Source organism: Bradyrhizobium sp. URHD0069 (genome assembly GCF_000701345.1).
Lineage (GTDB): Bacteria > Pseudomonadota > Alphaproteobacteria > Rhizobiales > Xanthobacteraceae > Bradyrhizobium.
Map to the genome: position 1 here is coordinate 5,321 of NZ_KL370776.1, position 115,343 is coordinate 120,663.

Annotated in this window: 97 protein-coding genes, 2 tRNA genes and 3 pseudogenes (1 of these 102 cut by a window edge); 49 read left to right on the forward strand and 53 right to left on the reverse strand. The window is 61.4% G+C overall.

The features are described 5' to 3' along the window. Positions 1-503: 503 nt before the first annotated feature. Positions 504-742 (reverse strand): annotated as a pseudogene (locus tag N554_RS40655) (SOS response-associated peptidase family protein); the annotation flags it as partial. Here N554_RS40655 and N554_RS39295 point away from each other — a divergent pair. After that, a pseudogene (locus tag N554_RS39295) lies at positions 741-1,031 on the forward strand (DNA ligase); the annotation flags it as partial. The pseudogenes N554_RS40655 and N554_RS39295 sit on opposite strands and share 2 nt — an antisense overlap. A gap of 149 nt (positions 1,032-1,180) precedes the next feature. Then, positions 1,181-2,593, forward strand: a complete 1,413-nt coding sequence (locus N554_RS0132305) for a restriction endonuclease (RefSeq protein WP_081851535.1) — start codon at positions 1,181-1,183, stop codon at positions 2,591-2,593. Positions 2,594-2,785: 192 nt separating this feature from the next. Here N554_RS0132305 and N554_RS0132310 read toward each other — a convergent pair. The 3 genes from N554_RS0132310 to N554_RS0132320 form a co-directional block, all read right to left on the reverse strand. Next, a tRNA-Val gene (locus N554_RS0132310) sits at positions 2,786-2,860 on the reverse strand. 115 nt (positions 2,861-2,975) lie between these two features. After that, positions 2,976-4,259, reverse strand: coding sequence for a coiled-coil domain-containing protein (locus tag N554_RS0132315; RefSeq protein WP_029587217.1), 1,284 nt, complete (start codon positions 4,257-4,259; stop codon positions 2,976-2,978). A gap of 135 nt (positions 4,260-4,394) precedes the next feature. Next, entirely contained in the window at positions 4,395-4,997 is a 603-nt protein-coding gene (locus N554_RS0132320; RefSeq protein ID WP_029587218.1) for a DUF1134 domain-containing protein, read from the reverse strand. 109 nt (positions 4,998-5,106) lie between these two features. Between N554_RS0132320 and N554_RS0132325 the strand changes: the two genes are divergently transcribed. Further along, the gene (locus N554_RS0132325) at positions 5,107-5,706 is read left to right on the forward strand and encodes a YHS domain-containing (seleno)protein (protein WP_245283786.1); all 600 of its coding nucleotides are present in this window, start codon (positions 5,107-5,109) and stop codon (positions 5,704-5,706) included. Between the two features lie 52 nt (positions 5,707-5,758). On the opposite strand, the gene cysQ is transcribed toward N554_RS0132325, so the two are convergent. Further along, positions 5,759-6,589 carry a 3'(2'),5'-bisphosphate nucleotidase CysQ gene (cysQ, locus tag N554_RS0132330; RefSeq protein WP_029587220.1) on the reverse strand — a complete coding sequence of 277 codons (831 nt, stop codon included), beginning with the start codon at positions 6,587-6,589 and terminating at the stop codon, positions 5,759-5,761. 140 nt (positions 6,590-6,729) lie between these two features. Between cysQ and chpT the strand changes: the two genes are divergently transcribed. The 6 genes from chpT (at position 6,730) to N554_RS0132360 (ending at position 13,378) form a co-directional block, all read left to right on the forward strand. After that, entirely contained in the window at positions 6,730-7,377 is a 648-nt protein-coding gene (gene chpT, locus N554_RS0132335) for a histidine phosphotransferase ChpT (RefSeq protein ID WP_029587221.1), read from the forward strand. A 278-nt stretch (positions 7,378-7,655) separates the two neighbouring features. Beyond that, positions 7,656-10,346 (forward strand): hybrid sensor histidine kinase/response regulator, encoded by a 2,691-nt coding sequence (locus N554_RS0132340; protein ID WP_029587222.1) that lies wholly within the window; start codon positions 7,656-7,658, stop codon positions 10,344-10,346. A 34-nt stretch (positions 10,347-10,380) separates the two neighbouring features. After that, positions 10,381-10,848 carry a chemotaxis protein CheW gene (locus tag N554_RS0132345; RefSeq protein WP_029587223.1) on the forward strand — a complete coding sequence of 156 codons (468 nt, stop codon included), beginning with the start codon at positions 10,381-10,383 and terminating at the stop codon, positions 10,846-10,848. A gap of 48 nt (positions 10,849-10,896) precedes the next feature. Further along, positions 10,897-11,262 carry a response regulator gene (locus N554_RS0132350; protein WP_029587224.1) on the forward strand — a complete coding sequence of 122 codons (366 nt, stop codon included), beginning with the start codon at positions 10,897-10,899 and terminating at the stop codon, positions 11,260-11,262. Between the two features lie 77 nt (positions 11,263-11,339). After that, positions 11,340-12,503 carry a protein-glutamate methylesterase/protein-glutamine glutaminase gene (locus N554_RS0132355; protein ID WP_029587225.1) on the forward strand — a complete coding sequence of 388 codons (1,164 nt, stop codon included), beginning with the start codon at positions 11,340-11,342 and terminating at the stop codon, positions 12,501-12,503. Next, positions 12,500-13,378, forward strand: a complete 879-nt coding sequence (locus tag N554_RS0132360) for a CheR family methyltransferase (RefSeq protein ID WP_029587226.1) — start codon at positions 12,500-12,502, stop codon at positions 13,376-13,378. The genes N554_RS0132355 and N554_RS0132360 overlap by 4 nt, the downstream gene beginning before the upstream one ends. A 317-nt stretch (positions 13,379-13,695) precedes the next feature. On the opposite strand, the gene ctrA is transcribed toward N554_RS0132360, so the two are convergent. After that, the gene (ctrA, locus tag N554_RS0132365; protein WP_029587227.1) at positions 13,696-14,397 is read right to left on the reverse strand and encodes a response regulator transcription factor CtrA; all 702 of its coding nucleotides are present in this window, start codon (positions 14,395-14,397) and stop codon (positions 13,696-13,698) included. A gap of 364 nt (positions 14,398-14,761) precedes the next feature. Between ctrA and fliI the strand changes: the two genes are divergently transcribed. Both fliI and fliJ read left to right on the forward strand, forming a co-directional pair. Beyond that, positions 14,762-16,087, forward strand: coding sequence for a flagellar protein export ATPase FliI (gene fliI / locus N554_RS0132370; RefSeq protein WP_029587228.1), 1,326 nt, complete (start codon positions 14,762-14,764; stop codon positions 16,085-16,087). Between the two features lie 109 nt (positions 16,088-16,196). Beyond that, on the forward strand, positions 16,197-16,616 hold the full coding sequence (gene fliJ, locus N554_RS0132375; protein ID WP_029587229.1) for a flagellar export protein FliJ: 420 nt from the start codon (positions 16,197-16,199) through the stop codon (positions 16,614-16,616). A gap of 112 nt (positions 16,617-16,728) precedes the next feature. Here the strand turns inward: fliJ and N554_RS0132380 are convergent, their stop codons facing one another. After that, on the reverse strand, positions 16,729-17,199 hold the full coding sequence (locus tag N554_RS0132380) for a MerR family transcriptional regulator (RefSeq protein ID WP_029587230.1): 471 nt from the start codon (positions 17,197-17,199) through the stop codon (positions 16,729-16,731). Positions 17,200-17,310: 111 nt separating this feature from the next. On the opposite strand from N554_RS0132380, the gene N554_RS42540 reads away from it, so the two are divergent. From N554_RS42540 to N554_RS0132405, 4 genes are all read left to right on the forward strand, one after another. Further along, a complete protein-coding gene (locus N554_RS42540; RefSeq protein WP_245283787.1) occupies positions 17,311-18,036 on the forward strand; it encodes a hypothetical protein in 726 nt (241 codons plus the stop codon). 60 nt (positions 18,037-18,096) lie between these two features. Beyond that, positions 18,097-18,420 (forward strand): YnfA family protein, encoded by a 324-nt coding sequence (locus N554_RS0132395; RefSeq protein WP_029587231.1) that lies wholly within the window; start codon positions 18,097-18,099, stop codon positions 18,418-18,420. Positions 18,421-18,635: 215 nt separating this feature from the next. After that, entirely contained in the window at positions 18,636-19,181 is a 546-nt protein-coding gene (locus N554_RS0132400) for a sigma-70 family RNA polymerase sigma factor (protein WP_029587232.1), read from the forward strand. Between the two features lie 3 nt (positions 19,182-19,184). Next, positions 19,185-20,054, forward strand: a complete 870-nt coding sequence (locus N554_RS0132405) for an anti-sigma factor (protein ID WP_029587233.1) — start codon at positions 19,185-19,187, stop codon at positions 20,052-20,054. A gap of 155 nt (positions 20,055-20,209) precedes the next feature. Here the strand turns inward: N554_RS0132405 and N554_RS0132410 are convergent, their stop codons facing one another. From N554_RS0132410 to N554_RS0132435, 5 genes are all read right to left on the reverse strand, one after another. Continuing rightward, on the reverse strand, positions 20,210-20,407 hold the full coding sequence (locus N554_RS0132410; RefSeq protein ID WP_029587234.1) for a hypothetical protein: 198 nt from the start codon (positions 20,405-20,407) through the stop codon (positions 20,210-20,212). A gap of 322 nt (positions 20,408-20,729) precedes the next feature. After that, a complete protein-coding gene (gene flhA / locus N554_RS0132415) occupies positions 20,730-22,964 on the reverse strand; it encodes a flagellar biosynthesis protein FlhA (RefSeq protein WP_156042234.1) in 2,235 nt (744 codons plus the stop codon). Between the two features lie 573 nt (positions 22,965-23,537). After that, positions 23,538-25,196: a BA14K family protein gene (locus tag N554_RS42545; RefSeq protein WP_156042235.1), complete on the reverse strand. Its 1,659-nt coding sequence runs from the start codon at positions 25,194-25,196 to the stop codon at positions 23,538-23,540. A gap of 67 nt (positions 25,197-25,263) precedes the next feature. Continuing rightward, positions 25,264-25,530 carry a hypothetical protein gene (locus tag N554_RS0132430; RefSeq protein WP_036054919.1) on the reverse strand — a complete coding sequence of 89 codons (267 nt, stop codon included), beginning with the start codon at positions 25,528-25,530 and terminating at the stop codon, positions 25,264-25,266. A 90-nt stretch (positions 25,531-25,620) separates the two neighbouring features. Then, positions 25,621-27,099, reverse strand: a complete 1,479-nt coding sequence (locus N554_RS0132435) for a hypothetical protein (RefSeq protein WP_156042236.1) — start codon at positions 27,097-27,099, stop codon at positions 25,621-25,623. A gap of 975 nt (positions 27,100-28,074) precedes the next feature. Between N554_RS0132435 and N554_RS0132445 the strand changes: the two genes are divergently transcribed. Both N554_RS0132445 and N554_RS0132450 read left to right on the forward strand, forming a co-directional pair. Further along, a complete protein-coding gene (locus N554_RS0132445; RefSeq protein WP_029587239.1) occupies positions 28,075-29,610 on the forward strand; it encodes a porin in 1,536 nt (511 codons plus the stop codon). 484 nt (positions 29,611-30,094) lie between these two features. Further along, a complete protein-coding gene (locus N554_RS0132450) occupies positions 30,095-30,385 on the forward strand; it encodes a hypothetical protein (protein WP_029587240.1) in 291 nt (96 codons plus the stop codon). A gap of 957 nt (positions 30,386-31,342) precedes the next feature. On the opposite strand, the gene N554_RS0132455 is transcribed toward N554_RS0132450, so the two are convergent. Both N554_RS0132455 and N554_RS0132460 read right to left on the reverse strand, forming a co-directional pair. Further along, the gene (locus N554_RS0132455) at positions 31,343-31,585 is read right to left on the reverse strand and encodes a hypothetical protein (protein WP_036054921.1); all 243 of its coding nucleotides are present in this window, start codon (positions 31,583-31,585) and stop codon (positions 31,343-31,345) included. A gap of 47 nt (positions 31,586-31,632) precedes the next feature. Beyond that, positions 31,633-32,949: a hypothetical protein gene (locus N554_RS0132460; protein WP_029587242.1), complete on the reverse strand. Its 1,317-nt coding sequence runs from the start codon at positions 32,947-32,949 to the stop codon at positions 31,633-31,635. A 412-nt stretch (positions 32,950-33,361) separates the two neighbouring features. Between N554_RS0132460 and N554_RS0132465 the strand changes: the two genes are divergently transcribed. After that, on the forward strand, positions 33,362-33,832 hold the full coding sequence (locus tag N554_RS0132465) for an SgcJ/EcaC family oxidoreductase (RefSeq protein WP_029587243.1): 471 nt from the start codon (positions 33,362-33,364) through the stop codon (positions 33,830-33,832). A 338-nt stretch (positions 33,833-34,170) separates the two neighbouring features. Then, positions 34,171-34,506 carry a hypothetical protein gene (locus N554_RS0132470; RefSeq protein ID WP_156042237.1) on the forward strand — a complete coding sequence of 112 codons (336 nt, stop codon included), beginning with the start codon at positions 34,171-34,173 and terminating at the stop codon, positions 34,504-34,506. Positions 34,507-34,761: 255 nt separating this feature from the next. Here the strand turns inward: N554_RS0132470 and N554_RS0132475 are convergent, their stop codons facing one another. The 3 genes from N554_RS0132475 to N554_RS0132485 all read right to left on the reverse strand — a co-directional run bounded on the left by N554_RS0132475 (position 34,762) and on the right by N554_RS0132485 (position 38,306). Next, positions 34,762-35,760, reverse strand: coding sequence for a hypothetical protein (locus N554_RS0132475; RefSeq protein ID WP_245283788.1), 999 nt, complete (start codon positions 35,758-35,760; stop codon positions 34,762-34,764). Positions 35,761-36,050: 290 nt separating this feature from the next. Continuing rightward, positions 36,051-37,493 carry a hypothetical protein gene (locus N554_RS0132480; RefSeq protein ID WP_245283789.1) on the reverse strand — a complete coding sequence of 481 codons (1,443 nt, stop codon included), beginning with the start codon at positions 37,491-37,493 and terminating at the stop codon, positions 36,051-36,053. 339 nt (positions 37,494-37,832) lie between these two features. Continuing rightward, on the reverse strand, positions 37,833-38,306 hold the full coding sequence (locus N554_RS0132485) for a phosphate-starvation-inducible protein PsiE (protein WP_051677837.1): 474 nt from the start codon (positions 38,304-38,306) through the stop codon (positions 37,833-37,835). Positions 38,307-38,680: 374 nt separating this feature from the next. Here N554_RS0132485 and N554_RS0132490 point away from each other — a divergent pair, with 374 nt between their 5' ends. The 4 genes from N554_RS0132490 to N554_RS0132505 all read left to right on the forward strand — a co-directional run bounded on the left by N554_RS0132490 (position 38,681) and on the right by N554_RS0132505 (position 43,296). Next, complete coding sequence (locus N554_RS0132490) at positions 38,681-39,469, forward strand: bestrophin-like domain (RefSeq protein ID WP_029587248.1); 789 nt, start codon at positions 38,681-38,683, stop codon at positions 39,467-39,469. Positions 39,470-39,589: 120 nt separating this feature from the next. After that, positions 39,590-40,867, forward strand: a complete 1,278-nt coding sequence (locus N554_RS0132495; RefSeq protein WP_081851548.1) for an MFS transporter — start codon at positions 39,590-39,592, stop codon at positions 40,865-40,867. Between the two features lie 98 nt (positions 40,868-40,965). Beyond that, positions 40,966-42,699, forward strand: coding sequence for a patatin-like phospholipase family protein (locus N554_RS0132500; RefSeq protein ID WP_197033826.1), 1,734 nt, complete (start codon positions 40,966-40,968; stop codon positions 42,697-42,699). Positions 42,700-42,822: 123 nt separating this feature from the next. Then, the gene (locus N554_RS0132505; protein ID WP_036054926.1) at positions 42,823-43,296 is read left to right on the forward strand and encodes a cupredoxin domain-containing protein; all 474 of its coding nucleotides are present in this window, start codon (positions 42,823-42,825) and stop codon (positions 43,294-43,296) included. A gap of 138 nt (positions 43,297-43,434) precedes the next feature. Here N554_RS0132505 and N554_RS0132510 read toward each other — a convergent pair whose 3' ends face one another. From N554_RS0132510 to N554_RS0132525, 3 genes are all read right to left on the reverse strand, one after another. Further along, entirely contained in the window at positions 43,435-44,649 is a 1,215-nt protein-coding gene (locus N554_RS0132510) for an MFS transporter (RefSeq protein ID WP_029587252.1), read from the reverse strand. A 183-nt stretch (positions 44,650-44,832) separates the two neighbouring features. Then, positions 44,833-45,249, reverse strand: coding sequence for a hypothetical protein (locus N554_RS0132515; RefSeq protein ID WP_245283791.1), 417 nt, complete (start codon positions 45,247-45,249; stop codon positions 44,833-44,835). Between the two features lie 628 nt (positions 45,250-45,877). Continuing rightward, positions 45,878-45,953, reverse strand: a tRNA-Ile gene (locus N554_RS0132525). Between the two features lie 143 nt (positions 45,954-46,096). On the opposite strand from N554_RS0132525, the gene N554_RS0132535 reads away from it, so the two are divergent. Further along, positions 46,097-46,309 (forward strand): DUF1328 family protein, encoded by a 213-nt coding sequence (locus N554_RS0132535; RefSeq protein WP_029587255.1) that lies wholly within the window; start codon positions 46,097-46,099, stop codon positions 46,307-46,309. 116 nt (positions 46,310-46,425) lie between these two features. Here the strand turns inward: N554_RS0132535 and N554_RS0132540 are convergent, their stop codons facing one another. Beyond that, positions 46,426-47,403, reverse strand: coding sequence for a Bug family tripartite tricarboxylate transporter substrate binding protein (locus N554_RS0132540; RefSeq protein WP_029587256.1), 978 nt, complete (start codon positions 47,401-47,403; stop codon positions 46,426-46,428). Positions 47,404-47,572: 169 nt separating this feature from the next. Here N554_RS0132540 and N554_RS0132545 point away from each other — a divergent pair, with 169 nt between their 5' ends. Then, on the forward strand, positions 47,573-48,538 hold the full coding sequence (locus N554_RS0132545) for a TAXI family TRAP transporter solute-binding subunit (RefSeq protein WP_029587257.1): 966 nt from the start codon (positions 47,573-47,575) through the stop codon (positions 48,536-48,538). 183 nt (positions 48,539-48,721) lie between these two features. On the opposite strand, the gene N554_RS0132550 is transcribed toward N554_RS0132545, so the two are convergent. Beyond that, on the reverse strand, positions 48,722-49,903 hold the full coding sequence (locus N554_RS0132550) for an ABC transporter substrate-binding protein (RefSeq protein WP_371259548.1): 1,182 nt from the start codon (positions 49,901-49,903) through the stop codon (positions 48,722-48,724). 156 nt (positions 49,904-50,059) lie between these two features. Beyond that, entirely contained in the window at positions 50,060-50,953 is an 894-nt protein-coding gene (locus N554_RS0132555; RefSeq protein WP_029587259.1) for a helix-turn-helix transcriptional regulator, read from the reverse strand. A gap of 86 nt (positions 50,954-51,039) precedes the next feature. On the opposite strand from N554_RS0132555, the gene N554_RS0132560 reads away from it, so the two are divergent. From N554_RS0132560 to N554_RS0132570, 3 genes are read left to right on the forward strand one after another with little or no spacing between them, the layout of a single operon-like run. Beyond that, a complete protein-coding gene (locus N554_RS0132560) occupies positions 51,040-51,732 on the forward strand; it encodes an ABC transporter permease (RefSeq protein WP_029587260.1) in 693 nt (230 codons plus the stop codon). 2 nt (positions 51,733-51,734) lie between these two features. Beyond that, a complete protein-coding gene (locus N554_RS0132565; protein WP_029587261.1) occupies positions 51,735-52,457 on the forward strand; it encodes an energy-coupling factor ABC transporter ATP-binding protein in 723 nt (240 codons plus the stop codon). Positions 52,458-52,479: 22 nt separating this feature from the next. Beyond that, positions 52,480-53,316, forward strand: coding sequence for an ABC transporter substrate-binding protein (locus N554_RS0132570; protein WP_029587262.1), 837 nt, complete (start codon positions 52,480-52,482; stop codon positions 53,314-53,316). Between the two features lie 16 nt (positions 53,317-53,332). Here N554_RS0132570 and N554_RS0132575 read toward each other — a convergent pair whose 3' ends face one another. Further along, a complete protein-coding gene (locus N554_RS0132575; RefSeq protein WP_029587263.1) occupies positions 53,333-53,623 on the reverse strand; it encodes a hypothetical protein in 291 nt (96 codons plus the stop codon). A gap of 113 nt (positions 53,624-53,736) precedes the next feature. On the opposite strand from N554_RS0132575, the gene N554_RS0132580 reads away from it, so the two are divergent. Further along, entirely contained in the window at positions 53,737-54,849 is a 1,113-nt protein-coding gene (locus N554_RS0132580) for a molybdopterin-binding protein (protein WP_029587264.1), read from the forward strand. 13 nt (positions 54,850-54,862) lie between these two features. Further along, the gene (locus N554_RS0132585; RefSeq protein WP_029587265.1) at positions 54,863-56,812 is read left to right on the forward strand and encodes a molybdopterin biosynthesis protein; all 1,950 of its coding nucleotides are present in this window, start codon (positions 54,863-54,865) and stop codon (positions 56,810-56,812) included. A 43-nt stretch (positions 56,813-56,855) separates the two neighbouring features. Here N554_RS0132585 and N554_RS0132590 read toward each other — a convergent pair whose 3' ends face one another. From N554_RS0132590 to fdhD, 3 genes are read right to left on the reverse strand one after another with little or no spacing between them, the layout of a single operon-like run. After that, entirely contained in the window at positions 56,856-57,593 is a 738-nt protein-coding gene (locus N554_RS0132590; protein ID WP_029587266.1) for an SDR family NAD(P)-dependent oxidoreductase, read from the reverse strand. Between the two features lie 24 nt (positions 57,594-57,617). Beyond that, on the reverse strand, positions 57,618-58,247 hold the full coding sequence (gene mobA / locus N554_RS0132595; RefSeq protein ID WP_029587267.1) for a molybdenum cofactor guanylyltransferase MobA: 630 nt from the start codon (positions 58,245-58,247) through the stop codon (positions 57,618-57,620). Beyond that, entirely contained in the window at positions 58,237-59,127 is an 891-nt protein-coding gene (gene fdhD / locus N554_RS0132600; RefSeq protein ID WP_029587268.1) for a formate dehydrogenase accessory sulfurtransferase FdhD, read from the reverse strand. Before fdhD ends, mobA begins: the two co-directional genes overlap by 11 nt. A 93-nt stretch (positions 59,128-59,220) precedes the next feature. Between fdhD and mobB the strand changes: the two genes are divergently transcribed. From mobB to N554_RS0132630, 6 genes are all read left to right on the forward strand, one after another. Next, complete coding sequence (gene mobB / locus N554_RS0132605; RefSeq protein ID WP_029587269.1) at positions 59,221-59,754, forward strand: molybdopterin-guanine dinucleotide biosynthesis protein B; 534 nt, start codon at positions 59,221-59,223, stop codon at positions 59,752-59,754. A gap of 1 nt (position 59,755) precedes the next feature. Beyond that, a complete protein-coding gene (glp, locus tag N554_RS0132610; protein WP_029587270.1) occupies positions 59,756-61,009 on the forward strand; it encodes a molybdopterin molybdotransferase MoeA in 1,254 nt (417 codons plus the stop codon). Positions 61,010-61,069: 60 nt separating this feature from the next. After that, the gene (locus N554_RS0132615) at positions 61,070-61,306 is read left to right on the forward strand and encodes a sulfurtransferase TusA family protein (RefSeq protein ID WP_029587271.1); all 237 of its coding nucleotides are present in this window, start codon (positions 61,070-61,072) and stop codon (positions 61,304-61,306) included. Positions 61,307-61,441: 135 nt separating this feature from the next. Beyond that, positions 61,442-63,151 (forward strand): NADH-ubiquinone oxidoreductase-F iron-sulfur binding region domain-containing protein, encoded by a 1,710-nt coding sequence (locus tag N554_RS0132620; RefSeq protein WP_029587272.1) that lies wholly within the window; start codon positions 61,442-61,444, stop codon positions 63,149-63,151. Then, complete coding sequence (gene fdhF / locus N554_RS0132625; protein WP_029587273.1) at positions 63,148-65,913, forward strand: formate dehydrogenase subunit alpha; 2,766 nt, start codon at positions 63,148-63,150, stop codon at positions 65,911-65,913. The genes N554_RS0132620 and fdhF overlap by 4 nt, the downstream gene beginning before the upstream one ends. An 86-nt stretch (positions 65,914-65,999) precedes the next feature. Next, positions 66,000-66,236 carry a DUF6496 domain-containing protein gene (locus N554_RS0132630; RefSeq protein WP_029587274.1) on the forward strand — a complete coding sequence of 79 codons (237 nt, stop codon included), beginning with the start codon at positions 66,000-66,002 and terminating at the stop codon, positions 66,234-66,236. Between the two features lie 59 nt (positions 66,237-66,295). Here the strand turns inward: N554_RS0132630 and N554_RS0132635 are convergent, their stop codons facing one another. Continuing rightward, on the reverse strand, positions 66,296-67,189 hold the full coding sequence (locus N554_RS0132635) for a non-homologous end joining protein Ku (RefSeq protein ID WP_029587275.1): 894 nt from the start codon (positions 67,187-67,189) through the stop codon (positions 66,296-66,298). 127 nt (positions 67,190-67,316) lie between these two features. Between N554_RS0132635 and ligD the strand changes: the two genes are divergently transcribed. Then, complete coding sequence (gene ligD / locus N554_RS0132640; RefSeq protein ID WP_051677852.1) at positions 67,317-69,974, forward strand: DNA ligase D; 2,658 nt, start codon at positions 67,317-67,319, stop codon at positions 69,972-69,974. Positions 69,975-70,076: 102 nt separating this feature from the next. On the opposite strand, the gene N554_RS39305 is transcribed toward ligD, so the two are convergent. After that, entirely contained in the window at positions 70,077-70,241 is a 165-nt protein-coding gene (locus tag N554_RS39305; RefSeq protein WP_081851539.1) for a DUF3309 family protein, read from the reverse strand. A gap of 160 nt (positions 70,242-70,401) precedes the next feature. Between N554_RS39305 and N554_RS0132650 the strand changes: the two genes are divergently transcribed. After that, positions 70,402-70,710 (forward strand): polyhydroxyalkanoic acid system family protein, encoded by a 309-nt coding sequence (locus N554_RS0132650; RefSeq protein ID WP_029587277.1) that lies wholly within the window; start codon positions 70,402-70,404, stop codon positions 70,708-70,710. Between the two features lie 171 nt (positions 70,711-70,881). Here the strand turns inward: N554_RS0132650 and treY are convergent, their stop codons facing one another. From treY to N554_RS0132680, 6 genes are read right to left on the reverse strand one after another with little or no spacing between them, the layout of a single operon-like run. Beyond that, positions 70,882-73,674 carry a malto-oligosyltrehalose synthase gene (gene treY / locus N554_RS0132655; protein WP_029587278.1) on the reverse strand — a complete coding sequence of 931 codons (2,793 nt, stop codon included), beginning with the start codon at positions 73,672-73,674 and terminating at the stop codon, positions 70,882-70,884. Continuing rightward, positions 73,674-75,440 (reverse strand): malto-oligosyltrehalose trehalohydrolase, encoded by a 1,767-nt coding sequence (gene treZ / locus N554_RS0132660; RefSeq protein ID WP_029587279.1) that lies wholly within the window; start codon positions 75,438-75,440, stop codon positions 73,674-73,676. Before treZ ends, treY begins: the two co-directional genes overlap by 1 nt. Further along, positions 75,437-77,512 carry a glycogen debranching protein GlgX gene (gene glgX / locus N554_RS0132665; RefSeq protein ID WP_029587280.1) on the reverse strand — a complete coding sequence of 692 codons (2,076 nt, stop codon included), beginning with the start codon at positions 77,510-77,512 and terminating at the stop codon, positions 75,437-75,439. The genes treZ and glgX overlap by 4 nt, the downstream gene beginning before the upstream one ends. A gap of 3 nt (positions 77,513-77,515) precedes the next feature. Further along, the gene (glgB, locus tag N554_RS0132670) at positions 77,516-79,663 is read right to left on the reverse strand and encodes a 1,4-alpha-glucan branching protein GlgB (RefSeq protein ID WP_029587281.1); all 2,148 of its coding nucleotides are present in this window, start codon (positions 79,661-79,663) and stop codon (positions 77,516-77,518) included. Then, a complete protein-coding gene (gene treS, locus N554_RS0132675) occupies positions 79,660-82,962 on the reverse strand; it encodes a maltose alpha-D-glucosyltransferase (RefSeq protein WP_029587282.1) in 3,303 nt (1,100 codons plus the stop codon). Before treS ends, glgB begins: the two co-directional genes overlap by 4 nt. A gap of 7 nt (positions 82,963-82,969) precedes the next feature. Next, entirely contained in the window at positions 82,970-84,958 is a 1,989-nt protein-coding gene (locus N554_RS0132680; protein WP_081851540.1) for an alpha-1,4-glucan--maltose-1-phosphate maltosyltransferase, read from the reverse strand. A 165-nt stretch (positions 84,959-85,123) separates the two neighbouring features. On the opposite strand from N554_RS0132680, the gene malQ reads away from it, so the two are divergent. From malQ to N554_RS0132695, 3 genes are all read left to right on the forward strand, one after another. Continuing rightward, positions 85,124-87,079 carry a 4-alpha-glucanotransferase gene (gene malQ, locus N554_RS0132685; RefSeq protein ID WP_029587284.1) on the forward strand — a complete coding sequence of 652 codons (1,956 nt, stop codon included), beginning with the start codon at positions 85,124-85,126 and terminating at the stop codon, positions 87,077-87,079. 30 nt (positions 87,080-87,109) lie between these two features. Then, positions 87,110-88,912 carry a glycoside hydrolase family 15 protein gene (locus N554_RS0132690; RefSeq protein WP_029587285.1) on the forward strand — a complete coding sequence of 601 codons (1,803 nt, stop codon included), beginning with the start codon at positions 87,110-87,112 and terminating at the stop codon, positions 88,910-88,912. Positions 88,913-89,012: 100 nt separating this feature from the next. Next, positions 89,013-90,011 (forward strand): L,D-transpeptidase family protein, encoded by a 999-nt coding sequence (locus N554_RS0132695; RefSeq protein ID WP_051677839.1) that lies wholly within the window; start codon positions 89,013-89,015, stop codon positions 90,009-90,011. A gap of 173 nt (positions 90,012-90,184) precedes the next feature. On the opposite strand, the gene N554_RS0132700 is transcribed toward N554_RS0132695, so the two are convergent. The 7 genes and pseudogenes from N554_RS0132700 to N554_RS36935 all read right to left on the reverse strand — a co-directional run. Next, complete coding sequence (locus N554_RS0132700; protein WP_029587287.1) at positions 90,185-90,997, reverse strand: Cof-type HAD-IIB family hydrolase; 813 nt, start codon at positions 90,995-90,997, stop codon at positions 90,185-90,187. Then, positions 90,994-91,506 carry a gluconokinase gene (locus N554_RS0132705; protein ID WP_029587288.1) on the reverse strand — a complete coding sequence of 171 codons (513 nt, stop codon included), beginning with the start codon at positions 91,504-91,506 and terminating at the stop codon, positions 90,994-90,996. The genes N554_RS0132700 and N554_RS0132705 overlap by 4 nt, the downstream gene beginning before the upstream one ends. 31 nt (positions 91,507-91,537) lie before the next feature. Then, the gene (pgl, locus tag N554_RS0132710; protein ID WP_029587289.1) at positions 91,538-92,284 is read right to left on the reverse strand and encodes a 6-phosphogluconolactonase; all 747 of its coding nucleotides are present in this window, start codon (positions 92,282-92,284) and stop codon (positions 91,538-91,540) included. A 5-nt stretch (positions 92,285-92,289) separates the two neighbouring features. Beyond that, the gene (gene zwf / locus N554_RS0132715) at positions 92,290-93,822 is read right to left on the reverse strand and encodes a glucose-6-phosphate dehydrogenase (RefSeq protein ID WP_036054932.1); all 1,533 of its coding nucleotides are present in this window, start codon (positions 93,820-93,822) and stop codon (positions 92,290-92,292) included. Further along, positions 93,819-94,856 (reverse strand): phosphogluconate dehydrogenase (NAD(+)-dependent, decarboxylating), encoded by a 1,038-nt coding sequence (gene gnd, locus N554_RS0132720; RefSeq protein ID WP_029587291.1) that lies wholly within the window; start codon positions 94,854-94,856, stop codon positions 93,819-93,821. The genes zwf and gnd overlap by 4 nt, the downstream gene beginning before the upstream one ends. A gap of 31 nt (positions 94,857-94,887) precedes the next feature. Then, positions 94,888-97,734: a bifunctional transaldolase/phosoglucose isomerase gene (locus tag N554_RS0132725; RefSeq protein WP_029587292.1), complete on the reverse strand. Its 2,847-nt coding sequence runs from the start codon at positions 97,732-97,734 to the stop codon at positions 94,888-94,890. 114 nt (positions 97,735-97,848) lie between these two features. After that, positions 97,849-98,222, reverse strand: a pseudogene (locus N554_RS36935) (hypothetical protein); the annotation flags it as partial. A 92-nt stretch (positions 98,223-98,314) separates the two neighbouring features. Here N554_RS36935 and N554_RS0132735 point away from each other — a divergent pair. Then, positions 98,315-99,223, forward strand: coding sequence for an MBL fold metallo-hydrolase (locus N554_RS0132735; protein WP_029587293.1), 909 nt, complete (start codon positions 98,315-98,317; stop codon positions 99,221-99,223). Between the two features lie 99 nt (positions 99,224-99,322). On the opposite strand, the gene N554_RS0132745 is transcribed toward N554_RS0132735, so the two are convergent. The 11 genes from N554_RS0132745 to pqqA all read right to left on the reverse strand — a co-directional run bounded on the left by N554_RS0132745 (position 99,323) and on the right by pqqA (position 110,140). Then, the gene (locus tag N554_RS0132745; RefSeq protein ID WP_029587294.1) at positions 99,323-99,901 is read right to left on the reverse strand and encodes a TIGR00645 family protein; all 579 of its coding nucleotides are present in this window, start codon (positions 99,899-99,901) and stop codon (positions 99,323-99,325) included. Between the two features lie 220 nt (positions 99,902-100,121). After that, on the reverse strand, positions 100,122-101,177 hold the full coding sequence (locus N554_RS0132750; protein WP_029587295.1) for a 2-oxoacid:ferredoxin oxidoreductase subunit beta: 1,056 nt from the start codon (positions 101,175-101,177) through the stop codon (positions 100,122-100,124). Next, on the reverse strand, positions 101,174-103,021 hold the full coding sequence (locus N554_RS0132755) for a 2-oxoacid:acceptor oxidoreductase subunit alpha (protein WP_029587296.1): 1,848 nt from the start codon (positions 103,019-103,021) through the stop codon (positions 101,174-101,176). The genes N554_RS0132750 and N554_RS0132755 overlap by 4 nt, the downstream gene beginning before the upstream one ends. Further along, a complete protein-coding gene (locus tag N554_RS0132760; RefSeq protein ID WP_029587297.1) occupies positions 102,991-104,790 on the reverse strand; it encodes an FAD-dependent oxidoreductase in 1,800 nt (599 codons plus the stop codon). The genes N554_RS0132755 and N554_RS0132760 overlap by 31 nt, the downstream gene beginning before the upstream one ends. A 257-nt stretch (positions 104,791-105,047) precedes the next feature. Further along, positions 105,048-105,722, reverse strand: a complete 675-nt coding sequence (locus tag N554_RS0132765) for a DUF4286 family protein (RefSeq protein ID WP_029587298.1) — start codon at positions 105,720-105,722, stop codon at positions 105,048-105,050. A 13-nt stretch (positions 105,723-105,735) separates the two neighbouring features. Further along, positions 105,736-106,725: a prolyl aminopeptidase gene (gene pip, locus N554_RS0132770; RefSeq protein WP_029587299.1), complete on the reverse strand. Its 990-nt coding sequence runs from the start codon at positions 106,723-106,725 to the stop codon at positions 105,736-105,738. Then, a complete protein-coding gene (gene pqqE / locus N554_RS0132775) occupies positions 106,715-107,923 on the reverse strand; it encodes a pyrroloquinoline quinone biosynthesis protein PqqE (RefSeq protein WP_029587300.1) in 1,209 nt (402 codons plus the stop codon). Before pqqE ends, pip begins: the two co-directional genes overlap by 11 nt. Then, positions 107,920-108,237, reverse strand: a complete 318-nt coding sequence (gene pqqD / locus N554_RS0132780; protein ID WP_029587301.1) for a pyrroloquinoline quinone biosynthesis peptide chaperone PqqD — start codon at positions 108,235-108,237, stop codon at positions 107,920-107,922. The genes pqqE and pqqD overlap by 4 nt, the downstream gene beginning before the upstream one ends. Before the next feature lie 10 nt (positions 108,238-108,247). Beyond that, a complete protein-coding gene (gene pqqC / locus N554_RS0132785; RefSeq protein ID WP_197033827.1) occupies positions 108,248-109,012 on the reverse strand; it encodes a pyrroloquinoline-quinone synthase PqqC in 765 nt (254 codons plus the stop codon). Then, positions 109,009-109,938, reverse strand: coding sequence for a pyrroloquinoline quinone biosynthesis protein PqqB (pqqB, locus tag N554_RS0132790; RefSeq protein WP_029587303.1), 930 nt, complete (start codon positions 109,936-109,938; stop codon positions 109,009-109,011). Before pqqB ends, pqqC begins: the two co-directional genes overlap by 4 nt. A 121-nt stretch (positions 109,939-110,059) precedes the next feature. Continuing rightward, positions 110,060-110,140 (reverse strand): pyrroloquinoline quinone precursor peptide PqqA, encoded by an 81-nt coding sequence (gene pqqA, locus N554_RS36940; RefSeq protein ID WP_009031067.1) that lies wholly within the window; start codon positions 110,138-110,140, stop codon positions 110,060-110,062. A 302-nt stretch (positions 110,141-110,442) separates the two neighbouring features. Here pqqA and N554_RS0132800 point away from each other — a divergent pair, with 302 nt between their 5' ends. From N554_RS0132800 to N554_RS0132830, 7 genes are all read left to right on the forward strand, one after another. Beyond that, on the forward strand, positions 110,443-110,700 hold the full coding sequence (locus N554_RS0132800; RefSeq protein WP_029587304.1) for a DUF6894 family protein: 258 nt from the start codon (positions 110,443-110,445) through the stop codon (positions 110,698-110,700). A 256-nt stretch (positions 110,701-110,956) separates the two neighbouring features. Further along, positions 110,957-112,228, forward strand: coding sequence for a PQQ-dependent sugar dehydrogenase (locus tag N554_RS0132805; RefSeq protein ID WP_371259549.1), 1,272 nt, complete (start codon positions 110,957-110,959; stop codon positions 112,226-112,228). Positions 112,229-112,369: 141 nt separating this feature from the next. After that, positions 112,370-112,936 carry a c-type cytochrome gene (locus N554_RS0132810; protein WP_029587306.1) on the forward strand — a complete coding sequence of 189 codons (567 nt, stop codon included), beginning with the start codon at positions 112,370-112,372 and terminating at the stop codon, positions 112,934-112,936. 78 nt (positions 112,937-113,014) lie between these two features. Then, a complete protein-coding gene (locus N554_RS0132815; RefSeq protein ID WP_029587307.1) occupies positions 113,015-114,415 on the forward strand; it encodes an amidase family protein in 1,401 nt (466 codons plus the stop codon). A gap of 30 nt (positions 114,416-114,445) precedes the next feature. Further along, positions 114,446-114,922 (forward strand): glutathione peroxidase, encoded by a 477-nt coding sequence (locus tag N554_RS0132820; protein WP_029587308.1) that lies wholly within the window; start codon positions 114,446-114,448, stop codon positions 114,920-114,922. Between the two features lie 17 nt (positions 114,923-114,939). After that, entirely contained in the window at positions 114,940-115,188 is a 249-nt protein-coding gene (locus N554_RS0132825) for a DUF3297 family protein (RefSeq protein ID WP_029587309.1), read from the forward strand. 139 nt (positions 115,189-115,327) lie between these two features. Beyond that, positions 115,328-115,343, forward strand: the 5' end (the start) of a protein-coding gene (locus tag N554_RS0132830) for a mandelate racemase/muconate lactonizing enzyme family protein (protein WP_029587310.1). 1,154 nt of this gene lie beyond the right edge of the window; 16 of the gene's 1,170 nt are visible here — the first part of the coding sequence; its start codon is at positions 115,328-115,330; its stop codon lies beyond the right edge, outside the window.

Genomic DNA, 115,343 nt, shown 5'->3' on the forward strand with positions numbered 1-115,343 from the left:
TCATCCCTGAGAGAAAGAACATCGTGTGCAATCTTTATTCGATCACCACAAACCAAGCCGCGATCATCCCGCTCTTTCGGGTAATGAACCGATACGCGCCGGGGTCTTTCGTTTGAGGCCACGGCCGCGCCAAGCGACACCGCACCGGGTCTTTGTCATCAACTGGGCTGGGTTGCTGCCCCTTCGCAAATATCGATGATCGACTTGGCGAGCTGGTTGGGGTCCCTGGAGCGTTTGGGATGGCTCATAGTGCGGACACCTGACAGACGGAACAGATCACATCCTTACCCTTGATCTCAAACCCTTCACTGACGCTCTCGATCCTCGTATCGTAATCGCCAATGTTACGAGATTTATCGTCCGACATATCGGCAATGCCGGTTCGGTCGCACATGGGGCATCTCAGCAGGGACTCGTATTTCTCTCGCGCCATCCTCCCAATATGCGCCCCCAAGCGGCCTAATTCCAGCGCGGAACCCTGCCACAATCAAACTGACCCACTACCCGCGGTCGCCTTTGAACTCGGTCCAGATGCCGGCAAAGGCGAATACCGGCCGGTCTTCACTGAGCGAAAACCAAAAGACGTCCTTTTTCTTGGTCTCAGGGTTTGGCTCCGGCGCGTACTCAGAAAAGCCGTTGGCAGGGACTAGGCAGCGGTTTTCCGGCTTCAACCAGCCGCGCCAATGCGGAGAGAAATGTTGCGGATGTTGGTGACCGGCGGTCCGCCGAATTTCGGCGGCGGGTTTGCGCTCGACGGCAAGAAGTTCGACGGCATCTAACTCGGCAGACGCAAGGGCAAGGACCTGATCTACGCCGGGAAAGTCGATCATGGTTTTGACACTGCATTGGCAAAGGACTTGCAGTCGCGGCTCAAGCCGCTGATCCGCAAGACGCAGCCTTACACCAAGAAGATCGCGTACCGCGGGATCTGGGTCGAGCCATCGCTATTGGCAGAGATCGATCATCGGACGATGTCTGCCGAGGGCAAGGTGCGGCATCCGTTCTTCAAGGGCCTGCGGGAGGATTTATGATCCCGCGATATACAGGTGTGGATGCGGACGGCATCGCCTCGGCAAAAGCTCTGTCCGCCGAAATGATGCGAAGCGAACCTATAGACCCATCCCAACAAGTTTGGTTTACTCGATATTAGATTGAAACAATTGGTAATCCGGCATTTTCAATGCGTTACGGGACAGATGTATGGCGGCAATTCGGCTACAGTCTTGATCGGTTCGAGAGTTCACTTGATAACTTGCGTTACCAAAGCGTTTTCGAGCCCCTAACTGAACCGCAAGGATCTTACTCGGTCGGATTTTTCACGATTAGGCATGGTTCGCCTAATACCGTTGCGGCTGGCGCGATCCAGGGAATTTTGAGCGAGGTAAATCTAGGCGGACCTCATGGTGCGGATTTACTCCAACCTGCACCGTTCCCAGATTTTCCCAATTTGCCGGAGGCTCCCGCACAAAACGATGGCGATACATACCTACAGCGCCGCGACCGTGCGGTCAGCAAAGCCAGAAAGCAGCATTCTGATTTTCGGGAAATCGAGCGCAAAGATGAAGCGATGCTTGGCTCGCTTGCATCCGGCTATTCCGAACGCAATGAAAAGTACATCGAATTTGTAGCCGCATTATCGCTGAAAAGGCATTTTCTGAGCATTGCGCTCCAACGGCCCTTAGAGTGCCACTATGAAGCTGACGCGCGCATCTTGCTATGCGAAATCGAGATCCCAGATTTTGCTTCACTCAGGATAACAAAGCTACGCGGCAAATCCTATTCCGATTGGGTTGACGTGCCAGCGGCCGAAAAAAAGAAGCTTTGCGAGAACTTGGTCTACGCACTGTGCGTTCGTGCCGCTTATCTGGTCGCGAAATCTGATTTCGGCAATTTCATCGAGACGGTAGCAGTTAATGCGATGCAAAGCTGGTTTGATCCTGCAACGGGAGCCCCTAAGTCCGGGACGATCGCGTCGTTACAGGCTCGTAAAGACGATCTTGTAACGCTCCAGCCAGGCCGCTTCGACGCCAAGTCATGTTTTTTCCATTTAAAAGGAATTTCTACGCCGTCTGTGACACACGTTGCGCCGATCCGCCCGATTTTTGTGCTCAACAAGAATGATCATCGCGTCGTCGTAAATCGCGATGTGGACGCAGTGCTCACAGACGAGGAAAATCTAGCTTCGATCCCATGGGAAGATTTCGAGCATCTGGTGCGGCAGTTGTTTGAATGGGAGTTTGGTCGCAATGGCATTGAAGTAAAGGTCACTCGTGCGTCGCGAGATCGCGGAGTCGACGCGATAATGTTCGATCCCGACCCTCTGCGGGGTGGCAAGTACGTGTTGCAGGCCAAACGCTATACAAGGACGGTGGACGTTGCCGCCGTCCGCGATCTGTACGGGACCGTTATGAACGAAGGCGCGAACCGTGGAATTTTAGTGACAACTAGCGGCTTCGGACCCGACTCTTACGAGTTTGCGAAGGACAAGCCGCTATCGCTCGTCGATGGACCGAATCTTGTTACGATGTTGCAGCGGCATGGTCGGAACTATCGCATCGATCTTGCTGAGGCCCGTGCGCGGGAAACACCGTAGAGCATCAGACAGAGCATAGGTCAGCCGTGATCGAACTGTGGATAAGCCAGGACGGTTCGCCGAGGAACAGATCGCGATCAAATTCCACGGATTTTCCACGGGTCTGAGAGGCATGTTTGCGTAACGTTCTGCGCGATACTGCCGATTAGATTTTTGGGGCGGGTCGAAAAGCCCAATAAATCAAGGCTTCTCTGGTGGACGCACAAGGGATCGAACCTTGGACCTCTCCCGTGTGAAGGGAACGCTCTCCCGCTGAGCTATGCGTCCGGGATCTTCGTGCGCGATCAAAGGCCGGTAATTCGGCATCGGATCGGTTTATGCACGCTGTCAGAGCCCGCGATTTACGAAGTGCAGGCCCGTGGTGTCAAGCCAATCGAGTAAATCAGCCCGGCTGTTGCTGGCGGGCGCGGGAGGCGTGGGACTGCAGCGCCCGGATCCGCTCGGCGAGCGTGCCGCCGCCTTCCGAAACGCCGCCGTTGGCGGCAGCACCGTTGGCCGGCCGCGCCGTGTTCGGGATTACCGGTTCCGTGGCCAGCATGGCCTCGATCGGCGAGTTCGGCCCTTCCAGCTGCATCGCGAGCTTTGCGACTTCGGCGGCGATATCGTTGATGCGCTCGCGCAAGAGCGCATTTTCCATGCGTTCGGTCGCCCATGAGCTTTCGGCCTGCGCCTGGATCGCGTTGATGTCGCGCTGCAGCTTGGCGCGTTCGTCGCGCGCGATGCGAAGCTGCTCCTCGACCGCGGCCTTCTCGCCTTGCAGTTTCTCAAACGCCGGCGATCTGCCGCCGCCGCTCAGGGCGGCGATTTCCTCGCGCAATTCCCTGGCCGTGCGTTCGGCGGCTTCGCTGGCCTGGCGCAGCTGCTTGTTTTCATAGTCGCTCTCGGCGAGCAGCTTGCCTTGGGTAGAAAGCCGCGCTTCCAGATCATTGACGCGGTTGCCGAGCAACTCGGCTTCCTTGACCTGGACGATCAGCTGGCGATCGAGGTCGGTGACGCGCTGGCCTAGATTTTCGACGCGGCTGCGCGCCTCGGCAAGTTCGCGCGTCGCCTTCTCGAGGTCGCTGTGCTCCTGTGCTAGCCGTGCTTGGGTCGCAGCAAATTCCTTTCCGGCGTCGCCGACACGGTGCTTGAGCGCATCGATCTGGGCGCGCACGGCCACCAGCTCCACCTGACGGCTTTCCGCCATCATCGAACGGTCGGACAATTGGCCGTTGAGTTTGGCGAGCTCGTTTTGCTTGTCGGTCAGCGCCCGCTCGGCATTGCGCAGCGCTTCGGTCTTGGCGGTAAATTCCTCTTCGGTAGCGCGGAACTGCTCTTTCACCGCCTTCTCGCGCGCTTCGAGCGAAAAGATCGTGGCGTTCTTTTCGCCAAGCTCGATCTTCATGCGGTTGATCGCATCGGTCTTCTTGCCGAGCTCGGCGAGCTGGCTGGTGGTCTTGTTCCTGAGTTGATCGACGCTGATCTCCAGCCGCCGCGCCGACATCGCGAATTCCGCGCGCAGCTGGTCCTTGTCGGCCTGTATCTCGGCCATCGACAGCGGCGTTGCCGCCTCGAGCCGCTTCGTCGTCAGCCGCACCGCTCGGCTATGCACCAGCGGCACGATCATCAGCCCGAACAGCATCGAGAGCAGGAAACCGATCGCCAGATACATGATCGGTTCGATCATGAACGCTCACTCCCCACGAGAAAATTCCATTAATCACAATGCCATGGGGGATAGGGTAAACGCCAGCCTAATGCCGCGTTAACGTGAATTCGTAACCAGCGGCGTTGCGGCGTTCGAAATATCAGCTGGATGGCGTCAGAACGGGTTCCAGGTCGCGCGCGGGGTATATTTGAGGTAGCCGATATTGGCGCCGAGCCGTAGCCCAAGGCCGGATCGGATCGGCACCAGCACGATATTATTGGCGGTCAGCGCGGTCATCCCGAAGCCGCCGATGATATAGGCGGAGCCGTTGATGCCGGCGAAGCGCTGATAGATCGCGTTGGTGGCCGGAAGATTATACACCAGCGTCATGGTGCGCGCGCCGTCGCCGCCCCAGTCGAAGCCGACCGACGGCCCCTGCCAGTAGACCCGCAAATCGCCGGCATTCTTGGTGTAGAGCGTGCCTTCGCCGTATCTCAGTCCGGCGACAAAGGCGCCGCTGCCTTCCTCGCCAAGAATATAGCCGTTCGGCAGGCCCCATTGGCTGACCGCGCGCTCGATCACCGAGGCTAGCCCGCGCGATACGTTGCCGAAAAACCGGTGCCCGGCGTTCGTCAGTTCGTCTGGCTCGTAGGTATTGGGGCTGGGCTGGCGTTGCGCCGGAGGCAATGGCGGCGGTGGTTGCTGCGCGGAAGCGGGCACGGTGGCGCACATCAGCGCGGCGAGCGCCACCGCGGCAAGGCGTGATGCGAAAATCATAGAAGAACCCCTGGTATCAAAATCCTGGGCGCCACCTTAACCTGATGCCAATAGGCACCGCTCTAGGTTGGGCCCAGCGTCCCCGACTCGCATGTTATCGGCATCAACTATGACGGCACAACGGCAGGAAAGAAACGGCAGTCGTGCCGGAATAGAATTTCGTCCCCGAATAGCCCTTATCCTTTCGCTGGCACGTCTCGTACTGGCAAGTCTCGTACCGGCAAGCCTTGTACTGGCAAGCCTTGTACTGGCAAGCCTTGTACTGACAGGTCTCGGCGCGGCAGGCCTTCGCGGCTTCGCGGCCCAGGCTGCCACCACCGAGCGGGTGATCGTGAACCGCTATACCGGTCTGGCCATCGAGGGCTTCGACCCCGTCGCCTATTTCGTCGACGCCCGCCCCGAGATCGGTCTGCCGGACTTCGAGGCCGCGCAAGGAGGTGCCGTCTGGCGTTTCCGCAACGAGGGCAATCGCGCGTCTTTTGTCGCCCATCCCGAGATCTACGGTCCCCAGTTCGGTGGCTACGACCCGATCGATCTGGCGCGCGGCGTCACCCTTGCCGGCAACCCCAGGTTTTGGCTGATCGCGCGCCAACGGCTTTATCTATTCGGCCGCGAGGAAAACCGCGACGCATTCGCCGCCGATCCCGAGCGCCTCCTGCGCGCGGCGAATTCGCGCTGGCCAGCGCTGCAGCAGGATTTGGCGCAGTAGCCGGGGCGCATTCGCGCGACCCATCGGCTCATCCGGGCTACAAACGCTGCATCTAAAGCATCGCCGCCGCTGGATCGCCCCAGGCGATGAATTCCGACACGGTAAAGCCTTGCCTCGCCTTACCGAAGTGCAGTTCAGCGCCCTGACTATCGGTGATCTTGCCGCCGGCGGCGGTGACGAGGGCGTGTCCCGCCGCGACGTCCCATTCGCTGGTGGGTGCGAGGCGAGGGTAGATATCGGCGGCTCCCTCTGCGACCCGGCCGAACTTGACCGCGGAGCCGAGCATTTGGCGGATGGCGCCGGGCCTGGCCTCAATAAAGGCTTCGGTCCCGATATCACCGTGCGAACGGCTGACCGCCACGATCCAGGGCTCGCCGGGTTGCGGGTGGGGACGGGTGTGGATCGGTTCGGCCACCGACCTTTCGCCTGCTTTTATCCGCTGCGCGCCTCGGCCGACCAGTCCCCGCCAAATCAGTCCAAGCGCCGGGGCGCCGATAATGCCGAGTAGCGGCGTTCCGTTCGTCACCAGCGCGAGATTGACCGTAAACTCGCTGCGGCCGGCAACAAATTCCTTGGTGCCATCCAGCGGATCGATCAGAAAGAAACTGCCGCCGTAAGGCGGTTTCGCCAGATGCACGCGCTCCTCGGATAGCACCGGTACCTTCGGAACGAGCCGCGCGAGACCTTCGCCGATCATCCGGTCGGCGGCGAAATCGGCTTCCGTTACCGGCGATCCGTCGAGCTTGCCGTCGATCTTCATGGCAAGACGGTTGACGGCAAGAATGGCGGCGCCGGCGCGGAACACCAGATCGGTCAAGGGCTCCATCAGCGCGGCGGCTGCATCGCTGTTGATCAGGGGTCCTGAGGAACCTGCCTCATTCATTGGCAGGGCTCATATGTTGCTCGCCTTTCTCATTCGATTTCCTCGCCTGTGTTGGCAGCCCGCGCGTCTGCAGTGTATCAAGCCACCGAGCATGCGTGATTCGCCGTGCCTGCGCTTGTCATGGATTCCAGGAACATCTGATGTCTGGCACTTCGTCTTCCGGTCCTGCGCCCGATGCCCTCGAACTTGCGGCGCTGTTGTGTTCGCGGGTTTGCCACGATCTCATCAGTCCGGTGGGCGCCATCGTCAATGGGCTTGAGGTCCTCGACGATAATCCGAAGCCGGAAGATCGCGAATTTGCGCTCGATTTGATCCGAAAGAGCGCCAAGACCGCTTCCGCACGGTTGCAGTTCTGCCGTCTGGCGTTCGGGGCTGCGGGATCGTCGGGCGCGCAGATCGATCTGGGCGATGCGCAGGCCATGGCGCGCGGCCATCTCGAGGACGGCAAGACGACGATCGCGTGGAATCTGCCGCGGGTGTTGCTGCCGAAAAACCGGGTCAAGCTGCTGTTGAATATGTTGGTGATTGCGCAGCAGACGATCCCACGCGGCGGCGTGCTCACAGTCGATCCGGTCGGCGAAGGCGAAGCAATCGGCTTTCGCGTTGCGGCGAGCGGGCTCAACGCCCGCATGCCGCAGAATATCGCCGATCTCCTGAGTTTTGATTCGAGCCCGGTCGTCGATGGCCATGCGGTGCAGCCTTATTACACGCGGCTCTTGGCACAGGCCTGCGGACTGAAAGTGGTGCTGGCGCCCGAGGGCGAAGCGATGGTCGTGACCGCTTCCTGAAGCGCGTATTCCGCAAAGGCATGCGTGCAAATAACAGAATAGAGCATTTTCTTGCGACCAAATCGGATTCCACGTGCCGCAAGAATATGCTCCAGGGCGAGAACATGGTTAACCGAAGGTTTATATCCGGCCCCGGGATTGAATAACGTCGCCTTATCTCTTTGTTGAGACCGTTCTTTTCCAATTACTCAACCAATATTAAACGCTTTGCATAGAAACTGGCCAAACTCCGTAAGGCGTGTCGAAATCGCGCGCCCGTGCGTTCGAAGGCCTCTTTCATGGATGATTTGCTGCGGGAATTTCTGACGGAAACCAGCGAAAGCCTGGATACCGTCGACAATCAGCTGGTGCGGTTCGAGCAGGATCCAAACAACGCCAAGATATTGGATAACGTCTTCCGGCTGGTTCACACCATCAAAGGGACCTGCGGCTTCCTGGGTCTGCCGCGTCTCGAAGCGCTGGCCCATGCCGGCGAGACGCTGATGGGCAAATTCCGTGACGGAATGCCGGTCACGGCGGAAGCCGTCACCCTGATCCTGAGCAGCATCGACCGCATCAAGGAAATTCTCGCAGGGCTGGAGACGACCGAAGCCGAGCCCGAAGGCACCGATCAGGATCTGATCGTCAAGCTGGAAGAGATGGTGGAACGCGGCATGAAAGCGATGTCAGGGGCGTCAGCGTCGGCTTCGCCGATTGTTCCCATCCAGCCAGCGGCGCAGGTACTGGAGCGGCCATTGCGTCCCGGCGAAGTGTCGCTGGACGAGCTGGAGCGCGCGTTCCGTGAGACCTCCACCGAAATCGCTCCGGCGGCAGCGCCGGCGCCTTCCATAGCGCCGAAGCAGCCCGCCGCGTCGCCGCAGCGTGCAGCGCCACCGGCCGCGAAAAAGTCAATTGCTGCCGAGTCGGAAGTCTCCGACGGCGATCGCGTCGCCAACCAGTCGATCCGGGTGAATGTGGACACGCTGGAACACCTGATGACGATGGTGTCGGAGCTGGTCCTGACCCGCAATCAGCTGCTCGAGATCTCCAGGCGCAACGAGGATACCGAGTTCAAGGTGCCGCTGCAGCGGCTGTCCAACGTCACCGCCGAGCTGCAGGAAGGCGTCATGAAGACGCGGATGCAGCCGATCGGCAACGCCTGGCAGAAGCTGCCAAGAATCGTGCGCGACCTCTCCGGCGAACTTAACAAGCAGATCGAACTGGAGATGCACGGCGCCGACACCGAGCTCGACCGCCAGGTGCTCGACCTGATCAAGGATCCCTTGACCCACATGGTGCGCAACTCGGCCGATCATGGGCTGGAGACGCCGGCCGAGCGGCTCGCCGCCGGCAAGCCGGAGCAGGGCACCATTCGCCTGTCGGCCTATCACGAGGGCGGCCACATCATCATCTGCATCGCCGACAACGGCCGCGGGCTCAACACCGAGCGGATCAAGGCCAAGGCGATCGCCAACGGTCTCGTCAGCGAGGCCGAGCTCGAGAAGATGACGGAAGCCCAGATCCACAAGTTCATCTTCGCGCCGGGCTTCTCCACGGCGGCCGCCGTGACCAGCGTGTCCGGCCGCGGCGTCGGTATGGACGTGGTACGCACCAATATCGATCAGATCGGCGGCACCATCGACGTCAAGTCGGTGGCCGGCGAGGGCTCCAGCGTCACCGTCAAGATCCCGCTGACGCTGGCGATCGTCTCGGCGCTGATCGTGGAAGCCGCCGGTGACCGCTTTGCGATCCCGCAGCTGTCGGTGGTCGAGCTGGTGCGGGCACGCGCCAATTCCGAGCATCGCATCGAGCGGATCAAGGACACCGCGGTATTGCGCCTGCGCAACAAGCTGCTGCCGCTGATGCACCTGAAAAAACTGCTCAAGATCGACGACGGCTCCTCCTCCGATCCGGAGAACGGCTTCATCGTGGTGATGCAGGTCGGCAGCCAGACCTTCGGCATCGTCCTCGACGGCGTGTTCCACACCGAAGAAATCGTGGTCAAGCCGATGTCGACCAAGCTGCGCCACATCGACATGTTCTCCGGCAATACCATCCTGGGCGATGGCGCGGTGATCATGATCATCGATCCCAATGGCATTGCCCAAGCGCTCGGCGCCTCCGGTGCGGCCTCGCACGAAATCGCCGACGAGAACGCCGCGATGCGCGCCAGCGCGGCCGAACAACTGACCTCGCTTCTGGTGTTCCGCGCCGGCTCGACCCAGCCGAAGGCGGTACCGCTCGGGCTTGTCACCCGGCTGGAAGAGATCGCCACCGACAAGATCGAGCTCTCCAACGGCCGCTATATGGTGCAATACCGTGATCAATTGATGCCGCTGGTGCAGATGGCCGGCGTCAATGTCGCCACATCCGGCGCCCAGCCCATCCTGGTGTTCGCCGACGACGGCCGCTCGATGGGGCTCGTGGTCGATGAGATCATCGATATCGTCGAGGAGAAGCTCAACATCGAGGTCGCCGGTGGCCAAGACGGCATTCTCGGCTCCGCGGTCATCAAGGGCCAGGCCACCGAAGTGATCGATGTCGGTCACTTCCTGCCGATGGCGTTCGCCGACTGGTTCAGCCGCAAGGAGATGCGGCCCTCGGCCGCGGCCCAATCGGTGCTGCTGGTCGACGACAGCGCGTTCTTCCGCAGCATGCTGGCGCCAGTATTGAAGGCCGCGGGCTATCGGGTGCGGGTCGCCACCAATGCGCAGGAGGGCCTGATGGCGCTGCGCTCGGGTCAGCCGTTCGACGTGGTGCTGACCGATATCGAAATGCCCGACATGAACGGGTTCGAGTTCGCCGAAACGATCCGGGCCGACCAGCACTTAAGCTCGATGCCGATCATCGCGCTGTCCTCGATGGTGTCGCCGGCGGCGATCGAACGCGGGCGGCTCGCCGGCTTCCACGATTACGTCGCCAAGTTCGACCGCCCCGGCCTGATCGCGGCACTGAAGGAACAGACCGCCGAGACCAGTCGGGCGGCATGAACAAGTTCAGCCGGACGGCATGAAGGAGGTCAGCATGACCAAGACCGACACCATCGAGGGCACCGTCGCCGAATACGTCACCGCCGTGATCGGCGGGCAGCTGTTCGGCCTGCCGATCTCTCGCGTCCAGGACGTGTTCATGCCGGAGCGGCTGACGCGCGTGCCGCTGTCGTCCGGCGAGATCGCCGGCGTGCTCAACCTGCGCGGCCGCATCGTCACGGTCGTGGACATGCGCGCCCGCCTCGGCCTGCCGAAGAACGACGACGGCAAGCCGTCGATGGCGGTCGGGGTCGACCTGCGGGGCGAATCCTACGGTCTTCTGATCGACCAGATCGGCGAGGTTCTCAAACTTCCCGACGAGGGAAGAGAGGAAAATCCGGTCAATCTCGATCCCCGCATAGCCAAGCTCGCCGGCGGCGTGCATCGCCTCGACGGCCAGCTGATGGTCGTCCTCGACGTCGATCGCGTGCTCGAAATCGTGCCTGACACGCTGGCGGCATAACATTGGAAACGTCCCTGTTCGGGATCTGGAAGAAGTAAGAGGCTGAAAATGAGAACATGTCTTGTTGTCGATGACTCAAGCGTTATTCGCAAGGTCGCAAGACGCATTCTGGAAGGCCTGGACTTCCAGATCGTCGAAGCCGAGGACGGTGAGAAGGCGCTGGAAGTCTGCAAGCGCGGACTGCCCGATGCGATCCTGCTCGACTGGAACATGCCGATCATGGATGGCTACGAATTCCTCAACAATCTGCGCCGCATGCCCGGCGGCGACCAGCCCAAGGTGGTGTTCTGCACTACCGAGAACGATGTCGCGCACATCGCACGCGCGCTGCACGCCGGCGCCAACGAATACATCATGAAGCCGTTCGACAAGGATATCGTCACCGCGAAGTTTCAGGAAGTCGGCCTGATCTGACCTGCCTGCTTCGTCCGGCGGCACGGCCACCGGCGATACCGTTTCTATAGTGCCGCTTGAGTAGTACCTGGTGACTGATGAGTGTTGCGTTGGCAAGTTCCTCGACCCCGAATTCCATGCGGCAAGAGCCGTTGCGGGTGATGGTGGTCGATGACTCCGTCGTTATCCGAGGCCTGATCGCGCGCTGGCTGGAACCCGAGCCGGACATGGTTGTCGCGGCTTCGCTGCGTACCGGCCTCGACGCCGTCAACCAGATCGAGCGGGTCAATCCCGATGTCGCCGTGCTCGACATCGAAATGCCGGATCTCGACGGCATTTCCGCGCTGCCCCTGCTGCTGGCGAAGAAGCGCAACCTGATCATCATCATGGCCTCGACCTTGACCCGCCGCAACGCGGAGATCAGCTTCAAGGCGCTCTCGCTCGGTGCATCGGACTACATTCCAAAGCCTGAAAGCACCCGCGAAGCAGGGGCGGCCGAAACCTTTCGCCACGACCTCATTCAGAAAATCCGTCACCTCGGCGCCAAGGTTCGCCGCGCCGCTCCGGCCTCCTCGAGTCCACCTCTCGCGCCGGCGCTCGATCGGCCGCGCGAGGCCCGCCCGGCGCCCCCTCCGGTTGGGCAGCCGCAATTGGTGCGGCGCGCGTTCAGCACGCAGGCGCCGCGCGTACTGTTGATCGGTTCATCGACCGGCGGTCCGCAGGCGCTGATGACGCTGGTCACTGAGCTTGGCCTGGTGATTGATCGCTTTCCAGTCCTGATCACGCAGCACATGCCGCCGACATTCACGACCATCCTTGCCGAGCATCTGGCGCGCGTAAGCCGCCGGCCGGCGCACGAAGCCCTCGATGGCGAGGTCGTCAGGGCCGGCCAGATCTATCTTGCGCCGGGCGGACGCCATATGCGCGTCGTGCGGCATGGCGCGGAGGCAGCGATCGCTCTGGATGATGGACCGCCGATCAATTTCTGCAAGCCGGCGGTCGATCCGATGTTCATCTCCGCGATCGATGTGTGGCAGGGCGGCGCTCTCGCCGTCGTGCTGACGGGCATGGGCTCGGACGGGATGCGAGGCGGCAAGGAGATCGTCGCGGCCGGCGGCAGCGTGATCGCCCAAGACGAAGCTTCGAGTGTGGTGTGGGGGATGCCTGGCGCGGCCGCGAATGCGGGCATCTGCGCGGCTGTCCTCCCGCTTTGTCAGATCGCGCCGAAACTGATTCGATTGTTTTCGGGAGACCGTTCGTGACGCCGCTGGATTATGAGTTTTTGCGCAAGCTCCTGAAAGAGCGCTCCGGACTGGATCTGTCTTCCGACAAGCAATATCTGGTCGAAAGCCGGCTGATCCCGCTGGCGCGAAGGGGCGGTCTCCAAGGCATCACCGAACTGGTGCAGAAAATAAGAAGTGGCGCCGAGGCGCTGACGTCCGAGGTGGTCGAGGCGATGACGACCAACGAGACGTTCTTTTTCCGCGACAAGATTCCGTTCGATCATCTGCGGCAGACGGTGCTCCCTGAACTTGTGCAGGCGCGCGCCAGCCGTCGTTCGCTGCGCATCTGGTGCGCGGCTTCCTCCACCGGGCAGGAACCGTATTCGATCGCGATGTGCATCAAGGAATTCGCGGGCCTGGCGGGATGGCGGATTGAAATCGTTGCGACCGATCTGTCCCAAGAGGTGCTCGAGAAATCCAGATCCGGAATATACAGCCAGTTCGAGGTCCAGCGCGGCCTGCCCATTCAGTCGCTGGTCAAGTATTTCACCCAAACCGGAGAGCTGTGGCAGCTCAACGCGGACATCCGCGCCATGGTGCAGCACCGCCAGCTAAACCTGCTGCAGGATTTTTCGCATCTTGGAGCGTTCGACCTGATTTTCTGCCGCAACGTCCTGATCTATTTCGACCAGGACACCAAACTGGGTGTCTTCGATCGTCTTGCCAAGGTGTTGGAACCCGACGGGGTGTTGGCGCTGGGCGCTGCCGAATCCGTGGTCGGGATATCCGACACCTTCAAGCCCTATCCGGAGCGGCGCGGGCTTTACCGCCCGAACCCCGCCCGAACCGCGCGCTCTGGAATCGCGGCGATGACGCCGGCATTGAGGGCCGCGGCTGCTGCGGCGGCGAGCTGAGCAACCTCTACAGGATCGTGCGGCAAGGACGGCGACGCATTGCCGGTAATCGGATTCTCGCGCTCGCGGATCAAGCCCACGCGGTGTGTGATCGATCAGCCAGCTTTCGAGCACAGGATATTGCCCGGCAAAATTCGGCAGCGATGGCCGCAGCACCAGCAACGTCAGCACCACACGGCGTAAGCGTTAAAGCCGGCGCCTCACAGCATCGTGCTGCACAGGCGAACCGCTCGCCGCGCCCCAAAAAAAACCCCGCCATTTGCGGCGGGGTTCAGTCGGGAGGAGTGAGCTATACAAGCTCGCCGTAAAACCCTTGATCAGGCGGGGATGCGCTCTTCGGCCTCGTGCGGCTCGCGCAGCACGTAACCGCGGCCCCAGACGGTCTCGATGAAGTTGCGGCCTTCGGAGGCGTTGGCGAGCTTCTTGCGCAGCTTGCAGATGAAGACGTCGATGATCTTCAATTCCGGCTCGTCCATGCCGCCATAGAGATGGTTGAGGAACATTTCCTTGGTGAGCGTCGTGCCCTTGCGGAGCGAGAGCAGCTCCAGCATCTGGTATTCCTTGCCCGTCAGATGCACGCGCTGACCGCCGACTTCGACCGTCTTGGTATCGAGATTGACCACGAGATCGCCGGTCTGGATCACCGACTGGGCGTGGCCCTTGGAACGGCGCACGATCGCATGGATGCGGGCAACCAGTTCGTCCTTGTGGAAGGGTTTGGTCATGTAGTCGTCGGCGCCGACGCCGAGACCCTTGACCTTGTCCTCGATGCCGGCGAGGCCGGAGAGGATCAGAATGGGTGTTTTGATCTTCGACACCCGAAGCTGCTTGAGCACGTCGTAGCCAGACATGTCAGGCAGGTTGAGGTCGAGCAGGATAATGTCGTAGTCGTAAAGTTTTCCGAGATCGACGCCTTCTTCTCCGAGGTCCGTCGTATAGACGTTGAAACTCTCGGACTTGAGCATCAATTCAATCGACTGCGCGACGGCGCTGTCATCTTCTATCAGCAATACGCGCATGCCAGTCCCCTATAGTCGCCGCCCCGGGCGTCAGGTCGGCCGCACTTGCGGCACTCAAAACGCCTTTGAACAACTGATTCGGATCCTGACGACATATGGTTAACAAAATCTGATTCGTGTTCGCAAGCTCTATCCGTGCAATTTTTGACGAATCGCCCTAAGATGTTGCGACGAAGCAGTTTTTTGTATCCGTTCCCGTTCGAGTCCAACATTAAGAGGCGGGCCTAACCGACTCTCGTGACTCGCCCTTCGTCTGACGGGCGAGCGCTTTCAGTCACCAAAGACAGTGACGTAATGATTAACGATGCGGGTAAACACGAAGTTAAGGGCGGGCCCGAAAAGCTCGAAACTTAAGGTTTTCTCAATGAAGGCGCTCGCAGAACAGATCGCCGACATCGACGGCGTCAATATTTATGGCCGCGTCGTCGGCGTGCGCGGCCTGATGGTCGAGATCGCAGGTCCGATCCACGCGATGTCGGTCGGCGCCCGCATCGTGATCGAGACCGGCGGCAATCGTTTCATCCCTTCCGAAGTCATCGGCTTCTCCGGCAACAACGCCGTGGTGATGCCGTTCGCCGGCCTCGAAGGTGTCAGGCGCGGCTGTCGCGCCGTGATCGCCAATGCCGCGAGCCAGGTGCGCCCTTCGCCGTCATGGCTTGGTCGCGTGATCAACGCGATGGGCGAACCGATCGACGGCAAGGGGCCGTTGTCGCAAGGCGCCTCGCCGATGCCCTACCGCAACGCGCCGCCGCCGGCCCATTCGCGCCAGCGCGTCGGCGCACCGCTCGATCTCGGCGTGCGGGCGCTCAATACGTTTCTGACCTGCTGTCGCGGCCAGCGGCTCGGCATCTTCGCCGGCTCCGGAGTCGGCAAGTCGGTGTTGCTGTCGATGCTGGCGCGCAATGTCGACGCTGACATCACGGTGATCGGACTGGTCGGCGAACGCGGCCGCGAGGTGCAGGAATTCCTGCAGGACGATTTGGGAGAAGAGGGCCTGGCGCGCTCGGTCGTGGTGGTGGCGACCTCGGACGAGCCCGCATTGATGCGGCGGCAAGCGGCTTACTTGACCTTGGCGGTATCAGAATATTTTCGCGATGCGGATAAGGATGTGCTGTGCCTGATGGATTCGGTCACTCGCTTCGCGATGGCCCAGCGCGAGATCGGACTATCAGCCGGCGAACCGCCGACCGCCAAGGGCTATACGCCGACCGTATTCACTGAATTGCCGAAGCTGCTTGAACGCGCCGGTCCCGGCACCGGCGCCGGTACCATCACCGGCATCTTTACGGTGCTGGTGGACGGCGACGATCATAACGAGCCGATCGCGGATGCGGTCCGGGGCATTCTGGACGGCCATCTTGTGATGCAGCGTTCGATCGCTGAACGCGGGCGTTATCCGGCAGTTAACATTCTCAAGTCGGTGTCCCGCACCATGCCTAGATCGGCCGATCCGGTCTATCTGCCGACCATCACACGGGCGCGCCAGGTGATGGCAACCTATGCCGACATGGAGGAACTGATCCGGCTCGGGGCCTATCGCACGGGCTCGAGCCCCGAGGTCGACGAGGCGATTCAGCTGCACGAGCCGCTGGAGAGCTTCCTGCGCCAGGCCAAGGACGAGGTCACCGGCCTGCAGGAGGGTTACCGGCAACTTGAGGCAATCCTCGGAAGTTTGGAAACGGAACGCTAACTTTGTCAGGCCATCATCTGCGCCACACAACTAGCGCTGCCGGTGGGTTCCCTGGGGGATACCGGTGCTGTCCCGCTTTCAGATTGGGACTTCTGGGGAGTATGAGTCGATGAAGTCACGTGAAACGCTGATCCGCCTGAAGAAGTTTCAGGTCGACGAAAAGCGCCGAAGGGTCGCCCAGATTGAAAGCATGATCGCCGACTTCCAGCGCATGTCGGTCGATCTGGAACGCGAAATCCAGACCGAGCAAGACCGCGCCGGGATCAACGACCCCTCGCACTTCGCCTATCCGACCTATGCCAAGGCCGCGATCCAGCGGCGGGAGAACCTGACCCGCTCCGCCGACGAACTGCGTATTCAGCTTGAGGAGGCCAAGAGCCTGCTGGCTGAAGCTTTCGAGGAGCTCAAGAAAGTCGAGCTCCTGGACGAGCGCGATCAGGCACGCGAGCGCGCCGAAGAAAGCGCCCGGGAACAGGCCGACCTCGACAGTATCGGCCTGATGCGCGCACGCCTCGGCGCGATTGCCTGACGAGCCTATCCAATCAGCTGCTGAAACATCAGCGAAAACCCGGGCCGCGAGGTCCGGGTTTTGCTTGAGCCCGGTGTCCAAAGGCTCGCCATGGGTGATTTGGTGGCACGGTTTACCCGCAACGAGGCAGCGCGTTTGATCGGCGACCCGCTGGCGCGACATTCACAACGCCGGGGCCTCCCGAGAGATCGTCGAGGATCACACAATCCGGTCCCGGTCCCCCGGCGCAGGACGAATCGCAGTTCGCGACGAAGCCCGCAATGCTGCGCTCCAGCGCCTTCAACTCGCTCAAGTTCGCGCGCACGGCCGCGAGATGTTCCTGGGCCAGGTCGCGGGCGTGCATGCAGGAACTCTGCGGGTCTTGCACGAGCGCTATAAGCGAGCGTACCTGTTCGATTGAAAAGCCGAACTCGCGGCAACGGCGAATGAAGGTCAGATGCTTCACATCGGCATCGCCATATACGCGTTGCCCGCCCGATTGCCGGTCTGCCGAACGCAGCAGGCCAATCTCTTCATAGTAACGGATCGTGGGCGCGGTGGTGCCTGTCAGCTCCGCGAGCGCTCCAATCTTAAGGTTCGACATGCCCTGACTCTCTTAGCGGTTTTTTCCTCTTGAACCTCAAGTTACTTGAGGAACTATCCTGTCGGCAAGGCTCGCGTCAAAACCGGCAGGGCCGATAGGAGAGAGCAAGCAATGACCATGACCGAAGCGTCGCCCATCGCCTGCACGCTGGCCCCCGGTGAATTTAGGGACCGGCTGGCATGGATCGGCGCACTGACGCGTGATGCCCTGCGCGGCCACGAGCGCCGCGATTTAGTTCTGGACCTTCGTTACGCGCTGGAGGCCGGCGAGCGCGTCCGCGAGATGGTTCGCAATGAGCAAGCCTGTTGCTCGTTCCTCACCTTCGATCTGCAGGAAGCGCCGGACGAAATCCGGCTCACCATCACGGCGCCCGAATCGGCGCGGGAGGCGGCTGACATGCTGTTCGAGCAGTTCGTTGCAGATGCGCCCGCGTCGTCGGCCTGCGCGTGCGCGGTACCATCGGCTTCGGATATGGCATTGCCAATTGCCAGGAAACCATCCGGCGTTAAGGCTGCCGGACTGACCGCCGCGACGCTGGCGACCGGAGCGGTCGCGTGCGGCGCATGTTGCGTGCTGCCATTTGCCTTGCCTGCCGCGGCGCTCGCGGGTACCGGAGGCATTCTCGCTTGGTTCGTCGGCGCGTACCCCTGGGTCACGGGGCTTGCCATCCTCGCCGTTATCGGAGCGTGGGCCTGGATCGCGTGGCAAACGGTTCAGACCCGCCGCAGGCCCGTGGCGTCCACGCTTTACATCATGGCGGCGGCAACCGCTCTCACGGCCATCGCGGCACTGTGGCCCTTTATCGCGCCGCATCTTGCGCGCGCGTTGATGGTGTAGCGATGCGGCGGTTCGATCTTCAGCCTTGATTAAGCAACGGAGGGTGTGAAACGGTCAGCCATGAAGACGACGCTTGTCTATATTGGAGCCGCCATTGCCGAGATCGCGGGGTGCTTTGCCTTCTGGGGCTGGCTGCGCCTTGGCAAGCCGGTCTGGTGGCTGATCCCGGGTCTGCTCTCGCTGGTTGTCTTCGCTTATGCGCTGACATTGGTCGAAGCCAATGCGGCGGGCAGGGCCTATGCCGCCTATGGCGGCGTTTACATCGCCGCCTCGCTGCTCTGGCTGTGGGCAATCGAAAGTGTGCGCCCTGATCGGTGGGACATCACCGGAGCGGCTATCTGCCTGATTGGCGCGGGCGTGATTCTTGTAGGTCCGCGCGGATAAAAACCCAACGGTTGTCTTGCCTCGACCTGACGCTTTTCCATTTGCCATAGCATCATCGGACCCAGGCCGCGAGCTCCGGATTTTTCTTCGGTGCGGTGTCCACAGGCTCGTTACGGGCGACTTGGTGGCACGGTTTGGCGCATGATACGACACATCTCGATAGCCGTATCAGGTACGTACCAAGCGATGGGGCATTGCGACGTTGGGGACGCTGAATGCTAACGTCAGCTGAGTTGGTCTGGCTGATTGCCGCCGTTGCGAAGGGGGATGAGGCCGCTTTTGAGCGTCTTTACGCCGCCACGCGCGCGAAACTCTTTGGCGTTGTGCTCCGTATCTTGCGGCGACACGACCTCGCGGAGGAGGTCATTCAGGAGACTTATGTCAAGATCTGGAGCAGTGCCGGACAGTTCAATCCCGGTCTGGCGTCGCCGATCACGTGGATGGCGTCCATCGCCCGAAACCGTGCCATCGACGTGGTGCGCAAACGGAGCGAGGCCTCGATCGAAGAGGAGCCGGCGGCGATGGAAGTAGCTGCCGATAGCCCGGATCCGCTAACGCGTCGGGAGATGACCGAAGAATTGAAGCGCTTGCTGGAGTGCGTTGGCCGTCTCGAGCCGGATCGGCAAAAGCTGGTGCTGTTGGCCTATTATAACGGCTGGAGCCGTGAGCAGCTGGCGGCGAAGTTCGAGACGCCGGTGAATACGGTGAAGACCTGGCTGCGCCGCAGCATGCTGGATATCCGGGAGTGCCTTGGACTTTAGATGATGGCCTATAGCGAAGACCATATCGCGCTCGCCGCCGAATACGCGCTCGGCACCCTCGATGCCGATGAGCGGGCTCAGGTCGAGACCATGATGGCCGTCGACAAAGACTTCACGGCGATCGTCCATGCGTGGGAGCACAAGCTCGGCGTCCTGAACGAGATGGTCGGATCAGTCGAGCCGCGGCCTGAGGTCTGGGACAAGATCAAAACAGCAGCGGGGCTTTCCGAACCGCAGGCGCCGCTGGTGCTTCCCGAGGCTGCGCCGGCGCCGGTGGCTCCGGTCGTGGAGGAATCTCCCGTCGTCACCGACAACTCCAACGTCGTCCAGTTGTCCGCACAGGCTCGGCGCTGGCGCAACGTTGCAATGTTCACCACGGCGATCGCGGCGGCACTGGTCGCAATGATCTCGGTCGGGGCCTATCAGCCTGATTTGCTTCCCGCGGCTATCCGTCCGAAGCCGCGGACGCAGGTGGTTGAAGTAAAGACCCCCTCAGCTCCAACGCCTTCGGCCCAGTATGTCGCCGTCCTGCAGAAGGAGGGCGGGTCGCCTGCGTTCATTCTCACTGTTGACGGTGCGACCAGGAATTTCACGGTTCGCAAGGTCGACGCCACCGCCGAGCCCGATAAGAGCTTCGAGCTTTGGCTGATCTCGGACAAGCTGCCACGGCCGCGCTCGCTTGGCGTCATTGGCAACGGTGACTTCACGGCGCGTCCAGTGCTGGCCTCATACGACGCCGACACCATCAACAGCGCAACCTATGCCGTGACCATCGAGCAGGCGGGTGGATCGCCTGACGGCAACCCGCACTCCGCGCCTGTTTATACCGGCAAGCTGATCGAGAGCGTTCCGCCTGTCGCGCCTGCGCGGTAGAATCTGGCGCATCGATCCGGAAGTTGCGAGCAGGTGAGACAAAAAGAAAACGCCCGTGGGGAGCGGGCGTTTTCGGTAGTCACTTGGGGTAGTTGGGGTCTTCTTAGTATCCACGTGGCGACTTTGGGGGGCTGGTAAAGAGCCGCGTGAATTCGTTAGCGGACGAGTGATGTGTCCGAACTGGTGATCGCCACGGCCTTGCCGGCCTTAACGACGCGTGCAGTTTGGGTGTAGTCGTCCGAATTGGTCCGAGCCGAGATGCCGAAGGCCGCCACTGCGATTCCCGCAACGAGCGCCACGACCACGATCTTAAGGTGGGTCGAGCGATCCGCGCTGTAGATCGAATGGTTCATGGAAGCCTCCTGCCGCCTTCCCGTCTCTGCGAATTTGTCTGTGTTGTCCGCCGACAGGTTCAAGATCTCCGTGGTACGAAACGTAGGGATTCGGCTTTCAGTTCCTAGGGGACGATCACAAGGCAGTGAAAAGACTTGAACGGCCGCGATCACGGGTTGAGCTGGAAGGCTCCGATCCGGAAGAATTATCGAATGATTGCAATGGGTTGTGTATTTATTGCGGCTCTTGGCCCGAAACGGCGCGCCAAGGGCGCCCGCCGAAAAATCGTTTGCGTGTGACCAAAATGCCCCGCCCGTCGCCCCCGTCAAATCTGTCGGGAAATCAGACGCTTCCGACCGTCTTCAGCCGCGCGCGGGGGTGGATTTCGGCCTGCGACAGAACGGTGGTTTGCGCTCTGAAACGCTCTACCAGCGAACGCACGAACGGCCGGATCGCCGCCGACGTCACCAATACCGGCGCCTCGCCTTCGCGGGCGGCCTGTTCGAAGCGGTCGCGCACCGCGGTCATGAACTCGGATAGTTTGGAGGGCTGCATGGCAAGGCTGCGTTCTTCGCCCTGGCCGATCAGCGACTCGGCAAAGGCCTGTTCCCATTTCGCCGACAGCGCGATCAGCGGCAGGTAGCCGCTGCCAGAGGTATTTTGCGCGCAAATCTGTCGCGCCAGCCTGGCGCGAACGTGCTCGACCATGGTTGCCGGGTTGCGCGAAAACGCCAGCGCGTCGGCGATGCCTTCGAGAATGGTCGAGAGGTCGCGGATCGAGATGCGCTCGGCGAGCAATAGCTGCAGCACGCGCTGAATGCCCGAGATGGTGACCTGGCTCGGCACGATGTCCTTGACCAGTTCGCCTTGCTCCTTCGGCAGCTCCTTCAAGAGCTTTTGCACTTCGCCGTAGGACAACAGGTCCGACACGTTGTTCTTGAGCAGCTCGGTGAGATGGGTCGAGAGCACGGTCGCGGCGTCCACCACCGTATAGCCCTTCAGCGAAGCCTCCTCCTTCAGGCTGGCGTCGACCCATGTCGCCGGCAGCCCGAAGGTCGGCTCGATGGTGTGAATGCCGGGCACGCCGACCTGATTGCCGGCGGGGTCCATGACCATGAACTGGTTCGGCCAGATCTTGCCGCTGCCTGCGTCCACTTCCTTGATCTTGATGATGTAGGTGTTGGCTTCCAGCTGCACATTGTCGAGAATGCGTACCGCCGGCATCACAAAGCCCATCTCGATCGCGAGCGAACGGCGCAGCGCCTTGATCTGCTCGGTCAACCGATCGGTACCGTCGGGGCCATTTACCAGCGGCAGCAGCGCATAACCGAGCTCGATCTTGAGGTCGTCGATCTTCAGCGCGGTGGCGATCGGCTCCTCCGCCGCAGCACTGGCAGCAGCGGCTGCCGCGGGAGCCGCTGCCGCGGCGGCTTCGGCGGCCGAGGCCGCATGCTTGTGTTTGCGCGCGTTCCAAGCCAGCACCGCCGCACCGCCGCCGAGGGCGAGGAAGGGAAGCATCGGAATGCCCGGGAGTATCGCCAGCACCAGCATCACGCCGGCCGACATGCCGAGCGCCTGCGGATAGCCGGAGAGTTGCTTCATCATCGCCTTATCGGCGGCGCCGCTGACGCCTGCCTTCGAGACCAGCAAGCCGGCCGCGGTGGAGACGATCAGCGCCGGCACTTGCGTGACTAGTCCATCGCCGACGGTCAGCAGCGTGTAGGTGCGCGCGGCTTCGGCGAAGCCGAGGCCTTGCTGGGCGACGCCGATGATGATTCCGCCGATGACGTTGATGAAGACGACCAAAAGGCCCGCGATCGCGTCGCCGCGCACGAATTTCGACGCACCGTCCATCGCCCCGAAGAAGCCGCTTTCGTCTTCCAGCGCCTTGCGGCGTTCTTTGGCGACCTTCTCATCGATCAGGCCGGCGGAGAGATCGGCGTCGATCGCCATCTGCTTGCCCGGCATGGCATCGAGGTGGAACCGCGCGGCGACTTCCGCGATGCGGCCCGAGCCTTTGGTGATGACGACGAAATTCACGATCACCAGAATGGCGAAGACGATAATTCCGATCACGAAATTGCCGCCCATCACGAAATTGCCGAACGCCTCGATGACGTGGCCGGCTGCCGCCGTGCCCTCGTGGCCGTGCGACAGGATCAGCCGCGTCGATGCCAGGTTGAGCGACAGCCGCAGCATGGTCGAGATCAACAGGATGGTCGGGAACGCGGAGAATTCCAGTGGCGCCTGGATGAACAGCGCCGTCATCAGGATCAGGATCGACAGGATGATCGAGATGGCGAGAAAAAGATCGAGCACGATCGAGGGCAGGGGGAGAATCAGCACCACCAGAATGGTGAGGACGCCGAACGCCAGCGCGAGATCGCCGCGCTTCAGGATGTTGCCGATTTCACTCAAGCTCGGAAATGCGGTCCCCGGCGCCGCTCCGCCCTGACCCGCCGTGACATCGACCATGGTTGCTGCTTCCCCCCGCGTATGCCGGTCGCGGGCGCCAAACGTCTGCGCGGCGGCCGAAGGACCACCGTTTCGAAAGTGAGGCACCGCACTGGCGTCCACGGGCACTCCCCCGTCTTACGCGTTCGACGACACTCGACTTCACTCGGCAATTTTTGCCCAGTTTATGGTTAGGAAAGCGTTAACGGGGTACCGATTCGGGCCGTCGTTCCGCCACTGGAGCCGCCTCCCACACCCCGTTGGCGGACGATGACGGGTGGGAGGGGCGCGACGCAGCTTCGCGATCCCGCGGCCCAATGCCCGGGTTCTGCCTGACCGTTTTCCCTCCGATACGGAGGGAGTGCAGCGTTCCGGGGCGATTTTGCATCACGCTATGGTGCTCCTCGAACACCGAGCCGCCTGCTTACTACTTAGAGCTGATCGCCAGCGCCGATGCGCGAACGTCATTTGTCGACATCGCCATCCTCCGTTTTCAATTGTTCGCGCTCATGAAGGCGTTCCAAGATCGCCGTGCGCCTTGGTATCAGCGCGGCCTCATCCGCAAACCGCTGCGCAAGATCGGCGTGATACCGTTGCACGACGTCGAGCGTTGTCGAACACGTCGCCGCAGGGGCACTTGCTGAAGCGACTGCACGGTTTGCCCGGGGCCTCTTCATTCAAAACGCCGACTTGAACTTATGGGCAGGAATGGCGCCGTCCGTCATAGCCCCTGTAGGTTCCGGATGCTGGATCGTAAGTCCGATAGCGCTGGCAGCTGTAGCCATTGTCTGGGCTCATGGCGTGCTCGCGGGGTAATGGCACTGTTTTAACCGGTCTAATTGCCGTTTTGCTGTTCTCTGGCGTCACGTCCGGTTGCTTTGCGGCCTGGGCGGGCTTCACCAAGGCGTCGCTGTTTGCCCAGGCGGGCAAGGAGACACCGGGCCTCTCTTCCACAGCAGCGGGTTTCTGTCTCACGTCCACGGCTTCGTCGCCCGCCTTGCGCAACAGTGCTACCTGCTTCTCGACTTCGCGGCGCGTTTGAGCGAGTTCGTTCGCCAGCGCGGCACCGCGAGCGCGTTCCTCTCCGAGCGCGTGGCGATGTTGCACCATGCTCGCCGTCAGCTCTTGTCGCGCGGCGGCGACCTCCTGCGCGAGGGCGGCCGTTTTCTCGCGCTCCTGTCCGAGCGATTGGGCGCTCTTCGCGGCTTCTGTCTGCTTGAGCTGCCCTGTTTCCTCGCTCGCCTTGCGCAATTGCGCCGCCTGCGTCTCGATTTCGCGCTGCGCCGTCGCAAGTTCGCTCCACAGTGCGGCACGGCGCGCGCTTTCCTCATCGAGCGCTTGACGATGTTTCGCCGTGCTTGTGGTCAGCTCTTGTCGCCCCGCGGCGGCCTCCTGCGCGAGCGCGGCCGTTTTCTCGCGCTCCTGTCCGAGCGATTGTGTGATCTTGGCGGCTTCCGCCTGCCTGAGCTGCTCTGTTTCCTCGCTCGACTTCAACAGCGCCGCCTGCGTCTCAATTTCGCGCTGCGCCGTCGCCAGTTCGCTCGCCAGTGCGGCGCTGCGCGCGCGTTCCTCGTCGAGCGCTTGACGAGGTTGCGCCGTGCTTGCGGTCAGCTCTTGTCGCGCGGCGGCGGCCTCCTGCGCGAGGGCGGCCGTTTTCTCGCGCTCCTGTCCGAGCGATTGTGCGGTCTTCGCGGCTTCCGCCCGCAGCAGCTGCACATCGAGCCCCTTGATGGCACGCCGGTCCTCGGTCAACTCTTGCGCCAAAGCTTGGGCACGCCCTTCCGTTAGGGATTGTTGGGCTTCCGGTACCGCCGCCACCGCGACCTGCTGGGCCTGCGCAGCCTCCTGCGCCCCCGACTGCGCTCTGACCTGATCGGCCTCGGCGTGCTGCTCAAGCGCCAATACGTCGGTCTTCCCCGAGTCCTGGCTCGGCAACTGGGTCTCTTGCTCGACGACCTGCCCGCCGATCGTGCTGACCCTAACGATATCCCGTTGACCGGCGTCTCGCGTGACATAGAAAAACAGGCCGATGAGCGCCGCCGCTGCAACGACGCCAACGAAGAAGCTATAGCCGCGCCGCCATCCCGACGGCCTGACCTGAGAGGGGTTGCTGGATCCTTCGTCCTCTTGCAGGAGATATTCGGCGCGCGGCATTGGATGCCAATGTGTCGGCGCGATCTTGCTCGGCTCGCTGTTTTTCCCGACCCATTCACCCGCCTCAGGCGACCAGTGAGCGACGCCATAGGTCATACTCGTGTCATCCTCGAGAATGACGAATTTCCCATCTCTCGGTGCGGTCTCGATCGCGTGGCGCATGCAAAAAGACGCCCATTCTGCGTGTAGCACGAGCTGCATAAAGTTCTCCGCCGAAAACGGCGCATCTGATTTGACGCTCGTCAATAATAAATGGGCAGTGTGGGTATCATTGCTTGTGGATCGGGCGATCGAGTGCAGAATTCACATCACCGCCCAATGAAGCAGCGAGAGCCACTGTCTCGGCGCCGTGCGTGCCCGACAACAGAAACACGCGATCGCACAGCTTGCGCAGCCCGGCCAAAAATCCTTTAGCCGGTTCGACGTCCTTGGCGGCCTTTAGGATCAGAGGAGCAATGCGGCCCGGATGGGCCGAAAACAGCGCCGCCGCCCCCGCGAGGTCGTTGTAACGAAAAGTCAGCGTCAGACGACTCAATGGCCATTCAGCAGGCATGTTGTCCGGCAGCGGGTCTATCCCTGACAGTGTTACCCGCTGCCGTCCTGCTTTCTCGAACCTGTGCCGGTGTCAGATGGCGAGGTCATTCCAGGCCGACGAGCAGACCGAGCTCTTGCCATGGTCATGGTGATCGAAGATGATCTCGGTAACCTGGGTGGCCCAAAGATCCTCGCGTGCCCCAAGGCTGCCCGCCGACCACTCCTGGATGGTCCAGAAGTGCGTGGGATTATTGGGGTCGAAGGTGGTGGCGCTGTAATCGCCCCATCGGCCGTTACCCGCCGTGTAGGGACCCGTACCCGCCTGCAGCAGGATCGGGTCGCCGAACTCGAGGTCGTCTCCCACCAGCGTGCCCGCCACCGCGTAAGCGCTGGGGAAGTCATCCGGACCGGATCCCGTGAAGCCGATCACCGCTTGGCCGAGCGGATTCACAGCGATCGAGCCGAAGTAGACGTCGAGATTGTCCGGATGGATAATGCCGCTGTCGAGCAGGGTGGGCGCCGACATCGGGTCGTCGATCATGAGCCAGCGAAGCGCGGCGTGCCCGCCATCGTCGATGCTCTGCACGCCGAATAGCTTCCCATCCTGGAGCACGACGCTCGAGGAAAAGCGGCTCTCCAAGGTGTTGATCGTCGCGCTCGTACCCTCCTGGATTGCCGGTGGGGGAGGCGAGGCTGGAGGCACATCGACCAAGCGGTCCAAGACGTCGAGTTGCGGATTTGTGATCGGACCATCGATGGAGGAGATCTTCAGGAAACCTGACGACGTGAGATAGTCGGATAGGAACAGTTCCGATTCGGACGTGCCATGCGCCACCGCGGGCTGGGCACTGAAGCCGGTATCGGTAGAGTCGAGATCGTCAAACAGGGTGACGTTTGCGATGCTCGGAGCCGCTTGCAGCAGGTCATCCTTGGGAATGGCGACGAGGGTAGTCACGACGCCTGCAGTTGTGACCGGGAACATGTTGGCCGACAAGAAGACCCCGTCAGAGTCGATGCCGAGCATCGGGAAATCGGCCCAGTGATCGTCGTTGGGATCGCTGTCGATCTCCACAGCCTGCCAGCCATCGGTCGGATCCGAGGTGTTCGAAACGGCGACCAGGAAGTCGTTTAGCTGCCCTGGGTTATCCGCGGACGCCGCAAACCACCGGTCGCTCTCAGGGTCGTACAGCACGCGCGGATCGAACGAGAAGATATCTACCTGGACACCGGCTGTGGTCCAGAACGCGTCGAGCGACGACCGCTCGAGCAGAACGCCACTCTTGTCATATACGCTGTATACGCCGTTGAGTAGTTCCACGAAGTCATCGGGTCCGACGGCGCCGTTCGTATCCGGCGGAATGAAACCGGACACATCGACGGTGGCACCGGTGAAGTTGGCCCCGATCTCTATCGAATCCCGAAGCTTATCATGGTCATGTTGCTTGTGGTGGTGATCGCGACCGTGATGCCTGTCGTGACCGTAGTACCCGTCTCGGTCGCGCTGCTCGTCATGATCACGCATCCTTTGGTCATGGATGATGACATATGGCTCGTTTGAAAGAATGGCCATGTCCGACATTCCTTTCTCAGCTCTACTAGGGTTTGTGTACGCTGATGACTCAGCTTGCTGTGCCAAGTTGCGCGGTGCGTCCGGATTGCAGAAGCGGTCCCTCACCGGAGCAACGTAGAGCCAGTGGCGGGGCCAGTCCTGTGGCGAGGCGAAGGCCTCCTCGACGGCAGCAGAGCGGACCGACGCTCAAATCTTGTGGGATGCGGGCATCCATTGGCGTGGTACAGATTGCCCAGTCATCGTAAGAAAGAAACGGATAGTCCGCACACAGCGCGACGACTTCCCGGCCGGTGTAGGCGCGGGCGAGGCGGACGTTCTGCGGAATCAACCTTCCGTCAAATCGCTCTAAACGCATCGTTCCCGCCCCAGGCAATCAATTTTAAGTAGGTACGTCTTTTCCAGCGGCGCAATTTGAGATGCGTCAACTTAGGGTACAATTGACGCAGTGTTTTGCTGCGGGTCGCCGAGATGATCTACGTGAGGCCCCACATTCGAATGACGGCGCGCGGTTTCAAACAAGACGGTGAAGGCCCCACTGTCCGAGTTGGGTCATTCGCGTTGTTCTGACCATGTGCCCGTCGCTTCTGGTCTACCCCGATAAGATGGAGTAATCGGCCGGCCCAGCTTGTAGATAGCTGAAGATTTTTGGATGCTGCGCTTCAGGCTGATGGTGAAACGAGGTCCGTGGTAACGGCCTCTAGAGGTCAGCTTTTGACCCAGCCGGCCGCTAAATCGTGGAACTGGATTGGTGGAACATTTTCGCAACACCAAGTCTGAATGACATATTTCTTGGACATCAAGTCGGTTGTTGCCTGAGCAGACTTCTTGGGTACTTAATTAGTTCGCTCATTTCCTCCGTGTTTGTCCGGAGAAATCCGAAAGCGGGATCAGCTTCGGATAGTTTTTTGGAAGTGGACCACGCCCGACTCTCCAAGAGCTCAACTCGGCGGTAGCCCGGCCGGGGGTAATGAAACGATGAAAAACCATATCCTCTGCTCAATGGCTGGTCTTCTCGCCGTGAGCGGAGCCCAGGCGGCTGACCTTCCCGTTAAGGCCAGAGCGATCCAATACGTGAGGATCTGCTCGGCTTACGGTGCTGGCTTCTGGTACGTACCCGGCACCGACACCTGCATCAAGCTGAGTGGTTATCTGCGCGTTGACGCGGACTATAACGCGGGCGTTTTCGACAATCCGTATTGGAACGACGACGGTGGTCAGCACAACCGCTACGTCAATGAAATTAGTGCGCGTTCGCGGCTCGATTTCGCCGTCGATACACGCACCGCTACTGAATATGGCGTCGTCCGCACTTTCGCTCAGGCCGACTTCCAGTTCACCACATTAGCCTCAAGCCAAAATCCTAACTCAACAAGCACCAATCTCGGCAACAACGAGCAACTGCTTGACACTGCCGGTGGCGGTTATGTTGCGGTGGCCAATGTGTTCATCCAGTTCGCTGGATTTATCTTTGGTAAGTCCGAGTCGGCCTACGCGACGCCCTGGCAAGGCTTTCCGGGCAATAACACTTCGTATTTGCTCGGCGGCCACGACACCGCCAACGGCGTAAACAACATTCAGTATACCGCCGACTTCGGCAACGGTGTGTCGGGCTCGATCGGTTTGGACGAAGGTTTCGTATTCAATCGCACCGCGCTCTATAATCTTTCGACCGGGCTTAAAGCTGATGGTACATCTGGCGATGCTTATGGTGGACGCGTTGGTCCCGACATGGTCGGTCGAATCCGCGTTGACCAGACTTGGGGCATATTTCAGTTGTCGGCTGCTGCACACCAAGTAAATGGCTCCTACAATACTCTGGCCGGCAGTGCTGCCGCTCCGACCTCTGCCTCCGAACTTTCAGGGCATCCCGAAAGCAAATGGGGTGGCTCGGTGATGGCTGGGTTGAACATCAAGAATATTCCCACGGGTGCAGGTGACGACATCAAGGTCGACGCAACATGGGCGAAAGGAGACACGAAGAACGTGATCTCCACTACCTCCAAATCACCAAGCTTCGCAATGTTCGGTGGCACCAGCAATCCTGCAGCCTATCAGAGCATAGGCTTCGGAGCCACGACGGATGGTGTGTGGTTGCCGGCGGCAAACGGTGGTGACGGCCGTATCCATCTGACGGAGGCTTTCGGTATGCGCGGGGCCTTCAATCACAATTGGGATCCGTATTGGTCGACCAGCATCTTTGGCAGCTATTCGGCTCTTCGCTACGATGCTGCTGCAAAAGCTTCCTACTGTTCGGTATACACCGGCACCAGGGCGGTCTCCGCCGACTACAGCTGCAATCCGGATTTCAACGTCTCGCAACTTGGCGTCATTACCCGCTGGACGCCCGTCACGAACCTGACCTTCTCGGTCGAAACCATGTGGATTCATCTCGACCAGAATTTCACGGGTACGGCAATGTTGGATGCGTCGGCGCCGAAGCCATCCGCGACCTATCAGTTTAGGGATCAGAACACGTTCACGCTGAACATCCGCGCTCAGCGTAACTTCTGACCCAAGCAAAAGTGTCCGAATCCAGCGTTTGAACGTATCGCTTCGCTCATTTCATCCAGACGTATCAGTCTTCCCCGATAGGGTTGTCGGGTCGACCTGCGCATTGTCCTTTTCGAGGATTGCTCGGCGTTCACTCGCGTTGCGGCCTGCACACTCGCGCTGTCACCACTTTGTGAAACGCTAAACCTCCATGACTGCTCCGATTGCTTCCGGCTGGAGCGGTTGCCGGATGGGATTTGCACCCACTGGAAAGCGCCGCCTTTCACGGCGCACACCCACCTCAGACATTGGGCCGCGGCGTGTTGGTTTAGCGAAATCCCGGGCCTGGCTTCAGGGGATTTCCCCGATAGCTTCCGGGATTCCCTGATAGCAAGTGAAAATGCGCGGGCGAAAATCACCAAGGCTAACGCCGGGCTATGCCTAAGCAATAAGAAGGCGGGCGACCGGTTAGTTCGCCATGGGAGTGACAGAACGGATACAGGCTATGTATCACGCGTATCGCAAGATTTTCTTGAGCGCTGTGGCAATAGTGACCGCGCTGGGGAATCCGAGTAATCACCGAGACGCACACGCAGTCGAGGAAACCACGGCGGAAATGCTCGCGGCTCACATACGCAGGCAAGGCTATCGCTGTGGCGGGCCGCCGCTCAGTGCCGTGAGGGACGCCGAGCGCTCGAAGCCGGACGAAGCAGTCTGGGTTCTCAAATGTACGAATGTCACCTACAGGTTGACGCTCATTCCCGATATGGCGTGGAAGGTCGAGCAACTTGAATAGTGAAAATTTGTGTTCAGTGATGCAGAAAGACTTTTGCAACACTATCGGCGCCTTTGAGACGTGCCGACGCACGCTGCGAATGTCCGTTTATCGGGGTAGACCGGAAGCCATCGGTGCAAGCTCAAGACGGCGCTTTTGACCCGGACCGAACATTGAGTCCCCGCGACGTTCGCGATGTTGGGTCGCCTCACGTTGATCCAAATCAATGTGCAAGCGTAGTAGAGGAAGACCTCGCGCGGCGACCTTTCCGACTAAGCGGGCGGCCCATAGGTCGCCCGTTTCTGTTCCCGTTGTCGGTAGCGCTCCAACACGGCCCCGGCGGAGGAGGACAACCGGGGCCGCATTTATAAAGGCCGCGCGAAACACACGGGATTTTCTCTTGGTCTTGCTGTTAGTTTTTGCCGCCTGCACCCGGCGTCGAGCCTCCGAACTGGGACGAACCGGTTCCGCTGAGTGACGTCGGACCGCCCGGACAGCCGTTCGGATCGTCACAGCGCTGGTTGCCACCAGCGCTTCCGCTAGTGCCGCCACTCATGGACCCGCCTGCGGCGGGACCGGCGGGACCGCTACGGCCAACCGCGCCTGGTGAATCGCCTCCGCTCGTGGAAGGTCCGGTGCCGCTCAATGACGTGGGACCGCCCGCTGTGCCGTTAGCACCGCCAGCTTGTGCAAATGCGAAAGTGCCAGACAGCGCGAACGCCGAAGCCAAAGCGATTGTTGTGAGTTTCATGGGCCAATTCCTTTTGTTGCATAAGGAAGATAGACCCCGAAGGTGGAGAGCAACGCTGCGGTTACTCGCACGCACCACTAGCCCCAAAACAGCATATGGGATTTCTCGAATTTGCGCCAGATCAAGTTTTACGGTGATCGCTGCGATTATTTTGACGCTTGTCGGAATTGATAGACCTGCGTCGATTCGGCGACCGCGATGGACCTAGCGCCGCGCGCCAGGCTTTTTCACACCTTCCCCTTCCAGATCAGCCATCGGTAGATGCCGAACAGGTTGATGAGCGTCACCACCACGTTTTGCACCATCAGCGCATATTCCGCGGTTAGATAGCCGATGACGATCCAGATGATGGATGCTCCGCTCAGCACGACGAAAGCGCAGCCGGTGATGCGTGGCCGCACCCGGGCAGCCAGGATCAGCCCGGCGCCGATCGTGCTGACAGACGCCGCCCAGCGCAGGATGTCGGCCATCACGCTCGCGCTCCGCATTCGAACTTCGCTCCGCGTGACCTATTTGCCTAAACGGGCGCATTCATGGGCAAGCCGGCGGAGCGAACCTTTTGCTCCTCATGCACCGACCACCATTGGACCACGGCTCGAGCGACTTGGTCCCACAGCGGCGTCGGAAGGTCGGGGACCGCGATCCTGACCACATAGCGATTGCGGCTGGTGTCGCGGAACCACTCCGCCGCGCCGAAATCGAAACCGAAGCTCCCCGCATGGCGCAACGGCAATCCGGCCTTTCTCAAGTCGCCGCACAAATTCGCCGCCAATTGCTTGGTCTGCTTCTCGTCCAGCATTCGCTTCGGTGCCAGCGTGACATAGAGTCCGTGGGCGAAATGCAGCTCCGCCGACGAGCCGGCGAGCGCGGACGCAAAATAGCGCGCCGTCCGTCGGCAGTTGCGCAAAATGGCCGCGACGCGCTTGTCGGTCAGCGCCCGGTAGGCTTTCGTTCCGGCGTAGGGCGGGAAATGCGCCGGCAGCGCCGCGCCGCCGAACAGCCGCACGGCGTTGCGCATTTCCCTGGCGAGGTCCTCGAGCCGTTCCTGCTTCGCCGTGGCAACACGCTTTTCGCAGACGACGAAAACCGCGGAGCCGAGCCGGCCGTACTCCAAGCCAAGAGAATCGAGCTTGGTATGACTGCGCACGAGCACGATGGGAATCTCCCAACGGCGCGCCCAGCTCAGAACCCGGCGGATTCGCCCCGAGCCACTCGAGAAGCAGGTGGTGTCGAAAATCACGAGATCGAGCTGCGGCCTTGCGCAATGGAGGGTCGCCTCGAATGCGGCGGCGGGCGTGCACGAATCGAACAGAAGAATCCGCGGTCGGCCGGCACGAGACGCGACCTCGCCGGGTGAGCTTTTCAGCGGGACCAAACGCAAGTGGCGGGCATGGCTTTCGATCAGCTCCAGGGTTTCACCGTAGGAGCCAGGCAATACCAAGACGTCCGCTGCAGACATCAAACGTGCGGAGGCCAGCAGCAGCGCCGATATCGCCGCCATCCCGGAGGATGTGTAGATGGTGTCGTTCGCCGCCGCCGAATTGTCGAATTGGTAAAATGATGGGCCGCGCACTTCGAGGTCGGCGCGCTGATAATCGTAGCTGAACTCGAAGGGCCCCGCCCGCAACCGACCCGGATGTGCCCAGGCAGTCTCCGTGAGCGCCCAATCGCGCAGCGTATGCTCGGCCTTCAGAGCTGCGGCAATGTGGAATTTTTGTTCAATCACCTCAACCACCGACACCGGGCGCCGCAGCGCCAAAGGAGTGCCGAGGAAACCGTTCAGCAACGTGAGTTCCTGGTGTTTCCTGTCGAGATATGCCTCAAGTGTTTCCATGGCCGGCTTTCGATCGACCCACGTCGGGATTAACGTGTCGGGAGGAAATTGGGTCCGTAGTTGGCAATGCCAAGGCCGTGAAATGCATTGGTGCTCGGCTAAGCTCGGGCGAGCGGCTCGCGCAATGTCGCCTGTTTGCACTTTTCAGACCTGACGGGCCGGACAGACCATGTCAATTGACGGGAGCAGGCGGACCTCGCGATTGCGCAGGCCTGGTTCCAAAATGACCCGTTGGGCCTTGCAAGCGTCAGCATCGCTTCGTCCGTTTTGCAAGGGGGCAGAATGTGGCGTGCGCGATCCTGATCGCCATAGTTCCCCGCTCGCTGCGCCCGGACGAGTAGGTTTTCGTACTTGAACGGCGCCGCACTGCTGCCAAGATGCCACCGATCACCAGTCGTAGGGGAGAAGCGCCATGCCATCTTCTCTGAAAGCCACGAGTGCAGGATTTGCGCTGAGCATCGTCCTGCTGTCGTTTGCTAACGTCGCTTCGGCCGGACCGAAGGAGGACGTGGCGGCGGCGGCCTCGACATGGGCGGTGGCACTTGGCGAAGACGATCCCGACAAGGTGTTGCCGCTCTATTCCGACGACGCCGTGTTGTGGGGGACGCTGTCGCCGACGGTACGTTCAGATCGGGCGGCATTGCGGGATTATTTCGTGGCAGCCTTCAAGGTTCTTCCCGGCCTCAAGGTTGCCTTCGGCGATCAGCTGATCCGCGTGTACGGCAGTACGGCGGTCAATACCGGCTATTACACGTTTTCCTATGTCAAGGACGGAGAGACCAAGAGCTTGCCCGCGCGCTACAGCTTCACTTACGTCAAGAGCGACGATAATTGGCTCATTGTCGACCATCATTCCTCGGCGATGCCATCGGCTGCGAAATAGCTCTTCGGTACTTGCCGCTCGTTTAGCTGCTCTGCGTGCGGGCGAGATCAAGAGTCGGAAGCGCCGGGGGTAAGTCTCTGTCATGGCACTTTTGCGAAGTGCTGAGTGCATCGAGCAATGTCCGAATTCGAGGGCGAAGCGGAAAACAAATGCTCGTACTGAGTTCTTCTCAGTTTGGCCCTCAACGGAGTCTCGCGCAGCGGGAGCTTGCGGAGATCGTCGCCACCCCGACAAGAATTTCACTTTATGGTGACGCAGAGAGGTGCGGATACCCCGAGGAGTGCCGGTTATGTTAAAATTTGCAGATGCTTCAGGGGGGTATCTCAGAGGAGATGACCATGACCAAAAGCATTCTTGTCAGTCTTGCTGTCCTCGCTCTCTCTACTTCTGTCGCTTTGGCCGCGCAACGGACTCATCATAGCCGCGCGGTGAAGCCAAAGCCAAACGCATCTACCGCCGCGATGAACCCAAGCCCATATGCCGGTCCGATGAACCCAAACCCATATGCCCGTCCGATGTACCCAAACGCATTTGGTGGTATGGGTCCGTCTTCGGTAGGATGGCCGGGCGGTGTGAGCAACAGCGACCGCGAGCAGTATATCAAAAATCTACGCGACTCCGGGTACGATAAGAAGCAGGACTTCAACCCGAACGGGACCGTACGGACGCAATAGCGTCTGGTCTCGTCGTCCATCTTCGTCTTCCGTGGGTCCTCGCTCGGATGATAGCATCGTCGGCGGCGGCCTCTTGCGTTTGGCGACCCTACTAAGTGTCGCCTCGCAAATGCCCCTTGATGATGTGCTTGGGCATGTCGGATGTTCGCGGATGAAGCGGGCACGTCGAGTGCACCGGTAAGCCGTAATAGTGACCGAAGACATGCACGTGATCGCCGCAGTCTTCGCCAACGAACTCCGTGTGATCGGGAGCGCTCATTGCGGCGGTCGCGCTGTATCAAGCGTGCTGGCTAACTTCCGCGGCGCGCTGGCCGTCGGGCTGCGGATCACGCTGACGTCAATCCGTGCTACGCGCTGCGACGCGTCGGACGACCAGCTTGCGACCGGCGCTTCGGTACGATAGCGCGGGAGATGATTCTCGAGCGAGTAGAACACGCACAGCGCGAGGCTCGCCCAGACCGCCGCACTGAAATACAGCGACATCCAGAGAATTTCGTCCTTCCACTCCGCAAGGTCGTGCGTGACGACCCAGCGCGTGCTCACGTCGCGCAGACCCTCGAGAGGGCTCAGAAGCGCGCTGCCATCGCCGACCTCGGTCCGCCATCGGCTCAGATACATCGGGACGTCGATGGTCATCAGAAACGCCAGATAGGATGCAATCCCTGTTATCGCGACGACGAGGGCCACGCGAACGAGACCATCGAACTCCGGCAGCAACCTGCAAAGGCCAATCCCAATTACGAAGAACGCAACGGCCCACAATGAATTTTCGATGGCGTTGTACAAATAGTTTGTTGTCAGCACCGCATACCATGAGAAGCATTCGGCGATGATGATCAACGGCAGGATCACCCATGCAGCATTCAAGGTGGTGTCCGCTTCCGTCATCATGCCCAGCTGGTGCAGGATAATCGCCCACTGCGCCGCGAAGGCGATCTCGGCCACGGTGGCTACCGACCGGCCGACGACAACGCTCGACAGCCAGGTGTCGAACAGGCAGATTCGCTGCACGTCCGCGCGCGGAAGCAACGACCTGAAGGCGCAGCCAAACACATAGGCCGCACTGAGCAGGAGCATGAGCTCGATGCCGGACGTGCCGCCGATACTGCCTGCCGGCTGTTGGTGGAGCTGGCGGTACAGCACGAACCAAACCGCGATATTTACGCCGCTGACCAGGGTCAACAGACCCCACCACCTGGCCACCGGATTTGACCAGACCAGGGAACTTGACCGCGCCCGCCATTCCAAACTCATCGACTGCTCCGCGTGTAACCGAACTGACATTTGATTGTAGTAATTGTGTCACGAATCGCGGGCGGGCACGACAAAATATATCGGCGGCGGCGTGCGGGTTGATGGCGGGGTGAGGCTGGGTCCGGAGCCGTGCGGCGGATTGGCCCAGCGGGTTTGCGCACTGCGCGGTCCAATGACAGGCTCCGGCGATGCGGGTCACGCCAACGCGATCGGGGTCTCCGCGGGAAGCGCTTGGCGCATAATTCGAGCGCGTTCTCGAATGCTATCTTGCGAGCGAACGGCTTTCGTTTTCAGGCAAATAAGAAGTCCTTTTCCGTGAGCGAAACCGCGAAGTTGTGCAAAGTAACTTGATCCTCTCCTGCGGTAATGACGGTGTCAGCTGCACTTTGGGTGATGACGAGATCGTTGAATGACTGCACGCCAGCCACATCGATGAACTTGATCTGATCATGTTGGCTCTGACTGAAGTCTTCGATGGTGTTCTGGGTCCCGACTGTCATCAAGCCGTCGTCCTTGAACACGAACTGATCTTGGTCGCCCCTAGCGCCGCCTAACAATAATCCGTCACCCCACATCACGTTATTGACAGTACCGCCGGCTGCCGCGGTCCCAGCATACAGGATATCTTCGCCGCCCTTGCTGCAGCCGGACAAAGACAGCGCGTCGCCGTAGAGGACGTTATTGACCTGACCACTGCCACTGTTGTTGCCGCCGGTGAGAACATCGTTGCCGCCGTGAGCGGAGCCGGACATGGCGTCCGCGTCACCCCGGAGAATGTTCTCTCCACTGCCGCTTGTGTTACCGCAGGTTAGGTGATCATTGCCGCCAACAGCGTGATCCGACATCGTAAGGGCGTCGCCGGTGACGTTATTGGAGCCCGAGCCGCTGGCCGTGAAATTATCATTTCCGCCCTCAGCATGGCCGGTCATGTTGCCGCCCGCATCACCGTAGAAGGTGTTGAATACGCCAGAAGTGGCTACGACCGTGAAGGTATCGTTGCCGCCTTTACTGTGGCCGGAAATGTTGCCGCCGGCATCGCCGTAGAAGGTGTTGACGGAGTTTTGCAATCCCCCAATGAGGGTGGTATCCCCCGTGAAGGTGTCGTTGCCGCCTGCACTGTGGTCGGACATGTTGCCGCCAGCGTCGCCGTAGAAGGTGTTGCCGGAAATGGAGCCCCCGGTGAAGGTATCGTTGCCGCCTTTACTGTGGCCGGAAATGTTGTCGCCAGTGTCGCCGTAGAAGGTGTTTTGGGCAAAAGCAAAGGACGCCGTGAAGGTGTCGTCACCGCCCTGCGCAAAATCGAACAAGCTGCCAGCCGCGTCACCGAAGAAGATATTGTTGGCAAAGGCGCCCCCGGTGAAGGTATCGCTGCCGCCTTTACTGTGGTCGGACATGTTGCCGCCCGCGTCACCAAAGAAGGTGTTAGTGGGGGACTGGCCTGGGCCTGCACCGGGTAGACTGCCGCCCCCCCAGAAGGTGTCGTCGCCGCCTTTACTGTGGTCCGACATGTTGCCAACCGCGTCACCGTAAACAGTGTTGATGACGTTGAAAAATCCTCCAAAGAAGGTGTCGTCGCCGCCCTTGGAAAAGTCGAACATGCTGCCGCCGGCATCGCCGATCAAAAGATTTGTGATTGTTATGGATGTACTGTTGGTGTCGCCGGTGAGAGTGTCGTTAGTGCCCAGTTGATGGTCGGTTAGATCGCCCGGGGTAAATGGAACGCGCTTGAACATCATACTCTCCTGCGGATTTATCCCAGCGATCAGAATAGGCTGAAGGATCGGTGTAAGAAGATAGTTGCGCTTGCTGCGAAGGAGGCGCCCTTGTTGCGGTCACTGCAGCGCGGTTGCCTGCCGCTCGGTAGCGTCAGAGCATCATTTCTCAGGGGCCGGATGCTCAGCACCGCCCCTGTGGAGCAACACGGCATTCTTCGCTTTACACGCTCACTACCAAAGGCTTAGCGACCGCAATTGACAAATCTCAAGTTTGGACAGCAGCCCGCAGCGGGCCGGCATACGGCGCCGGTTGTTAGGCCGTGTACTCCTAAATTAAGTTTGCCAAGTACGTTCGGGCTAGGTTTGCCCCAGATCGCTACCCGGTGCATCGGTCGGGAATTTGTAGGATCCGAACCTCAGAACCAGTTCTGCGAACGACAGGATCAGGATTGCGCCGGCCACCACCAAAAGGTCCAACCCCGTTCGATGTTCCGCGCCGACAATTTCGATCAGGACTCGGGCGAGAGCCGTCATGGCAATGTAGATCAGATAGCGAACCGGAAGCTGCGTGGTCTTGAAGTAGATGCCGACCGTCGCGCCGATTTCCAGATAGATGAACAGGAGAAGGATGTCCTCGATCCGGGCGCGGCCGTGCGCCGCCATGTCAAAAAACATGGCCGCGGCCGACCAGACTGTAGTCGCGCCGATAACGAACAGTGCGAGAAGTTGAAAGGCATCGACCATGAAGGTGCCGACGGGATCCGCGAGTTCCTTCATGGCACGATGGGCGCTTGTGGCTGCGTCGCTAACTGCACGCGCGGCTTTCGCCATGGCTTGGATTCTCCCGTTTCGCCCGAAGAGCCACCGGGTTCAGCTTACCACATGTGCGATCTACGCTTGAGGATTCTGACCGCTGACGTGTTAGCCAGCGCGCTCGCCCGCTTGTGGCACGCAGCGCCGCTCTATTGCCGAACAATCGCGATTTATGAGTACACGCCCTAGTCGGCATGGGGTCCCGACGCCAATTGGCGAGCTGAGCTATTGGACTATCTAGCGGTGGAGGGGTCACTCATGGCACTTTCCGGACTTGCGGTGATGTCCGACTTGAGTCCGGAATGCGCACCTAAGCGGACGTCCGTCGACCAGTCTGAATTTATGGGTTCACGCCCTTAAGTAAGATCAGCAGGCGGTACCGGAGGGCGGCAATGAGCGACTGGGTACACAATCTGCCGGTGCCGTTGATGGCGCTGGCTATCTTCGGCTTTACCTATCTGCTGGCGATAGCGAGTTTCGCAGCCGTTACGGTTCTCGCGACCGGAGAGCGGGCAAAATCGTTCAAGGCGATCTCTCCCGGCATGCTGCCGGTGCTGGGTATCATCTTCGGTCTGTTCGTTGCTTTCACTGCCGCACAGGTCTGGAATGACAATGATCGCGCCGGCACGACGGTGAGCCGCGAAGCCAGCGCGCTGCGAGCCGTTGTGCTTCTCAGTGCTGGCCTGCCTGCAGAGCAGGGGGACCGGTTGCGCGACCTGATCCGCGACCACGTTGAACACGCCGCGAAGGTGGAGTGGCCCATGATGGCGCGCCAGCAGGCTTCATTGAGGGAGGCTCCGGCCGCGCTCGCCGAGGCGCTGCAGCTCATGGTGTCGATGACTCCGCAGGGGCCGGGCCAAGAGACCGCGCAGCGCGAGATCGTTGCCGCACTGGGGTCCGCGCTGGATGCGCGCACGCAACGGATTATCGTCAGCCAAACAGAAGTCAATTCAGTCAAGTGGTGGTGCCTGTATCTGCAGGCGATATGCGAGTTGATCGTGATCGCCGCGGTTCACTGCGATAACCGGCTGGCGTCGGGGATCGCAATGGGGCTGTTCGCGACCGGCGTAGCCGCCTCTGCACTGCTGATCGCCGCTCACGATCGGCCATTCACCGGTCAAATTTCGATCGGGCCGGAGCCGCTTCTTCAAATCATGCCGGGCGCGCCCGTGAACCGGTGAGCCGCGCGCATCCTCCGCCGACGCCGCGTATCGCTTGCGCCGAGGCCGAGATGAAGGACGGGGTGCCGGCGGCACCGTGGGCTCTGCACCGTGCTGTATCTGCATGCCCAATATCGCGCCATGCCGCTTGACCCGAAGGCTGCGGGCGACGAAGTTGCGGCCGTGCACGCCCCCTCTGATCCATCTAGCGATTCGGCCGCATTCACCCCGGATTCCGGTCAGGCATGGGTGAGGCTGACGCTCGCGCTCATCATCGGCTCGATCGGCAGCGTCGGCATGTGGTCGGTCGTGGTCGTGCTGCCGGTGGTGCAGACCGAATTCGCCGCGACCCGCGGCGCCGTATCGTTGGCCTTTACCCTCACCATGCTCGGCTTCGGCCTTGGCGGTATCGTTACCGGCAAGATCACCGACCGCTTCGGTATCGTGGCGGCGATAGCACTCAGCATCATTTTTCTTGGCTCAGCTTACGTGCTCGCTGGTGTCTCCAGCACGCTGTGGCAATTCATTGCCGTGCATTGCCTGATCGGGCTGGGGACGTCGGCGACGTTCGGACCGCTGATGGCGGAGGCCTCGCACTGGTTCGAGCGCTATCGTGGGCTGGCGGTGACCATCGTCGCGAGCGGCAATTATGTCGGCGGCACGATCTGGCCGCCGCTGGTCAATTGGGGCGTGCAGTCTGCCGGCTGGCGCACCACCCATATCGCGATCGGCATTTTCTGTGCCCTAACGATGACGCTCGTGCTCGTCCTGCTGCGCGCCCAGATCGGCAAGGCGACGCAGCGAAGCCACGCGAACGCGGCGCCGCCGCGGGTTGATCTGCGGATCAGCACCAACACGCTGACGGTGCTGCTGTGCATCGCCAGCATTTCCTGTTGCGTGGCGATGGCGATGCCGCAGGTCCACATCGTCGCCTATTGCGGCGATCTCGGCTACGGCGTGGCGCGCGGCGCGGAGATGCTGTCGCTGATGATGGCATTCGGCATCATCAGCCGGATCGGATCGGGGCTGCTCGCCGACAAGATCGGCGGCATCCGCACTTTGCTGATCGGATCGGTGGCACAGGGCTTTGCGCTATTGTTCTATCTGTTTTTCGACGGCCTCACTTCGCTCTACATAATCTCGGCGATGTTCGGCCTGTTTCAGGGCGGCATCGTGCCGAGCTACGCCATTATCGTGCGCGAGGCGATGCCGGCGTCTGAGGCTGCGACCCGCGTCGGCATGGTGATTTTTGCTTCCGTGTTCGGGATGTCGTTCGGCGGTTGGGTGTCTGGTTTGATCTTCGACGCCACCGGCTCCTACGGAGCCGCGTTCCTGAACGGCCTGGGATGGAATGCGCTCAATGTCACCATCATGGTGGCGCTGTTGATCCGCTCCCGGCAGCGGCTCGCGCTGGCATAAGCGAGATTGTCAGCGCGAAGCTGGCCGCCGCTTCGATACTTTATCTTGAGCCCGCTGCAGTCCACTGTACCCTTCCTTCCATGCAAAGGGCCCTGACGATGGCCGATCAAGCGTCGCGATACGCAAGCCCTGAAAGGGTCTGCGACATTGTGTTGAAAGGCGGCATCACGAGCGGCGTGGTGTATCCGCTTGCTCTTGTTGCACTGGCCGAAAAGTACCGGTTTTCGAATATCGGCGGGACGTCGGCCGGCGCGATAGCCGCCGCGGCCGCGGCCGCAGCGGAGTATGGACGCCACACCGAACAAGCAGGCTTCGATCGAGTGGCCAGGATTCCCGATGAGGTGGGTCCCAACCTCCTCTCCATGTTCCAGCCGACGCCGGTTCTAAGACCGCTGTTCGATATTTTCATCGCCGCTTCGAAAGCGAAAACCGGGGCGGCGCGGGTGATCGCGGTCATCCGGGCGGCCGTCGGTGGTTATTGGCTAAGCGCCGTGCTCGGTCTCGTACCTGGTGCCATCGTCGTTGCGATCGCCCTGGCGTCCGGCGGCGCGGGGTTTGCAGCTTTCGGTCTTTTGCTGGCGCTGATCGGCCTTGTTGCCGGAGTTATCTGGCGGCTGTTGAAAGCGGCAAATACCGACCTCGTCGCCAACGATTTTGGCCTTTGTCCCGGCGTTCGCCAACCCTATTCCTCGGCGGATGGATTCACCGATTGGCTTGCGCGGCTGATCGATGAGGCAGCCGGAAACAAGACCGGCCGTCCGCTCACCTTTGGCGATTTGGCCGCGCCGCCCGGTGGCCGGCCGGCGATCCAGCTGGCCATGATGACGACCAGCCTGATGGAGCTGCGTCCCTATACTTTGCCGATAACGGAAGACCACCGCTTTGTTTTTGAAAGGAGCGAATGGGACCGGATCTTCCCGAGCGGCGTCATGGCATTTCTGTGCAGGGAATGCGCCCCGTTCGCCCCTCCCGCCGGCGAGGCCGGAGAATATTACTACTTCCCGGATCCGGCCCGGTTGCCGGTGATCGTCGGGGCCTGGATGAGTCTGAGCTTTCCGTTTCTGATTTCCGCGGTGCCGCTATGGCGTCGCGATTTCACGCTGTTGGATGAGGCCGAACGAAACAAGCTCAGACGATGCCTGTTCAGCGACGGTGGTCTATCGAGCAATTTTCCAATTCACTTTTTCGATCGGCTGCTGCCGAACACGCCAACATTCGCAATATCTCTCGATGACTACGACGCGAAGCGAAATCGCGACAGCGTCTGGCTTCCATCGAGCGCCGGCAGCGGAATCCAATTGCCCGTCCAGCCTTTTAACGGCCTGGGCGAATTTTTGATGCGGCTTTTGATGTCGGCGAAGGACTGGCAGGACAATCTGCAGAGCACGCTTCCCGGCTACAGGGAACGGATTGCGCATGTCGTGCTCAAATCGGAGGAGGGCGGACTCAATCTCGCCATGACCGAAGAGACCATCCGCAAGCTTGTCAATTACGGTGAGCAGGCCGGTGAGACGCTGCGCGACGAATTCGACTTGGATGGGCACCGATGGCGGCGCTTTCTGGTGGCGATGGCCCGGATGGAGGAAACGCTCGACGAAGTCGCGAAGGCTTATGAGGGGATGCCCGCAGGCTCCGAGGCATTCGGGGACTTCCTCATGCGTTACGCGACAGATCCGGAATCTTACAAACAGGACGCTACCAGAGTGCCCGAGATGCTGAAGCGGGGCGCGGAACTGGCGGCCGCCGGTGCGATCTGGCGCGCGAAACCTACGATCCGCGCGGGCAATATTCCGAAACCACCGACCAACCTTCGAATCACGCCAAAACCTTAAGCGACCGCGCAAGCTAGCAACCGGCGATGGAAAACGACTGGTCGGACATTTTGCAAATCATTCGCAATTGCAATATGGTCCCCGCCGTCCCGCCAGCCGGCGGTCCGACAGAAAGGTTTTTCCATGCGATTGCTCCATTCCCTGTCCGTCCTGGCGGCGCTCTGCGCGGCCCCCACCGCGGCCCAGACCGCGGGCAATCTCGCCGGCCAGGAGCCAATTGTGGTCACGGTCGAACTCGGCCGACCTGGTGAGCATGCCTTCGTGCCCAACAAGCTGCGCTTCGAGACCGGCAAGCTCTACAAACTTGTGCTGAAGAACCCGAGCAACGACCCGCATTATTTCACCTCGCACGCCTTCAGCCAGATGATCTTCACCCGCAAGGTCCAGGTCACCCAGTTGCGCGGCGACAAGACCGTCCCCTTGGCCGAGTTCAAGGGCGCGATCCGCGAGCTCGAGGTCTATCCAGGGCACTCGGCGGAATGGTGGTTCGTGCCGGTAGCGACCGGGCGGGTCACCGATCTGCGGTGCGGCATTTCCGGCAGCGACGGCAAGACCCACGCCGATCACGGCATGGTTGGCGAGATCGTCATTGAGTAACCGGCGCTGGGAGTAACCGGGGCTGGGAGTAACCGGCGCTGGCTGTCTGCTCCGCCGCTGCAACGCAGGGCGGACAGCCCGACCTAGTTTGTCATCAGCCTCAAGACAGTCGAGGCGTTCGGCGTCAACGCGCCGCCGTCAAGCGGCGGATACTTTGCTGATTTCGCCGCGCATGGCGAGCAGACCGAGAAGCGCCACCAGCGCGAAAACCAGGCCGGCGAAGAACGTGCCTGTCGGGCCTGAGAGGTCCCAGAGCGCTCCGGCGATCACGCTCGCCGCGAGCATCGCGACACCCGTCAGCAGATTGAAAAACCCGAAGGCGGTTCCGCGCAACTCGGGGGGCGACGCATCGGCAACCAAGGTGGCGAACAAGCCTTGCGTAAATCCCATATGCAGGCCCCACAGCGCGACGCCGAGCGCGACGCCGGCAAGGTTCGGCATCAGGGCCAGCGCGAGATCGGCGCCGGCCAACAACACCAATCCCGCCGCGAGCAATCCCTTGCGATTGAGCCGATCGGACAGCACCCCGGCGGGGTAGGCCGACAACGCATAGAAGACATTCATCCCGACCAGAACGGCGGGCACCCACATCACGCTCAGCCCGACATTCTGCGCGCGCAGGATCAGGAAGGCTTCGCTGAAACGGGCCAGCGTAAATGCGATGCCGACCATCACCACACGCCAGTAAACCGGCCCGAGGCGTTTGATCGCCTGCAGACTTAATGGATTTTCGGCCCGATGGAGATCTTGCGGCCGCCGCGGTTCCTCAACTGCGAAAAGGATCAGCGCCAGCGCCAGAAATGCCGGAACGACCGCGATCCAGAACACCGCCTTGAAATTATCTGCCGTCCACCACATCAGCCCGATGCCCAATAACGGACCGACAAAGGCTCCCACGGTATCGAGCGATTGGCGCAGGCCGAAGCTCGCGCCGCGCAGCTGAACCGGCGCGATGTCGGCGATCAGCGCATCACGCGGCGCGCCGCGAATACCCTTGCCGATGCGATCGACAAAGCGCGCGGCAAACAGCCAGCTCACCGTAGACGCCAGCGGGAACATCGGCTTGGTGAACGCCGCCAGCCCATAGCCTGCGGCTGCGAGAAGTTTGCGTTTGCCGAGCCAATCGGAGAGCGCGCCGGAAAATATCTTGGTGATCGACGCCGTGGCTTCGGCGATGCCCTCGATAAAGCCGACCGTCACCATCGAGGTGCCCATCACCGTCACCAGGTAGACCGGCAGCAGCGCATGGATCATCTCCGAGGAGATATCCATCAGCATCGATACGAAGCCCAGCACCCAGACCCCGCGCGGGATCAGGGCCAGTGAGTAGTTTGGCTTCGGAGCTGCTGTCACTTTCTGTCCTGTTAGACCTCAAGGCAAACCCGTCACCGGCGGGTGAACGAGGCTTCGGAAAGCGCATCCTGCTTCGCAATCAAAGACGGAGCAAATCCTGCAAAGCGCGTCGCGCCAGGCAGGATGCTGGCCCGGCGGGTTTCGAACCTGCAAGCAGACGTTACGAGGCTGGCGCTCGATGTATCAGCGGGCAATCACGCGCGATCCGAAAGGCCATTCGCGTTGGCCTTCCACCTGGCTCGCCCCGATTTCCCATCCTGCGCCAGCCCAGACCGCATCTACCGCGCCAAGCGCGCCTGTGGTGTCACGCACAAAAAATATGTTCGGAACGGCATTGGTCTGCAACGCGCCGTCTTCTCCGTTGGCCTGGAGTTTTAACAGACACCAGAGATCGGCCAGCCTGGTCTCATGGTGATCATCGAGTTCGGCAATGATTTGGGTGCTGGTCGATGCTCTGCTCAGAGCATAGGTGTGAAGCGTCGCTTCATCCGGGTCGTCTTCAACCTTGCCGGCGAAGCGGCGCATGAAAGTCGCACCAAGCCAGGAAATCCTGGCTTCGGCCGCCGGTGAAATGTTTTCTTTGAAATGTTCGCCGGCCACGAATCTTTCAGGGCCAGGAAGGGCGGATGTTGCCGGTGGATCGAATGGTTCCGCGGGGGTCTTGTGCCGGGAGCAGCTGACCCGGGGGCCTGGAACCAGCGCCTCGAGGCCGACGCGCGCGACTTGGTTTTCAAGCGCCGCGGAGCCGACGTTCCCGACAATAAAAAAGAGCAAGGTTGAGTAAAGGATTCGGCTTAACGGCTGGCGCATTTCCTGGTTTCCCTGAATTCGGTGGATGAAAACAAGGTAAACCGAGAATTGCTTATGTAAATCGATGAATTAACACTTGGTTAAGGATAGAAACTAAGTAAAATTACGATAGATATTTATATGAATACTTCTGAATACATCTTTATAATTTTTATTTTATTTAAAGAGATTGCGAATTTTGAAATTGAAGCCATTTGATTGACGGCCGACATCGATACGAGAGGGCTCGGCGCAAGCGAATGACCCGGCAGCCGGATTGCCTGATTGTCCGTGCAAATCCATTCCATACAGTTGCTCGGCGGCGACACGCCGCGAACGTTTCGCCTTCCTCGCTTCAATGGCGGGGATGATGCCGCTCCGAATCAACGCACCGTTTCGAATAGCGCGGCATTGGAGAAGTTACGCTCTCCAATTTTATTGGTGGGCCCGGCAGGACTCGAACCTGCAACCAGACCGTTATGAGCGGCCGGCTCTAACCATTGAGCTACAGGCCCCGCCGCTAGCTGTCGCTCGCGCGACCGCAACGGTGCCGACACCCCTTACAATGTGGCTGCCGATCCGGCAATGCACGTTCCGGAGGAGGAACTTTGCCATTCAGCCGGCGTTGGGGGCAGGGTTGAACGAGCGGAGGCGCGAGATGCTTCGCTGGGCTGTGATTTGTCTCGTGATCTCGCTGATCGCCGGCGTCCTTGGGCTGACCAATGTCTCGGTGTTCGCCAAGCGGCTATCGATAATTTTCTTCGCGCTGTTCTTCCTGGGCTTCCTCGCGCTCGTCGGCCTTGCCTATCTCGTCAGCTCCGCGGTGGTTCACAGCGAACTCGTGCCGGCGCTGGTCGCGGCGGGCGCGTAGCAACTCGTCATTGCCGGGCTTGATTCGGCAATCCATCTTCCTTTGAAAAAGTCATTACGAAGCGCGATGGATGCCCGGATCAAGTCCGGGCATGACACCGGATGCGCGGCTTTTGCCTAGTCCACCGAGACGCCTGCGAACTCCACCACCTTGCGCCATTTCTCGGTCTCATCAGCGACGAGCTTGCCGAACGCGGCTGGGGTCATCGGCTTCGGGATTCCGCCGATATCGCCGAGCCGCGCGACCAGCTTCGGATCCTTCAGCGCCTCGCCGACCGCCTTGTTGACAATGTCGACAATCTCCGGCGGCGTGCCCTTTGGCGCGGAGATGCCGTAGAATCCGACCGATTCAAATCCCGGCACGGTTTCGGCAACCGCGGGGATATCCAGCACGCCCGGCCAGCGCTGCGGGGAGGTGACGCCGAGCCCGCGCAGCGTGCCGCCGCGCACCTGTTCCAGCGCCAAAGGCAGGTTGTCGAAGATCACCTGCACCTTGTTGGAGATCAGATCGGGCATCGCGGCAGAGGAGCCCCGATAAGGCACGTGCGTCATCTCGACCTTGGTCAGCGCCTTGAACAATTCCGCCGACATATGCACGGACGTGCCGTTGCCCGAGGAGGCAAACGAGACCTTGCCGGGATTGGCCTTGCAGTAGTCGATGAACTCCTGAACGGTTTTGACCGGCAGCGATGTCGGAATCACCATCATGTTGGTCAGCTGCATGATGCTGGCGACCGGAACAGTGTCGCGGATGAAGTCGTAGGGCAGCTTTTTGTAAAGCGAGGTGCTGATGGCGTTGTTGGGCGCGACGAACAACAGCGTATAGCCATCCGGCGGCGAATTGATCGCGGCCGCGGCTGCGATATTGCCGCCGGAGCCGGCGCGATTTTCCACCACGAATTGCTGGCCGAAATGGTCCGACAGCCACTGGGCCATGATGCGCGCCACCGTATCGACCGGGCCGCCGGCGGTGAAGCCGATCAACCAGCGCACCGGGCGGTTCGGATAGTCGGCGGCGGATGACGGCGCAATGCCGGCCGCGAAGCTCAAAAGGCAGACCAAACCGAACATGGTCGCGCGCAAGCATGCCATCATCGTTTCCCCCTATCCTTGTGGTTGCTGCCGAACACGATCGACATAACCGAGCTTTTGAACGCTCGCCGCAGACATGCTTTCATACAAATCGGTATTTGCCTACATTGCCTTTCGGCGAATATCTCTGGACGGGTGTTTGCATTCGCAGTTTGGGGGGCCGAGGTCAGCCATGAACATCGCTCGTATCGTTGGCTTCGGCGTCCTGCTGGTGGCAGGTGGCGCTGCGGCGCAAGATGGAGGCAAAGCCATTCAGAAGACCGCGATCAGTCTCGGGACGGCCACGCCGGGCGGCGGCTTCCCGCTCTATGGCAACGCCTTTGCCGACGTCATGAATGAGGCCGATCCCACGCTTTCGATCGAGCCGCGCAATACCAAAGGCAGCAACGAGAATATTCCGCTGCTTGAGGCGGGAAGCCTGGATATCGCGCTGGTCGCCGGTGAGCCCGCCTATGAAGCCCTGATGGGCATCGGCCGGCCGCCGACCCGCCTGAAAATCCTGACCGCGATGTATTCGAGCCCCGGCATGTTCGTGGTGCGTGCCGACAGCCCGTACAAGACCATCCGCGATCTCATAGGCAAGCCGGTCGCGTTCGGCGCGCGCGGCTCCGGCCTTCCGATCCTGTCGCGCTATGTGCTCGACGGGCTCGGACTGAAGCAGGACGAGGATTTCCAATCCGTCTATCTCGATCGCGCCGGCGATGGACCGGCGATGGTGCTCGATGGACGCGTTGCAGCGCTGTGGGGCGCCGGTATCGGTTGGCCCGGATTTTCCGCCGTCGCCGCCAGCCCCGGCGGCGCCAGGTTCATCGCGCCGAATGCAGACGAGATCGCGCGGATCAGGGCGAAACATACATTCCTCAAGCCGCTCACCGTGCCGGCCGGCAGCTACCCAAACCAGAGCGCGCCGATCGATGCGCTGGGATCATGGAGTTTTGTTCTGGCGCGCGAGAGTCTGCCGGATGAGGTCGCCTATCGGCTGGCGCGAACGCTGCATGGTGTCGAAAGCGCGCTCTGCAAAAAGCTGCCGCAGGCCTGCGAAACCACCGCCGCCAATACCGTCACTGCTGCGCCGAGCGTTGAACTGATCCATCCGGGTGTGCTGCGCTACTTCCGCGAGATCGGGGTCGCGAAGTAATTTTCGCCTCGTCCCGGCCAAGCCAACCGGTCGGCGCAAAGCGCCGCCCGAGGACAGGCTCCGCGCGAGCCCGGACCCAACCACCGCTCTAGACTAAATTTTGCAAGAAGCTGGAGCACCAGCCTGCACAAACACGAACGTCAGTGGTTATAGGTCCCGGCGAACGCCGGGACGACGTTGGAATTATTTCTTGATCAAGGGACACGCCGGATCGGGCGGGCCGAACGCGTCCTCGCCCGAAATCTTCGCGAGGATCTTGTAATAGTCCCACGGATATTTTGACTCTTCCGGTTTCTTGACCTCGACCAGCATCAGGTCGTGGACCATCAGGTTGTCCTCGCGCAGCCTGCCGTTGCGGGCAAAGAAATCCTCGATCGGCTTCTCACGCATTTTCGTCGCCACCTTGAGCGGCTCATCGGTCGCGGTCTCCTTGATGGCATTGAGATAATACATGACCGACGAATAGACGCCGGCCTGCCACATCGTAGGCATCCGGTTCATCTTGGCGAAGTAACGCTTCGACCATTCGCGGGTCTTGTCGTCCATGTCCCAGTAGAACGAGGTCGTCAGCAATAGCCCCTGCGCGGCAGGAAGCCCGAGCGAATGAATGTCGGTGATGAGCGCGAGCAGCGCGGCCATCTGCTGGCCGCCTTTGAAGACGCCGAACTCGGCGGCGGTCTTGATCTCGTTCATGTTGTTCGGCGGCCCGGCAGCAATGCCGATGATCTTCGCCTTGGAGGCCTGCGCCTGCAGCACGAAGGATGACAGGTCGGGAGTGGCAAGTGGCGGGCGAACAGAGCCGAGCACCTTGCCGCCGTTCTTGGTGATGACGGTAGAAGCGTCCCTCTCAAGCGAGTGGCCGAACGCGTAGTCGTCGGTGATGAAGAACCAGCTGTCGCCGCCGCGCTTCACCACCGCCTTAGCAGTGCCGACCGCCAGCGCACGGGTATCGAACACCCACTGCATCGCATAGGGCGAGCAGAATTTTCCGTGGAAGTCCGCCGTGCCGGTGGAGTGAGTAATGAACAGCTTCTTCTTTTCGTTGGCGATGTTCTGCACCGCCAGGCCCACTGCCGACACCGGCACATCGACGATTAGATCGACTTGATCGACGTCGTACCAGCGCCGCGCAATACCGGCGCCGATATCGGGCTTGAGCTGATGATCGCCGACGATCACGCTGATCGGCTTGCCCAGCACCTTGCCGCCGAAATCGTCGACCGCCATTTGCGCCGCGGTAACGGAGCCCAGGCCAGTCGGTGTGGACGCCGGGCCGTTCATGTCGGTGAGAACGCCGATCTTGATCACATCGTCCGAGACCTGGTCACCCGAGACCTGGGCGAGCGCTGACGGCGGCGACACCATCGCGGCCGCGAATGCCCCGAGCATGGATATCTTTCGCGCTGAAATCACAGGTGTCCCCCCATTACCGTCACCGTTTTGCTTGACCGGGAGCTAAAGCTCGGCCGGCATGTGTTCCAGCAATTATGCCATAGCCGCCGTCAAACAAGGCGGCACGGCTCAGGCGGCGAAGCGGATTTGCCCGGCGGGTGTCGTGTCGTAGCCGGTGAGCTCGGCGGCGTGCTGCTTCAGCCGCTTCTGGCCGATAAAGCCGATCAGCGCCTGAATAGAGGGCCGGAAATAGGTGCGCTGCCGCATCAGCAAATCGAAATTCTCTAGGAGTAGCGGGACGAAATCGAGGCCCGCCGATTTTGCCGCGGCGCGCGTGGCGACGCCGCAATCTGCCTTGCCGGCGCGGATCGCGGCTGCAAGATCGGGACCGGTGAGACATGGCGGATCGAGCCGGCGCAGATCCCTGGGTCCGGCGCCGGCGCGGCTCAGCAGTACCTCGAGCAGCATTTGCGCACCGGCGCCGGGCTGCCTGACGGCCATTTTTGCGCCGGAGGCAAGGACATCGGACAGGCTACGCAGCTGGTTGGGATTGCCAGGGGCCAACACAAGCCCCTGTTCGCGCCGCGCCAGTCCGACCAGTACCGCATCATGGAGGCCCGGCATCGCGCGCGCCGCCGCGATGTTGCCGTCATCGGCCGAATCGGCAGAAATCGCGTCGCTGTGAAAATGGACGGCCGCGGCGATCACCTCGCCGCGCTGCAGACGCTCAACGCCGCGCGCGGTGCCCTCCGTGAGCGACGCAAGGCCGGAGCCGGATTCGCGCAACATCCATTCCAGGAGATCGTCCTGGCTGCCGCCGACGATCGGTGGCGGATCGGCGGCGATCATGCCGGCTGGTCGCGCCAGCCCCGAAAGCACCCAGAGGTCCAGTTCGTGACGCGGAAACAGCCACTTGCCCGCGACCTTGCTGCAGGGGATCGCACCTGAGGTCACGAGCTCATAGAGCTTGCGCTCGCCGAGCCGGACATATTCGGCAGCCTCGCTGGTGGTCAAAAGCTCCATCCTGCATCTGTATGCATATTTATGGTCTTGTTCAATCATTTGACAAATGATGGAATTCTTGCCGAACAAGGTGGGTGGAGGCGGCGATGTCGGACCAGTTCAGCGCCTGGCAACTGATCCTGAACGGCGATGCAGCGCTGTTTGCGATCGTGCGGCTTTCGCTGGCCGTCAGCCTGTCTGCGGTCGCGCTGGCTGCCCTTGCCGGCATGCCACTCGGCGCGCTGCTCGCACTGACCCGCTTTCCCGGGAGATCTGCCCTTGTGGTGGTGCTCAATGCGCTGATGGGGTTGCCGCCGGTGGTGGTCGGGCTTGCGGTTTATCTTCTGCTGTCGCGGTCCGGGCCGCTCGGCGAGATGGGCATTCTGTTCACGCCATCAGCCATGGTGATCGCCCAGACCATCCTGATCGCGCCGATCATCGCAGCGCTGACGCGCCAGACGGTCGAGGATCTCTGGGCCGAGTATCGCGACGAATTGACCGCGATGGATGTCAGCCCGGCCGGCCGGATGACGACGCTGTTGTGGGATGCGCGCTACAGCCTGCTCACCGCGTTGCTGGCGGGCTTCGGACGGGCCGCCGCGGAGGTCGGCGCTGTGATGATCGTCGGCGGCAATATCGACGGCTTTACCCGTACCATGACGACGGCGGTGGCGCTCGAAACTTCCAAGGGCAATCTGCCGCTGGCGATGGGACTGGGGCTCGTTCTTGTCGCCATCGTTCTTGCGATCAACGCGGCGGCATGGGGGACGCGCGTCTGGTCCGAGCGGCAGACGGGGTGATGATGCGGGCACCGTCGAGCGATCTCCCCCTTGTTCTCGATGGCGTCTCGCTGCAGGCCGGCGCCACTGCGATCCTCGACCGTCTCAGCGTGACGATTATGCCGGGGGCGCCGACGCTGATCGTCGGACCGAACGGCGCGGGGAAAACTACCTTGCTGCGGCTTTTGATGGGCCTCGCGCCGCCGTCGACAGGCCGCGTCACCTGGGGGGGCCGGACCGATAGCGCACTGCGGCGCCGCGCGATCCTGTTTCAACGCCCGGTGATGCTGCGAAGGACCGCTGCTGCCAACGTCGCTTATGCGCTGGCGCAGGCGGGCACGCCGCATAGACTGCGCGCGCAACGCGTTGCCGCATTGCTGGACCGCGTCGGGCTTTCAAATCTGGCGCAGCGGCCGGCGCGCCGGCTCTCGGGCGGCGAACAGCAGCGGTTGGCGCTGGCGCGGGCGCTGGCGCGCGATCCGGAGATTCTGCTGCTCGACGAGCCCACCGCCAATCTCGATCCGGCCGCGACGCGCGGTGTCGAGGAGATCGTTCTGAAGGCGGCGCAGTCCGGCATCAAGATCGTGATGGCGTCGCACGATCTCGGCCAAGTGCGCCGGCTCGCGGGTGACGTCATTTTTCTGGTTCGCGGCGCGCTGTGCGAGCAGGGTCGGGCCACCGATTTTCTCGACCACCCAACGACACCGGAAGCCGCCGCCTTCTTGCGCGGCGATCTCGTGATTTAAATCATCTGAACAGGAGAGAGCCATGCCGAGCCGTTTCTTATTCCTAGCGTTGGTGCTTGGTGTCAGCGCAGCCGTAACCAACTTTACACCAGCGGTCGCACAGGATCGATCGATCGTCGTGGCGTCGACAACATCGACGCAGGATTCGGGGCTGTTCGGCTATCTGCTGCCGCTGTTCAAGGCCAAGGCGGGCATCGACGTAAAGGTGATCGCGCAAGGAACCGGGCAGGCGCTCGACACCGCGCGGCGCGGCGATGCCGACGTGGTGTTCGTCCACGCCAAGCCGCAGGAGGAGAAATTCCTCGCCGAAGGTTTTGGCATGAAGCGTTTTGACGTGATGTACAACGACTTCGTGCTGATCGGGCCGAAGAGCGATCCGGCCGGCGTCAGGGGCAAGGACATCGAGACCGCGCTGAAAGCGATCCAGAGCAAGGCCGCGCCATTCGTGTCGCGCGGCGACAAATCGGGCACCCACTCCGCCGAACTCGCGCTCTGGAAGCAGGCCGGTATCGATATCGCCACTGCGAAAGGCCCCTGGTATCGCGAGATCGGGCAGGGCATGGGCGCCGCGCTCAATACCGCTGCCGCGATGAATGGCTATGTGCTGGCCGACCGCGGCACCTGGATATCGTTCAAGAACCGCGGCGATCTAGAGATCGTCGTCGAAGGCGACAAGCGGCTGTTCAATCAATATGGCGTTATGCTCGTGAACCCCGAGAAGTTTCCCTCGGTGAAAAAAGAACTCGGCCAGAGCTTTATCGATTGGCTCATTTCGGCGGAAGGCCAGGCTGCGATCGCCGGCTACAAGATCGATGGCCAGCAGCTGTTTTTCCCCAACGCCGAGAAGAAAGCTTCCTGACCGGTCAGGGGATCGACTATTTGGGCGTCGTATCGGGCGGACAGTCTTTCTGCACCAACATCGGCTTGCCGTCGCTTTGAACCGTTGGTGCAGCCGAGCTCTTTTCGCCTTCAGCGTCAGGCAGGATGGCGCTTTTTTCCATCGCCATGGATGTGTCGGCCGCCTTGCCAGCGCTGCCAGTGGTCGTGTTTGATGGGGCATTGCAACCGGTCTCGGGCTTTTCGCTCGCGGGCGCGTTGCTCTGTGATAGCGCTGGTGTTGCGGCAAACAATCCTGCAATAGCTGCGGCGATGAAGCGACCGTGCATTTTGAGCCTCTGTGCCAAAGGGTTAAGCGAATTGAATCCAAACGTTCGGGTGCCGCGATTGTTCCTGTCAGTCGGCTGCTTGCGCGGTGCCCTGTGATCCGGCACTCGACGCAATGATTCAGCGTTTGAATATTGCGCTGACCCCGCTCGACGCCGCGCTCGCGGCGCTAGTGGATGGACTTGCCCCGGTGGCGCCGGTTGAGCTTCCGCTCACGGGTGCGTTGGGCTGCGTTGCCGCCGATATGCCGCCGCTCAAAGCCCGCCCGCCCTGCGACATAGCCGCGGCCGATGGCTGGGCGTTACGCGCCCGCGATCTCGTCGGCGCGTCATCCTATTCACCGCTGCCATTGGCGACACCGCCGGTCTGGGTCGAAGCCGGCGACGCGATCCCCGAAGCGTGCGACTGTGTGGTCGATTCCGATTCCGTCGACGCGACAGGTCGGATGTTCCAGGTCTTGGCGGAAGCGATACCGGGGCAGGGTCTTCGCCGGATCGGCGGCGATATCGCCGAGGGTTCTGTCATCGCCTCCGGGCAGCGCATTCGCCCGCTCGATCTCTTGATCGCGCGGGCGGCGGGGTTGGAGAAGCTGAGTGTACGTCGGCCGTGCCTGCGCGTCGTCACTATTCCCGCTGCAACGGGCCATACGGCGACGGCACAGCTGATTTCAGAGAACGCGCGGGCGACGGGGGCCACTGTTGTCCTCGTCGAGGCCGAGGGGCGCGATGCGGCATCAATCGCGAGGGCCGCGGAAACCGGCGCGTGCGACATGCTGGTCACGGTCGGCGGCAGCGGCGTCGGCCGCACCGACGCGGCGATCGCCGCGTTGGCCCAGCGCGGCGAGGTTATCGCCCATGGCATCGCGTTGCAGCCGGGCCGAACCTCTGCCGTCGCCAGGACTGGAAAAATTCCGGTCATCGCGCTGCCGGGCGCACCGGATCAGGCGCTCGCGGTGTGGTGGACGCTTGTGCTTCCCGTGCTGGACCGACTATCGTCGCTGCGGCCGCGACAGCCGATGACCCTGCCGCTGGCGCGCAAGATTGCCTCCAGCGTCGGCATCGCGGAAATCGTTCTGCTCGAAAAAATCGAGCAGGCGTGGATGCCGCTCTCTATCGGCGATATGCCGCTCGAGACAATCGCCTGCGCCGATGCCTGGATTGTAGTCCCCGGCGGCAGCGAAGGTTTTGCTGCGGGCACGCCGGTCGATGCCTATATGTTGCGGGACTGATATGGCTTCCGACATGACCAATGCGCGTTCTCCCAAAGACCGTGGCAGCGTGGATCAGGACCAGTTCCTGACCATCCTCTCGCGCGAAGACGCCTCGGCGCGCTTCGAAGCCGCGCTGTTCCCGCGCGCGATCCCGAGCGAGCAGCGGCTGCTCTCCGACGCGCTCGGCTGCGCTCTGGCCGAGGATATCGTGGCGCCGATCGACGTGCCGCCGTTCGATCGTTCCAATGTCGACGGCTTTGCGGTGCGCTCCGCCGATCTGGCCTCCGCCACCGAAGCGACGCCGGTCCGCATCATGCTGAACGACGAAGTGATCGCCTGCGGCACCGCGCCGACGCGGCCGGTGCTGTCGGGCACCGCCACTTCCATCGCGACCGGCGGTCCGGTGCCGCGCGGCGCTGACGCCATCGTCATGGTCGAGCATACCCAACCGGCGGGACCGCGCGCGATCGAGATTCGCCGCGCCGCCTCGCCCGGGCAGTTCGTGTCCTATGCCGGTTCCGACATTGCGCGCGGCGAGGCGCTATTGCGCGCCGGCACCATGATCGGCTCGCGCGAGATCGGCATGTGTGCCGCCTGCGGGATCGCGCGAATTCCCGTGGCGCGCCGGCCGCGCGTTGCCGTGATCTCCACCGGCGACGAACTGGTTCAACCGGGTCAGCCGCTGTGGCCTGCGGCCATCTACGACACCAATGGCGCGATCGTCGCATCGGCCGTGAACGAAAACGGCGGCGACGCGGTGTTTCTCGGCGCCATTGCCGACGACGAGGAACAGCTAGAGGCCGCGATGCGCAAGGCGCTCCAGGCCAGCGACATGCTGGTCCTGTCAGGCGGCACCTCGAAGGGCGCGGGCGACGTATCGCATCGCATCATCGCGCGGCTCGGCAAGCCAGGCATTATCGCCCATGGCGTCGCATTGAAACCGGGCAAGCCGCTGTGCCTTGCGGTCTGCGACGGCAAGCCGGTGGTGATCCTGCCGGGATTTCCGACTTCCGCGATGTTCACCTTCCACGACATGATCGTGCCGGTGCTGCGACGCATGGCCGGGCTGCCGCCGCGCTCCGATGCGAAGGTCACCGCTAAAGTGCCGGTGCGGATCGCCTCAGAACTCGGCCGCACCGAATTCGTCATGGTGTCGCTGGTCGAAGGCGATCAGGGCCTGATCGCCTATCCCTCCGGCAAGGGCTCCGGCGCGATCACTTCGTTTGCACAGGCCGACGGCTTTTTGCGAATCGATGCGCTGGCCGATCAGATGCCGGCCGGCACCGAGGCCGAGGTCACGCTGTTCACGCCGCACGTGCGGGTGCCAGATCTCGTGATTGTCGGCAGTCACTGCACCGGGCTCGATCTGGTGACGGCGCCGCTGGCGCGCGCGGGTCTGTCGGTGCGCTCGATAGCGGTGGGCAGCCTCGGCGGGTTGGCGGCGGCGCGGCGCGGCGAGTGCGATTTCGCGCCGATCCATCTGTTTGATGAGGCGACCGAAAGCTACAACACACCATTCCTGATGGCCGGACTTGAACTGGTGCAGGGCTGGCGGCGGATGCAGGGTATCGTGTTTCGTGTCGGCGACGCGCGTTTCGAAGGCTTGAATGCGCAGGACGCGGTGGCCGCGGCGCTCGCCGACGCCAGCTGCATTATGGTCAACCGCAACCAGGGCGCTGGCACTCGCATCCTGATAGACCGGCTGCTTGGAGAAGCGCGTCCCGACGGTTACTGGAATCAGCCGCGCTCGCATAACGCGGTGGCCGCCGCCGTGGCGCAGCATCGCGCCGACTGGGGCCTGACCATCGCGCCGGTCGCGCATGCCGCCGGCCTGGGCTTTATTCCGCTGGCCGAAGAGCATTATGATTTCGCGCTGGTCACGGCACGAAAACAGCGCCCCGCCGTGCAGGCATTTCTCGAAGCGCTGGCGTCCGAGGAAAGCCGCGCCGCGCTTGAGCGGGCGGGATTCAGGCCGGCGTGATCGTGCGTCAGCCCCATTGATCATCAAGAGCCGGCGTGGCCCGTCAATTGAATGCCATGCCACCGTTCAAAGCGATTGTTTGGCCGGTCATGTAGTCGTTTTCCAGAACCATTAGCACCGCCTTTGCTACTTCGTTTGGACACCCCATGCGACCAAGCGGGATATTGCGTGCCAGATCGGACCGGCCCCGCATCATGTCGGTTTCGATCAGCGAGGGCGCCACCGCATTGACCGTAATGCCTTCCTTGACCAGCCGCGCCGCATAGCCGCGAGTTAGACCCTCCATGCCGGCCTTTGAGGCGTTGTAGTGAACACCGATAGCGCCGGGGCCACGCGCGGCGCCCGACGAGATATTGACGATGCGGCCCCACTTGTTCGCGCGCATCGCCGGGAGCACGGCTTGTGTGCAGAGAAAAGCTGATTTCAGGTTCACCGCGATCGTCTGGTCGAAATCGCTTTCGGTCAGGTCATCAATGCCGCGCACCATTGCCGTGCCCGCGTTGTTGACGAGAATGTCGATCGGACCCAGCGCTAAGGCGACGTGATCAACCATTTTGGCGACGGCGGCAGCCTGCGATACGTCGGCTGCGATGGTCATCGCACGGCCACCGATTTCCTTGATCTTCGCTGCGACCGCCTCAGCTTCATCGGCGCGTTCGCGATAGTTGACCGCGACAGCGGCGCCGGTTTCGGCGAGCGCGGCGGCAATCGCCGCTCCGATGCCGCGAGACGCGCCTGTTACCAGCGCAATGTGGCCCGTCAAATCCGCTCTATTGGTCATGATCGAAGTCCCTGCTGCCGTGCTTCAACCTCCATCCAACGCCGCCAGCCGCTCCGCCTCCGCGATGTCGTCCATGGTATTGGCGTTGAAGAACGGATCGAGCGGCTCCACCGGCCACGTCACGGTCGCGAGCCGGTAACGCGCGGTCCAGCTGTCGATCTTGCGGATGTCTTCCACGACAAGCGCGTGGCGAAGCTCCTCGCGTAAGCCAACGCTCCACAATCCGATCACCGGATGCGATTGTCCGTCGGAGGCGGCGACCGCAAGCTGTGCGTTCTGTTCCGTGCGTGCGCGATGCAGGCGTGCGACGAGATCGCGTGGCAGGAACGGACAGTCCGCAGCCCCGCTCAGCACCCAGGAGACGTCAGGCCGGTTGGCGGCGGTCCAGTCGAGGGCGGCGAGAATGCCGGCAAGCGGTCCCGGAAAATCTGCAACGGTATCGGCGATCACAGGCAGCCCGAACGCCGCGAAGCGTGCCGGATCACCATTGGCGTTGAGAATGAGCCCGTCGCATTGCGGCGTTAACCGCGCGATCACACGCTCAAGGATGGTGCGGCCGCCAATCTGGCGCATCGGCTTGTCGCCGCCACCCATTCGCCGCGCCAGGCCGCCGGCCAGCAATACAGCGGGTGTCGCCGGAAATTCACTCGTCACGCTCGCCGCCCTTGCGCTTGTGGCGGGCAGATTCGTCTTCGACGAAAGCAAGGTTCTGATCGTAGATAATCCGCTCCTCTCCCGACAGCGCGATGAACCGCTTTCCCCGCGCGCGCCCGACCAGCGTCAACCCGACCTGCCGCGCCAGATCGACGCCCCAGGCGGTGAAACCCGAACGCGAAACCAGGATGGGAATTCCCATCCGCACCGTCTTGATCACCATCTCGGAAGTCAGCCGTCCCGTGGTGTAGAGAATCTTGTCGGCGGGATCGACGCCGTGGCGATAGATCCAGCCTGCGATCTTGTCGACGGCATTATGGCGGCCGACGTCTTCGGTGTAGCAGATCGGCGTGCCTTCCTTGCACAGCACGCAGCCGTGGATCGCGCCAGCCTCGAGATAGAGCGATGGCATGGTATTGATTGCGTGCGTCATCTGATAGAGCCAGGACGTACGCAGCTCCGCTTGCGGCAGCGCGACGCTTTCCACGGCTTCCAAGAGATCGCCGAACGCCGTTCCCTGCGCGCAGCCCGAAGTCTGCGTGCGCTTCTTCAGCTTCTGCTCGAAATTGGTGTGGTGCTCGGTGCGCACGACCACCACCTGCAAGTCGTCGTCATATTCGACCTCGGTGACAACGTCGTCGTATTTCAGCATGTTCTGGTTGAGTAGATAGCCGAGCGCGAGATATTCCGGGTAATCGCCGATCGTCATCATGGTGACGATCTCCTGCGCGTTCAGATAAAGCGTCAACGGCCGCTCCACCGGAACGTTGATCTCGACCGCTGCCCCGGTCTGGTCGGTCCCGGCGACACGTTCGGTCAACCGCGGATCTTGCGGATTCGGGAGGATCAGAGGGACGGGCGCTTTGTCGATCTTCATCATCATTCGCAGGCTAGCATGACATTGCTTGCTAGCCGATATAAAGCACCTGAGGATAAAACATAGCCCGGTTCCGCCGGCGGCTCGGAGATTAGGATGAAAGTGATTGGCCTGGCGGGATGGAGCGGGGCCGGCAAGACGACGCTGCTGACGCGCATCATTCCGCATCTACTAAAGCAAGACCTGCGCGTTTCCGTCATAAAGCACGCCCACCACAATTTCGATGTGGACGTGCCGGGTAAGGATTCCTGGGTGCATCGGCAGTCGGGCGCCACGGAAGTGCTGGTGTCCTCGGGCAAGCGATGGGCTTTGATGCATGAATTGCGCGGCGCCAGCGAGCCGAGGCTGCCGGACTTGCTGGCCAAGATGTCGCCGGTCGACCTTGTGATTGTCGAAGGATTTAAGTCCGAGCCGCATCGCAAGATCGAGGTGCACCGCGCCGCCAACGGCAAGGCGATGCTGTTTCCCGACGATCCCGGTATTGCCGGCATCGCGACCGACACGGCCGTTGAAACCACACTCCCCGTGGCCCATCTCGATGACATCCCCGCCATCGCCGCTATGATGCAGAAGTCCGCGATCTCGGTCGAAGACGTGCTGGCGCGACGCGTACCGAAACCTGAGTGGTGAAATGGCTCAGTTGTCCGACGATTGCTTTGCCTTTGGCGGGCCGATGATGTCGGTCGATGAAGCCGTCCACATCATCGCGGCGCGGGTAACCGCGGTGCATGAGACCGAAACGGTTTCGCTCGCGGAGGCCGATGGGCGCGTTCTTGCAAGCGATATTTCCGCTCCTCTGCCGCTGCCCCCCTTCACCAATTCCGCCGTCGATGGGTATGCCGTGCGCAGTGGCGATCTTCCGCAACAGGAAGCGGCGTTTCCCATCGCCGGGCGTGTTCAGGCCGGGGCGTCGGCGCGAGAGCCGATCAAGCCGGGTCACGCCATCAGAATCTTCACCGGGGCGCCGATGCCTGATGGAGCCGACACGGTGTTCATGCAGGAAGATGTGCGTGTCGACGAGAACCACAGGGTTGTTCTCCCGGCCGGCTTGAAACCCGGCGCCAATGTACGGCCGGCCGGCGAAGATATTCCTGGTGGCTTTCCGGCGCTCAAATCAGGCCAGCGGCTGCGGCCGCAGGATGTCGCGCTGGCGGCTGCGTTCGGCCTGACGCGTGTCGCTGTGCGCAGGCGCATCCGCGTCGCGGTGTTCTCGACCGGCAACGAACTGGTATCGCCGGGGGCGCCGCGCGCCGCCGCGCAACAGTTCGATTCCAATCGCTTCATGTTGATGGCGATGCTGGCGCGCCTTGGCTGCGAGGTCAGCGATCTCGGCATTTTGCGCGACGAACGCGCTTCGCTGGCTCGCGGCCTGAAGAAAGTCGCCGGCGACTACGACCTGATCCTGACCACCGGCGGCGTTTCGACCGGCGAAGAGGACCACGTCAAGGCTAGCGTCGAAGATATCGGGACCCTCGTGCTATGGCGGATAGCGATCAAGCCCGGACGTCCCGTCGCCATGGGAATTATCGGCGGCACACCCTTCATCGGATTACCGGGGAATCCGGTGGCGAGTTTTGTGACCTTTGTTCATGTGGTGCGGCCGACAGTTCTGGCGCTGGCAGGCGCCACACAACGGCCCCTGATTCCGATGCCGGTTCGCGCCGCTTTCGCCTACAAAAAGAAAATTGCCCGCCGTGAATATGTGCGGGTCAGTCTGCGTAAGACCGACGATGGGGTGCTCGAGGCGGTCAAATTTCCGCGTGAGGGCGCAGGATTGCTGTCGTCGCTGGTGGACACCGACGGACTGGTCGAGCTTGGCGAGGAAATCACGCAGGTCCAACCGGGCCAGACCGTTGGATTTTTGGCCTATGCGGACCTCCTCTGAAAATCGCCGGTTTGGCGATGTCCGTTGACGAGGTGAGCCCGCTTCGCCATCTATGGGCGCATGACCACGACGAAACTCGATCTCACCGGTCTCAAATGTCCGTTGCCTGCACTGAAGACCCGAAAGGCGCTGAAGGCCCTGACGCCTGGCGCCTTTTTGGAGGTTCACTGCACCGATCCCCTGTCGGTGATCGATATCCCCAACCTGATCCGGGAAACCGGCGACAAGGTCGAGATCACTGAGCGCGCGGAGCATGGCATCGTGTTCCTGATCGAAAAAGTCGATGGAGCGGCGTGAGGCGCGCCCGGTGCGGTTCCTCTGGAATTTGCACCAAAAAGCCAGACCTACCTGCCGCGGCTTACTTTTTTCTTGGCATATGGTATGCCACGGACTAGCATTGCGGCTGCTGGAAACTAGGATTGAGATGTTTCAATGAGCCATGACGTGCAACAAGTCCGCTCGTTTGAACATCCGGGCGCCGGACGAAAGCGGGCCAAGTCGACCCCGAAGGGCCGCCAGGTCGACCCTCAAGCCGCTGACGAGATTGCGGTTTTGCTCGGCAACCGGCCGCGGCGCCGCGACCTCCTGATCGAGCATCTGCATCTGATCCAGGACACCTACAAGCAGATTTCCGCAGCGCACCTCGCAGCCCTTGCCGACGAGATGAAGCTTTCCTTCGCGGAGGTGTTCGAGACCGCGACCTTCTATGCCCATTTCGACGTGGTGAAGGAGGGCGAGCCGAACGTGCCGCCGCTGACCATCCGCGTCTGCGATTCCCTGACCTGCGCGATGCTGGGCGCAGAAAACTTGCTGCATGAATTGCAGAACAGCGCTGGTCCCGGCATTCGTGTGGTGCGCGCGCCCTGCGTCGGCCGCTGCGACACCGCGCCCGCGGCCGAGGTCGGTCATCATTTTGTCGATCACGCCAGTGCCGCAAGCGTGCTTGCGGCGGCGAAGGGCGGCGACACCCACGCGCATCTGCCTGATTACATCGGCTACGACGCCTATGTTGCCGGCGGCGGATATGCGCTGCTGAAGCGCCTTCGCTCCGGCGAATTGGCGAAGGAAAATCTCTTGAAGGCGCTCGACGATGCGTCCTTGCGCGGTCTTGGCGGCGCAGGCTTTCCGACGGGACGAAAGTGGCGGGCGGTGCTCGGCGAGCCCGGGCCGCGGATGATGGCTGTTAACGGCGATGAGGGCGAGCCCGGAACCTTCAAGGATCGCTATTATCTCGAGACCGATCCGCACCGCTTTCTCGAGGGCATGCTGATCGGCGCCCATGTGGTGGATGCGCCCGAAATCTACATCTACATCCGCGACGAATATCCAGCCTCACGGGAAATCCTCGAGCGCGAGATTGCAAAATTGCCGCCGGGCGGTCCGGTGCTGCATATGCGGCGCGGCGCCGGCGCCTACATCTGCGGCGAGGAATCCTCGTTGCTCGAAAGCATTGAAGGCAAACGCGGCTTGCCACGGCACAAGCCGCCGTATCCGTTCCAGGTCGGGCTGTTCGGATTGCCGACCTTGATCAACAACATCGAGACGCTGTGGTGGGTGCGCGACATCGTCGAAAAAGGCGCGGACTGGTGGAAGAGCCATGGCCGCAATGACCGCCAGGGCCTGCGCAGCTATTCGGTGTCGGGGCGGGTGAAAAATCCCGGCATGAAGCTGGCGCCCGCCGGCCTGACGGTACGCGAGCTGATCGACGAGTACTGCGGCGGCATCGCCGATGGCCACAAATTCCACGCCTATTTGCCGGGCGGCGCGTCCGGGGGCATTCTGCCGGCCTCGATGGACAATATTCCGCTCGATTTCGGCACGCTGGAAAAATACGGCTGCTTCATCGGTTCGGCCGCGATCATCATCCTGTCCAAGCACGACAGCGTGAAGGGCGCGGCGCTGAATCTGATGCGCTTCTTCGAAGACGAAAGCTGCGGCCAGTGCACGCCCTGCCGCGTCGGCACCCAGAAGGCGGCTCTGCTGATGGAAAAGCCGGTCTGGAACCGCGAATTGCTCGACGAATTGAGCCAGGCGATGCGCGATGCATCGATCTGCGGCCTCGGCCAGGCGGCCTCGAATCCGCTGACCTCAGTGATTAAATATTTCCCGGAAGAATTCATGCCGAAAGAAGCTGCGGAATGAGCAAGATTCAGTTCGAACTCGACGGCAAGCAGGTCGAGGCCGTCAACGGCGAAACCATCTGGCAGGTGGCAAAACGCCAGGGCCGCGAGATCCCGCATCTCTGTTACTCGCCGGAGCCGGACTACCGGCCGGACGGCAATTGCCGCGCCTGCATGGTCGAGGTCGAGGGCGAGCGCGTGCTGGCGGCGTCCTGTAAACGCACGCCCAGCGTCGGCATGAAGGTGAAGACCGCGAGCGCGCGTGCGGTGGCGGCGCAGAAGATGGTGATGGAGCTTTTGGTCGCCGACCAGCCGGCGCGAGAAACGTCACATGATCCCGATTCGAAGTTCTGGCACTGGGCCGAGAAAGTCGAGGTGACCGAGAGCCGTTTCCCGGCGGCCGAGCGCTGGCAAGGTGACGCCAGCCATCCGGCGATGCGCGTCAATCTCGATGCCTGCATCCAGTGCGGATTGTGCGTGCGCGCCTGCCGCGAGGTCCAGGTCAATGATGTGATCGGCATGGCCTATCGCAATCATGGCTCCAAGGTCGTGTTCGACTTCGACGATCCGATGGGGGAGTCGACCTGTGTTGCCTGCGGCGAATGCGTGCAGGCCTGTCCGACCGGCGCGCTGATGCCCTCAGTGATGCTCGATGAGAACCAGACCCGCGTCACCTATCCGGATAAGAAGGTGGATTCGCTTTGCCCGTTCTGCGGCGTCGGCTGCCAGGTCACCTATCAGGTCAAGGACGACAAGGTGATCTACGCCGAGGGCCGCGACGGCCCGGCCAACCACAACCGGCTGTGCGTCAAGGGCCGCTTCGGCTTCGACTACATCCATCATCCGCATCGCCTGACCAAGCCGCTGGTGCGGCTACCGAATGCGAAGAAGGATGCCAACGACCAGGTCGATCCGGCGAATCCCTTTACGCATTTCCGCGAAACATCGTGGGAAGAGGCACTCGACATCGCCGCCAGGGGCCTCGTCACAATCCGCGATGAAAAGGGCGTGAAAGCGCTCGCCGGCTTCGGCTCGGCCAAGGGCTCGAACGAGGAGGCCTATCTGTTCCAGAAGCTGGTACGCACCGGCTTCGGCTCCAACAACGTCGATCACTGCACGCGGCTGTGCCACGCGTCGTCGGTTGCGGCCTTGATGGAAGGCCTAAATTCGGGTGCGGTGTCGGCGCCGTTCGCAGCCGCGATGGACGCCGAAGTCATTGTCGTGATCGGCGCCAATCCGACCGTCAATCATCCGGTGGCCGCAACCTTCATCAAGAACGCGGCGAAACGCGGCGCCAAGCTGATCGTGATGGACCCACGCGGGCAGTCGCTGTCGCGCTATGCCTACAAGCATCTGGCATTCAAGGCGGGCAGCGACGTCGCGATGTTGAACGCGATGATGAACACCATCATCACCGAGGGCCTCACCGACGAGCAATATATCGCCGGCTATACCGAAGGCTTTGATGAGTTGAAGGAGCGCATCAAGGATTTCACGCCGGAGAAAATGGAGCCGATCTGCGGCATCCCGGCGAAGACCTTGCGCGAAGTAGCGCGGATCTATGCCCGCTCGCGCGCCTCGATCATCTTCTGGGGCATGGGCATCAGCCAGCATGTGCACGGCACCGACAACGCGCGCTGCCTGATCGCGCTCGCCTTGATCACCGGCCAGGTCGGCCGGCCCGGCACCGGGCTGCATCCGCTGCGCGGGCAGAACAATGTGCAGGGCGCCTCCGACGCGGGACTGATCCCGATGTTCCTGCCGGACTATCAGCCGGTCGGGCGCACCGATTTGCGCGAGCCGTTCGAGCGTCTCTGGCACCAGGACCTCGATCCGGTTCGCGGCCTCACCGTGGTCGAGATCATGAACGCGATCCACGCCGGCGAGATCACCGGCATGTACATCGAGGGCGAGAATCCCGCGATGTCGGATCCCGACCTGCAGCATGCACGCGAGGCCCTGGCCAAGCTCGATCATCTGGTGGTGCAGGACCTGTTCGTCACCGAGACCGCATTTCATGCCGACGTGATCCTGCCCGCCTCGGCTTTTGCGGAGAAATCCGGTACCTTCACCAATACCGACCGCCGCGTGCAGTTGGCGCGCGAAGTGATCAAACCGCCCGGCGACGCGCGGCAGGATCTGTGGATCATCCAGGAAATCGCCAGGCGTATGGGACTGGATTGGCGCTACGAAGGTCCTGCGGACGTGTTCACCGAGATGACGCAGGTGATGCCTTCGCTGAAAAACATCACCTGGGAGCGGCTGGTGCGCGAGGGCGCGGTGACCTATCCGGTCGATGCCCCCGACAAGCCCGGCAACGAGATCATCTTCACGACCGGTTTTCCGACCGAGAGCGGCCGCGGCAAGATCGTGCCGGCGCGCGTCTCGCCGCCGGACGAATTGCCCGACAGCGAATATCCGATGGTGCTCTCCACCGGCCGCGTGCTCGAACATTGGCACACCGGCTCGATGACGCGGCGCTCCAGCGTGCTCGATCAGATCGAACCGGAGGCAATGGCGTTCATGTCGCCGAAGGACATGCGGCGCATGAAAGTCTGGCCGGGCGATTTGATCCGGCTGGAGACGCGGCGCGGCGCCGTCGAAGTGAAAGTGCGTTCCGATCGCGACGTTCCGGAGAACATGGTGTTCATGCCGTTCTGCTACGCCGAAGCCGCGGCGAACCTGTTGACCAATCCGGCGCTCGATCCGTTCGGAAAGATTCCCGAATTCAAGTTCTGCGCAGTGCGCGCCGCACCCGCCGAGACTCGCGCTGCGGCGGAGTAGGCTGCAGCTACGGACCGGGGCGCAGCGGCTGCAATGGAACTTTCGTGAGTCGTGAAGATTATTTTCTCGTAACTGGGAGAATAATCATGGCACGGAAGTATTCGAAAAAAGCCTCCGCCAAGGTTGGACGCGCAATGAAAAAGCGCAAGTCCGGCACCCTGAAGAGCGGCCGATCGGGCAAGAAGGTCAAGAGCCGCAAACAGGCGATCGCGATCGGTCTTTCCGAGGCGCGGCGTGAGGGGAAGAAGGTCCCGCCGCCGAAGAAGAGCGCGAACAAGAGGAAGACCGCTAAGAAGAAGTCCGGGCGCAAGTCGAAAAGATAGCCGCCGCCCAGTATTCCGTCATGGCCGGCTTGCCGACCGGTAGCGCCCTTGAGAGCGTCTCAGCTCGCCTTGCGATGTCGCGCCGGCGAGCGATGCGCTTTCTTTGCCGTGCGATGCGCCGATCGGCCTGCCGGGGAGTGAGTCCGGCGCTTTGCCGACGCCTTGTTTGCTGAACTCCTGCCTTTCAGGCTTTGCTGAAGCGCATCCATCAGGTTGATCACGTTGCTCGGCCGTTCCTCGGGCTCGACGATCTTCACCGGCTTGCCGGCGGCCTTGCGCCTGACCAGCGTCTTCAGCGCGTTCTCATATTCATCCTTGAATTTCGAGGGATCGAAATGTGCGGCCTTGGTGTCGAGGATATGGCCGGCGAGTTCGATCATGTCCTTTGATATCTTCGGATTCCTGATGTCGTCAAAATATTCGTGTTCGTCCCGCACCTCGTAAGGATATCGCAACGTGGTGCCGAGCAGGCCCTTGCCCAGCGGCTCGATTGCGATGATATGCTCGCGGTTGGTTAGAACGATGCGCGCCAGCGCGACGCGATCCTTGTCCTTCAGGGCGTCGCGGATCACAACGAAAGCGTCGACACCGGCCTTGCCGTCGGGCGCGATGTAATAGGGGCGATTCAGGTAGCGCTTGTCGATTTCGTCCTCCGGCACAAAGCTGTCGATGTCGATGGTATGGGTGCTTTCGATCTGGACGGCCTCCAGCTCTTCCTTTTCGACCTCGACGGCTTCGCCTTTCTTCAATTCATAGCCGCAGGCCTTCTGATCGCCCTCGACCACATCGCCGGTCTCAGAATCAACCATCTGCTGCTTCAGCCGGTTGCCGGTTTCCTTGTTGATCATGTGGAAGCGGGTCTTTTCGACGGATGTCGTGGCCGGATAAAGCAACACCGGGCAGGTGACGAGGGAAAGCTTCAGCGAGCCTTTCCAATAGGCGCGAGGGGCCATTACACTCTCCGGCTTGTTACGTGCTATACGGCAGGTGAATTCGGGAACTTCAACGACGGTTGAGGGTTTTGGTTCCGGGGTCGTTGCATGCGCGGCTCTCGGCCATTCGACTCGTGTGGGATCGATCGTGTCTCTGAGAAACCTCTCCACCTATCGAAAAAAGCGCGACTTCGAGAAAACCGCAGAGCCGAGCGGCGACACGCCGGTGACGCCATCGAAACAGCGGCGTTTTGTGATCCAGAAGCACGATGCGAGCCGGCTGCACTACGATCTGCGGCTCGAGTTCGACGGCGTTTTCAAATCCTGGGCGGTGACGAAGGGGCCCTCGCTCGATCCGCACGACAAGCGGCTGGCGGTGGAGGTGGAGGATCATCCGCTCGACTACGGCGATTTCGAAGGCACTATTCCGGAGGGGCAGTATGGCGGCGGCACCGTGCAGCTTTGGGACCGCGGCTACTGGGAATCCGACGATCCGGAGCGAGGCTTCAAAAAGGGCGATCTGAAATTCACCCTGCATGGCGACAAATTGCACGGCAGCTGGGTGCTGGTCCGCATGCGCAACGACCGCACCGGGGGAAAACGAACCAACTGGCTTCTGATCAAGCATCGCGATGAATTCGCCAAAGAGGGCAAGGCCAACAGCATCCTGGACGCCGATCAATCGGTCGCGTCGGGACGCACGATGCAGCAGATTGCCGAAGGCAAGGGAAGAGCGCCGAAACCTTTCATGACGGCGAAGTCGGGTCGCGGCAGGGCTGACGCGGTCTGGCATTCAAACCGCGGCGATGCCGCCGAAGCGCGCGCGGAACGCAACAAAGGCGCATCGCAGGCCGCACTGTCCAAGGGCAAGAAAGTCGGCGCGATGCCGGATTTCGTCGCGCCGCAGCTCTGCACCCCCGTCGATCGTCCGCCCGGCGGCGAGGGGTGGTGTCATGAGATCAAGTTCGACGGCTACCGGGTGCAATTGCGCGTCGAGGCCGGCGAGGCCGCGTTGAAAACCCGCAAAGGTCTCGACTGGACGGAAAAATTCGAAGCCATTGCGAAAGAGGGAAGTGCGCTCCCCGACGTGCTGATCGACGGCGAGATCGTCGCGCTCGACCACAACGGTGCGCCGGATTTTTCGACCCTGCAGGCCGCACTTTCCGACGGCAAGACTGACAACCTGATCTTCTTCGCGTTCGACTTGCTGTTCGCCGATGGAATGGATGTTCGGCGGGTGCCGCTTGGCGCGCGCAAGGCGCAATTGAAGGAATTGCTGGAGGGGCGGCCCAAGAGCAAAAGCAAATTGATCCGCTATGTCGAGCATTTCGAAAGTAGCGGCGACGCCGTTCTGCAGTCGGCATGCAAGCTGGCGCTGGAAGGGATCGTCTCGAAGAAGCTCAGCGCACCCTATCTTTCCGGTCGAACCGAAAGCTGGACCAAAGCCAAATGCCGCGTAGGACATGAGGTCGTGCTGGGAGGATGGAAAACCACCAGCGGCAAATTCCGCTCGCTGATGGCGGGCGTTTACCGCGGCGACCACCTGGCCTTTGTTGGCATGGTCGGCACCGGCTTCGGGCAAGATAAGGTCAAGCGCATCATGCCGGCGCTGAAAGCCGCGGCCTCGGACAAAAGCCCGTTCGGCGGCAAGAATGCGCCGCGCAAGACGCGAGACGTGCATTGGCTGAAGCCCGAGCTCGTGGCCGAGATCGAATTTGCCGGCTGGACCGAGGGCGGCAACATACGGCAGGCTGCATTCAAGGGGCTGCGCCAGGACAAGCCAGCCGCCGAGGTCGAAGCGGAAAACCCGGCCATGGCGAAAATTGCCAAACCTGTCGAGAAGACCGCGGCCAAATCCGGCAAGTCGGCCAAGGGGCGCGCCAAGCCGGCGGACAGCAAATCCGCCGAGGTCATGGGCGTGATCCTCTCCAAGCCCGACAAGGAGCTATGGCCGGATGCCGGCGATGGCGAAGGCGTCACCAAGCTCGATCTCGCCCGATACTTCGAAGCGGTGGGGGGCTGGATGATCGGCCATTTGAAGGGCCGGCCCTGCTCGATCGTCCGTGCGCCTGATGGCATCGGCGGCGAGAGATTCTTTCAGCGCCACGCCATGCCGGGTACCTCGAACCTTCTGGAACTGGTCAGGGTCTCCGGCGACCGCAAGCCTTATTTGCAGATCGACCGTGTCGAAGGTCTCGCAGCGGTGGCGCAGATCGGCGGCGTAGAACTGCATCCGTGGAATTGCGCGCCGTTTGCGCCGGATACGGCGGGGCGGCTGGTATTCGATCTCGATCCCGCGCCTAACGTCGAATTTGCCGATGTCATGGAAGCCGCCAAGGAAATGCGGCAGCGCCTGGCGGACGTTGGTCTGCAGAGTTTCTGCAAGACCACCGGCGGCAAAGGACTTCACGTGGTGACGCCGCTGGCGTACGGCGCAAAAGACAAGGTGACATGGCCGGAGGCAAAAGCTTTCGCGCGCGACATTTGCCAGTGGATGGCCAATGACGATCCTGAGCGCTATCTGCTCAACATGTCGAAGAAGCTGCGCAAGGGAAAGATCTTCCTCGACTATCTTCGCAACGACCGCATGTCGACGGCGGTTGCGGTGCTGTCGCCCCGGGCTCGAGAAGGTGCAACTGTCTCAATGCCGCTGACCTGGGCGCAGGTGCGAGGCGATCTCGACCCGAAGCGCTATACGATCCGCACCGTGCCGGGGCTGCTCGCCAGGACGAAGGCGTGGCAAGACTATGATGAGGCGGCATCATCGATAAAGCCCGCGATCAAGAAGTTGGCCGCGCGGCAATGATGATGAGATCGAAAGGGTGGGCCAAGCGAACCGAGCCCACCAATGTCCTGGTTTCTACAGGTCAAAGGTAGGCACGGCGTCTTTGTCCCAATCTATGAAAGCTCAAAGCCGCCCCATCAATAACAGGATCAGCAAGATGATGATCACCAAGCCGAGGCCACCGCCGCCATAATATCCGGTGCCGTAGAACGGGCCGCCTCCGACGCCGCTGAAGCCGCCGAGCAAAGCGATAATAAGAATGATCAGGATAATGGTTCCAATAGACATTTAGCATTTCCTCCAGCCCGGCAGTGGGCATCTCTGTTGCTCCTGCCACCGACTAAAAAACAAATGGGAACCTGCAAAGTTCCATTTTTTAGTCTGCTGTCCCCTTCATTTCGAACCACGTGGAATTACATACAGTCAAACAAGCCTTCGGAATCTGAGAATGTCCGCTCCTCTCGTCGTTTCGATTCCGCACGGCCTTGGCCGCGATGAGGCGATCCGCCGCCTCAAGACGGGATTGACGCGCGCCGTCTCGAGCGTGCCGGTTTTGAATGTCGATGAGGAGAGGTGGGAGGACAACCGCATGATCTTTCGCGTTCGCGCGATGGGGCAGGCGGCGTCAGGCCATCTCGATGTGGCGGACGATCATGTCCGGGTGGAAGTCACGCTGCCCTGGCTGTTGCAGCGGTTCGCTGAAGTGGCTCAGAGAGCGATCAAAAATCGCGGCAACCTGCTGCTTACCAAGCGCTGACTAGAGCCTTTCCGTTTCGATAGAATCGAAACGGGGCTCTAGATTCTTGATTTGACGTGTTTTCTTGATGCGAACCGCTTTCCACTTCGCTTGAAAACGCTCTAATAGTCGTCGATATTGCGCTGCGACCAAGCTGTTGATCCCGGGCGGCCTTTGCGTTCCAGGCGCCGGTCAGGTGCGCTTTCGCGCCGGCTTCAAGGCACCTTCATATCTGGCCTTCAACACCACCGCCGGCAGATGCTGGAAAAGAGCAGAAAGCGGCACTTCCGTTGTGCCGGCCTTGCCGCTGATGCCCTCCACCGAATAGCCGCTCAGATTCAGCGCGCCGTCAAAGAGCTCCGGGCGCGGCCATATCCGGCCACTTTCAGAAAACGCTGCGAATGATTTGGCAACGACAATGATCGCGGCCTCGCGGCCACGATGCCGCGCGAAAGCAATGACATGGTCGCGGTGCTGACCGCTTACCTCCAGCGGTTGATAATCGCCGTGCGCGAACACATCGGCGAGCTCAGTCCGAAATTTCAGGAGATGGTTGGTCCAGGCCAGCTTCAGATGACCATTGGACCAGTTTTGCGCGAGGTTTTCCCAATCGGGTGTTTCGATCGACGTCAGCACGGAAGCGCGTTCGGCAAAATCCACCGGTCGCCGGTTATCGGGATCGACCAGCGACAGGTCCCAGAACTCCGTGCCCTGATAGAAGTCAGGCACGCCGGGTATCGTGGCCTTTAATGTAATCTGGCTCAGTGAATTCAATGCGCCCAGCAACGAGGCACGTTTGGCCAAGGTTTCAAGCGAACTCAGAAAATCGGCCGACAGCGAGCGATCCAGAATCCGTGTCAGGAACGTTTGCAATCCCGCCTCGTAGGCCTGGTGTGGATTGAGCCAACTGGTCTCCTGCTTGCCCTCGCGCGCCGCTTTCAACGCATAGGCCTGCATCCGCTCACGAAAGGCGTCGCCGGGTTGACCTGATGGCCACGCGCCGAGCAGCGCCTGATACAGCATGTATTCGAACCTCGCGGAGGGCGCGCGCATTTCACCCTCAAGGACGAGATGGGGTGCGTTAAGGATTTTCCATCGGGCAACGGCGCTGGTCCATTCGCCGGGAAATTCAGTCAGCGCTATCAGCCGCGCGCGCGCATCCTCGCCGCGCTTGGTGTCGTGCGTCGCGGTCGCCGTCATGCCGTGCGGCCATTCTTCGGCGCGAATTGTCATCGCCCGGTGAAAGGCATCGGTGGAAAGTGCCTTGGCTGACGGATCGCCGCCGACTTCGTTGAAGGCGAGCAGGCGATGGTACCGGTAAAACGCGGTGTCCTCGAGCGACTTCGCCATCATCGGGCCGGTGAATTGCTGCACCTTCAACGCGAAACGGCGCGCGCGCGGCGCGCTGTGCGGAGGCCTGCCTGGCTTGGTCAGGTCCATCGTCAGGGCGTCGCGAAGAAAATCAAAAATACCTTCGTCGGCGGCGAACCACTCCGCTCGCGCCTTTTCGATCGTCTCTGAAATCAGCGCGCGGTCGTGCGCCGCTGGACCTGTCGAAGTCAGATAAGTGCGATAGACCGGAAAGTTCAAGACGTAGAGTTCGAGCGCCTGCCGCAGGCTGTCGGCGGAATAGTCGCGGGTGGAATAATGTCCGCCGGCGATACGCGCGAGCAGGCGCGTCAGCACCGTGAACTCGCTGGTCAGCAAGGTCTCGAGCACCCTGCGCTTGGCGTCCTTCAACACCGGCGCGAGCCTGGGCGGCATATTGCTGATCTGCCGCCAAACCTCATCGAGCGGATCGAGGCCGTTGCCGTCGACCAATACTTGAGTGATGGCATTCAGCCACTCATAGCCTGTCGTGCCATGGACGCCGGTGAAGGCGTGCAGCCTCTCTTGTTCGCCGAGGATTTTTTCGATCACCATGTAGAACGGTCTGGCGTCTTTTCCCTGGGCGTCCCGGATCAGGCGGCGCAGGCGCTGAAAGTATTGCGTGGGATCGCGCAAACCATCGATGTGATCAAGCCGCAGCCCCTGCAGTCTGTCTTCCGCGATCAGCCTTTTGACCAGGCGATGGACAGCATCGAAGGTGCCGGCGTCCTCGACACGCAATCCGGCGAGCGTATTGATGTCGAAAAAGCGTCGATAGTTGATATCGCTGGAGGCAAGCCGCCAATGGCCGAGCTTGTAGTGCTGACGTTCGAGCAGATGATGCAGCGTGAGGGTCTGGGCAGGCCGATCCTGCCCCGCCCGGTAGGCCTCTAACCCGCGCGCAATAATGTCGGCGCTCCCGGCGATGCCGGTTAGCTCTGCCTTGAACGCAGGTGCTTCGCCGCGATTGGGATGACGCAGTCCCCGATAACGCGAGGCGAGCTCGAGAATGCGTTGTCCCGCCGTGCTATCTTCAGCACCGGCTTCCTTGACGAGGTTGCGCAAAATCTCGCGGTAACGCTCAGGCGCGATCGGCAGCCGGTGCTCGAAGTACCAGGCCGAGAAGCTGCCTTCGTCGCCATCGTAACGAAGTTCGATCTCGCCCTTTTCCAGCGCCTCGCCGTAGGAGGAGCCGATGATCGGCAGCAGCACGCCGCCGCGGGCACGATAGGGCAGTTGATCCCAGTCGATATCGAACGATATCGCGTGCGGCGACGCCGGACCCCATTCCAGCACGTCGAGCCACCATGGATTGTCGGCGAAATGCACGCCGACGTGATTGGGAACGAAATCGAGAATCAAACCGAGGTCGTGCTGTCTAAGCGCCTGGCTTAATCGATCGAAACCGGCATCGCCGCCGAGCTCCGGATTGATCTTGGTATGATCGACGACGTCATAGCCATGGGTGCTGCCCTTGCGCGCCTTCATGAACGGCGATGCATAGAGATGCGTGATGCCGAGCGCTTTCAGATAGGGAACGATCGCCGCAGCCGAGTCAAAATCGAAGTTCGCCGTCAGTTGCACCCGATAGGTTGCGATCGGAACGGCCGGCGGCATCAGCGCGCTTCCAGGCGCCAGAACACCGACCAGGGCGGGATCACGCCATTCGTCTCGCCGCCCCAGATTGGCGTGCCGGTCGCTTCACCTAATTTGTGGGCCATTTCGCTACTGGACAGGTTGGCCGCTAGCTGCAGCGTCGCGCCGTCGCCCATGCGCCAGGTCGCCGTCAGAAAACCGGTGTCCGCGACGTCCGCATTGCCGAAGGCAGCGCCTGCGAGCCGGGGAATGATCTCGCGCTGGCGTGTCGCGAGCAGTTCTTGCACCAGCGCCAGCCTCTGCTGTCCCGCCTGCCCGTTGCAAGATTCCCAATCCAGTACCGCGGATTGAAAGGTCGACTTGGCAAGCGGATCGGGCACGTCATTGCCGTATTTCGCATAGGCCCAGGCATATTCCTGGTGCCGGCCTTTGCGCACGGCCTCGGCGAGATCGCCCTTGAAATCGCAAAAGAACGGAAACGGCGCTTTCGAACCCCACTCTTCACCCATGAACAGCATCGGGATCATGGGCGCCAGCAAGGTAACCGCCAGAGCGGCCTCGACAGCTTTCGGGTCGGCTATGCTTTCGAGCCGGTCGCCGAGCGGGCGGTTGCCGATCTGATCGTGGTTTTGCAGAAAGCTCACGAAGGCGGTGGGCGCGAGATTGCCGCTCGGCTCGCCGCGCAATTGCCCACCACGATGCGCGGAGGCCTCGCCCTGATAGACAAAGCCCGACCCCAGTGCGCACGCGATGTCGTGAAGCGGTGAACGCTGATAGTCGCTGTAATAGCCCTGCGATTCTTTGGTCAACAGCACATGCCAGGCATGATGATAGTCGTCGTTCCACTGCGCGCGGTATTTGCCGCGCGGCGGGCCTTCTTCGGCATCGAGCGCGCTTGCGCGGTTGTCGTCATTTTCAAGCACGAGATGGATGTGACGGCCGCTTTCTGCGGCGAGATTACCTGCCGCGACGCTGAGATCGCGCAGCATCGCGATCTCGCCGGGCTCGGCGATGGCGTGCACGGCGTCCAGACGCAGCCCGTCGAAACGATATTCGCGCAGCCAATACAGCGCATTCTCGATGGCGAAGGCGCGCACCTCAGGCACCCGATAGTCAATCGCGCTGCCCCAGGGCGTCTGCGCCTCCGTAAAGAATGCGGGCGCATAGCGGCCGAGATAATTTCCTTCGGGACCGAAGTGGTTGTAGACCACGTCGAGAAAAACCATCAGCCCGCGCAGATGCGCCTCGTCGATCAGGGTTTTGAGATCGTCGGGGCGCCCATAGGCGCTGTCGGACGCGTACCACAACACGCCGTCATAGCCCCAGTTGCGCTGGCCCGCGAAATCCGCAAGCGGCATCAATTCAACGGCGGTGATTCCCATCGCCACCAGATGATCGAGCTTGTCGATCATGGCGAGGTAGGTGCCTTCTCGCGTGAAGGTGCCGACGTGGGTTTCGATCAGGACGGTGTCCTGCCACGGGCGTCCACGCCAGTTCGAAGCGCGCCATGGATAACTGGCGTGATCGATGACTTCGCTGGGACCGGAAATGTCATCGGGCTGAAACGCCGAGGCTGGATCGGGTACATCGACCTCATCGTCGATCCGGAATTTGTAACGCACGCCGGCCCTTGCGCCCGACACGTCGGCGGCAAACCAGCCGCCTTCGCTGCGCCGCATGGGCTGAGCTCTTTCCAGCAGCAGATCGACGCGTTTTGCCGCCGGCGCCCAAAGCCGAAATGACGCCCCGTCCGCTGTCAGTCTTGCGCCGAATTGCCGATCATTCATACCGAACCCGCAAAGGCGAGGACCGAGCGGGGAGGTGCCTTAGTCTCGCTTCCCGACGCCAAGTCCGCGACCGTTTGTTTAACGTCGGCGGTGTTCAATAGTTGCTGCCAGTTCTTGTATTCCGGCATCTTTGGCAGTTTGAACGCGATCGCTTCAGGGGCGGCGTTCAGCACGATGAAGATCGGCGGCTGTCCGGGATCGATCGGTCCCAGAACATAAGCAAGAAACCGGCCTTCCGGAAAATTCCAGTCTTGCTCCTTCATCTCTTCGGCTGCCGGCGTCAGCCACAATACGCCGTAAGATCCATCGGTACGCCGTCCATCGAGCCAGTTACGCGCGCGGATTTGTGGAAAGCGCCTGCGCAGCGTGGTCATGTGGCTAATGAAATCGATCAGGTCCTCGCCTTCGCGGCCGAGGCCGTCCCAATTGGTCCAGCCTATTTCATTGTCCTGGCAATAGGCGTTGTTGTTGCCGTTCTGGCTGTTGCCGACCTCGTCGCCAGCTAGAATCAGCGGTACGCCCCGCGCCAGCAGCAGACATGCGAGCTGGTTTTTGCGGAGCCGACGACGAAGTGCGACAATCTCGGGATCGTCGGTCGGGCCTTCATGGCCGCAATTGGTGCTGTGGTTCTCGCTGGAACCGTCGCGATTGTCTTCGCCATTGGCCTCGTTGTGCTTTTCGTTGTAGCTAAACAAATCCTGCAGCGTGAAGCCGTCATGCACGGTGATGTGATTGATGCTGGCGCGCGGTGCTCGGCCGTCATGGTTGAACAGGTCGGATGAGCCGGTCATGCGGCTGGATACTTCGCCGATCAGGCTGCCTTCGCCGCTCCAGTAGCGCCGCATCGCGCTGCGATAGCGGTCATTCCACTCCGACCATTGCGAAGGATATGCGCCGACCTGATAGCCGCCCATGCCGAGATCCCACGGCTCGGCGACCAGCTTTACCGAGGCGAGCACCGGATCTTGCCGGATAGCCATGAAGAACGAGCTATTGCGCTCGAAGCCGTTCGGCCCGCGCGCCAGCGTGGTGGCGAGGTCGAACCGGAAGCCATCGACATGGCAGACCTCGACCCAGTAGCGCAGCGAGTCCATCACCATCTGCAGAACGCGCGGATGCTTGAGATTGACCGAGCTGCCGCACCCGGTGAAGTCATCGTAGAACCGCGGATTGTCCGGCTTCAGCCAATAGTAGGAGGCGTTGTCGATACCGCGGAACGAAAGCGTCGGGCCCATATGGTTGCCCTCGGCGGTGTGATTGTAGACGACGTCGAGCATCACCTCGATGCCGGCGTCGTGCAGCCGCGCTACCGTGGTGCGGAAGCCGTCGAGCGGGTTGTCCTGCGCGTAGCGCGGCTCCGGCGCGAAAAAAGCCAGCGTGTTGTAACCCCAGTAGTTCGACAGCTTCTTTTCGACCAATATCCGGTCGTCGACGAAGCCGTGGATCGGCAACAGTTCGATGGTGGTGACGCCAAGGCGCTTGAGATGCTCGATTGTCGCCGGCGAGGACAGGCCGCCATAGGTGCCGCGCAGGTTTGGCGGCACATCGCCGCGTTTCTGCGTCAAGCCCTTGACGTGCGCTTCATAGATGATGGTGTCTTCCCAGGGGACGTTCGGGCTGGTTTCGCGGCGTCCCCAATTGAAGCTTTCGTCGACGACCACGGCTTTGGGCATGCCGCGCGCATTGTCGCGCCGATCGTATGAGAGATCTTCGCGCGCACTCCCGGTGCGGTAGGCGAAATGTGCGTCGCTCCACACCAGCCGTCCTGCGAGGCGCCTGGCGTAAGGGTCGAGCAGCAGCTTGTTGGGGTTGAAGCGGTGGCCGTGCCAGGGCTCATAGGGTCCGTGAACGCGATAGCCATAGAGCTGCCCGGGCGAAACGTCGTTCAGATAGCCATGCCAGACCTCTTCGGTACGCTCCGGCAATTCGATGCGTTCGAGCTCGCGGCGGCCCTGAGGGTCGAACAGGCAAAGCTCGACTTTTTGCGCGTTGGCGGAGAACAACGCAAAGTTGGTGCCCCGGCCGTCCCAGCTTGCACCGAGACGTGAGGACGTTCCAGCGGATAGTCGCATGCGTTAGCTTTCCGGTACGAGAAATATGGCAGCCAAAGGCGGAATGGTGAGACTGAGCTCGGGCACCAGGCCGTCAAGCGCCTGGACCTCGCCGACATTCCCGACATTGCTGCCGCCATAATGCGCGGAGTCCGAATTGAGAACTTCGTGCCACTTGCCGGTGAACGGCACCCGCACACGGTAGTTGTAATATACATTCGGCGAAAAATTGATAATGACAAGACAGCGCGCGCGGGCATCGTTGCCTTTGCGAATCCAGGCGAACACGTTGCGATTGGCATCGTCGGTGACGATCCATTCAAAGCCGGCTTGATCGCAATCCAACTCATGCAGCGCCGGGAGCGCCCGATACAGCCGGTTGAGATCGCGGATCAGCGACTGGATGCCGGCATGCTGCTTTTTCTCGAGCAGATACCAGTCGAGTGAGCGATCATGGCTCCACTCGCGCTCTTGGCCGAATTCGCAGCCCATGAACATCAGCTTCTTGCCGGGATGTCCGAACATGAAGCTATAATAGGTGCGCAAGTTCGCAAAGCGTTGCCAGTCGTCGCCGGGCATCCGCCCCAGGATCGAGCGCTTGCCGTGGACGACTTCATCATGCGACAGCGGCAGGATGAAATTTTCCGAAAACGCGTAGTGCAGGCCGAACAGGATGTCGCCGTGATGATGCTTGCGGTGGATCGGATCCTTGCTGACGTAGTTCAGCGTGTCGTGCATCCAGCCCATATTCCATTTGTAGCCGAAGCCCAACCCGCCATATTCGACCGGCCGTGACACCTGCGGCCATGCAGTCGATTCTTCCGCGGCCGTGGTGGCTTGCGGAAAACGGGCGAACACTTCGGTGTTGAAGCGGCGCAGGAAATCGATCGCCTCGAGATTTTCCCGGCCGCCATATTTGTTCGGGATCCAGCCCCCGGGGGGCCGGCTATAGTCGAGATAGAGCATCGAAGCGACCGCATCGACGCGCAGGCCGTCGATGGCATAACGTTCCAGCCAGAACAGTGCGTTCGACACTAGGAAATTGACCACTTCCGTGCGGCCATAGTTGTAGATCAGCGTGCCCCAATCGAGGTGGCGGCCCTGCAGCGGATTGGCATGCTCGTAAAGCGCGGTGCCGTCGAAATTGGCGAGACCATGCGGATCGTCAGGAAAATGCCCGGGTACCCAGTCCAGCAACACACCGAGACCTTCGCGGTGGCAGGCGTCGACCAACGCGGCAAAATCCGCAGGCGTGCCGAAGCGGCTGGTCGGCGCGTACAAGCCGGTCGGCTGATAGCCCCATGAGCCGTCGAACGGATGTTCGTTGACGGGAAGAAATTCAACATGGGTAAAGCCGAGATCGCGGGCATAGGACGGCAGCTGCTCCGCCAGCTCGCGATAGGTCAGCCATTCGTTGTTGGCCTTGCGTCGCCACGAGCCGAGATGAACCTCGTAGATCGACATCGGCGCGCTGAGCGCATTGACGCCCGCGGGTGCGGGGCGCGGGTGCGGCAGCTTTGTTTCGTCGAAAACGATGGATGCGGTGTTCGGGCGCATTTCCGTGGAGAACGCCAGCGGATCGGCTTTCAGCGGCAGGTGCTGGCCCTGCGGACCGATAATATCGAATTTATAGTGGTCGCCGGGTGTGGCATGGGGCACGAACAGCTCCCAATAGCCGACGCCGCGCACCCGCATCGGGTGCCGCCGCGCATCCCAGAAATTGAAGTCGCCGACGACGCTGACCCGCCGCGCGTTAGGCGCGAGCACCACGAATGCAACGCCCTCGACGCCATCCAGCGTCATCGGATGCGCGCCGAGCTTGTCGTAGATCCGCTGATGGGTGCCTTCGCCGAGGAGGTACAGATCGAAGTCGCTCAAGACAGGCGGAAAGCGGTAGGGATCGTCGAGATCGACCACGGTGTCGCCGAAGCGGGCGCGCAGCTGGTAGCGCCTGGAACCGTTCGGCAACGCGCCGGCAAACAAGCCGGCGTCATGGATCCGCGCCAGCGCCGCCGCTTCGCCATGCTCGCCGATCGCCTCGACGTTCGACGCCTCCGGCAGGAACGCGCGCACTACGGTCTTGCCGCCCTCGGTATGAAGGCCAAGATAATGAAATGGGTCGGAGTGGCGGCCCTCGACAATCGCATAGGCCTCCGCGGACAATTTGGTCATGAGGTCTCGTTCGGTTGCTGAGATAGAATTCGAAGCACCCCGGTCAGCGGCACGCGCAACCATTCAGGCCGGTAGGCAAGCTCGTATTCGATCTCGTAGAAGGCCTTTTCAAGCAGGAAGAAGTTCAGCACCTGTTGGGCGACCTGCGGATCGGCCGGCCACAGGGGTTGATTTGCCATCATCTCGCGATAGGCGCCGAGAAATGCGGCCGCCGAGCGTTCGCGCCAGTCCGCGAGCGCGGCGCCAAGTTTTCCTTGTTCGTCGGGCGCCACCTTCTGCGCCCGCTCCAGGGCCGCCGTCGCCGAGTAGTCGATCGAACGGATCAGGCCTGCGACATCGCGCGCCGCGGGTGCCTTGCGCCGGCGCGCTTCCAGCGGTCGGCGGGGCTCGCCCTCGAAATCGATGATGAAGATATCGTCTTTGACGATCAGCATCTGCCCGAGATGGAAGTCGCCATGGTGGCGGATCTTCAGGAGGTCGATGTCTGCCGGCAGCAGCGCGCTCAGGCGCTCACGCAATGTCGCGCGGTGTGCAAGCAATTGGTCGGCAAGCGAACGATCGGCTTCCTTGATCGTGTCGCGCCGTTGCTTCAATGCCTCGAACACGCGTTCGGCGCGGACGATCACATCACCGATCCATTGCTCCACGTCATTGGGTTGCGTCGGTTCCGGCACAAAATCGGCAAATTCATCGCTGCCGGCGAGCGCGAGGTGCATCTCGGCGACGCGCCTTCCGGTCTGCGCCATGTAGCGTAGATAGGGGACCTGCTCCTCGCTCCCGCTGGGATGATCGTTCGTCACCAGCAGGCGCTGCTCATCAACAAAGCGATCGAGATAGGCCGAGGTCACGATCCAGCCGTCGCCCTGATTGGCGACGAAGGCATGGACGACCGCTATTGCACTGCTCTTGTCGCCTTCGATCAGCTCGACGCTGCCGAGCAGCGCGGGCGTATTGGCAAAGCCCGCTACCTCGGTGAGGAACCGGCCGACCTCGATTTCGGGGTTGATGCCGGATTCGAGCTTGCGGTAGACCTTGACTACATAGTCGCTATCGACCAGCGCCGTGCTGTTGGATTGTTCGGTCTCGACGGCGCGGATATGCTCGGGCTGTTTGATCGGCTTATCCGAAAGCCTGCTGGTCGGCCTGAATTCAAGCCGCAAGCCGTTGTCTTCAACGGTCAAGCTGTTGCGGAGATTGTGCAGCAGGAGTGCGATGAAGATCTCGTCCGACGCAACGTCCAGCAACGTGCCTTCCCGCGCGCCCTGACGTACCGCCGCAAACGCGCGGGGGTTATAGCGCTCGCGGTCGAATCGCACCCACTCGATACGCATCGGCAACACGTAACGCCCCCTCTCGCCGCGCTGGGTCGCTTCAAAAAACGCAAGCCAGGGGCGGTTATCGCCGATATCGCAGAAGGGGATCGCCGAGGTCAGCGTGGGATGAATAGCCTTGGGCGAACGCTCAGGATACCAGCGGCTTCGCGCCAGGTATCCCGGCAATACATCGCGTTCGAATACGCTGCGGGTGCGAGCCAGTGATACCCATGTCGCGCCGAGCGGCACCACGAGGGTCTCGAATTCGGGAACCACCGACGGCGCGGCGTGCTCCGATTTGTCGCGCTCCTTGAGCTGGAACCAGTAGAAGCCGTACGGCGCCAGTGTGATCATGTAAGGCAGTTCGCCGACCGCCGGAAAGAGGGTGCGGCCGAGCATTTCCAGTGGAATTCGGTCCTTCCAGGCCGAAAGGTCGAGTTCGGTGGCCTGCGCGGAGCGCGACAGGTTGGCGACGCAGAGGATGACCTCATCCTGATATTGGCGGACATAGGCGAGCACCGAACGATTGACGGGACGAATGAACGTCATGGTGCCGCGGCCGAACGCCAGCGTCGACTTCCGCACCGAGATCAGCCGCTTGGTCCAGCTCAGCAGCGAAGACAGGCTGCGCGACTGCGCCTCGACGTTGAGTGCTTCATAGCCATAGACCGGGTCCATGATCGGCGGCGCGTAAAGCCGTGCCGGATCGGCGCGGGAGAACCCGCCATTGCGGTCCGGCGTCCATTGCATCGGCGTGCGAACGCCGTTGCGGTCGCCGAGATAGATATTGTCGCCCATGCCGATCTCGTCGCCATAATAGATGATCGGTGTGCCGGGAAACGACAGCAACAGCGAGTTCATCAATTCGATCTTGCGCCGGTCGTTGTCCATCAGCGGCGCCAGCCGGCGGCGGATGCCGAGATTGATGCGCGCGCGCGGATCGTTGGCGTAGGTCGACCACAGGTAGTCGCGCTCGACGTCGGTGACCATTTCAAGCGTCAGTTCGTCGTGGTTGCGTAGAAACAGCGCCCACTGGCAATTGCTCGGGATATCCGGTGTCTGGCGCAGGATGTCGGTGATCGGAAAGCGATCCTCCTGGGCGATCGCCATGTAGATTCGCGGCATCAGCGGGAAATGATAGGCCATGTGGCATTCGTCGCCCTGGCCGAAATATTCCTGCACGTCCTCCGGCCATTGATTGGCTTCCGCCAGCAGCAATTTGCCCTTGGCATAAGTGTCGAGTTCGGCGCGCAATGACTTGATGATGGCGTGGGTCTCCGGCAGGTTCTCGTTGCTGGTGCCCTCGCGCTCGCAGAGATAGGGAATGGCGTCGAGCCGGAATCCATCGACGCCGGCGTCGAGCCAGCGCTTCATGACTTGCACGATCGCGCTGACCACGCGCGGATTGTCGAAATTGAGATCCGGCTGGTGCGAGAAGAAGCGGTGCCAATAGAACTGCCCGGCCTCCGGGTCCCAGGTCCAGTTCGACTTCTCGGTATCGGTGAAGATGATCCGCGTTCCCGCATATTTCTGGTCGGTGTCGCTCCACACATACCAGTTGCGCGCGCTTGATTTCGGATCGCTGCGGCGGGCGCGCTTGAACCATTGATGCTGATCGGAGGTGTGATTGACGACCAGTTCGGTGATCACCCGCAAACCGCGTCGCTTGGCTTCGACGATGAAGCGGCGGAATTCCTTCATGGTCCCGAAATCAGGATTGATCGCGCCGTAGTCGGCGATGTCATACCCGTCGTCCCGGCCGGGCGAGGGATAGAACGGCAACAGCCACAGCGTGGTGACGCCGAGCTCCTGCAGGTAGCCAAGCTTTTCCGTCAGTCCCACGAAATCGCCGATGCCATCATTGTTGCTGTCGGCAAAGGCTTTGACGTGCAGCTGATAGACGATGGCATCCTTGTACCAAAGCCCGTCGCCGTCCAGCGTGGTGGTCGGCAGCTCGGTTGCGTCGATGGATGACAGTAAATTCATGGCGCCCTCACGCCAAACAGCGAAACAGCAGGGCGGGATCGCGCACCGGATCGATGCGCAGGCGAATGCCGCCCCACTCGACGGCAGAGCGCTCGCCCGTGATCAGGTTCTCAACCGCGGCAACGTGACGGCGCTCGTCCCCGCGGCCGACCAGGACATCGCCAAGCGGAAGCCAGAATTCATGCACCTCGCGCGAGATCGCGATGGCCGCGATGACGGTGTTGGTTTGATCGACCGATTCCTTGACGAAGCCAGTGACATTGCCGTCGTCGATCGGAATGAAACGCAGATTGCTGGTCTGCTGCAGCGCTGCGTTGGCGCGGCGGGCGCGGTTGAGATCGCGGATGTAGGGCTTGATGTTGCCCGGCTTGTCCCAGTCCCGCACCTTGATCTCGTATTTTTCGGAATCGAGATATTCTTCCCGGCCCGGAATCGGATCGTGTTCCAGAAGCTCCAACCCGTTATAGATGCCGTAGGTGCTCGACAGCGTGGCGGCAAGCGCGACGCGGGATTTGAACATCCAGGGCTCGCCGCTTTGCAAATGATAGGGCAGGATGTCCGGCGTATTGACGAAGAAATTCGGACGATAGAAGTCGCGCTCCGGATAGGCGGTCAGCTCGTTCAGATACTGCTCCAGCTCCCACTTCTGCGTTCGCCACGTGAAATAAGTGTAAGACTGCGTGAAGCCGAGCTTGGCGAGGCCCTTCATCAGTTTCGGCCGGGTAAAGGCTTCGGCGAGGAAGATGACGTCGGGATCGCGGAGCTGAATGTCGCGGATCAGCCATTCCCAGAACCTAAAGGGTTTTGTGTGGGGGTTGTCGACCCGGAAGATTTTGACCCCCTGTTCGATCCAGAACAGCACCACATCGCGCAAGGCGTTCCACAGCGCGCCGGCGTCCTCGGATGAAAAGTCAGGGTTGACGATGTCCTCATATTTCTTCGGCGGGTTTTCCGCGTAGCGCATCGAGCCGTCCGGCCGGCGCCTGAACCATTGCGGATGCTCTTTAAGCCAGGGGTGGTCCGGCGAACACTGCACCGCGAAGTCGAGCGCGACTTCCATCTCGAGCCGCTTGCAGGCCGCAACAAAGCTGCGGAAATCCTCCAGCGTGCCCAATTCCGGATGCACCGCGTCGTGACCGCCCTCGGCGGCGCCGATGGCGTAGGGACTTCCGGGATCGCCTTCCGCGGCGGTCACCGCGTTGTTGCGGCCCTTACGATTGGTCCGGCCGATGGGATGAATGGGCGTGAGGTAGACCACGTCGAAGCCCATCGCCGCGATATCCGGCAGGCGCGCGATAGAGTCCTTGAACGTGCCGTGCTGGCCGGGGATCTGGCCCTGACTCCGCGGCACCATCTCGTACCACGCGCCGGTTCGTGCCCGTGGACGGTCCGCAACAAACGGAAACAACTGCGATCGCGTCAGGTCGGGCCGCAACTGGCTCTCCGCCATGGCGTCCCTCAATTCGGCAGTCAGGAGCGGCGCGGCGTCGCCGGTCTGGAGATAGTCCTCGCATTGCTTCACGATCACGGCCGTCGCGGCCTGTCCGCCCGCCTGCGCCTTGGTCAGCATGCCGGCGCCCTCAATGGCGTCGAGGCTGACATCGGCGCCAGCCTTCTGCTTCAACTCGAATCCGTGACGCCAGGTGGCGAATTCGTCGGTCCAGGCCTCGATCGCGTAGACGTAACGCCCGGGTCGCTCGGGGACGAACGAGCCGCGCCAGCGGTCGTTGCTGTGATGGGTCATCGGCTCGCGGTGCCATTCCCGGTCCCGCTCGCGACGCCAGACCAGCGCGGCGCTCATGACATCATGCCCGTCGCGATAGATATCTGCCCAGACCTCGACGCGCTCTCCGACGATCCGCTTCACAGGGAAGCGGCCACCGTCGATCAGCGGATAAACGTCTTCAATATGGAAAGCGCCGCCGGCCGCGGCGCTCTCGATAGTTTGAGTTGTTTTGTTCACGGTGATGCCATTGACATGGAAATGACGTTCCATTTCGATTTTGGCGGAAAAGGAGACGCCCCGGACATATAGAAAAGCCGTTCGCCGGGCTTTGGTTCCCGGGGAACGCCGCGGACACGAGAGAGTTAGACACGGGCTATCCTCTTCCTGCATCAAGACAATTTCGCGACGCCCCCGGGCCTGCAAACAGCGTGCCGAATGGACCTTTTCACCAAAGCCAAAAACCTGGGGCTCCAGACCGAATTTGTCGACGGTCAGGGCCGCCGGCATGTGACGGATGCAGCTGCGCTGAAAATCATCCTCGACGCGCTGCCGATGCGCGCGCCGTATCGCTTTCTCGAGCAGGCGGTGGTGGTCCGGTCAGGACGGCCCTCGCGCACCGAACTCAAGCACGCCGCCACGTTTCCGCTGCGCTGGAAAATCGTTGCGGGGCTTAAGGTTATCGCGCAAGGCGAGACCCATGATCGCGTCATCGTCTGGCCGATGGATTTGCCTGAGGGTTCGTACCGGCTGCATCTGACCGACGCCTCCGCATTCAGCGAAGAAGCGCCGTTGATCGTCGCGCCGCCAAGGGCGTTCGGCGGCGATTTCGACCGGTGCTGGCTTTTGGCGGTCCAGCTCTATGGCATCCGGTCGTCGCGCAACTGGGGTATCGGGGACTTCACCGATCTCGAAGGCTTGATCCGGCTCGCGGGCCATTTGGGAGCTGATGGTGTCGGCCTCAATCCGCTGCATGCGCTCTTCGATGACCGACCCGGCGATCGCAGTCCCTACTCGCCGAACAGCCGGTTGTTTTTGAATCCGCTGTATGTTGACGTCGATTCAGTTCCGGAATTTCAACCGAGCGCCTGCGGGCGTAGCGATGCAATTGCCCGCCTCAGAGCAAGCGATATCGTCGACTATGCTGCCGTCGCTGAACTGAAATGGCGCGCGCTACGATCGGCATTCGATGCATTCAAGGCCAATTCAAGAAACAAACGTCACGAGGAATTCGCGCAATTTCGCGCCGAGCGCGGGTCGCTGCTGTCGCGCTTCGCCTGCTTCGAAATGCTGCGGCACAAGTTCAAAAAGCCGTGGTGGGAATGGCCTGAGGAATGGCGGCAGCCCGATGAGGCCAGATGCGCCAACCTTCGGCAAGGGCCTGATAAGCCGGAAATCGAATTTGTCGAATTCGTGCAATGGGCCGCCGACCGACAGTTGCGGTCTTGCCGAAATTTAGCGAGCAGCCTCGGCATGAAGGTCGGCCTCTACCTTGATGTGGCCGTCGGCGTGCAATCCGACGGGTTCGATGCCTGGAACGAGCAGGTCGCGATTTCCCGCCATCTTGCCGTCGGCGCGCCTCCGGACTCGCTGAATACCGCAGGGCAGGATTGGGGCCTTGCAGGATTCAACGCCGCCGGTCTCGAGATCAAGTCGTTCGAGCCGTATCGCGAGATGCTTCGGGCGTCGATGCGCTACGCCGGCGCGATCAGGCTTGATCATGTGCTTGGGCTGAAGCGGCTGTATCTCGTGCCGCACGGCTTTGGCCCCGACAACGGGGTTTATGTTCAGATGCCGTTCGAGGCGCTGCTGGCGGCAACCGCGTTGGAAAGCGTGGCGCATGGTTGCGTGGTGATCGGCGAGGATCTCGGCACCGTGCCGGAGGGCTTTCGCGAGCAAATGGCCGATTGGGGCATCTGGTCGTATCAGGTGATGATGTTCGAGCGCGACGATCAAGGCAGGTTTCGCGACATCGACCATTACGCGCCGAATGCCCTGGTCACCTTCAATACCCACGATCTCTCGACCTATGCGGGTTGGCGCTCGTTCAGCGATCTAAAGCTGAAGCGGTCGCTTGGGATCGATCCCGGCGAAAGCGACGATGCGCGATGGCATGCCCTGACGATGCTGAGCGACATCTTGCGTCGCCATGGCATCGAACGTCATGATCTTACTGCGGTTATAGGCTTTCTGGCGCGGACCAGATCGCGCCTGCTTGCGGTCTCGCTCGAGGATTTATTGGGCGTCGTCGATCAGCCCAATATTCCCGGCACCGTGAACGAACATCCGAACTGGCGGCAGCGGCTGCCGCTTGCGATCGATAAGATTGCCGCGGCGATCGACGTTGCCGAACTCAGAAGCGCGACCGGAGAGCGGACGCGCGCGGCGATCTGACGCGCAGGTATCTTCAGCGGGGATAAAAGCTTGTCCTGCAGAATTGAAGATTATGGCCTGATCGGCGATTGCGAGACCGCAGCATTGGTCGGCCGCGACGGATCGATCGACTGGCTGTGCTGGCCCGCGTTCGATTCCGATGCCTGCTTTGCGGCGCTGCTCGGCACCCACAGGCATGGCCGATGGCTGATCGCGCCGGCGGAAGATGTCACAAAATGCTCTCGCCGCTATTGGGACAACACGCTGATCCTGGAAACCCTGTTTGAGACGGCAAATGGCGCCGTCGCGCTGATCGATTTCATGCCGCCGCGCGGCAAGGCTTCCGATGTCGTCAGGCTGGTGCGCGGCGTCAGCGGTAAGGTGAAGCTGCAGATGGAGCTGGTGATCCGCTTCGGGTTCGGCATCGATATCCCATGGGTCAAGCGAACCGAGGACGGCGCGCTGCTTGCGATTGGCGGGCAAGACATGACAGTGCTGCGAACCCCGATTGAGACCCGCGGCCGGGATCTGACCACGGTGGCCGACTTCGAAGTGAGCGCCAATGAGACCGTTCCCTTCGTGCTGACCTATGGCCCTTCGCATCTGCCGCTGCCCAAACCGATCGACCCGGCGCAGGCCCTGGAAGATACCAAGGACTTCTGGATCGACTGGTGCAGCCACTGCACCTACGAGGGCGGCTGCCGTGACCTGGTGATTCGATCGCTGATCACGTTGAAGGCGCTGACCTACGCGCCGACCGGCGGCATCGTCGCGGCGCCGACGACGTCGCTGCCGGAAAAGCTCGGTGGCAGCAGAAACTGGGACTATCGCTTCTGCTGGCTACGCGACGCCACCTTTACACTGCTGGCACTGATGAACTCCGGCTATACCGAAGAGGCCTCCGCCTGGCACAACTGGTTGCTGCGCGCTGCGGCGGGTTCGCCGGCGGACATGCAGATCATGTACGGCATCATGGGCCACCGGCGCTTGCTGGAATGGGAGGCCACTTGGCTGCCCGGATACGAGGGCGCGCAACCGGTTCGGATCGGCAATGCCGCGCACGCCCAGCTGCAACTCGACGTCTACGGCGAACTGATCGACGCGTTTCATCAGGCGCGCGTGACTGAGCTGAAACTTGACGAAGGCTCGTGGGCGCTGGAGTGCAGGGTGCTTGAGCATCTGGCGGAAGAGTGGGACCAGCCGGATCACGGCATCTGGGAGCGTCGCGGCGAAGCCAGGCATTATGTATTGTCGAAAGTGATGACCTGGGTCGCGTTCGATCGCGCCATCAAGAGCGCCGAAAAATTCAGGTTTGAGGCGCCGCTCGATCACTGGCGGCTGTTGCGCGACACCATCTGTCGCGATGTCTGCGAGAAGGGCTTTGACGCTAGGCAAAACGCGTTCGTCGAATCCTACGGCTCGCAATTGCTCGATGCCAGCATCCTGCTGCTGCCGACGGTAGGTTTCCTGCCCGCCTCGGACCCGCGTGTTCTCGGCACCATTACAGCGATCGAAAAATATCTGATGCGGGATGGATTTGTGCTGCGGCACGACCCTCGCGAGGTCTCGGATGAACGGCAACCGATCGAGGGCGCATTTCTCGCCTGCAGCCTTTGGCTCGCCGATGCCTATGTGCTGGCCGGCGAGATCGGCAAGGCGCAGGCGCTGTTCGACCGCGTGGTGGCGGTCGCCAACGATCTTGGGCTGTTGGCGGAGGAATTCGACACCGGTGAGGGGCGTCAGACCGGAAATTTCCCGCAGGCGCTGACGCATATCGCGCTTATCAATACCGCGCATAACCTCAGCCTCGCCAGCAGGCCGGCCGAGAAGCCGGCGGTGCAGCGGTCGACGTAGTTGGCTCCGTCCTCCCGGCCAAGCCAACGGGTCCGGGCGGGCGGGGAACTCGCCGGCTCAAAATCGATTGTACTCAGAGATTTTGCTGGAGGGTTGCCGGATGATCCGCTGGTTCCTCGCGGCCGTTGTTTCGGGCTGGCTGGTATTTCCGGCAGTGGCGGCGTCCCTTGATGCGGCGGCCATCAACAACGCTGAATTTCGCTCAAGGCCTCCTGCTGAGGACAAACTTGATCCGGTCGTTGTAAAGGCCCAGGTCCTTCTGGACCGGGCTCACTTCGCTCCCGGGGAAATCGACGGCAAGCTCGGTGAAAACGCGCAAAAAGCCCTGAGAGCCTTCGCTGAGGCCAAAGGCCTGACCTCCGATAAAGCGCTCACGCCAGAGGTTTGGGCGATGCTGGTGAGGACGAGCCAAGACGCCGCCATCACCGAGTACACGATTTCCAAGGCCGATGTGAAAGGACCGTTTCTTAAAAAATTTCCCGCGAAAATGGACGACATGAAACGTCTCAAGGCGCTCGGTTACACGAGCCCGCGCGAGGCCATCGCCGAGAAATTTCATATGAGCGAAGCGCTGCTGGTGGCGCTGAATCCCGGCAAGAAATTCGATCGGGCCGGCGAAACTATTTTCGTTGCCAACGTGATCAACAGGCAAACCAAGCTAACGATCGGCCGAATCGAAGTCGACAAATCACGTCAGACGGTGAAGGCCTTCGACCCATCGGGGGCGCTGATAGCGTTTTTTCCCGCGACCGTTGGCAGCGAGGAGAAACCAACCCCAAGCGGCAGCTTCACGGTCGTCTCTGCCGATGCCAGCCCGACCTACCGCTATAATCCCGACTATAAATTCGAGGGTGTGAAATCCAGAAAAGCCTTCAAGATCAAGCCGGGGCCGAACAATCCGGCGGGATCATACTGGATCGGACTGTCGGCGGAGGGATATGGCATCCACGGTACGCCCAACCCTTCGAAGGTCAGCAAATCCGAATCCCACGGTTGCGTTCGGCTGACAAACTGGGACGCCAGCTTGCTGGGTAGCAATATTAAAAAGGGAACGCCGGTGGTCTTCGTCGATGAGCCACAAGGCGGCCGAAGGAGCTGAGCGGAGGATGTGGCCGAGGTCCGGGCGGCAATCATCCCTCGTCCCGGCGAACGCCGGGTCCGATAACCACCGATGTCGGTTGTTGTACAAGCCGTCTGCAGAATGCCTAAACGAGACGACACTGCGTATGGGTCCAGCGTTCGCCGCGACGACTCGCGCTAGTCTAGCTCCGATCAATTCACGCCGTTGTTCTTCAATATGATATCAACCGCCCCCGCAAACCCTTCGTCCTCGTTGGAGGTCGTAACATGCGTCGCCAATTTCTTGATATTGGCGGTAGCATTGCCCATTGCGATCGAGACGCCGCTCGTTTTGAACATCGCCAGATCGTTCTGCATGTCGCCGATGGTGGCGACCGCGTCGGTTGAAATGCCTTGGCGTTTCGCCATCGCCCGCACGAAGGTGCCCTTGTCGTATCCCGGCGGGGTGACGTCGAGATAGTAGCTTTGCGAGCGGACCGCTGTGGCCTGCGCGCCCAATGCCTGCTGCATCGTTACTTCACAGCGCTGCAACAGCGCGGCATCGGCGCTCGAGCCGACGATCTTGCAGGCGGCCGTCAGGTAAGGCGCGAAATCGTCGACGACGGTAGGATCGGCCCGGATGGCGCGTATTTCGTGCGGGACGTATTCGCCGTCGCCGTGGCGGGTGAGCCAGAGATCGCTAGTAAACAGCCAGATATCGATTCCAAACTCGTTCAGCACATCGAGACTGCGTTGTGCCGCGGAGGCAGGGATCAGATGTTGCTCGATCGGCTTGAGTTGCGGATCGACAATGTAGCTTCCGTTGAAGGCCCCGACCGGCAGCGTGATCGCAAGCGGTTCGATCAGAAATCGCATGCCGATGGCCGGACGGCTGGAGGTGATAGTGAAACCGATGCCGGCTTCGTGCAGCCGCCGCACCGCGCCCTTCGCCCCCTCGGTCAGCGTCTTGTCCTTGGTCAGCAGCGTGCCGTCGACATCCGACACAACAAGCGCGATGCGGGTCATGCGTGGTTCCTGCTCTTCACGTCAGCGGGACCGAACCCGAGTTGCCGCACGATGTCGTCGACGATCGCGTCGACCGAAGCGTCAATCGATACCGTCACCGGATTTTCGTTGGTGCCGGGTGGCTCGAGCGTTTTGAACTGGCTCGCCAACAGGTCGGGCGGCATGAAATGGCCTTTCCGTAAATTCAGACGGCTTGCGATCAATTCCTGCGTACCCCTGAGAAAGATGATGCGGACATCGTGCCGTCCACGCACGAGGACGTCGCGATAGACGCGCTTCAGCGCGGAGCAGGCGATCACGGCGTGCTCGCCGGCCTTGCAGACCCGGTCGATTTCATCGGCGATCCCCTGCAGCCAGGGCCAGCGATCTTCATCGGTCAAAGGCTGGCCGGAATTCATCTTGGCGACATTGCTCGCGGGATGAAACTCGTCACCGTCCTCGTAGCTCCAGTTCAAGCGTTCGGCCAATTTGTCGGCGATGGTGCTCTTGCCCGAGCCGGACACGCCCATCACGACCAGCGCGCAGGGTATTTCGTCGATCTTAGCGTTCACGAAAATTCTCCGGCAGCGCGGCCCTGTCGACCAGCCAGATCGTCTCGCCTACGGAATGCGCGCGGGTCGCGGGCAGGCTCTCGCCTGCCAACACACGCGTCAAGATCGCGCGCTTGTCCAGGCCGGAGATCTCGAACAGCATTTCGCGGCAGGAATTGAGCGCCGGCAGGGTCAGCGTGACCCGCGGCACGAAGGGCTCGACATGCGCCTCGGGGACGCCGACGACCCAGCGCTCGGTCTCTGCGATGGCGGGGTAATCGGGAAATAGCGACGCGGTATGGCCGTCAGGCCCGACGCCCATTAGCACCACATCGAACAAGGGCCGGGTGGAATCCAAGCGGTCCGCGCCATAGAACGATTTCAATTGGCTCTCATAGCGACGCGCGGCTTGCTCGGGATCGGCAGTGTCCGTCGGAATCGGATGAATGTTGGAAGCCGGCGCGCAGCGATCGAGAAAGATCTGCCGAGCCGTCCCCATATTGTTAAGCGGATCGTTTGCCGGGACAAAACGCTCATCGCCGATGAACCAGTGCACGCGGTCCCACGGGATTTGGTTTCGATAGGTATCAGTCGCGAGCAATTGATAGAGCCGTTTCGGGCTCGATCCGCCGGTCAGGCAGATCGCCACGCGGCCAGCGTTCGAGGCAATCCTTGCCAAGACACGCTCCGCGGCGATTTTCGCGAGCGCTTCGGCATCCGAAACAGCGATCACATGGCGATTGTCGCTTCCATCCATCAGGTCTAACCGAGATTGCGCCAGCTGCGGCCGTCGCTCCCGAGCAGTTCCTCGGCGCCGGCCGGACCCTCGCTGCCGGCCTTGTAGAATTCCAGGCCCCTGGCGCCCGCCTTCTTCCACGCATCCAGGAAGGGCCGCACGGCTCGCCAGCCGGCTTCGACGCTATCGGCGCGCTGAAACAGGATGTTGTCGCCGATCATGCAGTCGTAGATCAACGTCTCATAGCCGGTGCTCGGCTCCGCCTTGAAGTAGTCCTTATAGCGGAACTTCATCTCGACGCCGTCGATGGTGACCGTCGGCCCCGGCACTTTGGTGTTGAACTGCAGCGTGATTCCCTCGGTGGGTTCGACGCTGATGACCAGGTAATTCTGCGATAGGCGATCCACCGGGGTGCAGCGGAACATCGCGAACGGCGCCTGCTTGAACTTGATGGCGACTTCGGTGCGCTTGATCCCGAGCGCCTTGCCGGTGCGCAGATAAAAGGGAACGCCGGCCCAGCGCCAGTTGTCGATGTTGAGTTTCAGCGCGACGTAGGTTTCGGTGGTGCTGTCGGGCTTGACGTGCACGGTCTTGCGATAATCAGGAATCTCGATGCCGTCGACTATGCCGCCCAGATACTGGCCGCGCACGGAATTCCGCAGCGCCTCCTCCTCGCTCTGGCTCTGGATCGCCCCGAGCACGTCGGCCTTCTCGGTGCGTACCGAACGCGCATCGAACCGGATCGGCGGCTCCATGGCGACCAGCGACAGCAACTGGAACAGGTGGTTGGGCACCATGTCGCGCAGCGCGCCGGTCGTGTCATAAAAATTGCCGCGGTGGCCGACGCCGAGCTTTTCGTCGACGGTGATCTGGACGTGATCGATGTGATTGCGATTCCAGATCGGCTCGAACATGCCGTTCGCGAAGCGCAACACCAAAATGTTCTGGACGGTTTCCTTGCCGAGGTAATGATCGATCCGATAGAGCTGGCGCTCGTCGACGATTTTGAGCAACTCGTCGTTCAGGGCTTTGGCTGAGGCGAGATCGGTGCCGAATGGCTTTTCGATCACCAGCCGCCGCCAGGCACCGCTTTTCTGCTGCAGCAGGCCGGTGCGACCGAGTTCGCGGCTGGTCGGCGCAAATGCATCCGGTGGCGTTGCCAGATAAAACAGCCGATTGCCGCCGGTCGATCGGTTGGCTTCCAGTTTCTCGAGCTTCTCCCGCAGCGCATCGAATGAGGCCGGGTCCTTCGGATTCGCTTCAATAGAGGTGACGCATTCCAACAGCCGCTTGGCGACCGCATCGTCCACCGGGCGCGTGGCGAATTGGCGCAGGCCCTTCATCAGGCTGTCACGAAGGGCGTCGTTCGACGTGCCCTTGCGGGCAACGCCGACCACGCAGAATTTGTCCGGCAGCAGGTCCGTCGCCGCAAGGTTATAAAGCGAGGGAATGACCAGCCGATGCGTCAGGTCGCCAGTGACGCCGAAGATGACGAAAGAGCAGGGGTCGGGCTTCCGCTGAATTGCGGACCTGTCCTGATTTGGAGATACATGGTTCACGAGTGGCCGGCCTTTGGTTTGACGATATCGGGTGCAGGCTGTCGCACGGGATCCAAATGCTGTTGCGGCTCCTTATGGCCGCCGAAGCCGTCGCGCATCGCCGAAAGAATCTTTTCAGCGAAGGTGTGTTCCTTGCGCGAGCGGAAACGCGCGAACAAAGCCGCGGTGAGCACTTCGGCCGGCACCGCCTCGTCGATCGCGGCGTTGATGGTCCAGCGGCCTTCGCCGGAATCTTCCACAAATCCCGAATAGCTTCCGAGCGAGGGATTTCTGGCCAGCGCCGAGGCCGTGAGGTCAAGCAGCCAGGACGGGATCACGCTGCCGCGCCGCCAGACCTCGGCGATATCGGCAATCTCCAAATCGAAACGATGCTCAGGCGGCAGGCTGTCGACATTGGCATTCTTCAGGATGTCGAAACCCTCGGCGTAGGCCTGCATCAGGCCATATTCGATGCCGTTGTGAACCATCTTGACGAAGTGGCCGGCGCCGACCGGGCCGGCGTGAATGTAGCCTTGCTCGATCCTGGCATCGCGTCCCTGCCGTCCCTCGGTGCGCGGAATATCGCCAATCCCCGGCGCCAAGCTTGCGAAGATCGGATCGAGACGATCGACCACCGCCTTGTCGCCGCCGATCATCATGCAGTAGCCGCGGTCGATACCCCAGACGCCGCCGCTGGTGCCGACGTCGATATAATGGATAGCGCGTTCCTTCAGCGCTTTGCCGCGGCGAATGTCGTCCTGCCAAAAGGTGTTGCCGCCATCGATGATGACATCGCCGGCCTGCATCAGCTTCGACAAGGCATCGATCATCGCCTCGGTGATCGGGCCCGCCGGCAACATGACCCAGGCGGTTCGCGGCCTCTCGAGCTTGCCGACAAAATCTTCCAGGTCGCCTGAGCCAACCGCGCCGTCTGCCGCGATCGCCGCCACGGCTTTCGCGTCCTTGTCAAAGACGACCGTGGAGTGTCCGTGCTTCATCAGCCGGCGGACGATATTGCCGCCCATCCGGCCCAAGCCGATCATGCCGAGCTGCATGTTGCATTCCCTTGGTTCAGAGCCCGGGGCTCTAGTTCAACGCTTCCTTGATCGCGGCATCCAGCGTCGCCAGGCCTGGCCCCAAGCTACCCTTGAGGTGCACGCGCAGCGCGCGACGGCCGCGCTCGGTTAGGACGTCGAAATCGCCGCGCGCCTGCGCCGCCTTGATGATGCCGAAACTCGCCTTCTGGCCCGGCACTTTCAGATCCTTGGCGTCATCGGCAGTGATCTGCAGAAATACGCCGCTGTCGGGACCGCCCTTATAGGCCTGACCGGTGGAATGCAGGAAACGCGGTCCGAATTCGGCGCAAGTCGCGAGGTGTCGCTTGTCGCGGACCGCGAGCCGCATTTTTTGTAAAGCGTCGATATGGACCTTGTCGCGTTCGATATAGGCCAGCAGCGCGACATAATCGCCGTCGCCCGCCCGCCCGAGATGCGCTTTCAGCCACGAGCCGAGATCGCCGTCCGCGCCCGCCTTGCGCAGCGCCGCGGCATTTTGCTCGTCGGTGTAGATATCGACCTCCGCCGACGACATCACGGGCTGTTCCGCAGGCAGCGCGCCGGTCTTCTCGAAAGCCGCGGTCAACTCCCGAGTCTTGATCTTGGCGTCCTCGACGTCAGGCTGGTTGAACGGATTGATGCCGAGCACCGCACCGGCAACCGCGGTCGCCATCTCGAAGCGAAAGAATTCCTGGCCGACATGGTCGACCGATTTCATGACAATGCGGACCACGGGATGGCCGGCTTTCTCCAGCGCCGCCAATTTGTCGTCATACCCGGCGTCGTTTTCGCCTTCGGTGCTGATATCGATGAAAAAGCGATCGTTGCCGTAGAGCGTTTCGTCACCGAGCGGCTCGCCGTCGATCGGGATCAGGCCCTTGCTGTCCTTGCCGGTCGACTCCGCGATCAGCTGTTCGGCCCAGGCGCCGAAATCGGCAATCTTCTTTGATGAGAGGATGGTGACTTTGTCGCGGCCTTCGAGACCGGCAAGACCCATCGCGAGGCCGAGCTGCACGCCGGGGTTTTCGTGCGGCGGCACGTCAGCTCCGCAGGAACGCACCATCGAAAGCGTGTGCTTCAGCAGCGTGCGAACATCGATTCCCGCCGCCGCGGCCGGCACCAGCCCGAACGGCGACAGCACGGAATAGCGCCCGCCGATGCTGGGATCGCCGTGAAAGATGCGAGCAAAACCTTGTTTGGTCGCGACCTTCTCCAGTGATGAGCCGGGGTCGGTCACCGCGATGAAGCGGTGGCCCGCCTTGGCAGCGCCGATCGCCTTGGACACCTGCGCGAAGAAATAATCCTTCATCACGTTCGGTTCGGTGGTGCCGCCGGATTTGCTGGAGACGATGAACAGGGTTTTCGCAATGTCGATCGAAGCCTGCATGGTGCGGACCTGCGCGGGATCGGTTGAATCAAGCACATGCAATCTTGGGAAACCGGCTTTCTTCTCAAACGTCTCCGCCAGCACTTCCGGGCCCAGGCTCGATCCGCCCATGCCGAGCACCACGGCATCGGTGAAAGTCTGCCCTTTCACGCGTTGTGCAAAGTCCTCGTAGTCGGCGACATCGGCTGCTGCAGCACTGTTGAGCCAGCCCAGCCACTTATCCTCGTCGGTCCCGGTCCAGACCGATTTATCGTGCTGCCAGAGGCGGCGTATTTTCGCTGATGCGCGCCAGTCTTCGGTAGCCTTCTCGACGGCCTTGCCGATGCTGCTTCCGAGTGCCAGCTGCTGCCGGTCAATACCGGCGCCGAGCACCACTGCGCGCTTGTGCGCGACCGCGCCGTAAAGCTTGTCGGCGGAGTCGGCGAACAGCTTGACTCCGTCCTTGACCAGCTCGGCCGTGATCGCGTCGAGCGAGATGCCGGATTTTTCGAGCTCGCTGAGGACGCGCCGCGCATCCTCGATGTTTTCCTCAAGACTGTCGCGCAACTGGCCATGATCGCGGAAGGCGTCGAGCGTCGCCGGCGGCATGGTGTTGACGGTATTGGGACCGATCAGCTCTTCGACGTAGAGTACGTCGCTATAGTCCTTGTTCTTGGTGCCGGTCGAAGCCCACAGCAACCGCTGCGGCTTGGCGCCCTTGGCCTTAAGCTTTTCCCAGCGCGGGCCGGAGAACAGGCGCTTGTATTCCTGGTAAGCGAGCTTGGCATTGGCGACCGCGATTTTGCCCTTCAATGCGGCAAGCCGCTCCTTCTCGGTCGGGTCGTTCGCGCGCGCGATCTTTTCGTCGAGCTGCTTGTCCGCCGCGCTGTCGATGCGGCTGACGAAGAAACTGGCGACACTGGCAACGTGAGAGGGATCGCCGCCGCCCGCGACATATTTTTCCAATCCGGCGAGATAGGCCTCGGCGACCTGCACATAGACCTTTTGCGAGAACAGCAGCGTGATGTTGATGCTGATGCCCTTGCCGATCAAATGCTCAATCGCGGGCAGGCCTTCCGGTGTCGCCGGGACCTTGATCATCAGGTTTTTGCGGCTCACGTCCTTCCACAGCCGCTTGGCCTCGGCGATCGTGGCTTTGGTGTCCATCGCCAGATAAGGCGACACCTCGAGGCTTACAAATCCGTCTTCTCCCTTGAGGTCATCGTAAACCGGGCGCAATACATCCGCCGCGTGCTGGATGTCCTCGACAGCGAGATGCTCGAACAGCTCGGCAACCGATAGATCGCCGCTTTTGAGCAGCTGGCCGATCGCGCCGTCATATTCGTCCGAACTGTCGATCGCCTTCTCGAAGATCGACGGGTTCGAGGTGACGCCCTTGACGCCGTCGGTATCGATCAGCCTTTTCAGGTCGCCCCTTGCGACGAAGCCGCGGGCCAGGAAATCCAGCCAGACTGATTGGCCGTGCTTTTCGAGTGCTTTGACGGGATTCATGATGCCCTGTTCTGTTTGAGCTGGTTCGTGGTCGGTTCCAGCACCTGTTCTGGCGGGAGGCCGAATTTTGTCAACAAGTCCCAGGGGGTGCCGACGAGCGGAATATGCGTAATCTCAGTATGCGTATCCCCAGGCGATAACGCCACTCACAACATATCGATCCCGGGGTTCGGCATACATCTCGGCGCGATTTTGTGACAGCAGTAAGGTGCCGGGCTCAGGGACGCACAGTTCCGCGATTCGGACCACGCCGCCCTTGTCGGCGCTGATGAGCCCGGCAGCAAATCCCCAAGCGTAACATTCTGCGATTTCATGGTGTTGCCGCAGGCGGCGAGTTCAAGGCCGGCCTTCGAAAATTGGCCGACACGCTGGCTGACATCCGGGTTTGCTTTGGCTGCGTGAAATGCCCGTAGCGCCTGTCCGTGTACCACAAGCGCGATCGTGACGTTGTCCCGACCGCCGACGCCGTCGAGATGACTGCCGACGTTCAATCCTGGGCTCCCGTCCCCTGACGGATTCGCAGTTACCGTGGGGAATGCCGGCGGGTCCGCGGGGTTAATCTGGCAGGGAGGAACGCAACATGCACAACAGAATACTCATCACGCTTTTCATGGCTGCCGCTGCTACCGGTCTTTCTGGCATTTCGCTGGCTCAGACCCCGACACCGGCACCTGCGGCACCGCCGCTTTTCGCGACCACCAAGGTTGAGGGCACCGAGAACGTTTATGTCTTCCGCTATCAGAACCATCAGGCGATGTTCGTCGTCACGCCCGCGGGCGTGATCGCCACCGACCCGATCAGCTACGGTCGGCCGCAGGCTGCGAAAACCTACCTTGAGGAAATCGCGAAGATCACCAAGGCGCCGGTCAAATACCTGATCTACAGCCACCATCACTATGATCACATTGCGGGCGGCAAACCGTTCAAGGACGCCGGCGCCATCGTGATCGCGCACCGGCGCGCCAAGGAGCGGCTGGCGGCGCTCAAGGGGCTCGACGTCGTCATTCCCGATCAGGTGGTGGACGGCAAGCGGACCATCAAGCTCGGCGGAACGACATTGGAGTTGATCGACACCGGGCGAAACCATTCCGATTCCTCGCTGGTCATGCTGCTTCCCAAGGAGAAGATTATCTTCGCCGTCGACTTCAACGCGCTTGGCGCGGTGCCGTCGCGGCTCGCGGTCAACGATTCCTATCCCACCGAATGGGAAGCCTCACTCAAGCGCACCTTGGCATTGAAATGGGACCGCCAGATTCCCGGACATCCCGGGCCCGGCGGCCGGCTCGGCACCAGGGAGGACATGGAGAAGCAGCTCGCCTTCATGACCGACCTTTCGACCGATGTCAAAAAGGCCTCCGACGCCGGCAAATGCTTCGACCCGGCCGTGAAGGACGTGCGATTGCCGCAATACGCGACGCTGCAGGGCTACGAGCAGAATATCGAATGGAATATCCACCGCTGGTGCGGCTATTGGGGACGCGGCATCTGACCGAACAAGACTGCTGCCTGAAACATCCAAAGCCGGCGCATTTGCGCCGGCTTTTTGCCGCGGCGGCTCGAAATGTTCTGCCGCGCGTCCATAGATCCTCTAGTGAGAATGGTTCGGCGCTATCGGGTGGTTCAGGCGTTCCACATAGGCAATGCCAATCGCCGACACGACAAACAATCCGTGAATAATCGTCTGCCACATCACACCGGTCTCGGTATAAGGCGATACCTCTTTTCCAAGCGACCCAGCATAGATGAACGTGCGCAGCAGGTGGATCGACGAAATGCCAATGATCGCCATGGCCAGCTTGATCTTCAATACGCTGGCATTGACGTGACTGAGCCACTCTGGCTGGTCAGGGTGCTTCTCCAGCTCCAACCGCGAAACGAACGTCTCGTAGCCGCCCACGATCACCATGATCAGCAGGTTGGAAATCATCACCACGTCGATCAGGCCGAGGACCACCAGCATGATCTCCTGCTCGGTAAATTTCATCGCGCCGAGGACCAGATGCCAGAGTTCCTTGAGGAACAGCACCACGTAGACGCCTTGCGCGACGATCAGACCGAGGTAGAGCGGAAGCTGCAGCCAGCGCGAACCAAAAATGAGTTGCGGCAGCGGGCGCAGTCTGCTCTTGAATTCCGGCGGAAGAACGGGCGTATCGGCACTCATCGACATCAGCGATTACCTTCGGGGCGTGTGGTTGCATACAGCGCCTCCAGTTAGTACGTAATTTGGAAGGCCGGAAGACAATGCGCTGGCGTGTGGCGCGCCAAAGCGTCGCGGGCCACACCAGCGCGGCGATTTGCAAGTGTACGACGGGCTCGTTATGACACGATCCGCCGTCAGTCCTCTGGAGAAGCCTCGGATCCCCGAATTCGGGTGAAAGCTCGCGAGCCTAGCGCAGGCTGGCGTTGATCTTGTCCAGCGCGGCGGAGCCTGGACACAGCGCTTTCTCGTCCAGCCGGTTGAGCGGCGCGTCCACCGTGTCGAGATGAGCGTGCAGGTCTTCCGACTCCGGATCGACGTAGAGCAGCCCGGTGACGATCTGGCCCTTGGCGGCGTGCCGCTGCAGGAATGTCATCGCCGCGACGCGATCGTGCGCGTCATAATCCGCATCGATCTTGCGCAGCGCTAGTCTGGTGCCATCGTGCTGCTCGACCACCTGCACCGTACCCGGGGCGTAGTCGACCGTGATCGGGTCGCGGACGGTGATCACGTCGAGCCGGTTCACCGCATCGTTGTGCTCGCGCACATAGTCGAAGCTCTTGGTCGAGCCGGCATGGTTGTTGAAGGCGACGCACGGGCTGATCACGTCGATGAAGGCGGCGCCCTTGTGCTGGATGGCGGCCGCGATCAGCGGCACTAGCTGGGTCTTGTCCCCGGAAAAGCTCCGCGCCACGAAACTTGCGCCGAGCTGAAGCGCCATTGCCACGAGGTCGATGGCGTTGTCGGTGTTCATCAGGCCGCGCTTGTTTTTGGAGCCGCGGTCGGCGGTGGCCGAGAACTGGCCCTTGGTGAGGCCGTAAACGCCGTTGTTCTCGACGACATAGGTCATGTTGACGCCGCGCCGGATCGAGTGCGCGAACTGGCCGAAGCCGATCGAGGCCGAATCGCCATCGCCGGAGACGCCGAGATAGATCAGATCGCGGTTGGCGAGATTGGCGCCGGTCAGCACCGACGGCATCCGGCCATGAACCGAATTGAAGCCGTGTGAGTTGCCGAGAAAGTAATCCGGCGTCTTCGAGGAGCAGCCGATGCCCGAAATCTTGGCGACGCGATGCGGCGCGATCGAAAGCTCGAAGCAGGCTTCGATGATCGATGCCGTGATCGAATCGTGGCCGCAGCCGGCGCACAGCGTCGAGATCTTGCCCTCGTAGTCGCGGCGGGTGAAGCCGAGATCGTTTTTGGGAAGGCCGGGGTGATGGAATTTCGGCTTGGCGATATAGGTCATGACACAACCTTGCGGAGCGGGGTCACCTTGAGCTGATCCTGATGGTCGCCGATGGCGCCGGCGATGAAGCGCGCGGTAATCGGCGTGCCGTCATAGTGCAGGATCGGCACCAGCCGGACGGGATCGATCCCGTTCTCGTTGACGATCAGCGAGCGAAGCTGCGCGTCGCGGTTCTGCTCGATGACGTAAACGAAGTCGTGGTCGGCGATGAAGCTCGCCACGCTGGAATGGAACGGGAAGGCGCGGATCCGGAGCCTGTCGAGTTCATACCCGCGGGCCTCCAGTAGCCCGATCGCCTCGTCCATGGCTGGCGCGGTCGAGCCGAAATAGATCACGCCGTATTTGGTGGGCTTGGCGGCGTTGGCCTGCAGCGGCCGCGGCACCATGTCCTGGGCGGTCTCGAATTTGCGCACCAGCCGCTGCATGTTGTCGGCGTAAACCGCGCCTTCTTCCGAATAGACAGCGTAGCGGTCGCGCGACGTGCCGCGGGTAAAGAACGAGCCCTTGGTGGGGTGGGTGCCGGGATAGCTGCGGTAAGGAATCCCGTCGCCGTCAACGTCGAGGTAGCGGCCGAAGTCGCGTCCGTCGTCGAGCATCTCCGCCGTCATCACCTTGCCGCGGTCGTATTGCCGGGCGTCATCCCACTTCAGCGGACGGCACAGCCGATGGTTCATGCCGATATCAAGATCGAGCATGACGAAGATCGTGGTCTGCAGCCGTTCGGCGAGGTCGAAGGCCTGGGCGGCGAACTCAAAGGCTTCGGCGGGGTCTTCCGGAAACAGCAATATGTGCTTGGTGTCGCCATGCGAGGCATAGGCGCAGGCAATGATGTCGCATTGCTGGGTTCGCGTCGGCATGCCGGTCGACGGGCCGGCGCGCTGGACGTTCATGATGACCGCCGGAATCTCGGCAAAGTACGACAGGCCGATGAACTCCTGCATCAGCGAGATGCCGGGACCCGAGGTGGCGGTAAAAGCGCGGGCGCCGTTCCATGAGGCGCCAATGACGATACCGATCGAGGCCAGTTCGTCCTCGCCCTGCACGATGGCGTATTTTGCCTTGCCGGTCTCGGGATCATGCCGCAGCTTCTTGCAATGGCTGGCGAAGGCGTCGGCGAGCGAGGACGACGGCGTGATCGGATACCAGGCGCACACGGTGGCGCCGCCATAGACCGCGCCGAGCGCCGCCGCGTTGTTGCCTTCGATGAAAATGCGGTCGCCGACCTTGTCGGCTTTCTTGACCCGCAGGCCGATCGGACATTTGAGATTTTGCAACGCCCAGTCGCGGCCGAGATGCAGCGCGTGGACGTTCGACGACAGCAGCCTTTCCTTGCCCTTGTATTGTTCGCCGATCAGTTGCTCGATCAGCTTCGGGTCCATGTCGAACAGCGCGCACAGCGCGCCCAGGTAGATGATGTTCTTGAAAAGCTGGCGCTGGCGCGGGTCGGTATAGGTCGAGTTGGTGATGGCGGTTAGCGGCACCCCGATCACGGTGATGTCGCCGCGGAATTTCGACGACGGCATCGGCTTGGTCGAGTCGTAGAACAGGTAGCCGCCGGGCTCGATCGAGGCGAAGTCCTTGTCCCAGGTCTGCGGATTCATCGCCACCATCATATCGACGCCGCCGCGCGCGCCGAGATGGCCGTCCTCGGTCACCCGCACCTCGTACCAGGTCGGCAGGCCCTGGATATTGGACGGGAAAATGTTGCGCGGCGAGACCGGCACGCCGTGGCGCAGGATCGAGCGCGCGAACAGTTCGTTGGCGCTCGCCGAGCCCGAGCCGTTGACGTTGGCGAAGCGGACGACGAAGTCGTTTACGCTGCTGATCGGCTTTTGGACGGGCATGATGTACCTGCGTGGGTCATGTCGATAAGGTATTTTTGCATGTCCCAAGCTCCGGTGGGACAGCGTTCGGCGCACAGGCCGCAGTGCAAGCAGACGTCTTCATCCTTCACCATGACGCGCCCGGTCTTGAGGCCGTCGGCGACGTAGAGATCCTGATCGAGATGCGGCGAGGGCGCCTTCAGCCGCTGACGCAAATCGGCTTCCTCGCCGTTCGGTGTAAAGGTGATGCAGTCCATCGGGCAGATATCGACGCAGGCGTCGCACTCGATGCAGAGCGGCGCGGCGAACACGGTCTGAATGTCGCAGTTCAGGCAGCGGCGGGCCTCGCCGAGCGCGAGCTTGACGTCGTAGCCGAGTTCGACTTCCGCGCGGATGTCCTTCAGTGCGACCACCTTGTCGCGATGCGGCACCTTGTAGCGCTTGTCGGCGGAGATGTCGTTATCGTAGCTCCATTCGTGAATGCCCATCTTCTGCGAGGAGACCTGCACCTCGGGCAACGGACGCTCGGTGATGTCTTCGCCGGAGAGAAGCTTGTGGATCGAGAGCGCGGCGTCGTGGCCGTGCGCCACCGCCCAAATGATATTTTTCGGGCCGAACGCGGCGTCGCCGCCGAAGAACACCTTCGGATTGGTCGAACCCATGGTCTTGGGATCGACCTTCGGCATATTCCACTTGTCAAACTCGACGCCGCAGTCGCGCTCGATCCAGGGGAACGCGTTCTCCTGGCCGACCGCCACCAGCACGTCGTCGCAGGCGATGGTCTGGTCCGGCTCGCCTGACGGCACGAGGTTGCGCCGGCCGTTGGAATCGTATTCGGCCTTCACCTTCTGGAAGGTGACGCCGGTGAGCCTGCCATTTTCGTGGGTGAAGGCGACAGGCACCATGAAGTTGAGGATCGGAATGTCCTCGTGGATGGCGTCCTCTTTCTCCCAGGGAGACGCCTTCATCTCCTCGAAGCCGGAACGCACGATCACCTTGACATCCTTGCCGCCGAGGCGGCGCGCGGTGCGGCAGCAATCCATCGCGGTGTTGCCGCCGCCGAGCACGATCACGCGCTTGCCAATCTTGTCGATGTGGCCGAACGAGATCGAGGCGAGCCATTCGATGCCGATGTGAATATTGGCGGCCGCTTCCTGGCGGCCGGGAATTTCGAGCTCGCGGCCGCGCGGAGCACCGGAGCCGACGAAGATCGCATCGTAGTTTTCGCCGAGCAGCTTCTTCAGGCTGTCGATGCGCTGGCCGGCTTTGAACTCGATGCCGAGGTTGAGGATGTAGTCGGTTTCCTCATCGATCACGGAATCCGGCAACCGGAATTTCGGAATTTGCGTGCGCATCATCCCGCCCGCCTTCGGGTCGGAATCGAACACTGTGCAGTGATAGCCAAGCGGCGCGAGATCGCGGGCAACCGTGAGCGAGGCGGGGCCACCGCCGACGATTGCAATACGCTTGCCGTTTTTCGCTGACGGCCGCGGCATGCGATGTTTGACGTCGTCCTTGAAGTCGGCGGCGACGCGCTTCAACCGGCAGATCGCGACCGGAGTTTCTTCGACTCGGCCGCGGCGGCACGCGGGTTCGCATGGACGATCGCAGGTGCGTCCCAAAATTCCGGGAAACACGTTCGATCTCCAATTGATCATGTAGGCGTCGCTATAGCGACCCTCAGCTATCAAGCGGATGTATTCTGGAACTGGCGTGTGTGCGGGACAAGCCCACTGGCAGTCGACTACTTTGTGAAAGTAGTCAGGCGCCGAAATATCAGTCGGTTTCATTCCCACCCTGTCCGCGCGGTAGGTAGCTAGACGTCGCGCGGCCTTTAACTTCTGTTGCGAACGCTCAGCAGGCGTTCTTGTGGTTTTCTTGCCAAATCATGGACTTGGTGAATCAAGCTATTCAATATGATCGCCGCTACACTGAAAAGCCATTTTTGCTTGTTCGCTATTCCCTATTGGTCTGGCCCCCCAGCTTTAATGCTGTCCGATGCATGCGGCACTGCAGCAAAATATCATCCCGCGAGTTCAGCGTTTCTTCAGGTCGACACAATGTCGCTCCTCGCCAGGTCCCACATCAAATTATAATGCCCCGCTGAAACTAGCGTTCCCCCCTCGATCGCCGCAGGCGTGAAGTGCGCTGCGACAAGCGCCGAGACCGCGTTCACATGCGTTCCGTCAATCAGGACAAACCAGTCGCCGGCGCCGGGGGCGGAGACGGAAGGGTTATCGGTAATCGGCTTGGAAAGCCTCGGATCGCTCTCGATCAGATGCATGGAGATGATTCCGTCTGACATCTCCGGATCGAGTTTTTCCCGCAGCGCGCCGCGCAACTTCTCCTCGCTGCCGGCGGCGGGCCGAAGGCGGATAATGCCGAGCGCAGCGCCACGGCCTTGTCCGCGGCTGATCGTGATGCGTGCCACCGCGCGGATCATGTTCTTGAAGCGCCCGATATTCGCCTTTGACCAATCGGTCTGGTTTGCAAGCGCGGCGCGATAGGCCGGGCTGTCGAGCACATCGAAAGTAGCGGTGGAATACAGGCTCAGATATTTCGGGGAGCCCTGATGCGCGACGTAGCGCCGGGCTTCGAGGAAGCCGTCGATAGCGACGCGCTCCTCGAGATGCTCGCGGTCGTACCATCGATTGAAATCGGCTTCGTCAGCGGGATCGATATCCATCGAGGTCAGCAGCATTCCTTTTCCGGCCAAGGGCATTTTCGATGGTCCTTTATTTGGTGATCTTGGAGGCTAGATCCGCGATCGCTTTCATCACGGCGTCCCGGACGCCGGGATCGTACAGCGAATGGCCGGCGCCCTCGACCAAGCGAATCTCGGACTCCGGCCACAGTGCGGCAAGCGCATGCGACGTCGCCGGCGGACACAAGAGATCGTAGCGGCCTTGCACCATGATGCCGGGAATCCCTTTGAGCTTGCCGGCTTCGGTAAGAAGCTGATTTGGCTTCATGAAACAATTGTTCTGAAAGTAATGGGCTTCCATGAATGGCGTGGCCGGCAGGGCCTTTGATGAGTTCAGCGAATTGAGATCGAGCCGGACACGCGCCGGGGTATGTTCGGAAAGAATTCGCTCTGTGTCATGCCATGCGCGGGCGGTCGGGCCATGCACCGCGGGATCGGCATCGAGGATGCGGCGCCAATATGCGTCGAGCGGCTGCTCGCGTTCTTCCTTTGGTAAAATGCTGAGGAACTCGGCGCTCAGATCAGGGTAGAAGCGCGGAAGCACGTCAAGGAAGGCACCCTCAAGTTCGGCGCGGGTGCCAAGGAAGGTCGCGCGCAAAACGATGCCTGTGACCCGATGCGGATGCGCCTGCGCATAGGCCAGCGCAAGCGTCGCGCCCCAGGAGCCGCCGACGATGATCCAGCGTTCGAAACCGAATTTCTCGCGGATCGTCTCCATGTCCGCGATCAGATGCGGCAGTGTGTTGTCCTCGCGGCGGCCTTTCGGGCGGCTTCGGCCGGCGCCGCGCTGATCGAACAAGATTGTGTGAAAGCGCTCGGGATCGAACAGCCGCCGGTGATCGGGCTGGCAGCCACTGCCGGGACCACCGTGCAGATAGATCGCCGGGATACCGTCGGCGCGGCCGACGCTTTCGACGCAGATCTCGTGGCCGTCGCCGACCGGGAGCAGTTGCGAGGTCAGCGGCGCGAATGGGTCGGAGCGTTGGCTGAAGGATTTTCCCGCCTCGGCGTCAGGCGCCATGGTCGCCGTCCGTTTCCGGCGTGCCCCCGGCAAAATTGCGATAGATAAAGCGCTTGTGGTCGGCCGCCGCCTCGGCCGCCGCTAGCTTGAAAATCTGCTCGTGCATCGGCGACAGCGTGCAGGCCGGATCGGTGTTGCCGGCATTGCCGGTCAGCGCGAAGGCCTGGCAGCGGCATCCGCCGAAGTCGACTTCCTTGAATTCGCAGCTTTTGCACGGCTCCGGCATCCATCCGGTGCCGCGATAGCGGTTGAAGGCCTCAGAATGCCGCCAGATCCAGGCGATCGAATGATTTGATCGCACGGATTCGAATTCGAGCCCGGTAATCGATTCGGCGGCATGGCAGGGCAAGATCTTGCCGGCCGGTGAGATGTTGAAAAACTGCCGGCCCCAGCCGCCCATGCATTTTTTCGGCCGCAGCGCATAATAGTCCGGCACCACATAGTCGATGGCGAGAATGCCTTTCAGCCGCGCTTGCGCTTCCTCGACGATACGGCTGGTCTCCTCGATCTGCTCGATGGTCGGCATCAGCGCCGCCCGATTTTTCAGCGCCCACCCGTAATACTGCACATTGGCGACCTCCAGCCGATCGGCATCGACGTCGACCGCCATCTGGATGATGTCGGGCAACTGAAAAAGGTTCTGCCGGTGCATGACCGCATTGACCGTCAGTGGCAGGTCCACTTCGCGCGTCCATTTCGCGGCTTCGATTTTCTTCTGATGCGCGCCTTTGAAGCCGGCGACGCGGTCGGCAACGACCGGCTCGTTGCCCTGAAAGCTGATCTGTACGTGACATAGTCCGGCATCGGCCAGCGCGCCAAGTCTCTCTTTGCTCAACAGCACCGCGGACGTGATGAGGTTGGAATACAGCCCGACATCGCTGGCATGCTGAACAAGTTCGACCAGATCCTTGCGCGCGGTCGGTTCGCCGCCGGAGAAATGGATTTGCAGCACGCCGATCTCGGCGAGCTCGGTTAGGACCTTCTTCCATTCCTCGGTCGTTAGCTCGCTGCCGCCACGCTCCAGCTCAACCGGATTGGAGCAATAGGGGCATTGCAGGGGACAGCGATGCGTCAGCTCCGCGAGCACTGCGAGCGGTATGCCGAAGGTCTCCGCGGTCGACCCGCGCTGCTCCAGCACCGCAAGCCCGTCAGAGGGATCGCTGGCCGCTACGCCGGCATCGGTAAGCGTCGGACTCATGGCGTTTTCTCGCGCGCTTCGGTGAGAAATCCCTTGTCGGCAAGGTCCTGCAGCATAGCGATAACATCGGTTGAGATCGCGCCGCGGCCGGCGGCGTATTTTTCCGCAAGCTGGTCGATCATCGTTTCGACGCTGCGAACGCCGTCGCAAAGCTGAAGCACTTCCACCGCAATCTCGTCCGGCGCGAGTACGCGCTCCGGCGCCAGAATGACCCAGCGCTGCCGGGTCTCATCGAACTTCAGCCTGGCATGCCGCGGCAGAACCGGCCGGCTCGCCTCGCTGACACTGATGTTGCGGCTGCGTAAGCCTGCCATCGGTTCGCCTCTACTTCTCCTCGGGAACAAACGCCCCCGGTGGCACGTGGCCGTCGACATAGGCATGATACAGCGCGTCGAGCTGAACCCATAGTACATTGGTCTTGAAGATCAGCGCGTTGCAAACCGCCTCGCGTTCCGCAGGCGTCTTCGCATGGGCCTTGACGTAGTCGAGCGCGAAATTGGCATCGCGGGGCGCCTGCTGCAAGCGCCGGCTGAAATAGCTCATGATGTCGGGGTTGACGAAATCGTAATGCGCCAGCATCCCCGAGATGCGCTCTTCATGCAGGTTCGGCGCGAAAAGTTCCGTCAGCGACGAGGCGATGGCTTCGAGCGGCGTCTTGTCGCGGACGAAATGCACATAGGCGTCGACCGCAAAGCGTGTAGCGGGAAGGATGCCTTCGGTGGATTCCACGTACGCGCTGTCAAGCCCGAGCCCTTCGGTCAGCTTCAGCCAGCGCTCGATGCCGCCTTCGGTGCCGCGATCGCCGTCATGGTCCTCGATCCGATGCCGCCATTCGAGCCGGATGCCGCGGTCGCGGAAGCGCGAGATCACCACGGCATCCTTGATCGGAATCGTGCTCTGGTAATAGTAGCGATTCAGCGCCCAGGCCTGCACCTGTCCCTTGTTCAGCTTGCCGCCGTGCAGCAGCCGGTGAAACGGGTGCAGATTGTGATAGCGCGTCGCGCCGACATGGCGCAGCGCCGCTTCCAATTGTTCGGCGCTTTCCAGGGGCGCGCTGCCACCGAGCGAGAAGGCTGTCATGACATTCACAGCGTAATCTCCATTCCATCGGCGGGAATTTGCCACCCGGCGCGCTCGGCTATCTTGCGCTCGGGCGAAGCGCGCAGCAGCGCCGGGTTGGAGTTGTTGACATGCAGAAATATCTTCCGGCCAATATTGAGGCCGGCCAAGGCTTCGATAGCGCCGGTATCGCCTGACATCGCGATATGTCCCATCCCTTGTCCCGTCTTGTTCCCAAGGCCGGCCGCGATCAACTCGTCATCGCGCCACACCGTGCCATCGAAGAAGACCAAGGGGGCGCCGGCAAGCCGCGACCTGAGATCGTCGGTCACTTCAGCGCAAGCCGCGAGAAAGTAAAAATATTTCCCGGTGGCCTTCTCAAGAATCCGAAGCCCCAGCGTGTCGCCGGCGCCGTTATCCCCTGCCGGGTGAACCTGTCCTTCCAAATACCAGGCGCTTTTGCCGGGAACTGCGAATGGCAAAATCTCAATGCCGGACGGTGAGCCATCGGGCAGTGCCGGCACAAACGTCTTGTCCGCATCGATCGGGGCGCGCCGCACGTTCTTCTCGCTCAGCACGTTGAAGATGCTGTTGGCCTTCAGGATCGCAAGCACTTTTCTGTGCGCGTAGATCGTGAATGGCCAGCCCTCGCGCATCGACAAAAGCCCGGCGACCGCATCGATTTCGCCGTTGGTCAGGATGACGCCCGATATCGGACTGTGACGAAGCTTACCGGCTTTGGGATGAAGCTGCGGTGTTGCTATCAATTGCTGGCGCAGATCGGGAGACGCATTGATCAGGAACCAGTGCTCGCCGTCGGCGCTGATCGCAATCGAAGCCTGGGTGCTTTGAAGCTCCGGATGCTCGGTTCGCGCTGCCAGGCAAACTGCACATCCACAATTCCACTGCGGAACGCCACCACCTGCCGCCGCGCCCAGGACGACGACGCGAAGCATGATCCGTCTCCTGGAGTACCCACGTTTCGAAGGTGGACGCCGGCAATAGGCACGATCCCGTCATCAGGAACGTGTCATGCCTGATCCACCTTACGTCGAAACGGAAAGCTGTCGCAGCCGCTTACTTGCGGGCGGCGCACGCATACATGTTGATTTCCATGCCGACCGGCACTTCGACGATTTTTGGGGTTTTCCAGGCCATTTTGGCTCTCTCCTCGGTTAGCGGATTAAATCCACCCTCACGAACAAGTTAGTTCGGAATGAAAAGTTCGCCAGCGAAATCTTTGGTCATGTATCCCAATATTTTTATGCTGCAGCGCAAAGGGAACTCACATATTTGTGCGATCTGGCGTCAAAACAAAGACGGATCAATCGCTTCAAAGTCACTTCCCTCAATCCGGATGCTGGCGAGGGCTCGACATCATCAGATGAATTCGGAACAGAGAACTTGTGAGATGTCATCAGCTCCCGACTGGAGCCCCCAACCTAAGTGGATTTCGACCTATGCCGAGGTATTTTTTCAACACACGTATCGGCGAGGACTTGATTTCCGATCCCGAAGGCGAAGAGCTGCGCAATCCCGACCGCGCATGGCAGGTTGCGCGCGCCATGATCCGGGAGTTGCTGAAAACCGAGGGCGCGGATCGCAGCCTCTTAAATGCGACCATCGAAGTGACCGACGATGAAGGCGAGATCGTGCTGGAATTTCCCTTTGCCGAAGCGATCCTCGACCTCTCTGACATTCCCATCACAAAACACTGACAGTACGAGCAAGCATTCCGGGATGGTCCGAAGGACCAGATATCAAATGTGCCAGTGCACGTCGGGGAACTTCGATATGAACCCTGCGTTACTCGCATAGCCAAGATGTTTCCGACTGCGCCGCAACTGGAAGGTGTTTTGTTATTGCGCAGCAACCGGAAAGTGTTGGAGACTGCCGCTCAGGAAGGCCACCGGCGCGGGCATCGTAGTTGCCCGCGCAACGATAAGGGCTTCCACTCAGGGGAGGACTTCCATGATGATCTGCTCGTGCGCGCCGCGCAGCCTCTTGCTCGCTGGCGCTTTTTTTGGCGCATTTACGTTGGGCGCGGCCGCGCAGCAACCGGCCAACCCGCCAACTGCTCCGGCGCCCGCCGCCGCGCCGGCGCTTCCGCCGGGCTCACCGCTGATCGGGCGGCCCGCGGGCAATGAAGCGGCAGCCAAGCTCGCCCCGGTGGCGCCGCCGCCGATCGCGGCGGCTCCGGACAAGGTGCCGGTCGCCAAGCTCAAGGTGCCGCCGGGCTTCAACATTGAAGTTTACGCCGCCGGCATGGCCAACGCGCGTTCGCTGGCCGAAGGCAACAAGGGCACGGTTTTTGTCGGCAGCCGCTTGGTTGGCAACGTCTATGCCGTCTCCAACAAGGATGGCAAGCGATCGGTCAAGACGATTGCGTCAGGTCTCCATCGGCCCAATGGCATCGCGTTCAAGAACGGCACGCTCTACATCGCCGAACTCTCGAAGGTCTCCAAGGTCGACAAGATTGAGGATAATCTCGACAGCCCGAAGCTGACGATGATCTACGACGATCTGCCGAAGGACGAAGCCCATGGCTGGAAGTTCATCGCCATCGGGCCCGACAACAAGCTGTATGTTCCGGTCGGGCAGCCCGGCAACAACGTCCTGCATGGCGATGCACACGGTCAGATCAGGCGGATGAATCTCGACGGCAGCGGCGCCGAGGTAATCGCGCGCGGCGTACGACAGACCGTCGGCTTCGACTGGCACCCGGAAACCAAGCAGCTCTACTTCACCGACAACGGCCGCGACTGGATGTCGGAAGACGTTCCCGAGGACGAGCTCAATCGCATCACCCAGGTCGGCGAGCATTTCGGCGCGCCTTTTTGCCTGCAGGGCAATATCGTCGATCCTGAATTCGGGTGGGGAAAATCCTGCAGCGACTACACCGCACCGGTTGGCTTGCTGGGCCCGCATTCTGCCGCGCTCGGCATGCGGTTCTACACCGGCAACATGTTCCCGAAGGCCTACAAGAACGCCATCATCGCGGCCCGTCACGGTTCGTGGAACCGGACCAAGAAAGTTGGCGGCGACGTCGTGCTGATCAAGTTGAACAAGGACGGCACGATGAAATCCATGGAGCCGTTCATTACCGGCTTTCTGGAAAACAACAGCTACATCGGCCGGCCCGTCGATGTGATGCAGATGAAGGACGGCTCGCTGCTGGTTTCCGACGACTATAACGGCGCGGTCTATCGGGTGACCTACGGCAAGCCGAAGGTCGCCGCGAAGTAAGTAACAAAGAACACGTCATTGCGAGCCAACGGGTCGCGCGAATGCGCGCCCGATGACAGGCTCCGCGAAGCAATCCATGCCTGTCCGAGCAAGCTCATGGATTGCTTCGTCGCTTCGCTCCTCGCAATGACGGGAGAGCCAATGATTAAGATAATTGCCGCTTTGGCGCTTGCCGTCACCGCTTCATCCGCAACTGCCGAGACGATCGAACAGCGCATTGCGCCGTGCCTCGCCTGCCACGGCGAGAAGGGGCAGTCCGAAACTGAAAGTACGCCGTCGCTCGGCGCGCAGCCGGCGCCTTACACGCTGATCCAGCTTTTCATGTTTCGCGAAAAGCTGCGTGCCTCCGAGCCGATGAACGAGATAGCGAAGGCGTTGACCGACGACGATCTGAGGACCTTCTCCGACTTCATCGCCAAATTGCCCAAGCCCCCGCCGCCGGCCGACGCTGGCGATCCCGTGCGGATGCAGCGCGGCGACGCGCTGGCGCGGCAACACCGCTGCGATGCCTGCCACAATCCAGACTTCTCCGGCAAAGACAACGTCCCGCGCATCGCCAACCAGCGCGAGGATTATCTGGCCAGGACGCTTTCCGAGTACAAGGACAACAGCCGCCAAGGCTACGATGGCTCGATGGCGGACGTGATGGCGCAGGTCACGGCAGAACAGATCGCCGACCTCGCTTATTTCCTCGCCCGCGTGCGCTAGACCGGAGCCAGCAGGCGCTTTTCCCGGTGGCCTTGCCCTCCGCGCGGCGCTACAAGCGGCAATCAAACGGAGCTATCCATGGAAGATCTCTGGCGTCTGTCGGCTACCGATATCGCTGCTTTGGTAAGGTCGAAGAGAATCTCGGCGAAAGAGGCGGCGTCAGCGGCGCTGGCCCGGCTGGATGCGGTCAACCCGTTGATCAACGCCGTCGTCGATCATCGGCCGGCCGATGTGCTGGCACAGGCCGGCGCCATCGATGCGGCGATCGCGCGAAACGAAGATTTGGGACCACTGGCGGGCGTGCCGGTGACCATCAAGGTCAATATCGACCAGGAAGGGTTCGCCACCACCAACGGCCTTAAATTGCAGCGCGACGTCATTGCGCGCAGCAACAGCCCCGTCGTGGACAACCTGCGCAAGGCTGGTGCCGTCATTCTCGGCCGCACCAATTGCCCGGCGTTTTCCTATCGCTGGTTCACCACCAACCTGATCCATGGCGACACCAAAAATCCGCGCGATCCGGGCATTACGCCGGGAGGCTCCTCCGGCGGTGCAGGCGCGGCGGTGGCCGCGGGCATCGGGCATATCGCGCATGGCACCGATATCGCGGGATCGATCCGCTATCCCGCCTATGCCTGTGGCGTTCATGGCCTGCGGCCGACCGTTGGCCGCATCGCGGCTTTCAATGCCTCGCTGCCCGAACGCCCGATCGGCCCTCAGATCTCTGCGGTATCCGGTCCGCTGGCGCGCACCATCGGCGATCTCCGGATCGCGCTTGCGGCGATGAGCGGCAAGGACGCGCGTGATCCCTGGTGGGTGCCGGCGCCGCTTGAAGGGCCTGTCACGCCGAAGCGGGCCGCGATCTGTCTTCGTCCCGACGGTCTCGAGACGGTTACTGAGGTGAAAGCGGCGGTCGCGGATGCCGGCAAGCGTCTGGAGCGCGCCGGATGGGTGGTCGAAGAGATCGAAACGACGCCGCCGCTGCGCGAGGCCGCCGACCTTCAGACCAAGCTATGGCTTGGCGATGGCTATGAAGCGCAGCTCGCTGCCGCCGAGCGCGAGGGCGATCCCGGCGCACTCGCCTGCCTGCGCGGCAATCGAGCCAAGGTCCATCCGTTTGACGCGGATGCGCTCTCAAAGGCGCTGACGCGGCGTGCAACATTGACGCGCGAATGGCTGCAGTTCTTTGAGACGTATTCGGTGGTGCTGATGCCGGTGTCCGCTGAACTGCCGTTCGCCGACGGCCTCGATCTGCGCGATGACGCCTCGTTTGCCAGGGTATGGCGGGCGCAACTGCCGCAGATCGCCATTCCCTTTATGGGTCTTCCGGGATTGACCGTCTCCACCGGATTGGTGGGAAGGGTTCCCGTCGGCGTTCAGGTCGTGTCCGGCCGCTACCGTGAGGATCTGTGTCTGTTGGCGGGCGAGGCGATCGAAGCCGGGGGGATGCCATCGGCACCGGTCGATCCCGCGCGCTAGGTGAATTCCTGATCAGGCTGAAAGAACACGATGGCTGGCGTTTACGATTTCACGGCAAAGTCGCTTGCCGGCGAGGACATGGCACTGAAGCGGTTCGAGGGTCAGGTCTTGCTGATCGCCAACACCGCGAGCGCTTGCGGGTTCACCCCGCAATATCGGGGTCTCGAAGCGCTGCATCAGGCGCTTGGTCCCCGCGGCTTTTCGGTTCTTGGATTTCCGTGCAACCAGTTCGGCGGTCAGGAACCGGGCGACGCCAAACAAATCGAAGAGTTCTGCGCCAGCAACTACGCCATCACCTTTCCGATGTTTGCCAAAATCGACGTCAATGGAAATAACGCGCACCCGCTGTTCAACTATCTGACCAACCAGAAATACGGCTTGCTTGGGCGCTCGATCAAATGGAATTTTACCAAGTTCCTGGTCGATCGCTCGGGCAAGGTCGTTGCGCGACACGCGCCAACCGCGAAACCGGAAGCACTCTTTCGAGAAATCGAGGCACTGCTGTGAACGAGAAAAGCGACACCATGACCGACCAACTGCCCGACCGCCTCTCGACCGATCCGAAAAGCCCCTACTACAATGCTGAGGTGCTCGCGCGCGACGTCGGGATTCGCTTCAAGGGCATCGAGAAAACCAACGTCGAGGAATATTGCGTCAGCGAGGGCTGGGTACGCGTTACCGCCGGCAACGCCAAGGATCGCTACGGCAATCCGCTCACTATCAAGGTTCACGGCCCGGTCGAGCCGTATTTCCGCGACAAGGGTGTGTCCTGAGGCGTTCCGTCGTCATTGCGAGGAGCACTTGCGACGAAGCAATCCATCTTTTTTTGTGACGCTGTCACTTATGGATTGCTTCGCTGCGCTCGCAATGACGGCGTAAGTAATCCGAGCCATCTACCGAAAGCCATCCCCCATGTCCGCCCGCATTA

What these genes read in the sequence shown, in the direction of transcription:
- N554_RS0132305 (WP_081851535.1), top strand. Translation starts at nt 1,181, where the DNA reads ATGCGTTACGGGACAGATGTATGGCGGCAATTCGGCTACAGTCTTGAT.
- N554_RS0132315 (WP_029587217.1), bottom strand. Translation starts at nt 4,259, where the DNA reads ATGATCGAACCGATCATGTATCTGGCGATCGGTTTCCTGCTCTCGATG.
- N554_RS0132320 (WP_029587218.1), bottom strand. Translation starts at nt 4,997, where the DNA reads ATGATTTTCGCATCACGCCTTGCCGCGGTGGCGCTCGCCGCGCTGATG.
- N554_RS0132325 (WP_245283786.1), top strand. Translation starts at nt 5,107, where the DNA reads ATGACGGCACAACGGCAGGAAAGAAACGGCAGTCGTGCCGGAATAGAA.
- cysQ (WP_029587220.1), bottom strand. Translation starts at nt 6,589, where the DNA reads ATGAATGAGGCAGGTTCCTCAGGACCCCTGATCAACAGCGATGCAGCC.
- chpT (WP_029587221.1), top strand. Translation starts at nt 6,730, where the DNA reads ATGTCTGGCACTTCGTCTTCCGGTCCTGCGCCCGATGCCCTCGAACTT.
- N554_RS0132340 (WP_029587222.1), top strand. Translation starts at nt 7,656, where the DNA reads ATGGATGATTTGCTGCGGGAATTTCTGACGGAAACCAGCGAAAGCCTG.
- N554_RS0132345 (WP_029587223.1), top strand. Translation starts at nt 10,381, where the DNA reads ATGACCAAGACCGACACCATCGAGGGCACCGTCGCCGAATACGTCACC.
- N554_RS0132350 (WP_029587224.1), top strand. Translation starts at nt 10,897, where the DNA reads ATGAGAACATGTCTTGTTGTCGATGACTCAAGCGTTATTCGCAAGGTC.
- N554_RS0132355 (WP_029587225.1), top strand. Translation starts at nt 11,340, where the DNA reads ATGAGTGTTGCGTTGGCAAGTTCCTCGACCCCGAATTCCATGCGGCAA.
- ctrA (WP_029587227.1), bottom strand. Translation starts at nt 14,397, where the DNA reads ATGCGCGTATTGCTGATAGAAGATGACAGCGCCGTCGCGCAGTCGATT.
- fliI (WP_029587228.1), top strand. Translation starts at nt 14,762, where the DNA reads ATGAAGGCGCTCGCAGAACAGATCGCCGACATCGACGGCGTCAATATT.
- fliJ (WP_029587229.1), top strand. Translation starts at nt 16,197, where the DNA reads ATGAAGTCACGTGAAACGCTGATCCGCCTGAAGAAGTTTCAGGTCGAC.
- N554_RS0132380 (WP_029587230.1), bottom strand. Translation starts at nt 17,199, where the DNA reads ATGTCGAACCTTAAGATTGGAGCGCTCGCGGAGCTGACAGGCACCACC.
- N554_RS42540 (WP_245283787.1), top strand. Translation starts at nt 17,311, where the DNA reads ATGACCATGACCGAAGCGTCGCCCATCGCCTGCACGCTGGCCCCCGGT.
- N554_RS0132395 (WP_029587231.1), top strand. Translation starts at nt 18,097, where the DNA reads ATGAAGACGACGCTTGTCTATATTGGAGCCGCCATTGCCGAGATCGCG.
- N554_RS0132400 (WP_029587232.1), top strand. Translation starts at nt 18,636, where the DNA reads ATGCTAACGTCAGCTGAGTTGGTCTGGCTGATTGCCGCCGTTGCGAAG.
- N554_RS0132405 (WP_029587233.1), top strand. Translation starts at nt 19,185, where the DNA reads ATGGCCTATAGCGAAGACCATATCGCGCTCGCCGCCGAATACGCGCTC.
- N554_RS0132410 (WP_029587234.1), bottom strand. Translation starts at nt 20,407, where the DNA reads ATGAACCATTCGATCTACAGCGCGGATCGCTCGACCCACCTTAAGATC.
- N554_RS42545 (WP_156042235.1), bottom strand. Translation starts at nt 25,196, where the DNA reads ATGCAGCTCGTGCTACACGCAGAATGGGCGTCTTTTTGCATGCGCCAC.
- N554_RS0132435 (WP_156042236.1), bottom strand. Translation starts at nt 27,099, where the DNA reads ATGGCCATTCTTTCAAACGAGCCATATGTCATCATCCATGACCAAAGG.
- N554_RS0132445 (WP_029587239.1), top strand. Translation starts at nt 28,075, where the DNA reads ATGAAAAACCATATCCTCTGCTCAATGGCTGGTCTTCTCGCCGTGAGC.
- N554_RS0132450 (WP_029587240.1), top strand. Translation starts at nt 30,095, where the DNA reads ATGTATCACGCGTATCGCAAGATTTTCTTGAGCGCTGTGGCAATAGTG.
- N554_RS0132455 (WP_036054921.1), bottom strand. Translation starts at nt 31,585, where the DNA reads ATGGCCGACATCCTGCGCTGGGCGGCGTCTGTCAGCACGATCGGCGCC.
- N554_RS0132460 (WP_029587242.1), bottom strand. Translation starts at nt 32,949, where the DNA reads ATGGAAACACTTGAGGCATATCTCGACAGGAAACACCAGGAACTCACG.
- N554_RS0132465 (WP_029587243.1), top strand. Translation starts at nt 33,362, where the DNA reads ATGCCATCTTCTCTGAAAGCCACGAGTGCAGGATTTGCGCTGAGCATC.
- N554_RS0132470 (WP_156042237.1), top strand. Translation starts at nt 34,171, where the DNA reads ATGACCAAAAGCATTCTTGTCAGTCTTGCTGTCCTCGCTCTCTCTACT.
- N554_RS0132475 (WP_245283788.1), bottom strand. Translation starts at nt 35,760, where the DNA reads ATGAGTTTGGAATGGCGGGCGCGGTCAAGTTCCCTGGTCTGGTCAAAT.
- N554_RS0132480 (WP_245283789.1), bottom strand. Translation starts at nt 37,493, where the DNA reads ATGTTCAAGCGCGTTCCATTTACCCCGGGCGATCTAACCGACCATCAA.
- N554_RS0132485 (WP_051677837.1), bottom strand. Translation starts at nt 38,306, where the DNA reads ATGGCGAAAGCCGCGCGTGCAGTTAGCGACGCAGCCACAAGCGCCCAT.
- N554_RS0132490 (WP_029587248.1), top strand. Translation starts at nt 38,681, where the DNA reads ATGAGCGACTGGGTACACAATCTGCCGGTGCCGTTGATGGCGCTGGCT.
- N554_RS0132495 (WP_081851548.1), top strand. Translation starts at nt 39,590, where the DNA reads ATGCCGCTTGACCCGAAGGCTGCGGGCGACGAAGTTGCGGCCGTGCAC.
- N554_RS0132500 (WP_197033826.1), top strand. Translation starts at nt 40,966, where the DNA reads ATGGCCGATCAAGCGTCGCGATACGCAAGCCCTGAAAGGGTCTGCGAC.
- N554_RS0132505 (WP_036054926.1), top strand. Translation starts at nt 42,823, where the DNA reads ATGCGATTGCTCCATTCCCTGTCCGTCCTGGCGGCGCTCTGCGCGGCC.
- N554_RS0132535 (WP_029587255.1), top strand. Translation starts at nt 46,097, where the DNA reads ATGCTTCGCTGGGCTGTGATTTGTCTCGTGATCTCGCTGATCGCCGGC.
- N554_RS0132540 (WP_029587256.1), bottom strand. Translation starts at nt 47,403, where the DNA reads ATGATGGCATGCTTGCGCGCGACCATGTTCGGTTTGGTCTGCCTTTTG.
- N554_RS0132545 (WP_029587257.1), top strand. Translation starts at nt 47,573, where the DNA reads ATGAACATCGCTCGTATCGTTGGCTTCGGCGTCCTGCTGGTGGCAGGT.
- N554_RS0132550 (WP_371259548.1), bottom strand. Translation starts at nt 49,903, where the DNA reads ATGGTGTCGCCGCCGTCAGCGCTCGCCCAGGTCTCGGGTGACCAGGTC.
- N554_RS0132555 (WP_029587259.1), bottom strand. Translation starts at nt 50,953, where the DNA reads ATGGAGCTTTTGACCACCAGCGAGGCTGCCGAATATGTCCGGCTCGGC.
- N554_RS0132560 (WP_029587260.1), top strand. Translation starts at nt 51,040, where the DNA reads ATGTCGGACCAGTTCAGCGCCTGGCAACTGATCCTGAACGGCGATGCA.
- N554_RS0132565 (WP_029587261.1), top strand. Translation starts at nt 51,735, where the DNA reads ATGCGGGCACCGTCGAGCGATCTCCCCCTTGTTCTCGATGGCGTCTCG.
- N554_RS0132570 (WP_029587262.1), top strand. Translation starts at nt 52,480, where the DNA reads ATGCCGAGCCGTTTCTTATTCCTAGCGTTGGTGCTTGGTGTCAGCGCA.
- N554_RS0132575 (WP_029587263.1), bottom strand. Translation starts at nt 53,623, where the DNA reads ATGCACGGTCGCTTCATCGCCGCAGCTATTGCAGGATTGTTTGCCGCA.
- N554_RS0132580 (WP_029587264.1), top strand. Translation starts at nt 53,737, where the DNA reads ATGATTCAGCGTTTGAATATTGCGCTGACCCCGCTCGACGCCGCGCTC.
- N554_RS0132585 (WP_029587265.1), top strand. Translation starts at nt 54,863, where the DNA reads ATGACCAATGCGCGTTCTCCCAAAGACCGTGGCAGCGTGGATCAGGAC.
- N554_RS0132590 (WP_029587266.1), bottom strand. Translation starts at nt 57,593, where the DNA reads ATGACCAATAGAGCGGATTTGACGGGCCACATTGCGCTGGTAACAGGC.
- fdhD (WP_029587268.1), bottom strand. Translation starts at nt 59,127, where the DNA reads ATGATGAAGATCGACAAAGCGCCCGTCCCTCTGATCCTCCCGAATCCG.
- mobB (WP_029587269.1), top strand. Translation starts at nt 59,221, where the DNA reads ATGAAAGTGATTGGCCTGGCGGGATGGAGCGGGGCCGGCAAGACGACG.
- glp (WP_029587270.1), top strand. Translation starts at nt 59,756, where the DNA reads ATGGCTCAGTTGTCCGACGATTGCTTTGCCTTTGGCGGGCCGATGATG.
- N554_RS0132615 (WP_029587271.1), top strand. Translation starts at nt 61,070, where the DNA reads ATGACCACGACGAAACTCGATCTCACCGGTCTCAAATGTCCGTTGCCT.
- N554_RS0132620 (WP_029587272.1), top strand. Translation starts at nt 61,442, where the DNA reads ATGAGCCATGACGTGCAACAAGTCCGCTCGTTTGAACATCCGGGCGCC.
- fdhF (WP_029587273.1), top strand. Translation starts at nt 63,148, where the DNA reads ATGAGCAAGATTCAGTTCGAACTCGACGGCAAGCAGGTCGAGGCCGTC.
- N554_RS0132630 (WP_029587274.1), top strand. Translation starts at nt 66,000, where the DNA reads ATGGCACGGAAGTATTCGAAAAAAGCCTCCGCCAAGGTTGGACGCGCA.
- N554_RS0132635 (WP_029587275.1), bottom strand. Translation starts at nt 67,189, where the DNA reads ATGGCCCCTCGCGCCTATTGGAAAGGCTCGCTGAAGCTTTCCCTCGTC.
- N554_RS39305 (WP_081851539.1), bottom strand. Translation starts at nt 70,241, where the DNA reads ATGTCTATTGGAACCATTATCCTGATCATTCTTATTATCGCTTTGCTC.
- N554_RS0132650 (WP_029587277.1), top strand. Translation starts at nt 70,402, where the DNA reads ATGTCCGCTCCTCTCGTCGTTTCGATTCCGCACGGCCTTGGCCGCGAT.
- treY (WP_029587278.1), bottom strand. Translation starts at nt 73,674, where the DNA reads ATGCCGCCGGCCGTTCCGATCGCAACCTATCGGGTGCAACTGACGGCG.
- treZ (WP_029587279.1), bottom strand. Translation starts at nt 75,440, where the DNA reads ATGAATGATCGGCAATTCGGCGCAAGACTGACAGCGGACGGGGCGTCA.
- glgX (WP_029587280.1), bottom strand. Translation starts at nt 77,512, where the DNA reads ATGCGACTATCCGCTGGAACGTCCTCACGTCTCGGTGCAAGCTGGGAC.
- glgB (WP_029587281.1), bottom strand. Translation starts at nt 79,663, where the DNA reads ATGACCAAATTGTCCGCGGAGGCCTATGCGATTGTCGAGGGCCGCCAC.
- treS (WP_029587282.1), bottom strand. Translation starts at nt 82,962, where the DNA reads ATGAATTTACTGTCATCCATCGACGCAACCGAGCTGCCGACCACCACG.
- N554_RS0132680 (WP_081851540.1), bottom strand. Translation starts at nt 84,958, where the DNA reads ATGGAACGTCATTTCCATGTCAATGGCATCACCGTGAACAAAACAACT.
- malQ (WP_029587284.1), top strand. Translation starts at nt 85,124, where the DNA reads ATGGACCTTTTCACCAAAGCCAAAAACCTGGGGCTCCAGACCGAATTT.
- N554_RS0132695 (WP_051677839.1), top strand. Translation starts at nt 89,013, where the DNA reads ATGATCCGCTGGTTCCTCGCGGCCGTTGTTTCGGGCTGGCTGGTATTT.
- N554_RS0132700 (WP_029587287.1), bottom strand. Translation starts at nt 90,997, where the DNA reads ATGACCCGCATCGCGCTTGTTGTGTCGGATGTCGACGGCACGCTGCTG.
- N554_RS0132705 (WP_029587288.1), bottom strand. Translation starts at nt 91,506, where the DNA reads ATGGGCGTGTCCGGCTCGGGCAAGAGCACCATCGCCGACAAATTGGCC.
- pgl (WP_029587289.1), bottom strand. Translation starts at nt 92,284, where the DNA reads ATGGATGGAAGCGACAATCGCCATGTGATCGCTGTTTCGGATGCCGAA.
- gnd (WP_029587291.1), bottom strand. Translation starts at nt 94,856, where the DNA reads ATGCAGCTCGGCATGATCGGCTTGGGCCGGATGGGCGGCAATATCGTC.
- N554_RS0132725 (WP_029587292.1), bottom strand. Translation starts at nt 97,734, where the DNA reads ATGAATCCCGTCAAAGCACTCGAAAAGCACGGCCAATCAGTCTGGCTG.
- N554_RS0132735 (WP_029587293.1), top strand. Translation starts at nt 98,315, where the DNA reads ATGCACAACAGAATACTCATCACGCTTTTCATGGCTGCCGCTGCTACC.
- N554_RS0132745 (WP_029587294.1), bottom strand. Translation starts at nt 99,901, where the DNA reads ATGTCGATGAGTGCCGATACGCCCGTTCTTCCGCCGGAATTCAAGAGC.
- N554_RS0132750 (WP_029587295.1), bottom strand. Translation starts at nt 101,177, where the DNA reads ATGACCTATATCGCCAAGCCGAAATTCCATCACCCCGGCCTTCCCAAA.
- N554_RS0132755 (WP_029587296.1), bottom strand. Translation starts at nt 103,021, where the DNA reads ATGCCCGTCCAAAAGCCGATCAGCAGCGTAAACGACTTCGTCGTCCGC.
- N554_RS0132760 (WP_029587297.1), bottom strand. Translation starts at nt 104,790, where the DNA reads ATGAAACCGACTGATATTTCGGCGCCTGACTACTTTCACAAAGTAGTC.
- N554_RS0132765 (WP_029587298.1), bottom strand. Translation starts at nt 105,722, where the DNA reads ATGCCCTTGGCCGGAAAAGGAATGCTGCTGACCTCGATGGATATCGAT.
- pip (WP_029587299.1), bottom strand. Translation starts at nt 106,725, where the DNA reads ATGGCGCCTGACGCCGAGGCGGGAAAATCCTTCAGCCAACGCTCCGAC.
- pqqE (WP_029587300.1), bottom strand. Translation starts at nt 107,923, where the DNA reads ATGAGTCCGACGCTTACCGATGCCGGCGTAGCGGCCAGCGATCCCTCT.
- pqqD (WP_029587301.1), bottom strand. Translation starts at nt 108,237, where the DNA reads ATGGCAGGCTTACGCAGCCGCAACATCAGTGTCAGCGAGGCGAGCCGG.
- pqqB (WP_029587303.1), bottom strand. Translation starts at nt 109,938, where the DNA reads ATGCTTCGCGTCGTCGTCCTGGGCGCGGCGGCAGGTGGTGGCGTTCCG.
- pqqA (WP_009031067.1), bottom strand. Translation starts at nt 110,140, where the DNA reads ATGGCCTGGAAAACCCCAAAAATCGTCGAAGTGCCGGTCGGCATGGAA.
- N554_RS0132800 (WP_029587304.1), top strand. Translation starts at nt 110,443, where the DNA reads ATGCCGAGGTATTTTTTCAACACACGTATCGGCGAGGACTTGATTTCC.
- N554_RS0132805 (WP_371259549.1), top strand. Translation starts at nt 110,957, where the DNA reads ATGATCTGCTCGTGCGCGCCGCGCAGCCTCTTGCTCGCTGGCGCTTTT.
- N554_RS0132810 (WP_029587306.1), top strand. Translation starts at nt 112,370, where the DNA reads ATGATTAAGATAATTGCCGCTTTGGCGCTTGCCGTCACCGCTTCATCC.
- N554_RS0132815 (WP_029587307.1), top strand. Translation starts at nt 113,015, where the DNA reads ATGGAAGATCTCTGGCGTCTGTCGGCTACCGATATCGCTGCTTTGGTA.
- N554_RS0132820 (WP_029587308.1), top strand. Translation starts at nt 114,446, where the DNA reads ATGGCTGGCGTTTACGATTTCACGGCAAAGTCGCTTGCCGGCGAGGAC.
- N554_RS0132825 (WP_029587309.1), top strand. Translation starts at nt 114,940, where the DNA reads ATGACCGACCAACTGCCCGACCGCCTCTCGACCGATCCGAAAAGCCCC.